General features: G+C 37.8%; 113 protein-coding genes and 1 other RNA gene (2 of these 114 running past the window's edge). 51 read left to right on the plus strand and 63 right to left on the minus strand.

The genetic code is table 11. The features are described 5' to 3' along the window. The 4 genes in view from nadC to priA are tightly spaced (at most 4 nt apart) and all read left to right on the plus strand, a layout consistent with a single transcriptional unit that may run on beyond the window. Positions 1-649, plus strand: the 3' portion of a protein-coding gene (nadC, locus tag CRO15_RS12015) for a carboxylating nicotinate-nucleotide diphosphorylase (RefSeq protein WP_097046061.1). 209 nt of this gene lie to the left of the window's left edge; 649 of the gene's 858 nt are visible here — the last part of the coding sequence; the start codon falls outside the window, past its left edge; the stop codon is at positions 647-649. Between the two features lie 4 nt (positions 650-653). Then, positions 654-1637 (plus strand): YihY/virulence factor BrkB family protein, encoded by a 984-nt coding sequence (locus tag CRO15_RS12020; protein WP_097046062.1) that lies wholly within the window; start codon positions 654-656, stop codon positions 1635-1637. After that, positions 1609-2061, plus strand: a complete 453-nt coding sequence (locus CRO15_RS12025; RefSeq protein ID WP_097046063.1) for a DUF2147 domain-containing protein — start codon at positions 1609-1611, stop codon at positions 2059-2061. The genes CRO15_RS12020 and CRO15_RS12025 overlap by 29 nt, the downstream gene beginning before the upstream one ends. A gap of 3 nt (positions 2062-2064) precedes the next feature. Continuing rightward, positions 2065-4521 (plus strand): replication restart helicase PriA, encoded by a 2457-nt coding sequence (gene priA, locus CRO15_RS12030; RefSeq protein ID WP_097046064.1) that lies wholly within the window; start codon positions 2065-2067, stop codon positions 4519-4521. A 4-nt stretch (positions 4522-4525) separates the two neighbouring features. Here the strand turns inward: priA and CRO15_RS12035 are convergent, their stop codons facing one another. Further along, positions 4526-5218 carry a LytR/AlgR family response regulator transcription factor gene (locus CRO15_RS12035; RefSeq protein ID WP_097046065.1) on the minus strand — a complete coding sequence of 231 codons (693 nt, stop codon included), beginning with the start codon at positions 5216-5218 and terminating at the stop codon, positions 4526-4528. A gap of 236 nt (positions 5219-5454) precedes the next feature. Between CRO15_RS12035 and rpsF the strand changes: the two genes are divergently transcribed. The 5 genes from rpsF (at position 5455) to CRO15_RS12060 (ending at position 10381) form a co-directional block, all read left to right on the plus strand. Beyond that, positions 5455-5793, plus strand: a complete 339-nt coding sequence (rpsF, locus tag CRO15_RS12040; protein WP_055392374.1) for a 30S ribosomal protein S6 — start codon at positions 5455-5457, stop codon at positions 5791-5793. A 4-nt stretch (positions 5794-5797) separates the two neighbouring features. After that, positions 5798-6094 (plus strand): 30S ribosomal protein S18, encoded by a 297-nt coding sequence (rpsR, locus tag CRO15_RS12045; RefSeq protein ID WP_055392375.1) that lies wholly within the window; start codon positions 5798-5800, stop codon positions 6092-6094. A 13-nt stretch (positions 6095-6107) separates the two neighbouring features. Continuing rightward, positions 6108-6560, plus strand: coding sequence for a 50S ribosomal protein L9 (gene rplI / locus CRO15_RS12050; protein WP_097046066.1), 453 nt, complete (start codon positions 6108-6110; stop codon positions 6558-6560). A 101-nt stretch (positions 6561-6661) separates the two neighbouring features. Further along, a complete protein-coding gene (locus tag CRO15_RS12055) occupies positions 6662-9829 on the plus strand; it encodes a TonB-dependent receptor (RefSeq protein ID WP_097046213.1) in 3168 nt (1055 codons plus the stop codon). An 81-nt stretch (positions 9830-9910) separates the two neighbouring features. Continuing rightward, complete coding sequence (locus tag CRO15_RS12060) at positions 9911-10381, plus strand: DUF6495 family protein (RefSeq protein ID WP_097046067.1); 471 nt, start codon at positions 9911-9913, stop codon at positions 10379-10381. 293 nt (positions 10382-10674) lie between these two features. On the opposite strand, the gene CRO15_RS12065 is transcribed toward CRO15_RS12060, so the two are convergent. Continuing rightward, positions 10675-11256 (minus strand): DUF3885 domain-containing protein, encoded by a 582-nt coding sequence (locus tag CRO15_RS12065; protein ID WP_097046068.1) that lies wholly within the window; start codon positions 11254-11256, stop codon positions 10675-10677. 271 nt (positions 11257-11527) lie between these two features. Between CRO15_RS12065 and hisS the strand changes: the two genes are divergently transcribed. After that, positions 11528-12916, plus strand: coding sequence for a histidine--tRNA ligase (gene hisS, locus CRO15_RS12070; RefSeq protein ID WP_097046069.1), 1389 nt, complete (start codon positions 11528-11530; stop codon positions 12914-12916). Between the two features lie 184 nt (positions 12917-13100). Here hisS and CRO15_RS12075 read toward each other — a convergent pair whose 3' ends face one another. Together CRO15_RS12075 and CRO15_RS12080 are read right to left on the minus strand one after the other, a co-directional pair. Further along, on the minus strand, positions 13101-13646 hold the full coding sequence (locus CRO15_RS12075) for an NUDIX hydrolase (protein WP_097046214.1): 546 nt from the start codon (positions 13644-13646) through the stop codon (positions 13101-13103). 93 nt (positions 13647-13739) lie between these two features. After that, positions 13740-14828: a M42 family metallopeptidase gene (locus tag CRO15_RS12080; RefSeq protein ID WP_097046070.1), complete on the minus strand. Its 1089-nt coding sequence runs from the start codon at positions 14826-14828 to the stop codon at positions 13740-13742. 99 nt (positions 14829-14927) lie between these two features. Here CRO15_RS12080 and CRO15_RS12085 point away from each other — a divergent pair, with 99 nt between their 5' ends. Continuing rightward, positions 14928-15608: a DUF4294 domain-containing protein gene (locus CRO15_RS12085; protein ID WP_097046071.1), complete on the plus strand. Its 681-nt coding sequence runs from the start codon at positions 14928-14930 to the stop codon at positions 15606-15608. On the opposite strand, the gene CRO15_RS12090 is transcribed toward CRO15_RS12085, so the two are convergent. Then, positions 15605-15838: a DUF6095 family protein gene (locus tag CRO15_RS12090; protein WP_097046072.1), complete on the minus strand. Its 234-nt coding sequence runs from the start codon at positions 15836-15838 to the stop codon at positions 15605-15607. The two genes, CRO15_RS12085 and CRO15_RS12090, sit on opposite strands and share 4 nt — an antisense overlap. Before the next feature lie 56 nt (positions 15839-15894). On the opposite strand from CRO15_RS12090, the gene CRO15_RS12095 reads away from it, so the two are divergent. Beyond that, positions 15895-17217 carry a GntP family permease gene (locus CRO15_RS12095; protein WP_097046073.1) on the plus strand — a complete coding sequence of 441 codons (1323 nt, stop codon included), beginning with the start codon at positions 15895-15897 and terminating at the stop codon, positions 17215-17217. A 5-nt stretch (positions 17218-17222) separates the two neighbouring features. Here CRO15_RS12095 and CRO15_RS12100 read toward each other — a convergent pair whose 3' ends face one another. From CRO15_RS12100 to CRO15_RS12150, 11 genes are all read right to left on the minus strand, one after another. Continuing rightward, on the minus strand, positions 17223-18125 hold the full coding sequence (locus CRO15_RS12100; RefSeq protein WP_097046074.1) for a DUF4249 family protein: 903 nt from the start codon (positions 18123-18125) through the stop codon (positions 17223-17225). 7 nt (positions 18126-18132) lie between these two features. Continuing rightward, positions 18133-20532, minus strand: coding sequence for a TonB-dependent receptor (locus tag CRO15_RS12105; protein WP_097046075.1), 2400 nt, complete (start codon positions 20530-20532; stop codon positions 18133-18135). A 64-nt stretch (positions 20533-20596) separates the two neighbouring features. Next, positions 20597-21406 carry a DUF4249 family protein gene (locus CRO15_RS12110; RefSeq protein ID WP_097046076.1) on the minus strand — a complete coding sequence of 270 codons (810 nt, stop codon included), beginning with the start codon at positions 21404-21406 and terminating at the stop codon, positions 20597-20599. A gap of 96 nt (positions 21407-21502) precedes the next feature. Next, positions 21503-23725: an NADP-dependent isocitrate dehydrogenase gene (locus CRO15_RS12115; RefSeq protein WP_097046077.1), complete on the minus strand. Its 2223-nt coding sequence runs from the start codon at positions 23723-23725 to the stop codon at positions 21503-21505. A gap of 630 nt (positions 23726-24355) precedes the next feature. Beyond that, positions 24356-24706, minus strand: a complete 351-nt coding sequence (gene rplS, locus CRO15_RS12120; protein WP_097046078.1) for a 50S ribosomal protein L19 — start codon at positions 24704-24706, stop codon at positions 24356-24358. 124 nt (positions 24707-24830) lie between these two features. Continuing rightward, positions 24831-25151 (minus strand): hypothetical protein, encoded by a 321-nt coding sequence (locus tag CRO15_RS12125; RefSeq protein ID WP_097046079.1) that lies wholly within the window; start codon positions 25149-25151, stop codon positions 24831-24833. Position 25152: 1 nt separating this feature from the next. Next, entirely contained in the window at positions 25153-25827 is a 675-nt protein-coding gene (gene trmD / locus CRO15_RS12130) for a tRNA (guanosine(37)-N1)-methyltransferase TrmD (RefSeq protein WP_097046080.1), read from the minus strand. A gap of 30 nt (positions 25828-25857) precedes the next feature. Continuing rightward, positions 25858-26307, minus strand: a complete 450-nt coding sequence (locus CRO15_RS12135) for a GNAT family N-acetyltransferase (protein ID WP_097046081.1) — start codon at positions 26305-26307, stop codon at positions 25858-25860. 74 nt (positions 26308-26381) lie between these two features. Next, positions 26382-26990 carry a tRNA (guanine-N1)-methyltransferase gene (locus tag CRO15_RS12140; RefSeq protein ID WP_097046082.1) on the minus strand — a complete coding sequence of 203 codons (609 nt, stop codon included), beginning with the start codon at positions 26988-26990 and terminating at the stop codon, positions 26382-26384. Between the two features lie 108 nt (positions 26991-27098). After that, positions 27099-28547 carry a glyceraldehyde-3-phosphate dehydrogenase gene (locus tag CRO15_RS12145; RefSeq protein ID WP_097046083.1) on the minus strand — a complete coding sequence of 483 codons (1449 nt, stop codon included), beginning with the start codon at positions 28545-28547 and terminating at the stop codon, positions 27099-27101. 129 nt (positions 28548-28676) lie between these two features. Further along, positions 28677-30068 carry a S1C family serine protease gene (locus tag CRO15_RS12150; RefSeq protein WP_097046084.1) on the minus strand — a complete coding sequence of 464 codons (1392 nt, stop codon included), beginning with the start codon at positions 30066-30068 and terminating at the stop codon, positions 28677-28679. 133 nt (positions 30069-30201) lie between these two features. On the opposite strand from CRO15_RS12150, the gene dapF reads away from it, so the two are divergent. The 4 genes from dapF (at position 30202) to CRO15_RS12170 (ending at position 33339) form a co-directional block, all read left to right on the plus strand. Continuing rightward, positions 30202-30975, plus strand: coding sequence for a diaminopimelate epimerase (gene dapF / locus CRO15_RS12155; RefSeq protein ID WP_097046085.1), 774 nt, complete (start codon positions 30202-30204; stop codon positions 30973-30975). Beyond that, positions 30969-31502 carry a GNAT family N-acetyltransferase gene (locus CRO15_RS12160; protein ID WP_097046086.1) on the plus strand — a complete coding sequence of 178 codons (534 nt, stop codon included), beginning with the start codon at positions 30969-30971 and terminating at the stop codon, positions 31500-31502. The genes dapF and CRO15_RS12160 overlap by 7 nt, the downstream gene beginning before the upstream one ends. Further along, positions 31492-32535 carry an endolytic transglycosylase MltG gene (gene mltG, locus CRO15_RS12165; protein ID WP_097046087.1) on the plus strand — a complete coding sequence of 348 codons (1044 nt, stop codon included), beginning with the start codon at positions 31492-31494 and terminating at the stop codon, positions 32533-32535. The genes CRO15_RS12160 and mltG overlap by 11 nt, the downstream gene beginning before the upstream one ends. A gap of 159 nt (positions 32536-32694) precedes the next feature. Then, positions 32695-33339, plus strand: a complete 645-nt coding sequence (locus tag CRO15_RS12170) for a hypothetical protein (RefSeq protein ID WP_097046215.1) — start codon at positions 32695-32697, stop codon at positions 33337-33339. A gap of 50 nt (positions 33340-33389) precedes the next feature. Here CRO15_RS12170 and CRO15_RS12175 read toward each other — a convergent pair whose 3' ends face one another. Genes CRO15_RS12175 through dnaA form a run of 3 tightly spaced genes read right to left on the minus strand, consistent with a single transcriptional unit; the run spans position 33390 to position 36007 of the window. Then, positions 33390-34118 (minus strand): SAM-dependent methyltransferase, encoded by a 729-nt coding sequence (locus CRO15_RS12175; protein ID WP_097046088.1) that lies wholly within the window; start codon positions 34116-34118, stop codon positions 33390-33392. 4 nt (positions 34119-34122) lie between these two features. Beyond that, positions 34123-34575: a low molecular weight protein-tyrosine-phosphatase gene (locus CRO15_RS12180; RefSeq protein WP_097046089.1), complete on the minus strand. Its 453-nt coding sequence runs from the start codon at positions 34573-34575 to the stop codon at positions 34123-34125. 7 nt (positions 34576-34582) lie between these two features. After that, the gene (dnaA, locus tag CRO15_RS12185) at positions 34583-36007 is read right to left on the minus strand and encodes a chromosomal replication initiator protein DnaA (RefSeq protein WP_097046090.1); all 1425 of its coding nucleotides are present in this window, start codon (positions 36005-36007) and stop codon (positions 34583-34585) included. 204 nt (positions 36008-36211) lie between these two features. On the opposite strand from dnaA, the gene CRO15_RS12190 reads away from it, so the two are divergent. Then, positions 36212-36610: an acyl-CoA thioesterase gene (locus CRO15_RS12190; protein WP_097046091.1), complete on the plus strand. Its 399-nt coding sequence runs from the start codon at positions 36212-36214 to the stop codon at positions 36608-36610. On the opposite strand, the gene CRO15_RS12195 is transcribed toward CRO15_RS12190, so the two are convergent. The 4 genes from CRO15_RS12195 to ribD are packed head-to-tail and all read right to left on the minus strand — an operon-like array spanning position 36607 to position 39726. Next, the gene (locus CRO15_RS12195) at positions 36607-37215 is read right to left on the minus strand and encodes an IMPACT family protein (protein WP_097046092.1); all 609 of its coding nucleotides are present in this window, start codon (positions 37213-37215) and stop codon (positions 36607-36609) included. The two genes, CRO15_RS12190 and CRO15_RS12195, sit on opposite strands and share 4 nt — an antisense overlap. Further along, complete coding sequence (locus CRO15_RS12200; protein WP_097046093.1) at positions 37215-38078, minus strand: DMT family transporter; 864 nt, start codon at positions 38076-38078, stop codon at positions 37215-37217. The genes CRO15_RS12195 and CRO15_RS12200 overlap by 1 nt, the downstream gene beginning before the upstream one ends. After that, a complete protein-coding gene (locus CRO15_RS12205) occupies positions 38079-38681 on the minus strand; it encodes an HAD family hydrolase (protein WP_097046094.1) in 603 nt (200 codons plus the stop codon). Beyond that, positions 38674-39726, minus strand: a complete 1053-nt coding sequence (ribD, locus tag CRO15_RS12210) for a bifunctional diaminohydroxyphosphoribosylaminopyrimidine deaminase/5-amino-6-(5-phosphoribosylamino)uracil reductase RibD (RefSeq protein WP_165769953.1) — start codon at positions 39724-39726, stop codon at positions 38674-38676. The genes CRO15_RS12205 and ribD overlap by 8 nt, the downstream gene beginning before the upstream one ends. A 29-nt stretch (positions 39727-39755) precedes the next feature. On the opposite strand from ribD, the gene CRO15_RS12215 reads away from it, so the two are divergent. Genes CRO15_RS12215 through CRO15_RS12230 form a run of 4 tightly spaced genes read left to right on the plus strand, consistent with a single transcriptional unit; the run spans position 39756 to position 43559 of the window. After that, positions 39756-40241, plus strand: a complete 486-nt coding sequence (locus CRO15_RS12215) for a GNAT family N-acetyltransferase (RefSeq protein WP_097046096.1) — start codon at positions 39756-39758, stop codon at positions 40239-40241. Positions 40242-40243: 2 nt separating this feature from the next. Further along, positions 40244-41128 carry a peptide chain release factor N(5)-glutamine methyltransferase gene (prmC, locus tag CRO15_RS12220; protein ID WP_097046097.1) on the plus strand — a complete coding sequence of 295 codons (885 nt, stop codon included), beginning with the start codon at positions 40244-40246 and terminating at the stop codon, positions 41126-41128. Then, positions 41125-43119 carry an NAD-dependent DNA ligase LigA gene (gene ligA / locus CRO15_RS12225; protein WP_097046098.1) on the plus strand — a complete coding sequence of 665 codons (1995 nt, stop codon included), beginning with the start codon at positions 41125-41127 and terminating at the stop codon, positions 43117-43119. Before prmC ends, ligA begins: the two co-directional genes overlap by 4 nt. Before the next feature lie 2 nt (positions 43120-43121). Then, on the plus strand, positions 43122-43559 hold the full coding sequence (locus CRO15_RS12230) for a M23 family metallopeptidase (protein ID WP_097046099.1): 438 nt from the start codon (positions 43122-43124) through the stop codon (positions 43557-43559). 238 nt (positions 43560-43797) lie between these two features. On the opposite strand, the gene CRO15_RS12235 is transcribed toward CRO15_RS12230, so the two are convergent. Then, positions 43798-44709 (minus strand): metallophosphatase, encoded by a 912-nt coding sequence (locus tag CRO15_RS12235; protein ID WP_097046100.1) that lies wholly within the window; start codon positions 44707-44709, stop codon positions 43798-43800. Further along, entirely contained in the window at positions 44710-45477 is a 768-nt protein-coding gene (locus tag CRO15_RS12240; RefSeq protein WP_243396962.1) for a 5'-nucleotidase C-terminal domain-containing protein, read from the minus strand. A gap of 62 nt (positions 45478-45539) precedes the next feature. On the opposite strand from CRO15_RS12240, the gene CRO15_RS12245 reads away from it, so the two are divergent. From CRO15_RS12245 to CRO15_RS12305, 13 genes are all read left to right on the plus strand, one after another. Continuing rightward, positions 45540-46073 carry a DUF6913 domain-containing protein gene (locus CRO15_RS12245; protein WP_097046101.1) on the plus strand — a complete coding sequence of 178 codons (534 nt, stop codon included), beginning with the start codon at positions 45540-45542 and terminating at the stop codon, positions 46071-46073. Next, positions 46073-46963, plus strand: a complete 891-nt coding sequence (gene dapA, locus CRO15_RS12250; RefSeq protein WP_097046102.1) for a 4-hydroxy-tetrahydrodipicolinate synthase — start codon at positions 46073-46075, stop codon at positions 46961-46963. Before CRO15_RS12245 ends, dapA begins: the two co-directional genes overlap by 1 nt. A 106-nt stretch (positions 46964-47069) precedes the next feature. Continuing rightward, positions 47070-47897, plus strand: a complete 828-nt coding sequence (locus tag CRO15_RS12255) for an outer membrane protein assembly factor BamD (protein ID WP_097046103.1) — start codon at positions 47070-47072, stop codon at positions 47895-47897. An 18-nt stretch (positions 47898-47915) separates the two neighbouring features. Continuing rightward, positions 47916-48242, plus strand: coding sequence for a DNA-directed RNA polymerase subunit omega (locus tag CRO15_RS12260; protein WP_097046104.1), 327 nt, complete (start codon positions 47916-47918; stop codon positions 48240-48242). A 3-nt stretch (positions 48243-48245) separates the two neighbouring features. After that, the gene (gene coaBC / locus CRO15_RS12265) at positions 48246-49451 is read left to right on the plus strand and encodes a bifunctional phosphopantothenoylcysteine decarboxylase/phosphopantothenate--cysteine ligase CoaBC (protein ID WP_097046105.1); all 1206 of its coding nucleotides are present in this window, start codon (positions 48246-48248) and stop codon (positions 49449-49451) included. Continuing rightward, on the plus strand, positions 49444-50334 hold the full coding sequence (porD, locus tag CRO15_RS12270) for a type IX secretion system protein PorD (RefSeq protein WP_097046106.1): 891 nt from the start codon (positions 49444-49446) through the stop codon (positions 50332-50334). Before coaBC ends, porD begins: the two co-directional genes overlap by 8 nt. A 46-nt stretch (positions 50335-50380) precedes the next feature. After that, on the plus strand, positions 50381-52033 hold the full coding sequence (recN, locus tag CRO15_RS12275) for a DNA repair protein RecN (RefSeq protein WP_097046107.1): 1653 nt from the start codon (positions 50381-50383) through the stop codon (positions 52031-52033). An 87-nt stretch (positions 52034-52120) separates the two neighbouring features. Next, a complete protein-coding gene (locus CRO15_RS12280; RefSeq protein ID WP_097046108.1) occupies positions 52121-52933 on the plus strand; it encodes an enoyl-ACP reductase FabI in 813 nt (270 codons plus the stop codon). A gap of 55 nt (positions 52934-52988) precedes the next feature. Next, positions 52989-53999, plus strand: a complete 1011-nt coding sequence (locus CRO15_RS12285; protein ID WP_097046109.1) for a glycosyltransferase family 2 protein — start codon at positions 52989-52991, stop codon at positions 53997-53999. Positions 54000-54013: 14 nt separating this feature from the next. Then, the gene (locus CRO15_RS12290) at positions 54014-54958 is read left to right on the plus strand and encodes a CdaR family protein (protein WP_116458909.1); all 945 of its coding nucleotides are present in this window, start codon (positions 54014-54016) and stop codon (positions 54956-54958) included. Further along, complete coding sequence (gene coaE / locus CRO15_RS12295) at positions 54955-55542, plus strand: dephospho-CoA kinase (protein WP_097046111.1); 588 nt, start codon at positions 54955-54957, stop codon at positions 55540-55542. Before CRO15_RS12290 ends, coaE begins: the two co-directional genes overlap by 4 nt. 77 nt (positions 55543-55619) lie before the next feature. Continuing rightward, positions 55620-57200, plus strand: a complete 1581-nt coding sequence (locus CRO15_RS12300; protein WP_097046112.1) for a sensor histidine kinase — start codon at positions 55620-55622, stop codon at positions 57198-57200. Between the two features lie 6 nt (positions 57201-57206). Next, complete coding sequence (locus CRO15_RS12305; protein ID WP_097046113.1) at positions 57207-57920, plus strand: response regulator transcription factor; 714 nt, start codon at positions 57207-57209, stop codon at positions 57918-57920. Between the two features lie 60 nt (positions 57921-57980). On the opposite strand, the gene CRO15_RS12310 is transcribed toward CRO15_RS12305, so the two are convergent. The 8 genes from CRO15_RS12310 to CRO15_RS12345 all read right to left on the minus strand — a co-directional run bounded on the left by CRO15_RS12310 (position 57981) and on the right by CRO15_RS12345 (position 65468). Next, entirely contained in the window at positions 57981-58484 is a 504-nt protein-coding gene (locus CRO15_RS12310) for a gluconokinase (protein WP_097046114.1), read from the minus strand. Further along, positions 58477-59400: a tRNA (adenosine(37)-N6)-dimethylallyltransferase MiaA gene (gene miaA / locus CRO15_RS12315; protein WP_097046115.1), complete on the minus strand. Its 924-nt coding sequence runs from the start codon at positions 59398-59400 to the stop codon at positions 58477-58479. The genes CRO15_RS12310 and miaA overlap by 8 nt, the downstream gene beginning before the upstream one ends. After that, the gene (locus tag CRO15_RS12320; protein ID WP_097046116.1) at positions 59397-60236 is read right to left on the minus strand and encodes an ion transporter; all 840 of its coding nucleotides are present in this window, start codon (positions 60234-60236) and stop codon (positions 59397-59399) included. Before CRO15_RS12320 ends, miaA begins: the two co-directional genes overlap by 4 nt. Further along, positions 60233-61594: an exonuclease domain-containing protein gene (locus tag CRO15_RS12325; RefSeq protein WP_097046117.1), complete on the minus strand. Its 1362-nt coding sequence runs from the start codon at positions 61592-61594 to the stop codon at positions 60233-60235. Before CRO15_RS12325 ends, CRO15_RS12320 begins: the two co-directional genes overlap by 4 nt. Positions 61595-61612: 18 nt before the next feature. Further along, positions 61613-62272 carry a YggS family pyridoxal phosphate-dependent enzyme gene (locus CRO15_RS12330; protein WP_097046118.1) on the minus strand — a complete coding sequence of 220 codons (660 nt, stop codon included), beginning with the start codon at positions 62270-62272 and terminating at the stop codon, positions 61613-61615. Positions 62273-62275: 3 nt separating this feature from the next. Further along, positions 62276-63511, minus strand: coding sequence for a DUF1015 domain-containing protein (locus CRO15_RS12335; RefSeq protein ID WP_097046119.1), 1236 nt, complete (start codon positions 63509-63511; stop codon positions 62276-62278). A gap of 6 nt (positions 63512-63517) precedes the next feature. Further along, the gene (locus CRO15_RS12340) at positions 63518-64405 is read right to left on the minus strand and encodes a 3-hydroxyacyl-CoA dehydrogenase family protein (protein WP_097046120.1); all 888 of its coding nucleotides are present in this window, start codon (positions 64403-64405) and stop codon (positions 63518-63520) included. Positions 64406-64502: 97 nt separating this feature from the next. Continuing rightward, positions 64503-65468 (minus strand): Gfo/Idh/MocA family protein, encoded by a 966-nt coding sequence (locus tag CRO15_RS12345; RefSeq protein WP_097046217.1) that lies wholly within the window; start codon positions 65466-65468, stop codon positions 64503-64505. A 114-nt stretch (positions 65469-65582) separates the two neighbouring features. On the opposite strand from CRO15_RS12345, the gene CRO15_RS12350 reads away from it, so the two are divergent. Further along, complete coding sequence (locus CRO15_RS12350) at positions 65583-66224, plus strand: protein-L-isoaspartate(D-aspartate) O-methyltransferase (RefSeq protein WP_097046121.1); 642 nt, start codon at positions 65583-65585, stop codon at positions 66222-66224. On the opposite strand, the gene smpB is transcribed toward CRO15_RS12350, so the two are convergent. After that, positions 66221-66682: an SsrA-binding protein SmpB gene (gene smpB, locus CRO15_RS12355; protein ID WP_097046122.1), complete on the minus strand. Its 462-nt coding sequence runs from the start codon at positions 66680-66682 to the stop codon at positions 66221-66223. The genes CRO15_RS12350 and smpB overlap by 4 nt on opposite strands. 81 nt (positions 66683-66763) lie before the next feature. Here smpB and CRO15_RS12360 point away from each other — a divergent pair, with 81 nt between their 5' ends. Then, positions 66764-67507, plus strand: coding sequence for a DUF6503 family protein (locus CRO15_RS12360; RefSeq protein WP_097046123.1), 744 nt, complete (start codon positions 66764-66766; stop codon positions 67505-67507). Here the strand turns inward: CRO15_RS12360 and CRO15_RS12365 are convergent. Beyond that, positions 67504-68037 (minus strand): histidine phosphatase family protein, encoded by a 534-nt coding sequence (locus CRO15_RS12365; protein ID WP_097046218.1) that lies wholly within the window; start codon positions 68035-68037, stop codon positions 67504-67506. The genes CRO15_RS12360 and CRO15_RS12365 overlap by 4 nt on opposite strands. Before the next feature lie 72 nt (positions 68038-68109). Between CRO15_RS12365 and CRO15_RS12370 the strand changes: the two genes are divergently transcribed. Next, positions 68110-69612, plus strand: coding sequence for a PorP/SprF family type IX secretion system membrane protein (locus CRO15_RS12370; RefSeq protein ID WP_097046124.1), 1503 nt, complete (start codon positions 68110-68112; stop codon positions 69610-69612). A 5-nt stretch (positions 69613-69617) separates the two neighbouring features. Here CRO15_RS12370 and CRO15_RS12375 read toward each other — a convergent pair whose 3' ends face one another. Beyond that, entirely contained in the window at positions 69618-70214 is a 597-nt protein-coding gene (locus CRO15_RS12375; RefSeq protein ID WP_097046125.1) for a TetR/AcrR family transcriptional regulator, read from the minus strand. Between the two features lie 121 nt (positions 70215-70335). Further along, positions 70336-72936: an ATP-dependent chaperone ClpB gene (gene clpB, locus CRO15_RS12380; protein ID WP_097046126.1), complete on the minus strand. Its 2601-nt coding sequence runs from the start codon at positions 72934-72936 to the stop codon at positions 70336-70338. A 145-nt stretch (positions 72937-73081) separates the two neighbouring features. Here clpB and ytxJ point away from each other — a divergent pair, with 145 nt between their 5' ends. After that, positions 73082-73471: a bacillithiol system redox-active protein YtxJ gene (gene ytxJ, locus CRO15_RS12385; protein ID WP_097046127.1), complete on the plus strand. Its 390-nt coding sequence runs from the start codon at positions 73082-73084 to the stop codon at positions 73469-73471. A gap of 90 nt (positions 73472-73561) precedes the next feature. Here ytxJ and CRO15_RS12390 read toward each other — a convergent pair whose 3' ends face one another. Continuing rightward, positions 73562-74767 (minus strand): hypothetical protein, encoded by a 1206-nt coding sequence (locus CRO15_RS12390; protein WP_097046128.1) that lies wholly within the window; start codon positions 74765-74767, stop codon positions 73562-73564. Positions 74768-75017: 250 nt separating this feature from the next. Here CRO15_RS12390 and glyA point away from each other — a divergent pair, with 250 nt between their 5' ends. Continuing rightward, positions 75018-76295 (plus strand): serine hydroxymethyltransferase, encoded by a 1278-nt coding sequence (gene glyA / locus CRO15_RS12395; protein WP_097046129.1) that lies wholly within the window; start codon positions 75018-75020, stop codon positions 76293-76295. A 38-nt stretch (positions 76296-76333) separates the two neighbouring features. Here glyA and CRO15_RS12400 read toward each other — a convergent pair whose 3' ends face one another. The 9 genes from CRO15_RS12400 to CRO15_RS12440 all read right to left on the minus strand — a co-directional run bounded on the left by CRO15_RS12400 (position 76334) and on the right by CRO15_RS12440 (position 84519). Continuing rightward, on the minus strand, positions 76334-76990 hold the full coding sequence (locus CRO15_RS12400; protein WP_097046130.1) for a hypothetical protein: 657 nt from the start codon (positions 76988-76990) through the stop codon (positions 76334-76336). Between the two features lie 177 nt (positions 76991-77167). Beyond that, entirely contained in the window at positions 77168-77836 is a 669-nt protein-coding gene (locus CRO15_RS12405; protein ID WP_097046131.1) for a response regulator transcription factor, read from the minus strand. 58 nt (positions 77837-77894) lie between these two features. Next, a complete protein-coding gene (locus CRO15_RS12410) occupies positions 77895-79976 on the minus strand; it encodes a tetratricopeptide repeat-containing sensor histidine kinase (protein WP_097046132.1) in 2082 nt (693 codons plus the stop codon). A gap of 108 nt (positions 79977-80084) precedes the next feature. Further along, positions 80085-80303: a hypothetical protein gene (locus CRO15_RS12415; protein WP_097046133.1), complete on the minus strand. Its 219-nt coding sequence runs from the start codon at positions 80301-80303 to the stop codon at positions 80085-80087. Between the two features lie 31 nt (positions 80304-80334). Next, positions 80335-80496, minus strand: a complete 162-nt coding sequence (locus CRO15_RS19775; RefSeq protein WP_165769954.1) for a hypothetical protein — start codon at positions 80494-80496, stop codon at positions 80335-80337. A gap of 141 nt (positions 80497-80637) precedes the next feature. Continuing rightward, a complete protein-coding gene (locus CRO15_RS12425) occupies positions 80638-81372 on the minus strand; it encodes a LytR/AlgR family response regulator transcription factor (RefSeq protein WP_097046135.1) in 735 nt (244 codons plus the stop codon). Positions 81373-81503: 131 nt separating this feature from the next. Further along, positions 81504-83057, minus strand: a complete 1554-nt coding sequence (locus tag CRO15_RS12430) for a hypothetical protein (protein ID WP_243396964.1) — start codon at positions 83055-83057, stop codon at positions 81504-81506. Beyond that, entirely contained in the window at positions 83054-83449 is a 396-nt protein-coding gene (locus tag CRO15_RS12435; protein ID WP_097046136.1) for an acyl-CoA thioesterase, read from the minus strand. The genes CRO15_RS12430 and CRO15_RS12435 overlap by 4 nt, the downstream gene beginning before the upstream one ends. Further along, positions 83449-84519 (minus strand): glutaminyl-peptide cyclotransferase, encoded by a 1071-nt coding sequence (locus CRO15_RS12440; protein ID WP_313788663.1) that lies wholly within the window; start codon positions 84517-84519, stop codon positions 83449-83451. The genes CRO15_RS12435 and CRO15_RS12440 overlap by 1 nt, the downstream gene beginning before the upstream one ends. 74 nt (positions 84520-84593) lie before the next feature. On the opposite strand from CRO15_RS12440, the gene ffs reads away from it, so the two are divergent. The 4 genes from ffs (at position 84594) to fsa (ending at position 86774) form a co-directional block, all read left to right on the plus strand. Continuing rightward, an RNA gene (gene ffs / locus CRO15_RS12445) (signal recognition particle sRNA small type) lies at positions 84594-84692 on the plus strand. Between the two features lie 58 nt (positions 84693-84750). After that, entirely contained in the window at positions 84751-85560 is an 810-nt protein-coding gene (locus tag CRO15_RS12450) for an SDR family oxidoreductase (RefSeq protein WP_097046137.1), read from the plus strand. A 33-nt stretch (positions 85561-85593) separates the two neighbouring features. Next, positions 85594-86013, plus strand: a complete 420-nt coding sequence (locus CRO15_RS12455) for a hypothetical protein (protein ID WP_133067248.1) — start codon at positions 85594-85596, stop codon at positions 86011-86013. 104 nt (positions 86014-86117) lie between these two features. Then, on the plus strand, positions 86118-86774 hold the full coding sequence (gene fsa, locus CRO15_RS12460) for a fructose-6-phosphate aldolase (RefSeq protein ID WP_097046139.1): 657 nt from the start codon (positions 86118-86120) through the stop codon (positions 86772-86774). Between the two features lie 53 nt (positions 86775-86827). Here fsa and CRO15_RS12465 read toward each other — a convergent pair whose 3' ends face one another. Beyond that, positions 86828-88219, minus strand: coding sequence for a TlpA family protein disulfide reductase (locus tag CRO15_RS12465; protein WP_097046140.1), 1392 nt, complete (start codon positions 88217-88219; stop codon positions 86828-86830). Positions 88220-88388: 169 nt separating this feature from the next. Here CRO15_RS12465 and CRO15_RS12470 point away from each other — a divergent pair, with 169 nt between their 5' ends. Next, positions 88389-90020, plus strand: coding sequence for an ABC-F family ATP-binding cassette domain-containing protein (locus CRO15_RS12470; RefSeq protein WP_097046141.1), 1632 nt, complete (start codon positions 88389-88391; stop codon positions 90018-90020). A 2-nt stretch (positions 90021-90022) separates the two neighbouring features. Here CRO15_RS12470 and CRO15_RS12475 read toward each other — a convergent pair whose 3' ends face one another. After that, on the minus strand, positions 90023-90742 hold the full coding sequence (locus CRO15_RS12475) for a hypothetical protein (RefSeq protein WP_097046142.1): 720 nt from the start codon (positions 90740-90742) through the stop codon (positions 90023-90025). 224 nt (positions 90743-90966) lie between these two features. Here CRO15_RS12475 and CRO15_RS12480 point away from each other — a divergent pair, with 224 nt between their 5' ends. After that, a complete protein-coding gene (locus CRO15_RS12480; protein ID WP_097046143.1) occupies positions 90967-91494 on the plus strand; it encodes a fasciclin domain-containing protein in 528 nt (175 codons plus the stop codon). On the opposite strand, the gene pheT is transcribed toward CRO15_RS12480, so the two are convergent. After that, entirely contained in the window at positions 91495-93915 is a 2421-nt protein-coding gene (gene pheT, locus CRO15_RS12485) for a phenylalanine--tRNA ligase subunit beta (RefSeq protein ID WP_097046144.1), read from the minus strand. A gap of 129 nt (positions 93916-94044) precedes the next feature. On the opposite strand from pheT, the gene CRO15_RS12490 reads away from it, so the two are divergent. Further along, entirely contained in the window at positions 94045-95283 is a 1239-nt protein-coding gene (locus CRO15_RS12490; RefSeq protein ID WP_097046145.1) for a peroxiredoxin family protein, read from the plus strand. Here the strand turns inward: CRO15_RS12490 and leuB are convergent. Continuing rightward, complete coding sequence (gene leuB, locus CRO15_RS12495) at positions 95276-96394, minus strand: 3-isopropylmalate dehydrogenase (RefSeq protein WP_097046146.1); 1119 nt, start codon at positions 96392-96394, stop codon at positions 95276-95278. The two genes, CRO15_RS12490 and leuB, sit on opposite strands and share 8 nt — an antisense overlap. Before the next feature lie 40 nt (positions 96395-96434). Then, positions 96435-97607, minus strand: coding sequence for a 2-isopropylmalate synthase (locus CRO15_RS12500; protein ID WP_097046147.1), 1173 nt, complete (start codon positions 97605-97607; stop codon positions 96435-96437). A 146-nt stretch (positions 97608-97753) separates the two neighbouring features. Between CRO15_RS12500 and CRO15_RS12505 the strand changes: the two genes are divergently transcribed. Further along, the gene (locus tag CRO15_RS12505) at positions 97754-99298 is read left to right on the plus strand and encodes a hypothetical protein (protein WP_097046148.1); all 1545 of its coding nucleotides are present in this window, start codon (positions 97754-97756) and stop codon (positions 99296-99298) included. On the opposite strand, the gene CRO15_RS12510 is transcribed toward CRO15_RS12505, so the two are convergent. The 3 genes from CRO15_RS12510 to panB all read right to left on the minus strand — a co-directional run bounded on the left by CRO15_RS12510 (position 99295) and on the right by panB (position 101252). Beyond that, positions 99295-100014: an RluA family pseudouridine synthase gene (locus CRO15_RS12510; protein ID WP_097046149.1), complete on the minus strand. Its 720-nt coding sequence runs from the start codon at positions 100012-100014 to the stop codon at positions 99295-99297. The genes CRO15_RS12505 and CRO15_RS12510 overlap by 4 nt on opposite strands. Further along, entirely contained in the window at positions 100011-100361 is a 351-nt protein-coding gene (locus CRO15_RS12515; protein ID WP_097046150.1) for a four helix bundle protein, read from the minus strand. Before CRO15_RS12515 ends, CRO15_RS12510 begins: the two co-directional genes overlap by 4 nt. Positions 100362-100433: 72 nt before the next feature. Then, positions 100434-101252 carry a 3-methyl-2-oxobutanoate hydroxymethyltransferase gene (panB, locus tag CRO15_RS12520; protein ID WP_097046151.1) on the minus strand — a complete coding sequence of 273 codons (819 nt, stop codon included), beginning with the start codon at positions 101250-101252 and terminating at the stop codon, positions 100434-100436. 71 nt (positions 101253-101323) lie between these two features. On the opposite strand from panB, the gene CRO15_RS12525 reads away from it, so the two are divergent. Beyond that, the gene (locus CRO15_RS12525; protein WP_097046152.1) at positions 101324-101806 is read left to right on the plus strand and encodes a nuclear transport factor 2 family protein; all 483 of its coding nucleotides are present in this window, start codon (positions 101324-101326) and stop codon (positions 101804-101806) included. Positions 101807-101819: 13 nt separating this feature from the next. On the opposite strand, the gene CRO15_RS12530 is transcribed toward CRO15_RS12525, so the two are convergent. From CRO15_RS12530 to CRO15_RS12550, 5 genes are all read right to left on the minus strand, one after another. Further along, positions 101820-102473 (minus strand): SCO family protein, encoded by a 654-nt coding sequence (locus CRO15_RS12530; RefSeq protein ID WP_417935211.1) that lies wholly within the window; start codon positions 102471-102473, stop codon positions 101820-101822. Between the two features lie 21 nt (positions 102474-102494). Further along, a complete protein-coding gene (locus CRO15_RS12535) occupies positions 102495-104225 on the minus strand; it encodes a hypothetical protein (protein ID WP_097046154.1) in 1731 nt (576 codons plus the stop codon). Positions 104226-104272: 47 nt separating this feature from the next. After that, entirely contained in the window at positions 104273-105955 is a 1683-nt protein-coding gene (locus CRO15_RS12540; protein WP_097046155.1) for a tetratricopeptide repeat protein, read from the minus strand. Between the two features lie 234 nt (positions 105956-106189). Beyond that, on the minus strand, positions 106190-106435 hold the full coding sequence (locus tag CRO15_RS12545) for a VF530 family protein (protein WP_097046221.1): 246 nt from the start codon (positions 106433-106435) through the stop codon (positions 106190-106192). Between the two features lie 23 nt (positions 106436-106458). Next, complete coding sequence (locus tag CRO15_RS12550; protein WP_097046156.1) at positions 106459-107883, minus strand: L-serine ammonia-lyase; 1425 nt, start codon at positions 107881-107883, stop codon at positions 106459-106461. A 220-nt stretch (positions 107884-108103) separates the two neighbouring features. On the opposite strand from CRO15_RS12550, the gene dnaK reads away from it, so the two are divergent. Beyond that, on the plus strand, positions 108104-110023 hold the full coding sequence (gene dnaK, locus CRO15_RS12555) for a molecular chaperone DnaK (protein ID WP_097046222.1): 1920 nt from the start codon (positions 108104-108106) through the stop codon (positions 110021-110023). Between the two features lie 69 nt (positions 110024-110092). Here dnaK and CRO15_RS12560 read toward each other — a convergent pair whose 3' ends face one another. From CRO15_RS12560 to rluF, 3 genes are all read right to left on the minus strand, one after another. Then, on the minus strand, positions 110093-110737 hold the full coding sequence (locus tag CRO15_RS12560) for a response regulator transcription factor (RefSeq protein WP_097046157.1): 645 nt from the start codon (positions 110735-110737) through the stop codon (positions 110093-110095). 680 nt (positions 110738-111417) lie between these two features. Then, positions 111418-112278 carry a TolB-like translocation protein gene (locus tag CRO15_RS12565; RefSeq protein ID WP_097046158.1) on the minus strand — a complete coding sequence of 287 codons (861 nt, stop codon included), beginning with the start codon at positions 112276-112278 and terminating at the stop codon, positions 111418-111420. Positions 112279-112513: 235 nt separating this feature from the next. Then, complete coding sequence (rluF, locus tag CRO15_RS12570) at positions 112514-113236, minus strand: 23S rRNA pseudouridine(2604) synthase RluF (protein ID WP_097046159.1); 723 nt, start codon at positions 113234-113236, stop codon at positions 112514-112516. 212 nt (positions 113237-113448) lie between these two features. On the opposite strand from rluF, the gene CRO15_RS12575 reads away from it, so the two are divergent. Together CRO15_RS12575 and cls are read left to right on the plus strand one after the other, a co-directional pair. Next, the gene (locus CRO15_RS12575) at positions 113449-114216 is read left to right on the plus strand and encodes a MerR family transcriptional regulator (protein WP_243396966.1); all 768 of its coding nucleotides are present in this window, start codon (positions 113449-113451) and stop codon (positions 114214-114216) included. 171 nt (positions 114217-114387) lie between these two features. Beyond that, positions 114388-115343, plus strand: the 5' portion of a protein-coding gene (gene cls, locus CRO15_RS12580; protein WP_097046161.1) for a cardiolipin synthase. 457 nt of this gene lie beyond the right edge of the window; the window shows 956 of its 1413 coding nt (coding positions 1-956); its start codon is at positions 114388-114390; its stop codon lies beyond the right edge, outside the window.

Raw genomic sequence — 115343 nt, forward strand, 5'->3', positions numbered from 1 at the left:
GGTTGAAACACTTATTTCTGATGGTGAAGAAGTAAAGTATGGCGATATTGCCTTTTATGTAGAGGGAAGTTCCCAGAGCATTTTGAAAGCTGAGCGATTGGTACTCAATGCCATGCAACGCATGAGTGCCATTGCCACAAAAACCAAACAATATGTAACATTGTTAGAGGGTACGCAGACTAAAATATTGGATACTCGTAAAACAACACCCGGAATTAGGGCTCTGGAAAAATGGGCTGTAAAAATTGGGGGAGGTGAGAACCATAGGTTTGCCCTGTATGATATGATCATGCTAAAAGATAACCACATTGATTTTGCCGGGGGAATTACCAAGGCTATCCAGAAAACCCAACGATACCTTTTGGATACGAAAAGAGATCTAAAAATCATTGTGGAAGCCAGAAATTTGGATGAAGTGGAAGAAATATTACAGACAAAAGGAGTTTACAGGATTCTGTTGGATAACTTTGATTACGAAGAAACCAAAAAAGCCGTTGCTTTAATCGCGGACCAATGCTTGACAGAATCTTCAGGAGGGATTAATGAAAATACCATTCGTGATTATGCGCTGTGTGGGGTGGATTATATTTCTTCTGGTGCATTGACCCATTCTGTGCATAATATGGATCTTAGTTTAAAAGCAGTATAATTATATGTCGGTGGCAATTGAAGAACGGTTAGAGAAGATTCCAATCATAAATTGGTTGGTTCGTCTCCTCAAGAGCATTAAACTAAAAGCTTTTGAGGGACTATCTTTCTATGACCTTTTGGAAATGTACTTATTGGGCATTGTTAAAGGAACCCTTTCCGCACGGGCAAGTTCCATTGCTTTTAGCTTGTTTATGGCGCTCTTTCCATTATTAATTTTCTTAGTGACCCTAGTGCCCTGGATAATACCCTATGCAAGTGTGGGAAACGAAAATTTTGATTCTCAATTTCTCGTTTTTTTGGAATCTTTTTTGCCGTCAGCTACCAGTGATTATTTTGGGGATATCTATCAGCAGATCAAAGATCAAAAGCGCGGAGGATTATTATCATCTGCTTTTTTGCTTTCTATTTTTTTGGTGGCCAACGGTGTAAATGCCATTTTTGGCGGATTCGAAAATTCTTATCACGTAGAGTTGACTCGGAATTTCTTCAGACAATATGCTTATGCGTTAATGGTGGGCATGATTTTGTCTATTCTGTTGATTTTGGGTGCTGTAGCTTTCGTATATTTTGAATTCTATATAGTTGAGTACACCAGTGAATATTTAGGTAAGACCTTGGGCTATGATGTGGAAAAAGGCGATACCGTAGGAGTTCAGGTGACCAAGATTTTATTCTTTATGCTGTTATCTTATTTGACCACAGCCATTTTATATTATTTCGGTACGGCAGAAGGCAGAAAGGCAAAGTTCTTTTCTGCGGGAGCATTGATGACCACATTGCTATTTGTACTTACCTCTTATCTTTTTGGTGTGTATGTGGAAAAATTTGCCAGATACAACGAATTATACGGAGCTTTAGGAGGATTATTGATTTTAATGGTGTTCATTTGGCTAAACTCCAACATCCTATTATTGGGGTTTGAATTGAACGCAACGCTAAATTCCTTAAAGAAAAAGCATGAAAGACAACAGCAAGGTACTACATAAAATACTGATGATCATTTTTATGTTTGTATTCCATTTTTCATGGTCACAGACTGTATTTGGAAAATGGAAAACTGTGGATGACCGCAATGGAATTACCAAAGCCATTGTGGAAGTTTATGAAGAAAATGGCCTTCTACAAGCCAAGATTTTAAAGATTCTTGAAAAAGGAAAAGAAAACGCACTTTGCGTTAAGTGTAAAGGAGATTTAAAGAATAAGCCTGTTACCGGGATGAAGATAATGGATAACTATAAGAGAAACAGCAAAGGCGAGTATAAAGGGAATAGGCTTTTTGATCCAGAACAGGCAATGACATTTAGAGGAAAGGTATGGTTAGACCCCAAAGACACAAACAAGCTAAAAGTAAGAGGCTATTTAGCATTTTTATATAGAACCCAGACTTGGCATAGGGTTATTGAGGAATAGCGTATGGGATTTTTTTTAGATGTTGTACTTCCCATTCCTCTGGAAAGGCTCTTTACCTACAAGGTTTCTGAGCAAGAAGCCTATTTTTTAAAAGCTGGAATGCGGGTTGCTGTTCCCTTTGGAAAGTCCAAGATTTACACGGCACTGGCATTCAATATCCATCAGAGCGGACCAGAGGCCTATGAAGCCAAGGAAATCTATCAGATTCTTGATGAAACTCCCTTGGTGAATGAATTTCAATTAAAACATTGGCAGTGGATTGCCCAATATTACATGTGTACTTTGGGAGAAGTCCTTCGAAGTGCATTGCCAAGCGCATTTCTATTAGAAAGTGAAACCTTGGTTTTACCCAACAAGGAAGTGGAAATTGATGAAATGGAGCTAAAGGACGATGAGTTCCTGATTTTCGAAGCCCTGCAACATCAAACATCGCTAAAGATTGGAGAAATCAGTGGCATTGTTGACAAAAAGAATGTATTGCCCTTGGTTAACCGATTGGTACAGAAAGGAGTCGTACTTCAAAAAGAAGAGCTTTACGAACAATATAAACCCAAATTGGTGCGCTATGTAAAACTTGGAAAGGCACATCAAAGTGAGGAAAAACTGGAAGAATTACTGCAAAGCCTTACTAGGGCCCCAAAGCAAAGCCAAGTGGTACTGTCCCTGTTTCAACTTCAGGCAAAATCCAAAAAACCAATTCCTGTTACAGATTTGGAAAAGGAAAGTGGTAGTTCCAGAGCGGTTATAAAAGCACTTATTGATAAATCCATTCTTGAGGAATACCATATTCAAACGGATAGGGTTCAGTATGAAGTAGATGTGGATAAGGTGGTGGGAATTACCTTAAATTCCTATCAACAAGAAGCATTTGAGTCAATCAAAAAGAGTTTTGAGTTAAATAAAACTGCTTTGTTGCACGGGGTAACTTCCTCAGGAAAAACCGAGGTTTATATTAAATTAATAGAAAATTGTTTGGCTCAACGGAAGCAAGCTCTCTATTTATTGCCTGAAATTGCCTTGACTTCGCAATTGATCAACAGGCTCCGTCAGTACTTTGGAAATAAAGTAGCGATCTATCACTCAAAATACAGTATCCATGAACGTGTTGAGGTATGGAACAATGTGCTTACCAATGCGGATAAGGCGCAAATTGTAATAGGTGCCAGATCATCCTTGTTCTTACCATTTTCTAATTTAGGGTTGGTGGTTGTGGATGAGGAACATGAGAGTTCCTTTAAACAATTTGATCCAGCTCCCCGTTACCATGCCCGGGATGCAGCTGTTGTTTTGGCAGCGCTGCACAATGCTCATTGTGTATTGGGGTCTGCCACACCAAGCATAGAGAGCATGGACAACGCCAAAAAAGGAAAATATGGTTATGCATCTATTAAATATCGTTTTGGAGATGTGTTAATGCCAGATATTTCCTTGGTAGATATTAAAGAGGCGACACGAAAAAAGCGAATGAAAGGTCATTTTTCGGAAACCTTGTTCAATGCAATTGCCGAAACTTTGGAAGAAGGAGAACAAATCATTCTTTTCCAGAACCGTAGAGGTTTTTCACCTATCATTGAATGTACTACTTGTGGACATGTGGCCCAATGCCCTAACTGTGATGTTAGTTTAACCTATCATCAACATAGAAACCAATTGCGGTGCCACTATTGTGGACATCATATGGCATTGCAGCTAAGTTGTTTGGCATGTGGAAGCCATACGTTGGATAAAAAAGGATTTGGAACCGAACAGATTCAGCAGGAGTTACAGCAACTTTTTCCAGACATCAACGTGGGCAGGATGGATTTGGATACCACAAGGGGAAAGTATGCATATGAAAAGATAATCACAGCGTTTGAACAGCAAGAGATGGATGTGCTTGTGGGTACGCAAATGGTAACAAAAGGATTGGATTTTAGAAATGTGAGTTTAGTGGGCATTATGAACGCCGATTCTCTATTGAATTTTCCGGATTATCGTGCCCATGAACGAAGTTTTCAAATGTTGACACAGGTAGCAGGCAGAGCAGGTAGAACAAAGAAAAGAGGTAAGGTGCTAATTCAGACGTATAATCCTTATCATCAAATTCTGCAACAAGTGACCACCAACAATTATGACAAAATGTTTGAGGAGCAGTATTATGAACGAGAACAATTTAAGTATCCACCTTTGGTGCGTATAATAAAGCTTACCCTAAAAGATAGGGATTATAATAAATTGAATGATGCTTCCCAATGGTTTGCAAGTTCATTGCGAAATGTATTGGGGCAACAAATACTTGGACCGGAGTATCCGCCTGTGGCTAGAATTCGCAGAGAGTATCTTAAAAATATCTTGATTAAAATTCCAAAAGGTCAGTCAATGGCCCAAACAAAAAACAGCATTAAAAGAATAGAAAAATCCTTTAATGCTATTTCTAAGTATAAGAGTATAAGACTGGTCTATAATGTAGACCACATATAACTAACTATACATTGGCAAGCGCTTCTGCCAACTCTGTCTTTTTATTTCTACTTAATGGAATCTGTCTTCCCCCAACCTCAACATTTTTACTGTTGAACTTTTCTATCTTTTCTAGATTCACAATGTAAGATTTATGGATTCTCAAAAACTTTTCGGCCGGTAATTGCTTCTCAAAAGCTTTCATGGTGGAAAGAATTACAATATTGGCTTCGTCGGTCACCAATTTAATATAATCTCCCAATGCCTCAATCCATTTAATATCATTTAAGATAACCTTACGTTTTTTAAGGTTACTTTTTACAAAAATATGCTCCTCATCCTCATCAACCCTGTTCAATTGCTCGTATTTGGCAACCGCTCTTTTTACTGAGGATTCAAAACGTGCTAATGTAATGGGTTTGTGCAGGTAATCGGTAACATCATAATCAAAAGCCTTGAGTGCGTAATCAGGCTTCCCTGTGATTAAAATTACTTGTGGAGGGTTCTCCAAGGCCTCTAAAAGGTCAAAACCACTTATGATTGGCATTTCAACATCTAAAAAAATAAGGTCGATGTCGTGGTTCTTAAGCCCGTTCTTGGCCTCAATAGCATTACTATACTCGGCTACAAGGGCAAGATGAGGGTGATTGTTGACCAATTTAGCAACGGCCATCCGTTGCATTGAGGAGTCGTCTACAATTATACTTTTTAATTTCATAGAATGGGGTGATTTGTAGGGTTTTAAATCATCGGCAAATTACACAAAAATGACGTTTAACTGCAACAAAAGATGTAAACATGGTCTATTTTGTTGTGTACATTACCATATACGTTACGTAGGTTTAATTGGTTCATGAATGTTAATAACTCTTGTGCTTTAAACGAAGATTTTTAGCTTTTCTTGCGCAAAGAACTATTTATCACTAATTTTGCGCTCCTTTAAAAATATAATATATGAACCATTACGAAACTGTTTTCATTTTGAATCCCGTTCTGTCTGAAACGCAGATAGAGGAAACAGTTAAGAAATTTGAAGATTTCTTAATTAAGAATGGTGGCAAAATGGTCTCCAAAGAAAACTGGGGACTTAAGAAATTGGCCTATCCCATTCAACACAAGAAAAGTGGTTTTTACCACTTATTTGAATTCACCGTTCCTGGTGAAGTAATTTCTCCTTACGAGCTAGAATTTAGAAGAGATGAGCGCATTATGCGTTTTCTAACTGTTAAGTTGGACAAACACGCTATTTCTTGGGCAGAAAGAAGAAGAACTAAATTAAAAGCAAAGGCATAGGGTTATGGCATCTATAGAACAACAAGCAAAATCAAAAAAAGATGGGGAAATCAGGTATTTGACCCCATTGAACATTGAGACCAATAAACAAAAGAAGTATTGTAGGTTCAAGAAATCTGGTATCAAGTATATTGATTATAAAGATCCTGATTTTTTGATGAAGTTGGTAAACGAGCAAGGTAAATTGCTTCCTAGAAGACTTACAGGTACCTCTTTAAAGTATCAAAGAAAAGTGGCCCAAGCCGTTAAACGTGCTCGTCACCTAGCCTTAATGCCGTATGTTGGCGATATGTTGAAATAAAAAACACTGAAGAATGGAACTTATTCTAAAAGAAGATATACAGGATTTAGGTTTTAAGGACGATGTCGTAACAGTTAAGAACGGTTATGGAAGAAACTACCTTATCCCTAAAGGATTGGCAGCTTTAGCAACCCCTTCTGCAAAGAAAGTGTTGGCAGAAAACCTAAAGCAACGTGCCCATAAAGAAAAGAAGGTCATTGATGAGGCCAATAAAAAAGCCGAAGCATTAAAACAATTGGAAATCCGTATTCCTGCAAAAGTAGGTGCAGGTGATAAATTGTTTGGTTCGGTAAACAATATTGATTTGGCTACCGCTTTAGATAAAGCTGGTCATCAAATAGACAGAAAGTTTATCAATATAAAAGGAGGGACAATTAAAAGAGTTGGGCCATATGATGCCCAGATCAGACTTCACAGAGAAGTTATTGTTGATTTCCCTTTCGAAGTAGTAGCCGAAGCAAAATAACTACAGTTTAAATTTCGGTTAATAAATTATAAAGAGCTATGCGTGCATAGCTCTTTTTTTTGTCTATGTTTGTAGATACTCAAAAAACTAACTCACATATTATGAAGAAAATTTTACCATTAATGGTACTATTTTTAGTAGTATCCATTTCGGCATTTTCCCAAGTAACCACTTCCAACATACGGGGAACCGTTGTTGATGACCAACAAGTACCACTTTTAGGAGCTAATGTTGTAGCTGTTCACACACCAACAGGAACTCGTTATGGAGCAATTACCAATGATGAAGGTAGATTTAATCTCCTCAATCTTAGGGTCGGTGGCCCTTACGAGATTACTATCTCATATGTTGGATTCAAGAGCAATGTTAAGAATGATGTTTTTCTTACGTTGGGTAAGACCTTTAACCACAATGTTGCTTTAACATCAGATAGTCAAGTTTTGGATGAGGTTGTTGTAGTTTCTGACCAAACCGGAACATTTGGAAGTGATAGAACTGGAGCTGAAACCAGTGTAGGCCGAAGAGAGCTCACTAGATTGCCCACAATTTCTAGATCGGCGCAGGACTTTACCAGATTGGAGCCCTCTTCAACAGGAAACTCATTTGGAGGTAGAAATGATCAGTACAATAATTTTTCGTTGGATGGCGCAATTTTTAACAACCCATTTGGATTGGATGCCCCAACTCCAGGAGGACAAACAGATGCTCAACCCATTTCTCTTGATGCCATTGATCAAATACAGGTGGCCATAGCACCTTATGATGTTACTCAATCTGGTTTTACGGGGGCTTCCGTTAACGCGGTGACCAAAAGTGGAACCAATGAGTTCCACGGTACTGTCTATGGCTTTTTTAGAAATGAAAGCTTAACAGGGAATAAAATTGCTGGTGAAGAAGCTATAAGGCCAGATTTAAAACAAAATCAATACGGTTTTAGTATTGGTGGGCCTTTGGTAAAAAACAAACTATTCTTCTTTGCCAATTTTGAAAAGGATGAACGAACCGATTTGGGTTCTAATGGCTTTGTTCCCAATACAGGTTCTGGAGCAAGTAATGAATCTAGGGTTTTAGAATCTGATTTGATGGCTGTACAGACTGCTTTAGCAGGTTTGGGCTATGACACGGGACTTTATGAAGGCTTCACCTATGGCTCTAAATCTACCAAGGGAATCTTTAAACTGGATTGGAATATTAACGAGAACAATAGATTGGCATTGATTTATAATTTCTTGGATGCTTCTAAGGAAAAACCTGCCCACCCAACAGCAATTGGTGTTAGGGGACCAAGTTTACAGACACTTCAGTTCCAAAATTCAGGATATGAAATTAATAATAAGATTCAATCTGTTCAGCTTGAATTAAATTCTACACTATCTAATGAAGTAATCAATAAACTTCAGGTGGGCTATACCCATTTTGATGATTTTAGGAATCCGCTATCCTCTCCGGCACCTGCCATTACCATTCGTGATGGAGCAGGAACCAACTATATTATTGCGGGGCATGAGCCATTTTCGATTAACAATGAACTGGACCAAAAAGTATTTCAGTTGACCAATAACCTAAATTATTTTAAAGGTAACCATACCTATACTATTGGTTTTTCTTTTGAAAAATTCCAGTTTGCCAACTCCTTTAACCTTGGAGCCTATGGCTATGATGAAAATGGGGATTTTCAACAAGAAGTTGGTGTTTTTGCAGCCTACAATGACCTCAATGCCTTTTTTACTGATGTAAATGATGGCACTATGGCGGCTGCATTGAGCAATGCTAGGAATGTTTTTAACGGAAGTAATGCAGCTGGAGTTGGTAATCCTGGTGGATGGGCCCTGGCCGAGACCAATGTAGGCCAAATGGCATTTTATCTGCAAGATGAATGGGATGTTACCGATGACTTTAAATTGACATACGGAATCCGGTTTGATAAACCACTTTATTTTGATACACGCGAGAAGATCAGGGAAAATATAGCAAGAAAGCCCTTTACGTTCAGTCCGGGAATCTCATACTTCAATCCGCAGACCGATCAAGAAACTCTTTTGGATTCGGAAACATTACCAAGCAATGATTTCTTAATATCGCCCCGAGTAGGCTTTAATTGGGACGTACATGGAAACCAAAACACCCAAATACGTGGTGGAAGTGGGATATTTACCGGTCGCTTTCCATTTGTATGGTTAGGAAACCAAGTTCAAGGATTGGACTTTTTCTTCTACCAGATTGTAGATCCAGATTTTAAATGGCCACAAGTTTGGAGAACCAATATTGGAGGGGACCATCGCTTTGAAAATGGTCTGGTAGCTACCATTGATGTTTCCTATACTAAGGATATTAATGGGGCACATGTGCAAAACTGGGGATTGAGAAACCCATCACAAACATTGAATGCCCCTGGTGATAATAGACCATTTTATGCTGCGGGAGATAGGGGTAACAACGCTTACGTCTTTACAAATTCTGATAAGGGAAGAATATGGAATACAACCCTAAAAGCACAAAAAACATGGAATGGTGGATTATATGCAAGCCTTGCGTACAACTATCTTAATGCAAAAGATGTAAATTCCATAGAAGCGGAGATTACCGGTGATGCTTTCGATTTTAACCCAACAACCGGAAATGCCAACCAAGATGTACTTTCCTTTTCCAAATATGGGGACACACACCGTTTTGTAGGGGTAGTGTCCAAGCAATTTGTGTATGGAAACAATGACCGATGGGGAACAACGCTTTCCACATTTTTTGAATACGCCAAAGGAGGAAGGTTCAATTACACCTATGGAGGCAACATAAATGGAGACAGTTCTTTCCAGAATAATGACCTTTTGTACATTCCAACAACTTCTGAAGTACAGCAAATGCAGTTTGTAGATCCTTCTATGGCCAACGACTTTGAAGCTTATATTCAACAAGATGACTATTTAAGTGATAACAGAGGTAGTTATATGGAGCGTTATGGTGCATTGGCACCTTGGAGAAGCAGATGGGATGTTAAACTGTTGCAAGACTATAATTTCTATATCAATGAGAAAAAACACACTGTTCAGTTTAGTGTGGATGTCTTGAATTTTGGTAATTTGATAAGCTCCGATTGGGGATTGATTCAATTACCGAACAATCAAAATCCATTGTCCGTTACATCTATTGATGCCAACAATACACCAACATATTCTTTTGATACATCATTGAACCAAAGAGGAACCTTTGGTTATGACCAAAGCCTTTTATCCAGATGGCAAGCACAATTTGGTATTCGATATATATTTTAAGGTAAAAAGAAGTATTAGTTACATAAAAGGCTGCGCAAAAGCGCGGCCTTTTTTATTTTTGCCGAATTAAATGAAGGTTAGATGAAATATGCACGACTGACGCAGCAACAATTAGAGGAATTACACCCTGAGTTCATTAACTTTTTGGCTACCCAATCCATTACAGCGGATGAATGGGCCAACATTAAAGCAGAAAAGCCCCAAGTTGCCGAAGAAGAGATAGATGTATTCAGTGATCTGGTCTGGGAAGGTGTGCTTTCCAAAGTGGAGTACCTAGAAAACATTTCTGAACTGCAGATGCATTTGTTTCATTTAACGGAAAAGGAAATGAAGCTGTTTTCGGTAAAAGTGATGAACCCGGAGATAGATTTGCGAACCGAGGAAGGTTTTGGCTGGTTCAAACGCAACTTCCAATCTGATTTTGTGGAATACCTTACCGCTTCCAAAGCCTACTCTGAAGATAAAAACGCAGATAAATTTGAGCTTATTAAGCAAGGTGCTGTTATTACCAAAGGAGAACTCTACCAATGGTTTGATAAGATCATGGAATAAAGTGAAGTTGGATTGTTCATTTAAATGATAACTTTTTCCTCATGGTTTACAAAAGCGATAAAATTGTTTTTTTTGGATTGCACTTATCGTTCCGTGTATGGACAGTAGGGCAGATTCGAAGCACTTCACTTTCGGTTTACCACTAAGCCAAAACAAACGTTTTTACCTTTAATTTTCTATTTGTTAAACGTCAAAACTTTGTTTTGGCGTTGCCTGCTCAAAGAACAGAACTTTCAATTTATCACTAAACGCCCTATTGGCTATACACCTTGTTGTAGCACGTTTTTTTCTTTTTACATTCCATCTTCGCGGTCAGAAAGCCAATCCACGTATTTAGCTTTAAGTCTGTCTCTTTTTTCGGTCGAGTCAACAATCACATCAACTCCACCCTCATAAGGTGCAATGACACATTTTTTTGACGGACTGACAAACATTGCTCTTATTTCATCATCAGCAATAGCTTTGAGTATTTCGTTTCTGCTTCCGTTTTTCCAACTTTCAGTTTTCACATAAATGTCAAAATACGTTTCGTCTTCATATTCCTCTGGTCTTTCTTTTTGCAAATCAATTCTCAAGACCTTTTGAAATTCTCCAAAGTCGGTTAACTCTTTATAATTGTCATTAGTTGAATCCCACCTGTAGAGTCCGAATGATATTGCTACTTCCGATTCTTCTCCAATCAGGTCGTTAATCAATTGGTTTTGTCGGTCAAGTATGATTTTATACTCGTCTTCATTTTCAGCGTATCTTTTTGATTCAGGAAGACTATGAATTCTAAACCACCTGTCAGGATATACCATTTTCAATTCGTGATTGATTGGCAACGATTCTTTGTATTCCTTATTCCAATAGTCTATGAATTCGCTTTCTGTCATTTCTTTAATGTGCTACAACGTTTAAGATATCGCTCGTTTTAATGAGCTATATCGCCCGATAAGTGAAGATCGGAAAATTTAACTTAAAATTCCACCTAAAATTTATGAATACCCCTTTTTGGATTGATGGATAGGGTTTGGATTATTGGATACTTGGATTGTTGGGGCTCTGGATGTCCGATGTCTGATATGAGAAAATCCTTGAAATTCGCACTAATCCCCATGATAAAGAATCGGATAAGAACTTATATTTGCAGCAGAATTTTAACGCATGCCACAAAAACCATCTATACCTAAAGGGACCAGGGATTTTTCACCCATTGAAGTTGCCAAACGCAATTACATCATCAATACCATTAAAAAGCATTTTGAGGTCTATGGTTTTCAGCCTATAGAAACACCGTCTTTTGAAAATTCGGATACTTTGATGGGAAAATACGGTGATGAAGGCGACCGCTTGATCTTTAAGATTTTGAATTCAGGGGATTTTATCTCCAAGGTGGACGATGTAACTTACAGTTCCAAGAACTCAACTTCGTTGACGCCCAAGATTTCAGAAAAGGCATTGCGTTATGATCTTACGGTTCCGTTTGCACGTTATGTGGTCATGCACCAAAATGAAATTGACTTTCCATTTAAACGATACCAAGTTCAACCCGTTTGGAGAGCAGATAGGCCCCAAAAAGGACGTTTTCGAGAGTTTTACCAGTGTGATGCCGATGTAGTTGGAGCAAATTCGCTATTGCAAGAAGTAGAGTTCGTACAATTGTACGATGCCGTTTTTACCGATTTAGGATTAACAGGTACTACCATTAAACTCAATAATAGAAAGGTACTTTCTGGTATTGCCGAAGTGATAGGGGCTAAACATTTGCTGATCGACTTTACGGTGGCTTTGGACAAATTGGACAAGATAGGAGAGGAGAAGGTGAAGGAAGAAATGAAGGCCAAAGGTATTTCTGAGCAAGCTGTGGAGAAGGCCTCACCTTTGTTTGCCATGTCAGGTTCTGCGGCAGAACAATTGAACCGGTTAAAATCCCTTTTGGAGACATCAGAAATTGGCATGCAAGGTGTTGTTGAACTGGAAGAGATTGTAAACACTGTTGAGAAAATAGGTTTGCAATCAGCAAAATTACAATTGGATGTCACTTTGGCGCGCGGTCTTAACTATTATACTGGTGCCATTTTTGAGGTGAGCGCCCCGGAAGGTGTAAAAATGGGATCTATTGGTGGTGGTGGCCGGTATGATGACCTTACAAGTATATTTGGATTAAAAGGTGTGAGCGGTGTGGGTATTTCCTTTGGATTGGATCGTACGTATCTGGTTCTAGAAGAACTTGGACTGTTCCCAGAAACTTTGGACAAATCTATTGATGTGCTCTGTATCAATTTTGGTAAGGCAGAAAGTTTGGCTTGCTTAAAATTGGTTGGGCAACTACGAAATCAAGGAATCAAGGCAGAAGTATATCCAACGGCGACCAAAATGCAAAAGCAGATGAAGTACGCCAACAATCGGAATGTTCCTTATGTAATCATGATTGGCGACCAAGAGCTCTCCAAAAGGGAGTTTGTGGTCAAAAATATGGTCAACGGTGAGCAGCAGACCTATGCTTTGGATAAATACGAAGCGTTTGTGGCTAATCTACAATCCACCAAATAATCTTGATTATATCAAGAATTCCTTTCCCTTCGTTGTAGGGAAAGGTGGTGTTACGTAGTAACAGCGGAAAGGGTAGACCTAAAACAATTCCTTCCGTCCTTTGGACACCTTCCCTTGATTTAAGGTAAGGAACTATTCTCAGTAACATTTTGAGCAAGTTCAAAATAACAAGGAAAACGAAAGATTATATTCTTCTCTCGATTTCGGAGATTGTTGTTTGGTAATAGGATAATTCATGTGGAACAAATCCCTCCAATTGGTTTTGCTCCACTTTTTTCTTAAAATCTTCCCAGGCAAACAGTTTTAAATCATCCACTTCGCTTTCTTGCCTTTTTAATTCCGATAAAGGAACCTTTAGCACGCACAAAAAGTTATGGTGGAATTCATTGTCGATTAGGGTTTCAGAGTGTTGGTGCATGGATTTGAACATTCCAATCCCCTCTAAATCCGAGATTGCAATGGTCAATCCTATCTCTTCTTCAACTTCCCTGGTCGCTGCTATTTTTATATCCTCACCGGCGCCAATATGTCCGGCCACAGAAACATCCCATAGTGATGGAAAGGTATCTTTGTTCCTTGCTCTTTTTTGAAATAGCAGCTGTCCTTCCAAAGTATAGAACCAAACATGAATGGTAGGATGGAAAAGACCTTTTAAATGAGCTTCCGATTTTAGGCATGTCCGCCCAGTAGGGTTTCCGCTTTCATCTAAAATGTCGATTAGCTCGTCCATCAAAACTCTTTGCTTTGTCACCTCGAGCGCAATCGATGGGTCACGAAGTATAATCATATAGTTCTCGACTGCGCTCGAACTGACAATGGTTCTTTAGTCAAAATAACTGAACGTTTCCCCATCCTTTAAAGTGAGAAGCGTTTCATATATCAAGCGAATCACGTTCTCAACATCATCCTTATGCACTGTTTCCACCGTGGTATGCATATAACGGAGTGGTAAGGAAATCAAAGCTGAAGCCACACCACCATTGCTATAGGCAAAGGCATCCGTATCTGTTCCCGTATAGCGGGAAGACGCCAATCGTTGAAATGGTATTTTATGGGCTTCGGCGGTCTCAATAATTCGTTCTCTAAGCTTATTTTGTACTGCTGGGGCATAAGAAATCACAGGTCCGGCACCAATAGATGTTTCACCTTCTTTCTTTTTATCGATCATTGGGGTGGTGGTATCATGGCACACATCTGTAACGATGGCAACATTTGGTTTAATGGTCTGTGTAATCATTTCGGCCCCTCGCAACCCAATCTCTTCTTGTACTGAGTTAGTAATGTACAATCCAAAAGGTAATTTCTTTTTGTTTTCATGCAACAAGCGAGCAACCTCCGCAATCATAAACCCACCAGCACGGTTGTCCAACGCACGGCATACAAACTTGTTCTTATTCAACACTTGAAATTCATCGGGATAGGTAATCACACAACCTACATGAACGCCCATTTTTTCAACTTCTTCTTTATCCTTGGCACCGATATCAATAAAAATGTTGTCCAGTTTTGGTGGTTCTTCTTTTGCCCTATTTCTCGTATGGATGGCAGGCCATCCAAAAACGCCTTTTACCACTCCTTTTTTGGTATGAATGTTAACCCATTTTGATGGTGCAATTTGATGATCGCTACCTCCATTTCTTATAACATAGAGCAGTCCATTGTCTGTAATATAGTTCACATACCATGAAATTTCATCAGAATGCCCTTCAATGACCACTTTGTAGGGAGCATCAGGATTTACAACCGCTACTGCAGTGCCATAGGTGTCCGTGATAAAATCGTCCACATAGGGTTTAAGATAGTCCATCCAAATTTTTTGCCCTTCCCACTCGTAACCGGTTGGGGATGCATTGTTCAGATATTTTTCAAAGAACTTTAGTGATTTAGCGGTAATTATTTTTGATGCTGCCATGTATATCATTTAGTCCACAAACATAACAATATTCACTTTTATTTAATAGCTGGATTAGGGGTTTATCCTTAATTTTGGCTAAATTTCAGACTGTCCCGAATGTTTAGATATTGTACCATTCTGTTTTTTATGCTAGTGGGTGCCCTTGGACTTTCGCAGGAAATGGAAAAGGATTCTATCCAGGATTATTATGTGCGATTTGAAGGGGATTCCATTCTTCATAGCTCCATAGCTCTGGATGAAGTGTATCTATTTGGTAAATTGGAGTTTGCAGATAGAAAGGAGAAACTTAGATACTATATTCTTAGGAGAAAGACACTTAAGGTTTATCCGTATGCCAAGTTGGCTGCAGAGCGACTGGCAGAAATGAATGATAGTCTTACAAAAATCAAAAAGAGGAGACATCGAAAAAAATATACCAAAACTGTTCAAAAATATGTTGAGGGTGAGTTTTCATCTGAACTGAAAAAATTAACACGTACCGAAGGCCAGATTCTGATAAAATTAATTTATAGGCAAACAGGAAATACTGCATTTAATTTGGTCAAGGAACTTCGCAATGGGTGGCGGGCCTTTTGGTATAACACTACTGCAAAAGCCTTTAAAATAAGTATAAAGGAGGAATTTCATCCTGAAAGAATTCACGAAGATTATTTAATCGAAGATATTTTACAACGAGCATTTGCTGCAGATAAGCTGCAACGGCAAAAATCTGTCTTGGATTATGACTATGCGCAGTTGAGCAATAAATGGAAGAAGGAATCCAAACAAAAGGATTAGTTCTTAGGTTTCTTCCCAAATAAGGAATCCATAAAGATTTTGATGGTGTAAAACCCAAGACCAATAGCTGCAATGGCTAAGATAATTCCTATAATTAAAACAGGTATGTAGGCAGGATGCTCCTGATTCTTAAAAGCTTGATATATTGTAAAAGGTGCCAAGAACATTAAAGCTACGGTGTAACCAATGAATTTGAGCCCTTTTACTAAAAGTTCCTTGTCTGTGTGCACAAAGTAAAAGTAGGAATATTAGCTTATATTTAAATGCTATTCCCTAAAAATTGAGCATGGAAATACTTGTATTGATTCTAGTGGTTTTATTTATAGTTATTGCCACTGTTCAATTTAAGATGCACCCGATTTTTTCATTGACTATTGCTGCAGTGGCTTCTGGATTTCTTTTAGGGCTTTCTCCCAAGGATGTCATGAATACCATAGGTGAAGGTTTTGGAAAAACACTATCGAGTATTGGACTTGTAATAGCATTTGGAACCGTAATTGGTGTTTATTTGGAGAAAACTGGAGCAACCAAGGTTTTGGCCAATTCGGTGCTGAAGATTGTAGGATTGAAACGCTCACCTTTAGCCATCAATCTGGCCGGGTATATCATCTCAATTCCTGTATTTTGTGATTCAGGATTTATTATTCTTTCATCGTTGAATAAAGCATTGAGCAAAAAAACGGGCATTTCTGTTTTGGTTTTTGCCATTTCATTAGCCACAGGGCTTTACGCTGCACATGTATTTGTACCTCCAACCCCTGGACCTTTGGCCGCTGCCGCCATTTTGGAAGCAGATTTGGGAATGGTTTTGGTGTTTGGTCTTTTGGTATCTGTTCCAGTGTCTCTAATGGGTTACTTTTGGGCACGATTCATTGGAAAATCCCTTAAGGAGAAAAAAGAGGAACAAACCATAACATCTAAAGAAGAGGAATTGGATAATGGTATAAAACCTATTCATGCCTTTCTTCCACTTTTGGTGCCTATCTGTTTGATTGCAATGAAATCCGTCGTAAACTATCCAACATTTCCTTTAGGAAAAGATGTGCTGTTTCAGGTTTTTGATTTTCTTGGAAATCCAATTATTGCTTTATTGGTTGGAGTTTTTTTTGCTTTTTTCTTAGCAAGAGAATCATCTACAAAACAAAAAGAGAGTTGGGTGGCCGATGCATTTAAACAGGCTGGTTCTATAGTTTTGATTACAGGAGCTGGTGGAGCATTTGGAGCTATTTTACGAACCATGGATGTTGCTTCAATTCTAAATCTTCAGTCAACTTCTGGAACTGGAGGACTGTTAATTGCTTTCGCCATTGCTGCGGTGTTGAAAACTGCCCAGGGCTCCTCAACGGTGGCAATAATAACGACTTCGGCCATAATTGCCCCTTTATTGGATATTTTTGGGTTGATATCAATTACTGATAAGGCATTTGCGGTGTTGGCCATTGGAGCAGGGGCTATGACAATTTCACATATTAATGACAGCTATTTTTGGGTGGTGTCCCAATTTTCAAACATTAATGTAAAAACAGCTTTAAGAGGACATACCTTGGGAACTTTGTTGCAAGGAATTGTTGGGATAACAATGGTTTTGTTATTGTATCATATTGTTTAGCAAATTTATTGTTGAATAGTGATGGCCTGTTTGTATTCTTGGACTACAGCAAAATATCCCAGTGGAAATATATTGGGTTGTTCCACATTATCAAGCAAATCAATATTATCCAAATCAGTAACATCAAACATATTTCCCCTAACCGTTGCTGCAGGAGTTTCAAAAACTCCACCATCATTTTGGGTTTGTTCTACCAATAGATTCATGTAATTAAAGAATTGCTGATCCGCTCCCATAATGCTAATTTCTACTTCTTGGTTTGGTTCTAAATCTTTTTGATAGAAGTAGGAGAATTCAAATTGTTGTCCATCAATGAACTCATCTTCCAGAGCCAAAAATTCACCGAAACCAAAATCAAAAACGTAATAATTGTCTTCATCAAGTGCATCGGTGAAAGTTATCTTGATTTCAGTATCATCTTCATCAAAAAGGGTTTCATCTCCCTGAACCAAGTTATCTATTGGTGTTGTTTTTGAGTATGGAGTCCTGGCGGCATAGCTTCTGCCTTTATGATCTATTAGAAGAGTAAATATTGTATTGGGCAATAATGAAGCTGTTTGAATACGCTGATCGACATCAAATGTAGGGTCGGGAATATAAATTCCAGACCCCGGCGGAGATTCTGCTAAGGCTGATGTTGCCAAATTATCAAGAAGTTCTGGGGCGTCAGGATTTGGTTGTCCGTATATGATCAAGGCATTTTCAAGTTGGGTCACAGGTGTTTCACCAAAAAAATTATTGGTCTCGGTTACTTTAATTTCTACAGGAACAAAAACTTTACTTTCATCTACCCTAATGATTCCATTGATAATCAATCTGGGTTCTTCCTGGGGCACATCAATTTGAACGACATCTTCACAAGAAATTAGGGCAAAAACAAAAAATAAGAAAGGAATGAACTTTTTCATGCCGCAATTAAAATTTAAAGTTATATGTTATTGCCGGAATAACCCCAAAAATTGAGGTTCGTATTGCCTCGTTTCTTCCTGTGTCTTGATTTTGTCTGAAGTTGATGGAAGCCGCATTTTTTCTATTGTACGCATTGTATACACTAAACACCCATTCCGATTGAAATGTTTTATTGGTCTTTTTTTTTGATTTAAATGTTGCTGAAACGTCCAATCGATGATAATTTGGTAGTCTTTCTTTGTTCCTAAGCCCATAATATGGTACCACAAGCCCTTGAAACTCAAATTGACCTACGGGATAGTTTGTTGGTTGCCCTGTTTGGAAGATAAAATTGGCATTGAAGTTCCAACGGTCATTAAGGTCATAGCTGCCGTAAAGCGCCAAATCGTGTGTTTTATCAAATGGGGTATTGTACCATTCTCCCAGATTTATTCCAGTTTCCAAATTTGACCTTCCGTTGTCCAATGTTGAAGTTCTACCTGGAGTTCTCTGTTCAGACTTGGATAATGTATAGGCCAACCAGCCTTTCAATCGACCCTCATTTTTACGGAGTAAAAACTCTAGGCCATATGCCCTTGCCTCACCATTTAAAATGACCTGTTCAATGGCGTTGTTGGCAATAAGGTTTGCTCCATCAATGTAATCTATCCTATTATCAATATCCTTATAAAAAGCCTCTGTCTCAAAAGAATATTTACCACCTTGAATGTTCTTGAAATATCCAATTGCATATTGGTCAAGCAATTGAGGCTCTATAAATGGGCCACTAGGTGTCCATACATCTAAAGGAGTGGGAGAGCTGGTATTTGATAATAGATGTAGGTATTGTGCCAGCCGGGTATAACTGGCTTTTACTGAACTTTTACCATTGAAATTATAAGAAAGAGAAATTCTCGGTTCTAGATTAACGAATTTTTTCAGAGTACCACTTCTTCCCGGATTGATAGTTTCTATGGGTTCCGCTTCTTTATATACCAGTGTAAATGGATCAAATATTACAGGGTTGTTATTTTCATATACAAAAAACTCATCTTGTCCAAACCTGTTGAATTGACTGGCTCGTAAACCGTACTCAACGCTTAGATTTTCGGTTAGCTGATGTTCCACATCTATATATACCGCATTTTCGTTGGCATATTTTTTTGTGAGTTGATCTTCTACAATTCCAGAATCTGGACTATTTGGTTTGATTTTACCCGGATTAAATACATAATAGATATTATGGAGTCCAAAGTTTAGTTGAAGTTTATCATTCACATAGTTTTTAAGGTCGTATTTAAGGTTAAAGTTTTGAATACCGGAGTCCCATTCAAAACCTACAAAATCAAGTTCTAAGCCATAGAAATAATCAGAATAAATCAGTGATAGGTTAGCGAATAATTTGTTAGAGAATAAATGGTTCCACCTAAAATTGCCCACAGCGTTGCCGTAGGTGTTAACAAAGCTATCGTTGATACTGAATAAATCGCGACCAAAATAACCAGAAAGGTAGATGTTATTTCTCTCATTGATCTTATGGTTGAATTTAGTATTCAAATCAAAGAAATATGCTTTGTTGTCAATATCAAATAAGGGCAGGAACAGATGCGCATAGGAAGCCCTTCCGCCGATCAGAAAAGCGGTTCTATCTTTTGTTATGGGGCCTTCTACCAACAATCTACTGGCCACGGCGCCAATACCACCATTTATTTTTAGTTCCTTACTGTTGCCTTCTTTCTGAAATATTTCCAGCACTGATGAAACCCTTCCTCCATATCTAGCCGGAATACCACCTTTGAACAACTTTACATCTTTAATGGCATCCGGATTAAAAACGGAGAAGAACCCAAACAAATGCGATGAGTTAAAAATGGTAGCTTCATCCAATAAAATCAAATTTTGATCTGCAGCACCTCCTCTAACATTGAAACCAGATGAGGCTTCCCCAGCATTTGTTACCCCTGGAAGCAATAATAATGATTTTATAACATCTGCCTCACCAAGCACAACAGGAATCTGTTTTATGGTCTGGACAGCGAGTGTATTTACACTCATTTGAGGTTTTTTAATATCCAATCGCTCAGCATCGTCCGTAACCACAACTTCATCCAATTGTTCTGCTTCTACGGAAAGACTAAAGTCCTTTTTGATATTTTTTTTGAGAGATATTGTTTCCCGTATATCTTGAAAACCTAAATAACTTACAATAAGATCGTATTCCCCCTCAGGTAGTGTGATGGAATAAAATCCATATTCATTTGTAGTTACTCCTGTTTTTAAGTTTGGAAAAGCGATGGTGACACCAATCAAAGTCTCATTACTGCTAGCTTCAGAAACAGTTCCGCTTAATGTATGTTTTTGCTGGGCCTGAACTATAAAACCACTGAGAATCAGTATTAAATGGAGCGCAATGTATTTTTTTGACATTTGATTGATTTTCTTAAAGTTATGGAATATTGATGACCAAAAGACTCAAATCTCTCTCTTTTTCTTACTCAATCGTTATAGTTTTTGTGTCATATTCACTTAGGGCAAAATATCCAAAAGGAAAGTTCTTTGGATTGGTGGTATTGATAATATTTCCTCTAACTGATGCGGGTGGAGTAGCAAATGGACCACCACCATCTTCACCAGATTGAACAAGGGCTAGGGATACATAATCAGCAAATTCCTTATCAATGCCAAATAAGGTTACTGTAAGTAAATCTCCTGGGTCAACATTTTCATAGAAATATGAAAATGTTAATTGACTATCCTCGAAAAACTCATCTTCTATAACTAAAAAATTACCAAACCCAAATGAAAACAAATAGTGATTTGGTTCACCAAGTATATCGGTAAATGACACTTTGACTTCTGTCTCCTCATCTTCATCAAACAAAAAATCATCTCCTTGCTCAAGATTATCGATCAGTGAGGAGGACATTAAGTGCTGGGTAGCTGTATACACTTCATTGTTGTAATTGACCATCAAAGTATAGTCTTTATTGAATTCAATATCAGGAAGTCCTAAACTAAAAACTCCGGGTTCGTTTTCCTGTAATTCAAATATTTGCCCGGTTTGATCATCAATTATGGAAACAGAAGCGTTTTCAGCAGGTGGAATTTCTTCTTGTAGAAAGGGAGCGGTCAGGGTTAATTTTACTTGACCAACAGTTATGGGATTACCATTATTCTCATTAAAACCAAGTAAAGCATCAATTACCAATCTTGCCTCGGGAGAGGGTAAGTCCACATTAATGGCATCTTCACAACTTGTGGTAATCCATAGGGCAATTAAGACAAATAAACTGTTTTTCAAACTGTTTTAATTGACATTAGAAAATCTAAAATAGACAATCAAAAGGTCAAACTATACGGTTTAACAGTTTATTAAATATGCTTTTTCAACTAATTGTTAAGCAATTGAATCCAGAATATTGTTCAAAGTATCACTAGGACGCATTGCTTTTGATGCCAAATTTGTATTTGGCAAATAATAACCCCCAATATCCACAGGCGAACCTTGAGCGCCAATAAGTTCTTCGATTATTTTACCTTCATTTGCGGATAAAGATTCAAAAATTTGTTTGAAAGTGGATTGTAGCTCGGCATCCTGACTTTGATGTGCTAATTGTTCGGCCCAGTACAATGCCAAATAGAAATGGCTTCCTCGGGTGTCCAACTCATTTACCTTTCTTGAAGGTGATCTGTCGTTGTCCAAGAACTTTTCAGTGGCGTTGTCCAACGCTTCGGCAAGTACAGAAGCTTTTTTGTTTTGATTTTTATCACCGTAATGCTCCAGAGAAACACCTAGTGCCAAAAACTCACCCAAAGAATCCCATCTTAAATGACCTTCCTCCAAAAATTGTTCAACATGTTTTGGTGCAGAGCCCCCAGCTCCGGTCTCAAAAAGACCACCGCCGTTCATCAACGGAACAATAGAAAGCATTTTTGCACTGGTACCAACTTCAAGAATAGGGAACAAATCCGTAAGATAATCCCGTAGCACATTACCGGAAACAGAAATAGTATCTTTTCCTTCCTTGATGCGTTCCAAGGTAAACTTTGTTGCTTCAATAGGGGAGAGGATGCGAATATCCAATCCTTCCGTATTGTGATCTTTTAGATACTCATTTACTTTTGTAATGAGTTCTCTGTCGTGTGCCCGTTCTTCATTCAACCAGAAAACTGCTGGAGTGTTGGTTGCCCGTGCTCTTGAAACGGCAAGTTTTACCCAATCTTGGATAGGGGCATCTTTTACTTGGCACATTCTCCAGATATCCCCTTGGCCAACTTCATGTTGAATCAAGATCTCATTATTAGAGACACTCACTACACGAACGGTTCCCGCTTTTGGAATCTCGAAGGTTTTATCGTGAGAACCATATTCTTCTGCCTTTTGAGCCATAAGACCAACATTAGGAACGGTTCCCATAGTTGTTGGGTCAAAGGCTCCGTGTTTTTTGCAAAAATCGATGGTGGCCTGATAAATTCCTGCATAACTGCTATCTGGAATTATAGCCTTGGTATCTTGGAGTTCACCATTTTTGTCCCACATTTTACCAGAGTTCCTAATCATTGCCGGCATTGATGCATCAATAATTACATCACTGGGCACGTGCAAGTTGGTAATACCTTTATCTGAATTTACCATGGCCAGGTCAGGGCCATTTTCAATGTTATCGACAATTGCACTTTCAATCTCCTTGCGCTTGTCTTCTGAAAGCTCTTGTAACTTATCGCAAAGTGTCTCCAACCCATTGTTGGCATTTATACCTAGCTCTTCAAAAGTATCTCCGTACTTTTCAAAAAGCTCTGAAAAATAAGTTTCTAAAGCATGTCCAAAAATGATTGGGTCAGAAACCTTCATCATGGTTGCCTTAAAATGAAGGGAAAGCAATAAATTATCTTTTTTGGCCTCTGCAATCTCTTTGGATAGAAAATCAACCAAAGCGGTTTTGCTCATTACTGTTGCATCAATGATCTCATCTTTTTGAAGCGCAACTTTTTCTTTGAGTACGGTTACCTTTCCATCTGCATCTACCAATTCAATTCGGGCATCATCTGCACTTTTGAGGGTCAATGATTTTTCATTGCTTCTAAAGTCTCCTTCGGACATGGTGGCTACATGGGTTTTAGAGTCGGAAGACCATTTGCCCATGGTATGCGGATTTTTCTTTGCGTAATTTTTTATGGCTTTTGGCGCTCTTCTATCTGAATTTCCTTCACGGAGTACAGGATTTACGGCACTTCCTTTTATCTTGTCATATCTGGCCTTTATGGCTTTTTCCTCATCGGTCTGTGGCTCATCTGGATAATCTGGAAGGTTGTAGCCCTTTTGTTGCAGTTCTTCAATGGCTTCTTTTAATTGTGGAATTGAGGCACTAATATTGGGAAGCTTAATGATGTTGGCTTCTGGAGTTTTGGCCAAATCGCCCAAGAGGGCCAAATCATCGGAAACTTGCTGGTCTTCGCTTAAAAACTCGGGGAACACAGCTGCAATTCTACCGGCCAAAGAAATATCTTTGGTTTCTATGTTGATGTTTGCTGTGTTTGTGAATGCTTTTACAATTGGCAAAAAGGAAAGTGTTGCCAAAGCTGGTGCTTCGTCCGTTTTTGTATAAAAAATCTTAGCCATCTAGGTAATTTTATTAAGGCGGAGCAAATATACAATTTATGGCTGTTGCTATACTAAGCGATATTGCTAAAAAAAGGAGTGTTTTATTGAAGGAATATGAAAAACAAAAGCCATATCTATGTGTGAACATTGATATGGCTTTCTGAAAAGGACTAAAAGATATCATTTTGTGTTGCCACAAAATCGCAACCATTGATTGCATCCGTTGCCCCTTTGACGTTTACTCAACATTATGCTTTTAATTTTTCAACTAAACCGCATATTGTAAAGTGTCCTAAGTTTCCTAAATTTTATCAAAACGTGAAATTGCTCTCACGTCCGCACATAAAATTTATGATTTTCTCTTTAAGGCTGGCCGAAGCTTCCCAAAATTTGAAATTCCTTTTGTGATTAGTAGTGTTACCAATTAAAAAGGGAAACATCAGTATTTAAAGAACGTCAACTTTAAATTTAAAATCAAACTTTGATATAATCTCCTTTTGATTTCTTAGACTAAATTAGGATAAAGTCTTAGATATCCAAATTTTATAACGGATTAAAAATCAACAATGTATGAACCATGGTTATTAACAATTGTTCATAAAAAAAGCACCTTGATAGGTGCTTTTCACTATTGTTATGGAATAGGAATTATCCTCTAATCTCCTTAATACGGGCTTTTTTACCTGTAAGTTTCCTGAAGTAGAAGATTCTAGATCTACGTACTTTACCTTTTTTGTTTACCTCAATTCTTTGAAGTGCGGGCATGTTGATTGGGAAAATTCTCTCCACACCAACAGTACCTGACATTTTTCTAATGGTAAAAGTTTCAGTGGCACCCGTTCCTCTACGTTGGATTACAACTCCTTTAAAGAACTGGGTACGTGTTTTTTCACCTTCCTTAATTTCATAGTACACTGTGATAGTGTCTCCTGATGAAAATTTTGGAAAATCTTTTTTTGGAACAAATTCGTCTTCAACAAATTTTATTAAGGATTCCATTTTATAATTTTTTATTGTTTAACAAGATCAACTTTCACGAGTTTCGTCAGAGGTTAATTTTGCGATTGCAAAAGTAATGCAATATTTAGAATTGACAAGATGTTTCTTGTTTTTTGACAGGATTTTAGATGCCATTGGTTTTTTTTAGGTACTTAATCCCATAGAGTAGTAGCCCCAAACCAAATATGAGTGTTGGAAGATTTGTCAAAACATTTATGATTCCTGTAGTTCTTACAAGTGATTGAGCGCTTTCCCGAGCAGAAATCAATGTCCAAACAAAACCTGAAACAGCGAAAAGGGTATTTAGAATAGCACCTGCTAGCATTAAAGCAGTTCCTAAATTTCGTTGTTTTGACACTAGAAAAAAACAGCCTACAATTATGATAAATTGGGCAATGTAAGCTAAAATGCCCCCCAATAAATGAACAAGTTCAATATTTTCCATATTATTTTAATAAATCAGGCCTTCTTTCCGTTGTTCGTTCCAAGGCTTTTTCCTCTCGCCATTTCTCAATTTTTGGAAAATCACCACTCAATAAAATTTTAGGAACCTCTATGCCTTTATAATTTGAAGGTCTGGTATAAACGGGCGGAGCCAATAAGTTGTCTTGAAAAGTATCTGTTAAAGCCGAGGTTTCATCATTCAATACGCCCGGAAGCAGACGAATTATAGAATCGCATAGGACAGCCGCTGCCAATTCGCCACCTGAGAGCACGTAATCCCCTATGGAAATTTCACGGGTAATAAATAAATCCCGTACTCTTTGATCAACACCTTTATAATGACCGCAAAGAATAATGATATTCTTTTTTAGGGAAATTTCGTTGGATACCCCCTGATTTAATGTTTTTCCATCCGGGGTCATGTAAATGATTTCATCATACTCCCGTTCATTTTTGAGTTTGGAAATGCACTTATCAATGGGTTCTATCATCATTACCATTCCAGCACCTCCTCCAAATTGGTAATCATCTATTTGTTTGTAGTTGCCTATGGAATAATCTCTAAGATTATGGAAATGTATTTCTACCAATCCTTTTTCTATTGCCCTCTTCAAAATTGAGGCCTCAAAAGGACTTGACAGCAATTCAGGTAAAACAGTGATAATATCTATCCTCATGTGGCTATAAGATATTGGCAAAAATAAGGCTTAATTTATAGCAGGGTTCTTCCAAAAGTAATGAAAGTAATCTGTGTCCTTTTCCCATTCCAATCGTTCATATAATTTTTGAGCCGGATTGTCCATACCGGTCTCTAGAGCCAACCCTTTATAGTTTAATTCCTGGCAATATTGTTTTGCATGGTTTAATAGGGCTTCGCCAACTCCTTTTTTTCTGAATTCGGGTATCACGAATAAATCATTCAATATATAGAATGACTTCAAGGATACTGAAGAGAAGGTTGTATATAACTGTGTGAATCCTAATGGAGCGTCATCTTTCATTGCTAGAAAAATAACATTTTCGTTGTTGGAAAAACGTTCTTTTAGAAATAAACGAGCCGCGTCAAAGTTGGATTCTTGATCATAAAATACCCTATAGGCATCAAATAGCGGCACTATCAGTTCCAAATCCGATGATGTGGCATTTCTTATTTCCATTGGTTATGTGATTTGGTTCATCTTGGTTGATGACGCCAAAATAAATTTAGGGCATAAAGAAATACTTTGTGAGGCTATTTGTTTTTTTGTTTGTTCAATTCATCTTGAAGTTGACGGCTAATTTTTTGCTCACGCTCCAAAGCTCTTCTTCGGTGCTCTTCAAATTCTTTTTCTACATCTGCTAAAGCAGTTTTAGCCTGATGGGTCAAAAAATTACTATTTCTAAATCTGTAGATGAAGAACAAAAGAAATAGAAGCAATCCAAAAATAATCGACCATAGAATTAACTTGTAAGTACCCTTACTTACCATGGCTCCAAAAAATGACATGCTATCCTTTTCTGAGGTAACATTATTTAAATTATTGGTAGTCTCCTGTAGTTTTGTATTTAAATCATCAATCTGCGCCTTATTGCTGGCAATGGTCGTGGATAATTCCTTTATAGATTTATTGGCAGTGTTAATGGAATCAAAAATGTTGGTCTTGATTCTATTAAGGTCTACCAATTTTATCACTTCGTAACGGATGCCATTAGCTCTGTAGTTACCAGACTTTCTTTCCAACTCCCTAAACTGTCCAACCAGTGTTTCATCATTGGTTGAGGCTGTGCTTTGTTCTTGTGCTATAAGTGGTGAAAAAGTGATTAGTAGGGTAAGGGTGAAAAGAGCTCGTAAACATTTCATGGTCAATATTCTTATTTAATTTAGATTAAGGGTAGAGCGAAATTACACCAATAAACTAAAAATCAAAAGAAAATCCTGTTTCCTAATAAAGGGAAACAGGATTTAGTATTAATAATAGGTATAGCGTCTTACTTTGGAAATGTATTTTGCCAACCTTATCACTTGATGTGAATATCCATACTCATTATCATACCAAATGTAAAGTACGATGCTTTTTCCGTCTGCTGACACCAAAGTTGCTTTGCTATCATATATAGAGGGAGCGGATGCACCCACAATGTCAGAAGAAACAAGTTCGTTGCTAAGCGAGTATTTGATTTGCTCCACTAAATCACCCTCGAGTGCATATTTCTTTAATATGGTATTAATGCTTTCTTTTGAAGTCTTGTTTTTTACTTCAAGGTTTAAAATGGCCAGAGATCCGTTGGGTACGGGAACACGAATGGCATTGGAGGTCAATTTTCCTTTTAATGCGGGTAGGGCCTTGGCAACTGCTGCACCAGCGCCTGTCTCCGTAATTACCATATTTAATGCCGCAGCGCGACCTCTTCGGTATTTTTTGTGCATATTATCTACCAAGTTCTGGTCGTTGGTGTATGCATGTATTGTTTCCAAATGGCCTTTTTTAACTCCAAGAGAATCTTCAATGACCTTTAAAATAGGAGTAATTGCGTTGGTGGTACAAGATGCAGCTGAATAGATTTTGGTTTTATCAGGATCAAAGTCTGTTTGGTTTACCCCATGAACAATATTGGGCACTTCTTTACCTGGAGCGGTAAGCAGCACTTTACTAGCCCCTTTGGCTTCCAAATGTCTTGAAAGTTCTTTTTTATCTCTAAATGCGCCGGTATTATCAATGATTAAAGCATTATATATGCCGTATTTGGTATAATCAATGGACTCGGGCTTATCTGCATTAATGAATTTTACGGTTGTGCCATTGATAATTAGAGCCTGATTTTTGGTATCTACATCAACAGTACCCATAAACTGACCGTGAACCGAATCGGTTTTTAGCAGTGCGGCTCTCTTTTCCAAAATTTCTTGATTGGCCTCGCCACGAACTACCACAGCTCTTAACCTTAACTGACTTCCTCTACCGGTTTTGGCCATAAGTTCCCGAGCCACCAATCTTCCAATTCTTCCAAAACCATAAAGCACTACGTCTTTTGGCTTTATTTCTTTGGAAGCCTGGGCATCTTTTAGTTTTTCTAGAACAAATGCCTTAACATTTAGATGGTTGTTATCATCCGAATGGTATTCGTACGTGAGTTTACCAATATCAAGTTTAGCAGGGGGCAGGCTAATATCATTAATTGCTCTAAGAATTTCTACAGAATCAAAAATTGAAATAGGCTTTTGGACAAATTCACCAGCGTATTCGTGCAAGTTGATAATATCGCTGACATTTTTGTCTATGATTTGATTCTTGAAAAGGACCACTTCTATGGCTTTGTCGTACCAAAGATCGCTTATGATCTTAATAAATTCTGTGGTAGCTTTTCTTCTGTCTGCCTGAAAGGCAAGTTCCTTTTCGTAAGACTTATTATCTCCCATGGGATTTAGTTGAATTGTAGTTTGAGTTTGCCGGCAAAATTATATATTTCAAACGTTTTCGTGAAAGATTTTACAAATAAAAAAAGCACCCTTGATAGAGTGCTTTGTATGGCAATATATTCTTTTAACTTATTGAAGTATTAAACGTTCTTTTTCACCTTTTTCATTAAGCATGGTAAAGCTTGTTCTTCCGTATTTGGAAATTTCCCCGAAATACTCTTTTGCATCATCTATATTTCCAATCTCCTTGTCATCAACTTCGACGATTACTTTATTCTTTAAATTATACCTACCATAACCTTCGGGAACATCTATTATTTTTACTCCTTTTTTAACCCCGAATGTTTTTTTGTCTTTTTCAGATAGATTTTTCACCATAAAACCGGTAGCGGGCAAAATAATAGTTTGCTGTTTTTTGAGGGTTACATTTTTGGTGAGTCTTTTTCCATCACGATCTATGGCTACCTCTACCAAATCACCTGGTCGTTTCGAAGAAAGATATCCGGTTAACTCAGAAAACTTACGCACCAAGATGTTGTCAACTTGCTTTATAACATCCCCTTCCTTGAGACCAGCTTCTTCCGCTCCTGAATCTTCACTGACTTGGGAGATGTACACTCCTTCAATTTCATCTATACCAAGCTCCATGGCTTCTTTAGAATTGACATTTGCCGCAGAAATACCTAACAGGCCACGTTGTACATTGCCAAATTCCATAATATCTTCCACTACTTTTTTGGCAATATTGCTGGGTACAGCAAAGGAATAACCTACATATGAGCCTGTTTGTGAGGTAATGGCAGTATTGATTCCAATAAGGTCACCATTGGTGTTGACCAAGGCACCGCCACTATTCCCGGGATTTACCGCAGCATCAGTTTGTATAAAAGATTGATTCCGCCCCAAAGATCTTGCTTTTGCACTGACAATTCCTGCAGTTACCGTTGAAGTAAGACTGAACGGATTACCAACTGCCAGAACCCATTCTCCAATTTTGGAATTATCCGAATTGCCAAAAGCCAAATATGGAAGAGGTCTGTCTACATCTATTTTTAAAAGTGCAATATCCGAATCTGCATCAGCCCCAATTATGTCAGCCTTGTAGGCCTTTTTATTGTTTAAGATCACCTCTAACTGGCTGGCATTTGCAATTACATGATTATTGGTGACGATAAATCCATCTGGAGAAATAATGACTCCAGATCCGGTACCAACTTGCGGTGTTTGCTTACGCTCAAAACCATAGAAGAAATCTGAAAGGTTGGAAGGCCCTCTGTTTATGGATACATTTTTAACGTGTACCACGGCATTCACAGTTTTTTCAGCAGCGATGGTGAAATCAACTTCATTGATTCCGGCCCCTTTGGCTGATGTTGCTATGGCGCTGGTATTTAAAAAAGGAGTTTTCTGATTTTCAACAACCCATTGATAAGTATCTTTTTCAAAAAATAATTTATATGCACCTAAAGTAATTGCTCCAGCAAATAAGGATACTAAAAACAAACTGGCTATTCTTTTCATAATTCAATAATAATTTAACATTAAGCTTTAGCAAAATTAGATGAATTCATTTTTCCATTTGTCGGTTTAACTCGTTTTTAACTACAAAAAAATCCTTAAAGAATACCCTATCTTTGTTTCTTTGCAGTCAATTATGGTACTACAATTTTTTAAATATCAAGGTACGGGCAATGATTTTGTGGTCATTGATAATCGCGAGGATTTTTTCCCAAAAAACAATATTACACTGATTACAAAACTCTGTGATAGGAGATTTGGTGTAGGAGGGGATGGACTTATTCTTTTGGAAAATGACCCAGCTTCAGATTTTAAGATGGAATATTTTAATTCAGATGGAAGTCAGAGCATGTGTGGTAATGGAGGAAGGTGCGTAGTGGCTTTTGCCCATTATTTAGGTGTTATTGGCAAGGATGCCACTTTTAATGCTATTGATGGATTGCACTATGCAACTATTGAAGGAGATATAGTGAATTTGAAGATGAATGATGTTGATGGGATAAAAGAAAAACCGGCCTATAGTTTTTTGGATACAGGATCGCCCCACCATGTTCAACTTGTACAAAATCTGAATGATCTTGATGTGAAGATTGAAGGTGCTAAACTGCGGTATGGACTTTATGGGAAATCAGGAAGTAATATCAACTTTGTTGAGCAATCTAATGCAGATACGTTCAAAGTACGCACGTATGAAAGAGGTGTTGAAGATGAGACGCTGTCTTGTGGGACTGGGGTTACCGCAGTTGCCATTGCAATGCACAAAGAAGGTAAAACCATATCTAAAAATGTAAAAATCAATGCAGTTGGGGGTGATTTGACAATCAGTTTTGAGCAACAAAATGGATCATATACCGACATTTTTCTAAAAGGACCTGCCAAACAGATATATAAAGGAGAGATTGAATGCTGAACTTAAAAGGGAAACAGGTTTATTTACGAGCTTTAGAGCCAGAGGATTTGGATTTTCTGTACCAGTTGGAAAACGATACCTCTATTTGGGAGATTAGTGGCACTCTAAAACCTTACTCAAAAAAAGTCCTCCGATTTTATTTGGAGAATGCACATCGCGATATCTATGATGTGAAACAATTAAGGCTATGCATCTGTAATATGAAAAGTGATTGTGTAGGACTGATTGATATTTTTGATTTTGACCCCAAGCATAAAAGAGCTGGAATGGGCATTGTTATTGCTAAAACGGATGAAAGAAATAAGGGAATAGGAGCAGAGGCCATTTCGTTGGTCTGTGACTATGCTTTTTCTTTGCTAGACCTTCATCAACTATATGCGAACATTTTAGAAGAAAACGAAGCCAGCATCCATTTGTTTGAAAAAATGGGCTTTGAGAAGATAGGAGTCAAAAAAGAATGGATAAGAACCAGCACAGGTTTTAAAAATGAATTGATGTTTCAAAAAATAAATTCCAATGCATCTTAAAAAAGTACTTTGGGCCACTGCCATTTTAGGGCTTTTGATATGTGGTTTTATTGCCTATCAAATATATAGCGCCATTTTTAGCCCTAATACAAAGTTTAACAATGAAGAGGCATTTGTTTATATAAGTTCAGACGCTTCTCTCTCTGATGTGAAAAACAGTTTGGAGCCCCTGGTAAAAGATTTGTCCACATTTGAAGCTGTGGCTGAACGCAAAGGGTATGTCACCAATATTAAAGGAGGTAAGTTTGCCATTAGGAAAGGGATGAACAATAACGAGATTATTAACTCCCTACGCAGTAATAACATACCTGTGAAAGTATCATTCAATAATCAAGAATCCTTGCCATTGTTGGCTGGAAGGATAGCTGAACAGATTGAAGCAGATAGTGTTTCATTGTTAAAGGCATTCAATGATACAGCATTCCTTAAGGAATCTGGTTTTGATGATGATACAAAATTAGGAATGTACTTGCCCAATACCTATGAGCTCTTTTGGAACACCAATGCACAAGGTTTCAGGGGCCGAATGCTTAAAGAATATAATAGGTATTGGAACGAAGATCGTCTTCAAAAGGCAAAGCAATTGAACCTTTCCCCAGCTAAGGTCATAGCATTGGCGGCAATAGTACAAAAAGAAACAGCAAAAGCGGATGAGAGACCAAGAGTGGCTGGAGTTTATCTTAACAGGATAAGAAGAGGAATGTTATTGCAAGCAGATCCTACGGTTATTTATGCAATTAAAAAAGAAACTGGAAATTTTGACACCATTATTAAACGGGTTTTATATCGAGATCTTGAGATGGATTCACCTTATAACACCTATAAGTATAAAGGAGTTCCTCCTGGCCCAATTGCCATGCCGGACATTTCTTCAGTAGAGGCAGTTTTGAACCCAGAGAAGCATGATTACCTTTATTTTGTAGTTGATGTTTCTAATTTTGGGTATCACATGTTTGCAAAATCATTGGCGCAACATAACCGAAATAAAGTACACTATATCAGGTGGCTTGATTCTAAAAAAGTACTTAGATAATACACTTTACCGTTAATTTTCAGCTGTTTAACGCAATTTAGGGCTCATTTAAGAAAATCTTATGAGCTTTATACTTGTTTAAAAAAAGTCTCCCCCTATATTTGCCGGCCAAATTTATTTCCAATGCTTTTGAGTGTTGGAACCTTAAATATGAGAGTTATGAAAAGATGGATAGGTTTTATTTTGCATCTTGCCATGATTGTGATTTTGACAAGTTTTGGTTCTTATACCATAACGAAGAAAGTGGACTATAAAGTTCCAGATTCGTTAAAGGTAGATTTGAGCTTTGAATCTTTGGTACAACCAGACTCGGTTGAAGTCTTAAAGGATGCGTTGATTGACCCTCCCTTTTTAGGAAATGCCTATAATGGTTTTAAAGAAGCTTTGGCTTTTAAAGAATCTCAGGGAAGGTATGATGTGGTAAATACTTTGGGATACCTTGGAAAATACCAATTTGGATTAAGCACTTTGAATTTAATGGGAGTCTACAATGCCAAAGATTTTCTCAATGACCCCATACTACAAGAAAGAACCTTTGAAACAAATATTGCCCGCAATAAATGGATATTGCGAAGGGATATAAAGCGTTTTAATGGGAAGCGGATAAGAGGGGTTGTAATTACAGAATCGGGAATTTTAGCAGCAGCGCATTTAGCTGGGGCCGGTAATGTAAAAAAATATCTACGTTCTTATGGAAAGAATGATGTAGCTGATGCTTACGGGAGCAGTATCTCATACTACATGAGAAAATTTGCTGGCTTTGATATTTCTACTATAGAACAAAAAAGAAACGCAAAGGTGTAAATAAGTATTTGCGATTTGGATTAAGGCCCGGAATTTTTCCCTGGGTTTTTTTATGCCTGAACAATGAAAATTGTGGGACGCTTGTTCAAGTCAAGCCCAATTTCATTCCACTCATGAACGCTTTTAGTCTGGATAAACTCTGTAGGAAGTGTAATATCAGCAGCAATACACAGTCTGGTGCTCTTATGAAGGGTTTTGATGAGTTCCTTTAAAAGTTTGTCATTTCTATATGGTGTCTCCATAAAAATTTGAGACTGCCCTTTTTCCTTGGAAAGTCTTTCCAAACTTTTGATCATTGCCTTTCGTTCAGCAGCATCAATAGGTAAATAACCATTAAAAGCAAAGCTCTGTCCATTCATTCCGCTGGACATCATGGCCATTAAGATTGAAGAAGGTCCAATCAGTGGTACTACTTGTATCCTTTTCTCATGTGCCACTTTTACGACTGCAGCTCCTGGATCGGCAATGCCTGGACATCCAGCTTCCGAGAGTACCCCAATGTTATGTCCGGATATGCAAGGATCCAAGTAGGAGGGAATGACTGTCTGGTCCGTAAACTTGTTTAAGGTTTCAATATGCAGATTGGGTTGTGACTTGCTCGGACTTATTTTTTTGATGAAACGTCGAGCAGTTTTTTCATTTTCCACAATGTAGTGGTCAATATTCTCTATGGCCCTTTTAATGGAGATGGGAAGTACTTCCAGAGGAGCATTGTCTCCCAGAGTGGTCGGAATTAGGTAAACTTTTCCTGAAACTAAACTTGGTTTTACTTCTTCCATGAAATCACATCAATTTTTTGGCAATGGCCTCACACGCAAGATCGACCATTTGAAAGACTTTTTCAAATCCATCTGCACCACCATAATAAGGATCTGGCACTTCGTTTAATTCAAAATCCACTTCATCCAATAAAAGCTTTACTTTTCGTTCTTCCCCCGTGTTTCTGGCGAGTTTTATAATATTGGAAAAATTACTTGCGTCCATTGCGTATATACGGTCAAACACTTCAAAATCCATTTCGGTAAATCGTCTGCATTTTTGGGCACTGATATCGAGTCCATATTTTTGGGCTACTGCAATTGATCTTTCGTCAGGTGTATTTCCAACATGATAACCCGCTGTTCCGGCAGAATCCACAAAAACTTTTGAAGAATCTACTTTGGATTTCAAAATGCCTTCGGCCAAAGGTGATCTACAAATATTGCCTAAGCAGACCATCAAAACTTTGGTTTTCATGAAATAGTTATGAGAATTTTTTACTCAGATCTTCAATATATTTTCTGAATTGCTTATCTGTCTCTGCTAGATTGTCAACAGTTTTGCAGGCATGTAAAACAGTGGCATGATCTCTTTTGCCAATTTGAGAACCAATACTTGCCAGAGAAGCTTTAGTGAATTTTTTGGCAAAGAACATAGCTAATTGCCTGGCCTGTACAATATGTCTTTTTCTGGTCTTTGATTGCAAAGTGGCCACATCCATTTCAAAATAGTCTGAAACCACTTTTTGTATATAATCAATGGAGACTTCTCGTTTCGTATTCTTTACAAACTTCTCCACAACTTGTTGGGCCAGTTCCAAGGTCACCTCACGTTTGTTGAATGAGGATTGCGCAATCAACGAGATTATGGCACCTTCAAGCTCTCGGATATTGGTTTTGATGTTTTTGGCCACATGATCTATAATGTCCTCGGGCATTTCAACTCCATCACGATAAAGCTTGTTTTTTAAGATGGAAACCCTTGTTTCATAATCAGGACTTTGCAGTTCTGCGGATAGCCCCCATTTAAAACGAGATAACAAACGCTGCTCGATATCCTGCATATCTACAGGAGCTTTGTCCGAAGTAAGGATGACCTGCTTGCCATTTTGATGTAAATGGTTGAATATGTGGAAAAATACGTCTTGAGTACCAGATTTACCGGATAAGAACTGCACATCATCAATAATGAGTACATCAATTAATTGATAAAAATGGATGAAATCGTTCCTGGTATTCTTTTTAACCGATTCAATATATTGTTGGGTGAATTTCTCTGCGGAAATATATAGCACCGTCTTTTCAGGGTACTTATCCTTTATTTCAACACCAATGGCATGGGCTAAATGTGTTTTGCCCAAACCAACACCTCCAAAAACCAACAAAGGGTTAAACGATGTGCCTCCCGGCTTATTGGCCACGGCCATACCGGCAGATCTTGCCAGCCTATTGGAATCTCCTTCCAAGAAACTTTCAAAACTGTAGTTTGGATTCAGCTGTGACTCAATCTTGATGTTTCGAATACCAGGAATCACAAAAGGGTTCTTCAGTTCTGGGCTTTTTGAAGTAATGGGCACATCCAATTCCTGTGGCCCAACCGCTGTGCGATTTGCACTCGGAATCTGTTCGGTAAATGGTTCCTTATTACCATACTTATTTTCCATCTTAATAATGTAAATAAGTTTTGCGTTGGTTCCCAATTCTTTAGTGAGAGCTACTTTTAATAGCTTTACATAATGCTCTTCCAACCACTCATAGAAAAATTTGCTTGGAACTTGTATACTAAGTGCTTTGTCTGTTAACTTGATGGGCTTTATAGGCTCAAACCAGGTTTTGAATGCCTGCGGTTGGATATTATCCTTGATAAAAGCCAAACAGTTGTTCCATACGGAATTTGCAGTAACACTCATAAAAGAATTTCCTTAGTTTTTATTGGTTAGCTTTAAAGTTTTAATCAAGATATCCAAGGGGAACTAGATATCTTTTGGATGCGACAAATATGTGAACAAATCTTTGAAAAAAAAAATGATTTAGTGGTTGAATATTCTGTTTTTTTTTCGCATGTTTCCTTAACGATAACCAAGCCTCTAAATATATAATTTTTCAGTTAATATATGAGATTAAATTCATTTTCTTTTAGGGTCAGATACGGAGAAACTGACCAAATGGGTGTGGTATACCATGGCAACTATGCTCAGTACCTAGAAATGGGAAGACTTGAGTGGTTAAGAGCTTTGGGAGTTACTTATAAGAGCATGGAGGAAAATGGAATCATGCTCCCTGTAATTTCCTTACAAATCAATTATAAAAAATCCGCTTTGTATGACGACCTACTTACAGTGGAAACCACAATCAAAAAATCTCCTTTAGTAAAGATTGAATTTGAATATAGAATATTTAATGAAGCTAAGGAATTATTGACAGAGGCCAATACGGTTTTAGCCTTTATAGATATGAAGACAGGTAAACCCATAAAATGTCCAGATTACATTCTTGAAAAACTAGTTTTTTAGTTAAAATTTCGGATATCGACACGTTGCATGTCTTGGAACAATTGAAAAATGTGTTCGGACTCACTTTCTCGTACAGAAACGACCAGCGCACAGTTGAGTTCCATTTTTTGTGAAACTATGGTAATTCCTTTTTGTTTGACAGCTCTCATAACCCTGTCCATCTCAGGATAACCAAACTTTAGTTCAAACTGGGATTCAATGGTTTTCTCAATAATCAATGAATTTTCCAGAGCCATTTGGGCGGCTGTTTTGTAGGCTTGGATCAATCCTCCAACGCCTAGCTTGGTTCCTCCAAAAATTCGAACAACGGCAATCAAGATATTGGTCACATCAAAAGATTGGATTTGGCCATAAATGGGTGTACCTGCTGAATTGTTGGGCTCGCCATCATCATTGGCGCGGTATGTATGTTTCTTTTCGCCCAATTGCCATGCATAACATACATGGTTGGCCGTATGATGTTTTTTTCTCAGGGATTCAATAATTGATTTGACCTCGTTCACGTCGGAGATAGGAAATGCATAGCCATAGAATTTACTTTTCCTATCCTTGTGTAAGATTTCAGGAGAAGCTGCTTTTATGGTTCTGTAGATATCTTCCTTCATCAAAACAAAGCTACAAGAACGATGCTCACTACCGCCAGGGCTATTCCTCCCCAATTTTTGGGACTCATTTTTTCCTTGAATAGCAAAATGCCCAAAAGTGTTGTAAGCATTACAATGGCTACATTGTTAAGGGTAAATATTGCTGCACTATCCAATTTGCCATGTTGAAGCGCTTTCAACAAAAAGAAAATGGAAAAGTAATTGGGCACCCCTAAAAAGATTCCGCCCAATACGTTTTTGAAATTTACTTTTATAGGTTTTTTAACTGCCTTTACGCCAATAAAACAAAACCCTGAGATGGCTGCAAATCCAAAGAGCATTGCTGAGAAAATAGAAACCTCCTCCGGTTCTAAATGAACAGCTTCAAAATACTTTATACTGGTATCAATGACCCCAGAACCTAAAAACACTAACAAGGGTAAGATCAATGTTTTTTTGGAAATGGCCATGCCACCTTCTTTCATGGAGGCAAAATAAACCGCAGCAAGCGCTAGAAATATCCCTAATATTTGAAGACCTGAGAGTTTCTCTTGATAAAGAATGACCCCAAAGACCACAGGAATGACAAGCGACATTTTTGTGGCCACTGAAGCAACTGAAACTCCAGCAACCTGCGCAGTCTTTGCCATTAAATTAAAAACAAAAATGAAAAATATTCCTAAAGCAATAGCTCCCATAAACCAGGATTTTGCAATCACTTCATCAAAACTGAAAGAACTCTCAGATAGTAATAAGCCAACAGTACAGGCCACTACATAATTTGCTACAATGGCGTATAGGGTCTGTATTTTGAAAACATCAAACAGTTTAAAAATCACAAAAATCAAACTTGTACAAAGTACACTTAAAACTAAATACAACATTTATAGGTATGATTTTAACTGTGTAATGTCTTCCTTACCAACTTGGAGATGCCATGATTTGATTCCTATACTGGAAGCTGCATCCGTATTTTCTTTGGTATCATCAATGAACAAGGTTTCGGAAGCGACCAAATTGTCTGTTTTTAAGACAAACTCAAAAATTTCTACATCGGGTTTTCGCATCCCCATCTCATAACTTAGGTGGAATGTCTCAAAAGAATTTTTAAAACGGTTGAATTTGTCCTTGCCTATTTGTTCTTCTACATATCTAATATGTATATCGTTGGTATTGCTCAACAAGAATAATCTATAGTTGTTCTCCTTGGCCAAATGTTCTACAAATTCTAACCTGCTATCAGGAAAATCTTTTAAAATGGCATTCCATGCATCAATCAAATCTTTTTCGCTGGCTTTGGGAAAATACGTGGCCACTTTCTGTAAAAAATTAGGTGAACTTATCACCCCTTTTTCATATTCCTTAAAAATAGCATCTAGTTCAGGAGTTAGGTTTTTAAATCCAAATTTTTCCATGGCTCTTGCGGTTGCGGGTTTGTCCAGGTCGATAAAAATATCTCCAAAATCAAAAATAATGTTCTTAATCATTGACATAAGTTGTTAAGGTATCTGATAAAATGGGTATTGTTTTCAAAAGTTTCCCTGAAACAATAGGGGCGGAAATCCCATTTTCAAAAATTGTTGCACCGGTAAAAATTCTGGCTTCATCCCAAAATCCTTCATCAATAAAGGTTTGAAGGGTCTGCGAACCACCCTCGATTAAAATACTGGTTATGGAATGTTTATGTAAGACCCCACAAATTTGCGAAGCCAAAGAATTTGAGAAGTCGATTACTTCGTAATCGATTCCACCTAAGTATTTTGATTCCTCCTTTACTTCAGTGAGCACAATAGTCTTTACACTCCCGTCCATCACATGAAATTCTTCAGAAATCTTCAAACCACTGTCTAAAATCACTCTAATGGGATTTTTACCCTTCCAATTTCTGGTTGTCAATTTAGGGTTGTCCTCTAAAACAGTTTTGGTTCCAACCAAAATTGCCTGTTCTTCACTTCGCCATTGGTGTACCATTTGCTTGGAGTAGGTGTTGGTAATCCAAAAAGGTTGTGGGTTTTCAGTTCTTTGCGATTTGTTTGGGGCAAGAAAACCATCTTGGGCTTCGGCCCATTTTAATATAATGTAGGGGCGATTTTTTTCATGAAAAACCAAAAAACGTTTGTGATGCCTTCGGCATTCATCTTCAAGAACGCCAACACTTACCTTGCATCCTGATGCTTCCAATTTTTTGATTCCCTTTCCGGCTACTTTATCATGCGGATCTTTAAGCCCAATGATTACTTCGGGAATTTGATGTTTAATGATTAAAGCGGAACAGGGAGGGGTCTTGCCATGGTGGGAACAAGGTTCTAAAGTCACATATAAGGTTGATTTTGAGAGCAGTGATTTGTCCACTACTGATTCAATAGCATTCACTTCTGCATGATTGCCTCCGTATGGACTTGTAAAGCCTTCTCCAATAATTTTTTCATGATACACAATAACACACCCTACCATTGGATTTGGTGCGGTGTTTCCGAGTCCTTTTTTGCCTAATTGAATGCACCGCAACATGTATTTTTCATGTATCTTCACCCAACAAAAATAGGATAATAAAATACAATATGGATCAAGTTGTAATTCGGGAAATTACCCCTGAGGACAATGAGCAGGTAGCTAAAGTGATTCGTGAAGTTCTGTTGGAAATGGGGGTTCCAAAAGTAGGTACAGCCTATGCCGATAAGGCTTTAGATGATATGTATGGAACCTATAATATTCCTAAGGCCACATATTATGCAGTGATAGTCGATGGTAAGATTATTGGATGCGCAGGGGTTGCGCAATTGGATAATTATGAAGGTAACGTCTGTGAGCTTCAGAAAATGTATTTATTGTCCGATGCTAGAGGGAAGGGAGTTGGAACAAAGTTGATATCCGTTTGCCTTGAAAAAGCCAGGGAATTTGGATTTGAAAAATGTTATCTGGAGACCATGCCCTACATGAAAGCTGCCCAAAAATTATATCAGAACAACGGATTTGAATATATAGATGCCCCAATGGGCAATACCGGACATTATTCGTGCCCAGTTTGGATGCTTAAAACACTGTAGTATTGTTACTAAAGGAAATCAAGACTATCTTTCATAAAGAATTGGATGCAATCTATCCGACAGAAGAGGTCGACACTTTTTTTTATTTGGCTATTGAGCATTTTCTAAAACTGGAGCGGTTTGTTCTGGTGTTACAACCCGACTTGGCCTTAACTAAAGAAGAACAACAACCACTTTTTGAAACCTTGACCCAACTTAAACAGGAAAGACCCATTCAATATATATTGGGGAAGACCCATTTTATGGATTTGGAGTTACTGGTGAACGAACATGTGCTTATTCCAAGACCAGAAACCGAAGAGTTGGTACAATGGATTCTTGATTATTGTCAGGTCGAGCAATGTCATCCTGAGCGCAGTCGAAGGAGCAGTAGAGACCTGAATATTTTGGACATAGGAACAGGCAGTGGATGTATTGCCATTGGATTAGCTAAGAATTTCCCAAAGGCAAAAGTGCATGCCCTTGATGTTTCTGAAAAAGCTTTGGATGTGGCAAAACAAAATGCTGAATTGAACAAGGTGGATATCATCTTTCTTCAAAAAGATATTCTTGACCCTGAATTTGAACTAGAATCCAATTTCGACATTATCGTATCCAATCCACCTTATGTTCGGGAGCTGGAAAAATCAGAAATGAAAAAGAATGTGATGGATTATGAACCTGATTTGGCGCTTTTTGTCCCTGACAATAACGCATTGATTTTTTACGAAGCGATTACAAAATTCGCTTGTGATAATTTAAAAACCAATGGAAGTCTGTTTTTTGAAATCAACCAATATTTGGGAGATAAGACCCAAGCACTTTTAGAAGCGCATAATTTTTTGGAAATTGAACTTCGCAAAGACCTTTTTGGAAACGATAGAATGCTTAAAGGAATAAAACCATGACCATCCAACAAAAAATAACATCCTTAAGAGATGAACTCCGAAAACATAATTACAGTTATTATGTATTGGACAAACCGACCATTTCGGATTATGAGTTCGATGTAAAACTCAAGGAACTCCAAAAACTGGAAGAAGAACATCCGGAATTTTATGATGCCACATCACCTACGCTTCGTGTTGGGGGAACCGTGACCAAAAATTTTGAAACGGTACAACACGAACATCGTATGTATTCCTTGGACAATTCCTATTCCAAAGATAATCTGGAGGATTGGGAGAAACGTATCCAACGTATTTTGGGAGATGTCCCGGTTGAATTCACCTGTGAGTTAAAGTATGACGGAGCATCCATAAGCCTAACATATGAAGATGGAAAATTGGTGCGCGCGGTCACCCGTGGTGATGGATTTCAGGGAGATGATGTAACCACCAATATCAAAACTATAACGTCAGTACCCCTACAACTACGAGGAGATTATCCTCCCAAGTTTGATATTCGGGGAGAAATTATTCTCACTTTGGAGGGATTTGCCCAAATGAACAAGGAACGAATAGAAGCAGGTGAGGATCCTTATATGAATCCTAGAAATACGGCTTCTGGAAGTTTAAAGTTGCAAGATAGTGCTCTGGTTGCCCAACGTCCTTTGGAGTGTTTGTTGTATAGTATTACCGGAAAAAACTTGAATATCGCTTCACAATTTGAGGTTCTGGAAAAAGCCCGCGCATGGGGATTTAAAGTCCCTACGGTGGCAAAATTGTGCAAAACCACGGATGAGGTGATGCAATTTGTGGAATACTGGGATGTACACAGACACGATTTACCTTATGAGACCGATGGAGTGGTCATTAAGGTCAATAGTCTTCGATATCAGGAGGAGTTGGGATATACCGCCAAAGCACCCCGATGGGCAATGGCCTATAAGTTCAAGGCAGAACAGGTTTCAACGGTTTTGAATGAAATTACGTATCAGGTTGGGCGAACTGGAGCCATAACTCCAGTGGCAAACCTAGAACCGGTACTCTTAGCTGGAACTACGGTTAAAAGAGCTTCATTGCACAATGCGGATCAGATTGAAAAATTGGATATTCGGGAAGGAGATACCGTTTTTGTTGAAAAAGGAGGGGAGATCATTCCCAAGATTATTGCCGTTGATTTTACGAAACGCCCTGCAGATTCAACTCCCACAAAATACATTGCGCATTGCCCGGAATGCGAAACTGAATTGATTCGGAAAGAGGGTGAGGCACAACATTTTTGTCCTAATGATACAGGATGTCCAACCCAAATCACGGGACGTATCCAACATTTTATTTCCAGAAAAGCCATGGATATTGAGGGCTTGGGAAGCGAAACTGTGGAACTGTTGTTCAAAGAAGGGCTGATTGCAAATTATGCAGATTTGTACACTTTGACCAAGGAGCAGGTAATGCCTTTGGAGCGAATGGCAGAAAAATCGGCCGAAAATTTGGTAAATGGAGTTGCAGCATCTAAAATGATTCCTTTTGAGCGGGTATTGTTTGCTTTGGGAATCCGTTATGTGGGCGAAACTGTGGCAAAGAAATTGGCCAAGGCCTATAAAAACATAGATGCTTTAAAGGCTGCTTCACAGGAAGAATTGGTTTCCGTTGATGAAATTGGTGAACGAATTGCAGAAAGCGTGGTGCATTTTTTTGATAACCCTACCAATGTTGAAATCGTAGACCGATTAAAATCCTACGGATTGCAGTTTTCACTCTCCCAAGCACAGTTGGAAAATCAATCCGACAAATTAAAAGGGCAAACCTTTGTGGTTTCAGGAGTATTTGAAACCATTGGGCGTACGGAACTGAAGAAATTGATAGAGGACAATGGGGGCAAAGTAGCTTCGTCCATCTCATCAAAAACAAGTTTTTTAGTGGCTGGTGATAAAATGGGACCCAGTAAAAAGACTAAAGCGGAAAATTTAGGGGTACCTATTATTTCGGAGCAAGAGTTTTTAGCTAAGCTATAGAGATGATTACCAACACAACCAGACGTTTTTGGTATTTTCTATTATCGAGTTTTGCTTTTTTGGTGCGCTACCGATATTTTAAGAAATGGTTTTGGTTGCCCTTGCTTGTTCTTTTCTTGGGATTTCTTTGGCCCCAATCCATGATAATCCCTGTTGAAAGGGCGAATACCAGTAGTTGGGATAAAAAGTCATTTTGGGCCTATCCGTGGGGAAGCTCGGTTACCCATAAAGGCATTGATATTTTTGCGGACAAAGGCACTCCTGTAATTGCTTCTACCCACGGGATTGTGGTATATACTTATGAGGGAGGCAAAGGAGGGAAGTCAGTAACGGTACTGGGACCAAAATGGCAATGTAATCTCCAAAAAGCAGATGTTGAATCCATTTGGATGAGGTTTCACTTTCCAATATTTTGGTGTCAGGAAACCCAGCAAAAGTAAATTTTTTGGAACCATTGGATGTAAAAAGGTTTGAATCTAATTGTGGCATAGTGGTTCTGGTTTTTTGAAATTGGACGAAAATGGAATGCTCTTGAAGATAAGAAAATTCCCATACACCCTTTTGAGTAGCTGTAAGATGGGTGTTAAATTTTGTGTGTATTGATAGAATCCGGCTGTGAGTTGCGAAACATCACCTAAACCAAAAAGGAAATCTTAAATGCTCAAAAATCTACTTATCTCATACTGAAATACTAACCCCATTGGCTTTTGAATTCTTTTTGCCATCAAAATAAAAATCAATTCGACCCAAATTAATGCCGTAGGCCCCAACTTGATTAACCAACACTGCATCTCCTTTTTTATTGATCCTGACATCTGGTTTGTCCAGAAAAGTGTGGGTGTGTCCACCAATAATTAAGCTGGTGTATTGGGTTTGCTGGGCGAGTTGGGTATCAGATGGACGCTCAGGATTTTCATAATCATACCCCAAATGGGACAGACATATGACAAGATCACAGTTTTCTTCTTCTTTGAGAACCCGCTCTGTATCCAAGGCTATTTCAAAAGGACTGAGATATTTGGTCTCTTTGTAAAGTCTTTTGGTCACTAGTCCGTCCAGTTTTATCCCAATTCCATAAACACCTATTTTGATGTCATTGAGCATATAAATTTTGTAGGGTTTAACGAAACCATCCATCACAGTATTGGAAAAGTCATAATTTGCTGATAACAATTCAAACTTAGCATGGGGCACTTGTGCCAATAAGCCATCAACTCCATTGTCAAAATCATGATTACCTATTGTTGCAGCATCGTATTTGAGTTTGCTCATCAATTTAAACTCTAACTCACCTCCATAGAAATTGAAATAAGGAGTTCCTTGAAAAATGTCACCGGCATCAAAAAGTAAGGTATTTGGATTTTCCGCTCTTATGCTTTGCACCAAAGACGCTCTACGGGCCACGCCGCCTAAATTGGCATAACGGGAATGCGAAGTTGGAAAAGGGTCAATGTGGCTGTGCACATCGTTGGTATGTAGAATGGTAATATGGGTGTTGTTAAACCCGGAACAGGAGTTAAGACCTAACCCTCCAAGACCTACCAAAGCAGATGTGGCAGTTGTGTGTTTTATAAAATCCCTTCTTTTCATCTATTTAAGCTGTATAAATCTATTGTCCGTGGTTGCTTTTAGAGTATCTATTTTCTTGAGGTGATCAATAATTGCGTTTCGAACCAGATATCCGGTATCTGCAGTGGAAACAATATGATTGAAAAAACCAATGCTAGGACCTCCCTGCACCAAGTAGTCGGAAGTGGCCACAAAGTAATTGCGGTTTTCATCAAATGGCTTTCCGTTAATCGTAACCGATTCCAAACCACCGTTTTTCCCCATAATAATTTGCATTCCCGCAATGGGATGGGACCTCGTAGCAGTAATCAAGAACGTAATAAGTTCTCTTGTCGCAGTGCCATCAAGTTCAACAATAGAGATGTAATTTTCAAATGGCATTACTTCATAGGCATTTCTGGCAGAGACATTGCCTGCGGATATTATAGACCGGATGCCACCTCTGTTGAGCACGGCAAAATCAATTTCCTTTCCTGTTTTGGACTTAAAAAGGGGTGCTACTTCGGTCAATATGATATCTGCCATTAAATTTCCCATGGAAGTATTGCGTGTGCCATCATCCAATAATAAAGATGATGGTGCATAAGCAAGAGTGCTATCCAAAACTTGATTTATTCTGCTCTTGAAAGGTTGCACAAAAGCGGAAATGGAATCTACTGCCTTTAATGTTGAATCTATTTGAATTTGTTTGCCTTCAATTTTTGAAAGGTCCCTTTTTTCTTGTTTGCAAGAAATCAAAAAACAAAAAGTTATAAATGCAACAAATTGTTTGTATTTTAAATTAATCACGTGAGTATCTTTGTTAAGCTATCTTGGTAGAATAATTACCTTTGTAAAAATGCATAAAAAATATGTTTCTAAAAGGGCTCCAAGATAAATTTAAGGTTAAATCAGGTCTTAAATATTTGCAGGAGGAAATGGAAAAACCTCCTACGGTCGTTGATAGAGATAAAGGAATCAGTAGTATTGGCTGTATAGTTGATGTTGATAATTTCCAGAATGCTGAAGTTTTCTATGAATTGATAGATGATTTTTCCCTTAGACCCAATGCCATAAAAATTATTGGATACAAAAGGGAGTATGATAAAAACTCACCATATGCCATCCAAATATATTCAGATAAGGATTTAGGGTGGAAAGGAGTTATAGAAAATGGATACGTTTTAGAGTTTTTGGGAAGAGAGTATGATATGCTCATCAATTATTATCAAGAAGATAATTTGATGATGAAGTTACTTTCAGTAAAAACACAGGCAAGACTGAAGGTTGGCTTTGGAACTTTAGACCCTAAAATAAATGACCTGATTTTAAATACATCTTTTAAAGACTTTAAAATCTTTAAAAGTGAATTAAAAAAGTATTTAAAAGTTCTAAACGAATTATAATGGAACAACTATTAGGTACGGGAGTGGCATTGGTTACCCCGTTTGATGAAGATTTTTCTATTGACGTTAAAGCACTGGAACGTATTGTTGAGCATTGTATCCAGAACGGTGTCGATTATTTGGTGGTTCTTGGAACTACAGGTGAATCGGTAACACTTTCAAAAACTGACAAACAATTGGTCATAGATGTTGTGATTAGAGCCAATGCTGGAAGACTACCTTTAGTTTTGGGCGTTGGAGGGAACAACACCGCAGCCGTAATTGAGGAGCTTTCAACGTTGGATTTGACCGATTTCGATGCAATTTTATCAGTGTCTCCTTGTTATAACAAGCCTACCCAAGAAGGTATTTATCAGCATTTTAAAGCTATTGCAAATGCTTCTCCAAAGCCGATAGTGTTATATAATGTTCCCTCAAGAACAGGAAGCAATATGTTGCCAGAAACTACTTTACGCTTGGCGCATGATTTTCCAAAAATAGTAGCCATTAAAGAGGCATGTGGTGATATGGTGCAAATTGATGAGATAGTAAAAGGGAAGCCTGTAGATTTTTTAGTGATTTCTGGTGATGATTTTACGGCACTTTCAACAGTTTTGGCAGGTGGAGCAGGGGTAATCTCCGTTTTAGGGCAAGGATTGCCTAGAGCATTTTCCAAAATGATTGAGTTAGGGCAAAATGGCAGTTCAGATGAAGCTTATCAAATTCATCACAATCTATTGCCAATTATGCATTTGATTTTTGAAGAAGGAAACCCAGCAGGAATCAAAAGTATTTTTGACCACTTCGAACTTTGTGGACCAATTGTGAGGTTACCATTGGTACAGGCTACGCCTCAATTAAAAAGTAAGATTTCAGATTTTTTAAAATCATTTGACAAAGTTTACGCCTGATGTTCGTTAAATGTTCGCTAAAACCTTAGCGAATGGTAAATGAGGCGGTTATTTTTGGTGTGCAAATCAATTTTTTAAATCCATTGATTATCACTAATTTTGCAAAATGTTTTTGAAAATGAGGCAAATTCTCCCTTTACTCTTAGTAGCAATATTTCTTTCATCATGTAGTGAGTACCAAAAAGTACTTAAAAATGAAGATGTTAAGGCCAAGTATGATATGGCCGAGAAGTTCTATAACGAAGGAGATTATAAAAGGGCAAAAAGATTGTTTGAGCAGATTGCCCCTAAATATGTGGGTAAACCGCAAGGCGAAAGGGTAATGTTCTTTTTTGCTGATTCTTATTTTAAGTCCAATGACTATTATCTTTCAGGGTATCAATTTGAACGCTTCATCAAGTCTTATCCGCGAAGTGATAAAATTCAAGAAGCCAGTTTCTTGGGAGCAAAGAGTTATTACAAACTTTCTCCGGCATATTCATTGGACCAAACCGATACGGACAAGGCATTGGCAAAACTTCAGACTTTTATAAATACCTATCCAGAATCGGAATTCTTTGAAGAGGCCAATGCAATGGCAAAAGAATTGACATCAAAGAAGGAGAAAAAACAAATAGAGATTGCAAAACAATTCAACAAATTGGGTGAATTTAATTACCCTATCTTGATTTCTGCAATTACAGCTTTGGACAATTTTATTTCTGACAATCCAGGTTCCGTTTACAGAGAAGAAGCATTATATTACCGCATTGAGGCAACTACCAGTCTGGCCCTAAACAGTACGGAGAACAGAAAGAAGGAACGTCTGGAAGACGCACAAAGCTCGTATAACAATCTAATGCGTTATTTCCCTGAATCAAAGTATAAAAAGAAGGCGGATAATCTGTCCAAAAAAATACAGAAGGAATTAGGTTCTTATACTAGCGCCAAATAATAGTTAAATAAGCAGCACATGCAAGATTTGAAGAATACAAAAGCTCCGGTTTCTACAGTTACCCACAACAGAAACGAATTTGACGAGAAAACAGATAATATATATGAAGCAATTTCGATTGCTTCAAAGCGTGCAATCCAAATCAACTCCGAAATAAAGAAAGAACTATTGGAGAAGTTGGAAGAATTTGCAACTTACAGTGATAGTTTAGAAGAAGTTTTTGAAAACAAAGAACAGATAGAAGTTTCCAAATTTTACGAAAAATTACCAAAACCACATGCCCTAGCGGTAATGGAATGGTTGGAAGACAAAATTTACTACAGGAACACAGAGAAGGACGCCTAAGAAATGCTTAGCGGTAAAAACATTCTTTTGGGTATTACCGGGGGAATTGCTGCATATAAGACCACATTTCTTGTTAGGTTATTGATAAAAGCTGGCGCTAAGGTCAAAATTGTAATGACCCAAAGTGCTAGCTCTTTTGTTTCTCCCCTTACACTATCCACCCTTTCAAAAAATCCGGTTCTCACTGATTTTATCAATGAAGAAGATGGTAGTCTTTCATGGAACAACCATGTAGAACTAGGATTGTGGGCAGATATTATGCTCATTGCCCCTGCTACGGCCAATACGCTTTCAAAAATGGCCCATGGAACCTGTGACAACCTTCTATTGGCAACGTATCTATCAGCAAAATGCCCTGTATATTATGCTCCGGCCATGGATTTGGATATGTACAAACATCCATCAACATCGGCTTCTTTTCAAAAGTTGGATTCCTTTGGAAATACTATGATTCCGGTAGAATCTGGAGAATTGGCCAGTGGTTTGCATGGAGAGGGTAGAATGGCAGAGCCAGAGAACATTGTTGAGTTTATTCAGAAAGATGTAAGGAAAGGACTTCCATTGAATGGAAAAAAAGTTTTGATTACGGCCGGCCCTACTCATGAAGCCATTGACCCAGTTCGGTTTTTAGGAAATAGATCATCAGGAACAATGGGGTTTGAACTGGCAAAAAATGCTGCAAGTTTGGGAGCTGAAGTAATTTTGGTTTCTGGACCTACAAACTTACAAGTTGAAAATGATTTGATTAAGCTCCTTCGAGTTACATCTGCCCAAGAAATGTACGATACATGCCACCAACATTATAAAGATGTGGATATTGCAATTTGTGCTGCGGCTGTTGCCGATTATCGTCCAAAACATGTGGCCAAGGAAAAAATGAAGAAAAAAGACGGTGACCTTCACATTGAATTGGAACGTAATCCTGACATACTCTTTGCACTGGGAGAAGCTAAGAATAAACAGTTTTTGGTTGGATTTGCATTGGAGACGGAAAACGAATTGGAAAATGCCAAAGGCAAGCTACAACGCAAGAATCTGGATGCCATTGTACTTAATTCTCTAAAAGATGATGGTGCCGGTTTTGGTGGTAATACCAATAAAATTACTTTCATTGATAAGAATTTGGACATAAAAACGTTTGCATTGAAGACAAAGCCCGAAGTGGCCTTGGACATTTGGAAAGAAATTATCTCCAGAATTCATGCGTAAGATTTTATTGCTCATTCTGTTATTGGTATTCTCGCAGACTTTTTATGCGCAAGAACTAAACTGTACAATTACTGTCAATTCTGACCAGGTAGGGCAAACCAATCAGCAGATTTTCAAAACTTTGGAACGTTCGCTCAATGATTTTGTAAACAAAAGCAAATGGACCAACAGAGTTTATAGAGAAAATGAAAGAGTGAATGCCAGAATGTTTATTACGGTCACTCAATATGAATCCGATCGTTTTGAAGCTAACATCCAAATTCAATCTTCGCGCCCAGTTTTTAATACCTCTTATGAAAGCCCCGTCTTTAACTATAAAGATGATGCCTTTAATTTTCAATATCAGGAATTTCAACCATTAGTGTTTAATGAAAATGTTTTTGACTCTAATTTAGTTGGGGTAATAACGTACTATGTATATGTTATTCTTGGTTTGGATGCAGATACATTCTCTTTGGAAGGAGGGGATGAGTTGTATAGAAAGGCACAAAACATTGTGACCCAGGCACAGGGAACCAATTTTTCTGGATGGAGTCAAGAAACAGGAAAGCGTACCCGATTTGAGCTGGTGGACAACCTCTTGAGCAACTCCTTCCGGGAATACCGCATAGCCATGTACAACTATCACAGAAAAGGCTTGGATATTCTTGGAGATAATAACAGCACAGGAAAACAAGTTATAGCTGGCAGCATGCGGTTATTTGAGACATTGATCAAACGTAGGCCCAATGCATTTTTGATACAAACTTTCTTTGATGCCAAATCTGAGGAAATCCAAAATATTTTTTCAGATGGCCCTAAGGTTGACATTGTAAAGCTCAAAGAAACCCTTAATAGGGTGGCTCCATTTTACTCCAGTACTTGGAACGAGATAAAATACTAGTCCATTTCTTCAAAGAGATTTATCTTTACATAGAAAATCTTCAGTATTGCTAACAAATCTTTCAATTCAGAATTACGCGTTAATTGATGATATAAACGTTTCGTTTTCCGATGGTTTCACCACCATTACTGGTGAAACAGGGGCTGGAAAGTCAATCTTATTGGGCGGTCTTTCCCTTGTTTTGGGTAAACGTGCCGATTTGTCTTCCTTAAAAAACAAGGATCAAAAGTGTATTATTGAAGCGGAATTTGGAATTTCAAAATATAAACTTCATAGCTTTTTTGATACCAATGACTTGGATTATGAAGACAATACCATTATAAGGCGTGAAATCCTACCCAGTGGTAAATCAAGAGCCTTTATTAACGATTCACCGGTAACGCTAGATGTTTTAAAAGGACTGGGAAGTCAATTGATTGATGTGCATTCGCAGCACCAGACCTTGCAGATGACCGAAAACGATTTTCAGTTGAAGGTGCTAGATGCCTTGGCAGGAAATGATGACAACTTAAAAACGTATCAAACCCATTTATCCACATACAAAAAGGTTTCAAAAGAATTACAAGAGCTTTTGGATTTTCAAACGAGTTCCAATAAAGAGCATGATTATAACAGTTTTTTGCTGAAAGAGTTGGAAGCAGTTGAGCTTAAAGAAGGAATGCAAGAAGAACTGGAAGCAGAATTTGAGCAGTTGAACAATGTGGAGCAGATTATGGAGCACTTGTCCCAGGGAAATCAATTGTTGAATGACGAACAATTGGGGGTTCTGGTGAAAATGACAGATTTAAAAAGAGCTTTTCAAAACCTGGCAGACTATGGACCTTCTTACCAAGCTTTGAATGAACGGGTACAATCTATTTTTATCGAAGTAGATGACATTACTTTAGAACTGGAAAGATTGAAGGATGGAGTAGAGGCCAACCCGGAGCGATTAGAAATGGTCAATGGCAAACTGCAACAATTGTACGACCTACAAAAAAAACATCAAGTATCCAATGTTGTGGAACTAATAGATGTGAGGAATCAGTTGTCGGAACAAGTTGAGACAGTTGAAAATATTGAATCAAAAATTCAGGAAAAGGAAACGAAGGTTTCTGAAATAGAAAAATCACTTGAAGGTTGGGCCAACAAAATTAGAGATGCTAGAGACGCAATAATTCCCAAATTAAAGAGCATGTTACAGGAAAGTTTGCAGGACCTTGGAATGCCTTCGGCCAGTTTTAAGATAGAATTAAATTCTGCATCTAACTTTAAACTCAGCGGGAATGATGATTTGAATTTTTTGTTTTCGGCCAATAAAGGGTCAGACTATGGTGAGTTGAAAAAGGTGGCATCCGGAGGAGAACTCTCAAGAATTATGTTGACCATAAAATCCATTTTGGCAGAATACGAGCATTTGCCTACCATGATGTTTGATGAAATTGACACAGGGGTTTCTGGGGATATTTCCAATAGAATGGGGGAGATTATGCAACAAATGGGCAATACCATGCAAGTGTTTTCTATTACCCATCTACCACAAGTGGCATCTAAAGGAAAACAGCAATTCAAGGTCTTTAAGGAAGAAAGTGCTCATGGAACAAGTACGCAAATGCGAAAATTGAATCCGGATGAACGGATAAACGAGCTTGCCGAGATGCTTGGAGGTAAATCCAGATCGGAGTCAGCTTTGGCACATGCCAAACAACTTTTGCAGTAAAAATGCCCATTTAGCAAGGTGAGAAATGAAAATTACAAAACTCGACTAGAATAAATATCTTTGTCGCCAAAACCAACGATAAATAATATGGCTTATAATCTTTTAAAAGGTAAAAAAGGAATCATTTTTGGAGCATTGGATGAAAATTCCATTGCTTGGAAAACTGCAGAACGAGTTCATGAAGAAGGTGGAACTTTTGTGTTGACCAATGCACCAATTGCAATGCGTATGGGGCAAATAAAAGATCTTGCTACAAAAACAAATTCTGAAATTATTCCAGCAGACGCCACCAATGAAGAGGATTTGCAAAATTTGGTGGAGAAATCCATGGAGATTTTGGGAGGAAAGTTGGATTTTGTATTGCATTCTATCGGCATGTCCGTTAATGTTAGAAAAGGACGCGCCTACACGGATGAAAAATATGATTTCACAGCAAAAGGATGGGATGTTTCAGCACTTTCTTTTCATAAAGTAATGCAATCATTGTTTAAGGCGGATGCAATGAACGAATGGGGCAGTATTGTGGCGCTTACCTATATGGCTGCGCAGCGTACCTTCCCAGATTATAATGATATGGCGGACAATAAGGCCTATTTGGAATCTGTAGCCAGAAGCTTTGGCTATTTCTTTGGAAAGGAAAAGAAAGTTAGGGTAAATACCATTTCACAATCCCCGACCCCAACTACTGCTGGTCAGGGGGTGAAAGGATTTGGTGGTTTTATCAGTTATGCGGAAAAAATGTCACCTTTGGGTAACGCATCAGCAGCAGATTGTGCTGACTATACCATAAGCTTGTTCTCAGATTTGACAAAAAAAGTTACCATGCAGAACCTTTTCCATGATGGAGGGTTTTCCAACACTGGCGTAAGTCAGGAAGTTATCGATGTATTTACTGAATAACATTTAAAAATAAGAATAAGAGCCATCCTAAAAAGGATGGCTTTTGTGTTTCTGGATGAGTATAAACATTTCCATAGTAGTACCAGTATATAACAGACCCGAAGAAATTCGAGAATTGTTAGAAAGCCTTTCAGAACAGGATTTTAGAGGGGATTTTGAGGTAGTCATTGTTGAGGATGGCTCGGCTGAAAGTTCTGAAGAAGTTGTCAAGAAATTTCAAGACAGACTCCAAACCTCATATTACTACAAAGAGAATACAGGACCTGGTGATTCTAGAAATTTTGGGATGCAAAAGGCCAAAGGGAATTATTTTATTATTCTGGATTCTGATTGTATTCTGCCCAAGCAATATTTGACGGAAGTAAATACGGAGCTGGAACATCAATTTATTCATTGTTTTGGCGGTCCTGATGCGGCTGATGAATCTTTCACTACTGTGCAAAAAGCCATAAACTATGTAATGACCTCATTTTTCACCACTGGAGGAATAAGGGGTAGAAGTAAATCTGTAGGTAAATTTCAGCCCCGTAGTTTTAATATGGGGATTTCTGCAGAGGCATTTAAAAAAATAGGAGGGTTTGGTAGAATACATCCTGGAGAAGACCCGGACCTCACTTTTCGTATCTGGAAAGGTGGTTTTGAATCTCGATTATTTCCAAAAGCTTATGTATATCATAAAAGACGAATAGATTGGAACAAATTTTATGTTCAGGTCAATAAGTTTGGTATGGTTCGCCCAATCCTTAATAAATGGCACCCAGGAACGGCAAAGCTTACGTATTGGTTTCCAACACTTTTTATGGCGGCACTTTTCGTCTCTGTTGTTATGGCAATACTGCGAGTATCATTTGTTCCATTAATGTTGTTCGCCAGCTACTTTTTGTTGCTGTTTTTTGATGCTTTGTTCAAAAACAAGAATATAAAAGTGGCTTTTCTTGCAATTTTTGCTGCACTAACCCAGTTTACAGGATATGGAATTGGTTTTTTAAAATCCACAATCTTACTTAATTTTAGTGGTAGTGAACCAGAGAAGCTATTCCCAAAGTTATTCTTTAAAAGAAAATAAAGGTGTTCAAAAAAATGATGTCAGGTCTTAACAAGAGAAAAGTAAAAGTGTTTTTACTTTTTTTGGTCTGCTCATTTCTAGCCTGGTTCTTGAGTAACTTATCCGAATCCTATGAGTCAAGGGCGGATTTTAGTTTGAATTATAGAAACTTGCCAGATACTTTATTATTGGGAAACAATGGCATAAATAGTATCGAAACAAAGCTTAAGACCAGCGGTTTTCAGTTTTTGTACTTCAAATTGAATGCCAAGGAAATAGACCTTGATCTATCCAAAGCTATTTATAGAGATGGGAAATATTTGCTGACTGAGGATGCTTTAAAAAAGCAAATAGAAAGACAGCTTTCCCAAAACATTTCCTTAATTGATTTGGATAGAAATCAATTGTTTGTTGATTTGTATCAAGTGGCTTCAAAAGAAATTTCAGTTAAGCCTAGATTGGACATTCAGTTTCAGCAGAATTATATTTTGGATGGACATCCAACAATAACTCCAGAAAAAGTACTGGTAAAAGGACCAATGAGTGAAATTGACACTTTGGAACATATTTATACGGCTAAGTTAGAACTGGCAAATGTTTCTTCGGATTTTTCCAAAGATGTGCTTTTGGTTTTTCCAAAGAATATGGCCAATAGCATATTTTCTGTCAATAGGGTAAATGTTGAAGGAAGAGTTGCTAAGTTTTCCGAGAAAGTTTATGAAGTGCCCATTCAAGTCACTAATTATCCTGAAGGATATCTTGTAAAAACATTCCCCAATTCAGTTTCAGTGCTTTGCAAAGCGACTATAAACCAACTGAAAATAATTTCCACAAAGGATTTTGAGGTAATAGCAGATTATAAGCAGTTGAATAACTCTGATGGTAATGTACTGTTCTTAGAATTAACTAAAAAGCCTGATAGAACTCATGGTGTCAGACTATTAGAGAATAAGGTTGACTTTGTTTTAGAGCAAAAATGATGATTGTAGGATTAACAGGAGGAATTGGTAGCGGTAAAAGTACCGTAGCTACGATGTTCAAAGAACATGGGATTCCAGTCTATGATTCAGACATTGAAGCTAAAAAATTAATGACCAACTCATCAAAACTTAAAAGCTCCATTGTTGAACTATTGGGTAAGAGTGCTTATAGGAAAAGCAAGCTAAACAGAGCTTATATAGCAAAAAAGATTTTTAAAAACCCAGACCTTCTATCTCAGCTAAATGCCATTGTGCACCCAGCGGTTAAAATGCACTTTTTAGATTGGGCCCAAAGCCAGTCCTCTCCATATGTACTTCAAGAAACTGCCTTGATTTTTGAAAATGGAAACCAAGACCAGTACGATTACGTTATATTGGTAACCGCTCCAAAGAAGTTACGTTTAAAAAGAGTCATGAAAAGAGATGAAACTTCTGAAAATGAAGTTCTTGACCGCATGAAAAACCAAATAAATGATGACAAAAAAATACCACTTGCAGATTTTTGCATTGAAAATTTGGATATGAAAACTACTAAACAAAAGGTGGCAAAGCTCCATCAAAAACTTGTCGGCTTGTTGAATTGACCTACAATTTTAACATTTTTGTTAAGGTTAGGTTAAACGGTGGAAGGCCTAAATGTTAAATTTCTAATTTTACCCCGATGAACAAGAAGCTATTCGTTCTTCTCGTCATTCTAATGAGTTTATCCCTTACTGGAATAATTTTTGTTCAGGTTTATTGGATAAGAACATCGGTAGACGATAAAGAGGAGCAATTCTCAAGAACGGTCTCGGACATACTGGATAAAGTGGCAAGCAGAGTGGAGAAAAGGGAGATGAAGGATTATTCAGACCGTTTGGCTTCACTTGTGGATAGTATTGGACAACCAAAGACTACGCAGTTCAAGAATTTTTTGTTTGTTGATAGAGATGTGAATTCTGATGAGATTCTTTTTTATTCTCATGGAATTTTAGAAGAAGATTACAATATATCATCAACGTTCTTTGATAATTTTAATGGGGAGGACACAACCACAATTAAAAACTATACCAGTAAGCGTACCAAGGCAGTTTTTAGAGAAGAAAATGGGTTGGATGGAAAGAGTTATACCTTAACTCCAATACAGAGGGTAGAGAAAATAGGAGGGCTTTCCAGTATGGAAAAACTAGCATTGGAAGATGTCTTTATGGAATATGCTAAAAGCAGTCCTATTCATAAAAGGGTATCCAAGCAAGAATTGGAGTTATTGCTCAGTCAGGAGTTGAAAAACAGGAACATTAAGATTGATTTTGAGTATGGGGTCTATAGCCAAGGCTACCCAACCAAGGTTCGATCTAAAAAATTCAAGTTTTCCAAATCTAAAATGTACGAAGCGCCAATTTTTAAGGACAGTGAAGGACAGACCAATTTTTCATTATTGCTCACATTTCCCACAATGAAAAAGTTTCTTTTTCAGTCCATAATGGGAATGGCACTGTTATCCTTGATTTTCACTTTGGTGATTATGATTGCCTATTCCAGTGCAATCTATCAATTGATAAAACAAAAACAGATTTCCGAAATTAAATCTGACTTTATCAACAATATGACCCACGAGTTTAAAACACCTATAGCAACCATAAATTTGGCTGTTGAGGCCATAAGAAACCCGAAATCAATAGAGGATAAAGAAAAGGTGCTAAGGTATTTGGGAATGATCAAGGATGAGAATAAAAGAATGCACGCCCAGGTAGAGAATGTGCTGCGGATATCCAAATTGGAAAAAAACCAATTGGATATCAGCAAGGATAGGGTAGATGTACATGATATTATAATTGATGCTATAGCGCATATAGAGCTTATAGTAAAAGATAGGGGAGGATATGTGAATTCACATTTGAATGCAGAAAGAACTGAGATTTTGGCCAACGATGTGCACTTTACCAATGTAATAGTGAATATTCTGGATAATGCAGTTAAATATTCCCCAGAATCCCCAAAAATTGATGTTTATACTGAATTGGTTAAAAACAGCATTATTGTTAAGATACAGGACCAAGGAGCTGGAATGAGCAAAATAGTCTTGAAAAAAGTGTTTGAAAAATTTTACCGGGAACACACCGGAGATATTCATAATGTAAAAGGCCATGGATTAGGATTGGCCTACGTAAAAAGAATAATAGAAGATCATCAAGGTGAGGTTTACGCAGAAAGTGAAAAAGGAAAAGGAAGTACTTTCTACTTAAAACTACCTTTAATTTAAAAAATTATGGAGACAGAAAAAAAGAAAATATTATTAGTGGAAGATGATCCCAATTTTGGGATTGTCCTAAAGGATTATTTGTCTATGAACGATTTTGATGTTGTTCTGGCCAAGAATGGAATGGAAGGTTTTGAAAAATTCAAAAAGGACAATTATGATGTCTGCATCTTGGATGTTATGATGCCCTATAAAGATGGATTTACCCTTGCCAGGGAGATTCGTGAAAAAAACGAGAACGTTCCAATTATCTTCCTTACCGCTAAGACGATGAAAGAAGATGTACTTAAGGGATACAAAGCAGGTGCCGATGATTATTTAAACAAACCCTTTGATTCTGAAGTGCTGTTGATGAAACTTAAAGCTATACTTCAAAGAAAAGCTTCTAGCACATTGGCGGACAGTAAGCAATTTGAGTTTGAAATAGGTAACTTTCATTTAAACTCCAAGCTTCGTTTCCTTAAATATATGGATGAGGAACCTATAAAATTGTCTCCTAAAGAAAATGAATTGCTAAGACTTCTTGCGCTTCATGAAAATGACTTAATGCCAAGAGAATTGGCGCTGACCAAAATTTGGAGAGATGATAATTACTTCACTTCAAGAAGTATGGACGTGTACATAGCCAAACTTAGAAAGTACTTGAAGCGAGACGATATTGTAGAAATTTTAAATATTCACGGTGAAGGATTTAGGTTGGTCATAAAAGCTGAGAATCAATAATAATCCAATTTTGTCCCATAAAATTTAAACCACCATTAGGTGGTTTTTTTATGTCCAATTTTAATCTGTATGGGCAAGTTCCGTAACAATCTGCTTCACAATTTTGTCAGGGGCCAATGTTATTGGGATCTTAATTGCATCTATCGGTGCCTCAAGGGCATCAAACTGAGACTTTAGGAGGGCTAGGGGCATAAAATGCCCTTTTCTATCTTCTAAACGTGATTTTATGAGTTCAAACGAGCCTTCTAAGTAAACAAATCGCATAGTACCTTTAAGGTTATTTTGCAGCAATGTCCGATAATTTTGCTTCAGTGCAGAACAGGCTATAATTGCTCCTTTTGATTGGTGCTCTTTGGCCAGTGCGTTAAGTTTTTCAAGCCATCCCTGTCTATCACCATCATTTAGAGGCTTTCCTGCGCTCATTTTTTTAACATTCGCTTCTGGATGAAAATCATCACCATCAAAAAATGGAATTTTAAGGGTTTTAGCGAGCATTTTACCAATCGTAGATTTCCCAGTTCCGGAAACTCCCATGACAACTAAAATTTTTTTTGAATCACCCATTATTGTCAGTTTCAAGATGGTGGGTTATCTTCTTTAAAATCTCATCCATGTTTTCATCATGCTTAACCCATAGGATGTTCTGGTTCTTTCTCAACCACGTTAGCTGTCTTTTTGCAAAACGGCGAGTGTTCTTTTTGATTTCAGAAATAGCGAAATCCAAAGTAAAATTTCCCTCTAAATACTCAAAAAGTTCACGATAACCTACGGTCTGCAGAGCATTAAGGTTTCGGTGAGGGTATAATTTCTTTGCCTCCTCCAGCAAGTCTGCTTCCATCATCAAATCAACCCGTAGATTAATGCGGTCATAAATAACTTCCCTGTCTGCTTCTATCCCTATATAAAGTGTATTGAATGTTCTTTCTTTCTTTTTTTGGTTTAGGAACGATGAAAAAGGTTGGTTGGTTGCAATGCACACCTCCAAAGCTCGAATTAATCGGTGTGGGTTTTCAATATCTACTATATTATAATATTCAAGATCTCTTGAGCGTAATTCTTCTTGAAGATATGATAATCCCTCTTCTTTGAACTTCTGGTTTAACGACTCGCGAAGTTTTGAATCCACTTTCGGGAATTCATCCAGACCATGGACAACGGCATCAACATAAAGACCACTGCCACCAACCATGACAACAACATCTTGCTTTTGAAAAAGGATGTCCAGTAATTCAATCGCATCTTTTTCAAAATCTCCCACCGAGTAGGGTTCTGAAATACTTTTATGTTGGATAAAGTGATGAGTGACAGTGTTTAGCTCCTCCGTTGATGGAACAGCTGTACCAATATTCATTTCCTTAAAAAACTGACGGGAATCAGCGGAAATAATTTCAGTTTGGAAGTGCTTCGCCAAATCTATTCCCAACTTTGTCTTTCCAATGGCTGTAGGGCCAACAACTGCAATCAAGATTTTGGAGCTCATAACAAATCACCGCATTTATAGCAATTTGATGCATCATCCCTGTGTCCTTCTGCAGAGCAGGTAGGACATGCTTGGGTATTGGTATGTACAACACTCTTTGTTTTATCTCCGTTTTTATGTCTAGAGAATTCTACGGTAACAATGCCCGTTGGCACTGCAATGATTCCATAACCTAAGATCATAATGACTGTGGCTAAAAACTGCCCTAAATTAGTTTGAGGGGCAATATCTCCATACCCGACAGTGGTCAAGGTCACAATAGTCCAATAGATACTTCTGGGAATACTGGTAAAACCGGCTTCATCCCCTTCAATAAGATACATGAGGGTGCCCATAATTACCGAAAGAATAAGCACTACATAAATAAAAACTGCAATTTTAGCCCTACTTGCTTTTAATGCAGCTTTCAACTGTGAGGCTTCGCCCATAAATTTGACTAGCTTCAAAATCCTGAAAATCCGCAATAACCTGAATGCCCTTACAGCCAATAGAACTTGAGACCCGGCAAGAATATAGGACAGGTAAAGGGGGATGGTAGAAACAAAATCGATGATGCCATAAAAACTAAAGACGTACTTCCAAGGTTTTTTTATGCTTATGAGCCTAGCAATGTATTCAAGGGTGAAAAAAATGGTAACCACCCATTCTAAAGTCAATAAAATCTGATGGTAATGCTGATCTACCTCTTCAATGGTTTCCAGCATAACTAAAATAACACTGAGCATTATTAAGACGACCAATACAATATCAAAAAGCTTCCCTAAAGGTGTATCAGCTTCATAAATAACCTCATGTAACTTGTGTTTCCAACCAGAATGTACTTCTTGTTTTTTCAAATGGCGGGTGTTAGCTCCATAATTTTGAGTCTGTTCTTTTTTCTCAAATAAGATTCAACAATAAAAAGGGTGTTTTCATCACTGTCCATTGGAGTGATAATGGATTCTAATATATGAATATTATTTATTTGATGATTTAGCTCAACGTATCCGAAACCTTTTAAAGTACCATTTTTAATCAGAATAAAACTGTGTTCTCCAAGTTCTCGCCCTTGATCTATCATTGCAATGGTTCTACTCTTAAGGCTGTATTTATGCAGTGCGCTATAGATTTTTTGATTGTATTCCAGTGCATTTTCTTGTGCAGCACAGCCATGGGCACATCCGTTCTTGGAATGTTCACAAATTGAATCAAGACCCAATGAAGTTTCACATAGTTCAAACTCCGCACTGATTTTTTTTAAAAAGCTTTTGGCGGAAGGAACTCCGTTAAAACCAATGTTTTGCTCCTTTTGCAACCTACTTTTTACAATTTCAAGCTCAATCTGTGGACTGCCGTTTTTTGAAAAATTAATAACATGTGAAAAAAGACTTCTCTTGGCAATACTATTATACTTGGGCCTTGTCCTTTTAAGTTCCTCATATTCTTTTAAGATGGCCACCAACTCACTTCCGGTACGTTCAAAAGAGACCTTTTTGGTCTCTTTTTGAAGTTTTCTGGCCAACTGCCCTGTGTTGGTAAAATGTTGATTGACCCTTCTTTTGACATCCTTTGTTTTTCCTAAGAAAATTATCTCACCATCCTTGTCATGCATATAATAGACACCTGTTTCCGAGGGAAGTTTAGAAACAATATCCAGCTGTGTTGGGGATAGTTCTCCCTGTGATGCATCGCGAATGACCTCTTGGATAATGGTTTTTTGGGAATCTTTGCTCAATAATAACTTAAATAGTTTTAGTGTTGCAATGGCATCACCATTGGCCCGGTGACGATCACTCATGGGAATGCCCAAGGACCGTACTAGTTTGCCTAAGCTATGTGATTCTGCATCAGGGAGTAGTTTTTTAGATAAATCTACGGTGCAAAGCGTTTTACGTTGAAAATCGTATCCCAAGCGTCTGAATTCGGTCCTAAGAATTCTGTAATCAAATTGGGCATTGTGGGCCACTAGGGTTGCCCCATCGGTAATCTCCACAATTCGCTTGGCCACTTCGTGGAATTTTGGCGCAGTACGGAGCATTTTATTATTGATTCCGGTGAGCTTTACCACAAAAGGCTGAATTTCTCGCTCTGGGTTCACCAAACTCATGAATTTATCCACTACTTGGTGTCCATCAAACTTGTGGATAGCAATTTCCATAATGCCTTCCTCATTGTATTTTCCTCCGGTGCTTTCAATATCGAGTATGGCGTACATGAAAATTTAAAATATTGATTACGAATAATTCCGTGCCCCAAAGATACTACTTCCAATGCGTACCATGGTGCTACCTTCCTCAATGGCAATAGTATAATCTCCGCTCATACCCATGGAGAGCACCGAAATTTCAGGAAGCTTTTGTTTTAAATTGTCATAGATGGATTTCAAAAAATTGAATTCTTTGCGAACTTGGTCTAAATCAGAGGTAAAGGTAGCCATGCCCATTAGACCAAATACCTTGATGTTTTCAAGATTTTTAAAAGCATCTGAATCGATGATTTCTTCCAATTCAGTTTCATTTAAACCAAATTTGGTTTGTTCTTCAGCAATGTGCATTTGTAAAAGACATGGAATTACCCGTTTATGTTTTTTAGCCTGCTTGTCAATTTCTGCCAACAATCTAAAACTATCTACCCCATGGATCAACGAAACATATTCAGCCATATACTTCACTTTGTTGCGCTGCACATGTCCGATCATATGCCATTCAATATCCTTAGGAAGATCTTCCCACTTTTGGGTCATTTCCTGAATCTTGTTTTCACCAAAAACACGCTGACCGGCATGGTAAGCTTCCAAAACGGCATCATTGGGCTTGGTTTTGGAAACGGCAACTAGGGTTACTGTATCAGGAATTGAAATTTTTATTTTACTTAGATTATCTTTTATCGACATGTGTTAAAATTCATAAATCGTCAATCCGCTACGAAGCTTGGGCTCAATATAGGTGCTTTTTGGCGGCATTACCAACCCTGCATCGGCTATGGCCTTAATTTCGTTTATGTTTATGGGCACCAGGCTAAAACCAACTGCAAATTCCCCTTTGTCCACACTATCTTTCATTTTAATAACGTTGTGTTTGCCGTAACCATAGGCAATACGTTTATCATTTCTTAAATCCGATATCCCTAAAATGGGCTCCAGTATGGTTTTGTAAAGAATTTGGGTGTCCAGTTCGCTGAGTGCATCACTAAATGTATAGACCTTTTTTCGGAGGTACAGAGAATAAAAACCTCCATCCAGATACATACTAAAGTGGTGTTTTTGGCTGGGCTTGTATAATCCGTCTTCCTTTTTTTCTATTCTGAAATAAGTATCGAGCTGAATCAGGAATTCTTCCTTGGAGTATCCGTTTAAATCCTTGACCATCCTATTGAACTCGTAAATTTTAATTTTAGATTCTGGAATTAAATAAGCCATAAAATAATTATATGCTTCGTTTCCGGTATGCGAAGCATTTTTGGATTTCTTTTTTTCAGACAATAGGCTGGATGAAGCACTGCGGTGATGCCCATCAGCTATGTAAAGTACCTCCGTTTTTACAAATGCACGTTGAAGTCTTTCAATAATTTTTGAATCCCTGACCTTCCAAAGTCTATGTCCAACTTTATCGGGAGTGGTGAAATCATGGTCTGGTCGCTTTGCCGCTTCTTGTTTCAATATCTCACCAACGGTATCATCATCCGAATAGGTCATGAGAACTGGCTCTGCATTAAAGCCAACAGTGTTCAAATAATCTGCAAAAAGTTTTTCTCTTCTTTGAATGGTATCCTCATGCTTTTTAATAACGTTGTTTTGGTAGTCCAGCACACTGCAAGCACAGAAAAACCCCAAAGTAGTTAGGTTGTCCTTTGAGATTTCGTATAGATAAAAGCTATCCTGTTCATCTTTTTGGAGGATGTTGTCCTCTAGAAATTCCAAATAGCGATTATGCACCAACTTAAAACGCTCCTTTCCAGCGATGTTTTTATGGAATTTGAAACCTGGGTTAATGATATGCAGAAAAGAGAAAGGATTATATTTCAATACAGATTTTAGCTCATCTTTTGAATATTCTTCATAGGAACGTGAAGCCACAAATGCGGCTTTATCCGGTGCAGGGCGAATGGCCTTAAATGGTTTTATTAGGGCCATAAGGATTTAACTGAATTGAGCGGAGACCTTTTCGGCCTTTCGGGATTCGGAATAATCATAAAACCCTTCTCCTGATTTCACACCTAATTTTCCGGCCATTACCATATTCACCAATAGGGGGCAGGGTGCATATTTTGGATTTTTGAACCCGTCGTACATAACCTTCAAAATGGATAGGCATACATCTAGTCCTATAAAATCTGCCAATTGTAATGGTCCCATGGGGTGAGCCATGCCCAATTTCATCACAGTATCAATCTCTTGAACTCCCGCTACCTGATTGTATAGGGTTTCAATGGCCTCATTGATCATGGGCATCAAAATCCTATTGGCCACAAAGCCTGGATAGTCATTTACCTCTGTAGGTATCTTCCCTAATTGCTTGGATAGCTCCATTATTGTTTTGGTGATTTCATCTGAGGTGCTGTACCCTCTAATGATTTCAACCAGTTTCATAATGGGCACCGGGTTCATAAAATGCATTCCAATTACCTTATCAGGTCGCTGGGTAGCCGCTGCAATTTGGGTTATGGATATGGAAGAGGTATTGGTGGCCAAAATGCTATTTGCATTACAGATTTCATCCAAGTTCTTGAAGATTTGGAGCTTGGTTTCTAAGTTTTCAGTGGCTGCTTCCACAACTAAATCTGTCTTTTGAACTCCTTTTTTTAGATCTGTGAATGTTGTGATATTTCCAAGAGTATTGTTTTTTACACCCTCCTCAATTATACCTTTAGAAATCATTCTATCCAAGTTTTTGGCTATGGTTGCCAATCCTTTGTCCAAAGAAACTTGTGCTATGTCGATTAGGTTTACTTCAAATCCATTTTGTGCAAAAACGTGGGCAATTCCGTTCCCCATGGTTCCAGCACCTATTACAGCTATAGTTTTCATTTAGTTTTGAGTTTTATATGTTATCCCGAACTTGTATAAGGAGCAACGAGAATACTTAATTCTATCACACTTTGATGAGTTCAGTGTGACAATTGGTTTAGTTTTTAAACGATTCTATAATTTGTAATGCAACTTGTAAGGCCTTGGTTCCTTGTTCCAGAGTCACAACAGGTTCAGTGTTGTTGTTTATGGCTTCAGCAAAGGTTTCCAATTCATCCAAAATAGCATTGTTTGCTTCAATTTCTGGATTTTCAAAATAAATCTGTTTTTTCTCCCCTTCTGCATTTTGCAAGATCATATCAAAATCACCAGGACTTTTGGGGGCATCTTTCATTTTGACCACTTCAACCTTTTTTTCGAGAAAATCTACAGAAATATAGGCATCCCGTTGAAAGAATCTAGATTTTCGCATATTCTTCAAGGAAATCCTACTTGAGGTTAAATTGGCCACGCATCCATTTTCAAACTCAATCCGGGCATTGGCAATATCTGGGGATTTGCTGATTACGGAAACTCCACTGGCATTGATTTTCTTCACCTCGGAATTTACCACACTCAAAATTGCATCAATATCATGAATCATTAAATCCAAAACCACGGGCACATCGGTTCCTCTGGGATTGAATTCTGCCAAGCGATGTGTTTCAATGAACATGGGAGTTTCAATCTTGTCTTTTACAGATAAAAAAGCAGGATTAAATCGCTCTACATGTCCCACCTGTCCTTTTATGTTGTGCTTTTTGGCCATTTGAAGCAGTTCTTCCGCTTCTTCTGCGGTATTGGTGATGGGTTTTTCTATGAAAATATGCTTTCCTTTTTCTATAGCCTTTTTGGCACAATCAAAATGGGATAGAGTAGGAGTAACAATATCCACAACATCCACAGCATCCATAAGGGCATTGATATTTTCAAAGTAGGAATAGCCAAATTCTTCTGCCACTTTTTTTGCGTTGATTTCATCGGGGTCGTAAAAACCAACAAGTTCATATTTATTGGATTCGTTTAAGAGCCGAAGGTGAATTTTACCTAAATGTCCTGCACCAAGAACACCTACTTTTAGCATACTTCCTGTTTTTGTCAAAAATACGGATATGACATCATTCTTCCATAAAAATAAGGCTCCATCTGACCATATATTCGTAAAGAACTTTTTAAATTCGTGTACCAGACCAAAAACATGAAGGATACATTGAAGCATAGCGGTATGCGTAATAAGTTGGCACAAGTACTATCTGCCAAAGGAATACAGGATAAAACGGTTTTGGATGCCATTAAAACGGTGCCTAGGCATTTGTTTTTAGATAGCAGTTTTGAGGACCACGCCTATCAGGACAAAGCTTTTCCCATAGGTGCAGAACAAACCATTTCTCAGCCTTATACTGTTGCCTTTCAAACGGAGTTGCTCAAAGTTAAATCTAGCCATAAAATATTGGAAATAGGTACTGGGAGTGGTTACCAAACAGCGGTTTTATTGCATCTAAAAGCCAAAGTTTATACCATAGAAAGACAGCAAGAACTTTTTAAAAAGACAAAGCTCTTTTTCAATAAAATGAATTATCGACCCAAAAAGGTAATTTTTGGGGATGGATACAAAGGACTGCCCCAAGAAGCGCCTTTTGATGGAATTATTGTTACGGCCGGAGCTCCTTTGGTGCCAAAACCGTTGCTGTCCCAATTAAAAGTAGGAGGAAAGCTGGTAATTCCGGTTGGAGTTGAGGAACAAGTAATGACTTTGTTCACAAGAAAATCGGAAAAAGAATTTGAAAAACAGGAGTTGGGTGCGTTTAGGTTTGTTCCCTTGTTAGAAAACAAAAACTAGCGATTAAAATCCTTTTTGATTCGAGATAGGTTACGTTTATTGTCCCTATCCTTGATGGTCTCACGTTTATCATACAGTTTTTTACCTTTGGCAAGTCCAATTTTAACCTTTGCTAAGCCTCTTTCATTGATAAAAAGATTAAGAGGAATTATGGTAAGTCCTGATGTGGTCACTTCTTTTCGAAGCTTTTTAAGTTCTCTTTTGTTCAGAAGTAGTTTACGCTCCGCTTTGGGCTTGTGGTTGTAATGCCCTCCATGGCTGTACTCATCTACTTGCATATTGATTACATAAAGTTCACCCAATTCATTGAATTCACAGAAGCTTTGTGAAATGGATGCTTTTCCCAACCGAATGGACTTGATTTCGGTACCTCCAAGCACTATTCCTGCAATATAGGTGTCCAAAATCTCGTAATCAAAACGAGCGCGTTTGTTCTTTATGTTGATATTTTTCTGCATTGCTGGCAAAAATAGGAACTCTTTACAAAGAAAATTGTAATGTTACAGGGTATTTTACGATTGTAAAGAAAAACAGCATCAATGAAAAGAATCTTTTTTGGAATACTAGTGCTTATAATCGTTTCATGTAAGGAAAGAACCAAAACAATTTTCACTGCTCAAGAAATTGTTGATAAATCCATTAAAGCAAGTGGGGGAGAGCTTTATACAAATAATGGAGCTTCGTTTGTGTTCCGAGACAAGAAGTACATTTCCCAAAATGTTGAAGGGAAAAAAATATTGAAAAGAATTTCTATCCTGGATTCTGTAATAATTATGGACATTAAGACCAATTCAGCTTTTCAACGATTTATGAACGATTCTTTGGTCAATTTACCCGATTCGATTTCTAATCGCTATTCAAATTCAGTAAACTCGGTACATTACTTTGCAAGGTTGCCTCTTGGATTGAATGATAAAGCTGTCAATAAAGAATTATTGGGAGAGGAGATTATTAAAGGAAAAGAATATCATAAAGTGAAGGTCACATTTGATCAAGCGGGTGGGGGAGATGATTTTGATGATACTTATGTCTATTGGTTTAACAAAGAATCCTTTAAGCCAGATTACTTGGCATATGATTTTCATGTGAATGGTGGAGGACAGCGTTTTAGAGAGGCATATAATGAACGCTACGTAAATGGAATCCGTTTTGTGGACTATAAAAATTACAAACCAAAAAAGAAAGGAACAGGTATTTTAGAAATAGGCCAACTTTTTGAAAATGGCGAATTGGAGCTGTTGTCCAAAATAAAACTTTCAGAAATAGAGGTTATGGAGAACTAATCCATACTCAATCGAATATCGGTAGCTTCCCCATCAATGATTCGGACAATAAAAAGACTGCTGTTGTCATGGTCATCCATTTGATTGTATTTTTTTATTCCCAATACTTTGTTCACAAAATTTGGAGTAGTATTACTATGGCCCACTACTAAAACGTTGAGCCCTTCATTATCTATTTTAAATGCTTCAAAGTCAATAGAACTGGGGTCATAATATTTTACATCTATGTTTTTTTTTACTGAGGTTGGTGCTGCAGTCATGGATGTCCTCTCATAATTGGTAGAATAAATAACATCAATGGCAATAGGGTCAAAAACTTCGGCCCATTTAATAGCTCTTCCCAATCCGTCTTGGTTTAACTCTGGATCACGGTTTTCAGGGTCAGAACGATCCTTTTCCGCATGTCTTATAAAATAAAATGTAGAAACCACAGGATCTTCTGTAATTTCCATATCTTTATTTGAATTATTACAGCTGGTAGTTCCAACTATAAAAATTGCAACCGCAATCAAAAGTTTGGTGATTCGCATAGTAATTGATCTAAAATCCCCTTTTTTTACCATATAGTACTTAAATGTAACGTTTAAAATTCACTTTCTCGTATGTATAGGTTTCGAGTTTGTTTCTTATTGGTTTTGGCAACCACCATTCTATGTGCGCAAGAGCGAACATTACCCGCTGATTTCAGGCAACATGGACTAACACAGTTTAATGCGAGTCTTTTAAATGCTACTTATGGTATGGATTGGAACAATCCGAATTCAGTTTCCATTTGGACACGTTGGCAATGGCAAACTGTAGATGGTGACCCTACCAGTTTATTTGCGAATTATACTCATGGAATTGACCAACAATCATCTTTTGGAATTGGTTTTTTGCAACACAATACCGGTACTTATCTGTATACGGGAGCCAATTTAAACTACGCTTATGCCATTCCCATAGATAATTCTATGAAGCTGATAGTTGGAGTGAACACTTTTGCATTTCAAGAAAAATTAGCGGATGATCGTTTTATTTCCAATCCTGATATTGATTTGCCTCAGTTGGAAAGTACAAATGATTTCATTTTACAATTTTCACCTGCAATACGATTACAAGTAGATCAATTTAGTGTTGGACTGGCAGTGGAAAATGCAATTGATTTCAATTTATCGGATAGTGGAAATGATGATTCGAGGAATTCGGGCATTTTTATTGGAACGTTGAGCAATGATTTTCCAGTTACCTTATTTTCTGGATTGGAACATAGTTTTGTGCGCCCTATACTTTACGTAAAAGCAATTCCGGATGCGGATACACAATTTGGCATTAATGGATTGTTATCCACATCTAAATTTTGGTTACAAGGGGGCTATAATAGTTTTTATGGAATATCTGGCGGTGCAGGTGTAACTTTTGCTAAGCAATTTTCCATTGGAGGGTTGTTGGAATTTGGAACTGATAGTGTTTTAAGCGATGAGAAATCTACTGTTGAGTTGATAGCTTCGTACCATTTTGGAAGAACTGACCAACGAAGAAAAGTAGTAGGGTTTGATGTTGAAAAAGATGATGCATTGGCTTTGGAACGTATAAAAGCGGAAGAAGAACAAAAACGGCGAGAAGCGCAAAAAGCTCAAGAGGCGGAGAAAAAAGCTATTGAGCAACAAAAAAGATTGGAAGAAGCAAAGCAATTTGATGTTGAAAAAGAGGAGTTGCATAAAAAGCAGGCACAAGAAAGAGATTCTATGGGCAAAGCGATATTGATAGATAAAGAATTAATAGATGCCCAGAGAAAGAAGGACAGTATAGCAGAACTTCAGCGTGAAAAAGTAGAGCTTAGGCCTAACGAAAGATATGAAGAGGTCACCAATGCTGAAGGTATGGAACCTGGTTTTTATTTAATAGCCAATGTGTTCGGTACCAAACGCTATTTTGAGAGTTTCATGCTTACACTGAAAAAAATGGGACTAAATCCAAAATCGTTTTATAGAAGCCAGAACAAGTTTAATTATGTGTATTTGGAACGCTATAACACCATGCGGGAGGCCAGAGAAGCAAGAGATAGTAGGTTAGATGGGAAATACCCAGGCAAGACCTGGGTTTTTAGGGTGAGGGCAAATTAAATATCTTATTTTTTGATTTCCCTTTGTACCAAATGCTCTAAATAGGCTATAGTGTTGATGAGGTATTTTCTATCTCGTGTCATTGTGGACATGGCAATGGCACCTTGTAGCATTGTAAAAAGTTGTTTGGCAAATTGAAGTGGTGGAACAGGCAAATGTATTTCATTTAGATTCACCCCATTCTCCAAGACCAATGCTATTTTACCTTCAATTTCTTTAATGGTTTCCTTTACTGCCGCGGCAAGCAATTTATGGTTGTTTTGTGCATCGACCCCAACATTTAATATGGGACATCCACCAAAAGGAAGGGTAAATACATCATATTGTCTGTAGAATCGTAACAGAGAATACAATTTGTCCAAGGCACTGCCTTCCACATCCAATTTTTCATCTATAATCGCCAACAAATGGTTCTGATTGTACTCAAATGCTGATAGAGCAAGTGTTTCCTTGTTCTCAAAATTCCCGTATATGGCACCTTTGGTAAGCCCTGTAGCTTCCGTAAGGTCACTCATACTTGTACCCACATACCCAAACTTATTGAAAATTGGTGCAACAGTTTCGATTATATAGGCTGTGGTCCGCTCTGCTTTTTTGGTCATAGTGGTCAGGGTTGGTTCTGGGTCTTGCTAATATATAAAAAACAGATACTGCATGGTATATTAAAATGTAAAAGCCCTTATTTTTAACAAAATAAGGGCTTTGATTAATTACAATCTCCGTTTAGTTCACCAGTTCGTTTTGATTTCTGAAGACTAATTTATCATCAAAAGAGTCAAGCAAAATGATACTCTCGGCTTTTATTTTTCCAGCCAAAAGTTCTTTGGAAAGATTGTTCAGAACTTCTTTTTGAATTAATCTTTTTACAGGTCTTGCCCCAAACTGGGGATCGTATCCCTTTTCTGCCAAGTAAACAATTGCCTCTTCCGTGGCATCTAAGGTAATATGTTGTTTGGAAACCATCTTTTTGAGCTGATCCAACTGAAGTCGGACAATTTCTTTGATATCTGACTTGGTCAATGGAGTGAACATGATGATATCATCAATTCGGTTCAAGAACTCCGGTCTAATAGTTTTACGAAGCAAGCCCATTACCTCTGTTCGGGCCGCTTCCGTTGCACTTTCCACATCCACAGCGCCTTCAAACTTTTCTTGAATTATTGGACTACCCATGTTACTGGTCATGATGATGATAGAATTTTTAAAATCTGCCACCCGACCTTTATTGTCTGTCAATCTGCCCTCATCCAACACTTGCAATAAAATATTGAACGTGTCGGGATGGGCTTTTTCAATCTCATCCAATAAGACCACAGAATATGGCTTTCTTCTAACTGCTTCTGTCAATTGTCCACCTTCATCATAGCCCACATATCCGGGAGGCGCACCAACCAATCTGCTTACGGAATGACGTTCTTGGTATTCGCTCATATCTATCCGGGTAATGGCATTTTCATCATCAAACAAGTACGCCGCCAATGTTTTGGCCAATTCTGTTTTACCAACACCTGTATTTCCGAGAAATAGGAATGAACCTATTGGTTTTTTAGCATCTTGTAGTCCAGCCCTACTTCTTCGAATAGCATCGGAAACTGCAACAATGGCTTCTTCTTGACCAACCACACGTTTGTGCAGTACATTTTCAAGTTTCAGCAGTTTTTCCCGCTCACTTTGCAACATTTTGGTCACTGGAATACCGGTCCATTTGGCAACTACTTCGGCAATGTCCTCATTGGTAACTTCTTCTTTGATAAGTGTTCCAGAACTCTGTTGTTCTGTCAATTCCTCCTGCAGTTTCTCAAGTCGCTCTTGGGATTCCTTTATTTTTCCATAGCGTAACTCTGCCACTTTCCCATAATCTCCATTACGTTCTGCACGTTCGGCTTCGAGTTTAAAATTCTCTATATCCTGTTTTGTTTTTTGGATGTTGTCCACAACACTTTTTTCGCTTTCCCATTGCGCAAAAATCTCATTGCGATCCTCTTTCAAATTGGCCAGTTCCAGATTGAGGCTCTGCAACTTGGGTTTGTCGTTTTCCCGTTTTATGGCTTCAATTTCAATTTCCAACTGCATTATTTTCCGGTCCAGCACATCCAGTTCCTCAGGTTTGGAATTGATTTCCATCCGAAGTTTGGAAGCGGCTTCGTCCATAAGATCTATGGCTTTGTCCGGCAAAAATCTATTAGTGATGTACCGTTGGGATAATTCAACTGCGGAGATTACAGCTTCATCCTTAATACGCACTTTGTGATGCGCTTCATACTTTTCTTTTATTCCCCTTAAAATTGAAATAGCACTTTCCGTATCGGGCTCATCAATCACCACTTTTTGAAACCTTCGTTCCAAAGCTTTGTCCTTTTCAAAGTATTTTTGATATTCATCTAGGGTAGTGGCCCCAATAGCTCTAAGTTCGCCCCTTGCCAAAGCAGGTTTAAGGATATTGGCTGCATCCATGGCTCCTTGACCTCCACCGGCACCTACAAGGGTGTGTATTTCATCAATAAAAAGCACGATATCCCCATCAGAAGAAGTGACTTCCTTGATGACCGCTTTTAGACGCTCCTCAAATTCTCCTTTGTATTTGGCGCCAGCGATGAGTGCTCCCATGTCTAGGGAGTAGATTGTTTTGTCCTTAAGGTTTTCAGGAATATCTCCTTGCACAATTCTATGGGCCAATCCTTCTGCAATTGCTGTTTTGCCCACCCCGGGTTCACCAACCAACATTGGATTGTTCTTGGTTCTTCGGGATAAAATTTGAAGCACTCTCCTTATTTCTTCATCCCTTCCAATAACAGGGTCAAGTTTACCACTGTCCGCAAGTTGGTTTAGGTTTTTGGCATATTTATCTAACGAATTATAGGTATCCTCCGCACTTTGGGAAGTTACTTTGCCGCCTTTTCTAAGTTCTTCAATGGCAGCTTTCAGATGTTTTTCCGTGACTCCTTGATCCTTAAGAATTTGAGCTATCTTACTTTTTGATTTGAAAATGGCCAAGAACAAATGCTCTATGGATACAAATTCATCCCCCATTTTTTTAGCAACAATGGAGGCTTCGTTCAAAGATTTTCCAGCTTCTCTTGAAAGCATAATCTCTCCTCCAGAAACTTTGGAAAAACTTTCCAATTCTTTTTCTAGAATCTGATGGATCAATGATGTATTGACATTGAGTTTTTTAAGAATAAAGGGCAATACATTTTCGTCAACCTCAGCGATGGCTTTGAAAATATGTTCATTTTCTATTTGTTGATGCCCAAGCTCTTGAGCAAGCTGCTGTGCTTGCTGAATGGCTTCTTGTGATTTTATGGTGAAATTATTAAAGTTCATTTTCAATGTTTTTACTTGGGTAATGTCAACAACCTTACCATAGGTAAAGTACAGTCAAAATGTCGGTAAAACCTTGAAAATAAAGGACATTTCGTCAGCTTGTAAGCTTTTTGCGCATGCCCGACATAACTAGTAAATTTGATGCATGGGAATATTTGACAACTTATTTGGCAAAAAAGAGCAAACACAACGTGAAGAAAAACAGATTCCATGGATACCTTTGGTAGACATGGCGCAGTTGGATGAGGTTGCAGAAAAATCGAAAACCAGAACCCAACTCATTTTTAAACACTCTACCACTTGTGGAATAAGTAGAATGGTGTTGAACATGTTCACGGAATCTTACAACCTGAACGAAGAAAAGGATATTTATTTTTTGGACCTACATGCGCATCGTGATGTTTCCAATGCCGTAGCATCCAAGTTTCAGGTAATGCATCAATCTCCACAATTATTGATTGTTAAGAATGGAGAGGTTAGCTTCCATACTTCGCATGGGGCTATTTCGGATATAAATCTACAGGAATACGTATAAAAAAAGCCCCGACGAATAGCCGGGGCTTTTTTATTTAATCAAACTGGGGCATTTGAATAATATTGTTGAATCTCAATTCGATAATTTGTTTTAATCATTGAACTGATTATCCGCAACAAACCGGTTCTGGGTAATAATGGACTTCAATCTTAATTTTAAGTCCTCCCCGGCATCATAGACCATCTGTTCGTTGGTAGGGAACGGAACGGCCCTAACATTCAGTAAAGTGATTAGATCAGTATCCAAAGCTCTTTTATCTCCTCTATAGTTGGCATATATGTGCTCAAAGACAAATTCACTACTTAAAGGATAAGAGTTGATTTCCTGACCGCTCTTTAAATCAGTAAAACTTACTTTGGCTCCTATTTGGGCTGTCTTAAATTGAGTGAACTGGTAAAAATTGCACTTCACCTTTTTGAACTTATCAACTTTTATATCGTTTCCAAGACTGTCCTTGGCTACATTTCCATTATCGTCCAATACATATTTATAACCGTCTTTGACCAGTTTTTCTTTTATGATCTGCTTCTCGTTTACTTGTTCTGGAGAAACATTGATTTCCCTAAAGTCAAGGTTAAGCGCATAGTCATATTTAATATTGGTCACCGGATTGGAATGGTACTCCATCCAAAAGTCATTGATACCATACGCATTGAAATCCAATAGTTCGTCTTCCAATCGTTCAGGAATAATCTGTTGTGTGCCATTACCAATTTCTACCCTCACATATTCGAGCCCTTTGGCATAGGCATCGTCCATTTTGGCAATGGTTTCTTTGTAACCTGGGTTTATTTCCTGTAAATATTTCAATTCGCTATAAGCAGCTCTATAATCTTCCTTTTCGTTAGCGGAGGTCAAAAGATTATTGGCATTGCTGTATAAATACTCAGATAGGTTATTTTTTGTAGCTACAATTCTTGAGTCATAGTTTACAAAATCAAACGAGGCATTCCTGTTTTCATCATAAATAGGAAGTGGCATTAACGGCCTAATTCGCTCCTGAATCTGTTTCAGTTGCAAGTATTTGTTGTATATGGTTTCCAAGTTTGCAGGATTACCATCTCCTTCTAAAAAGGATATTTGCTCCATTTCACGCTGAGCATTTTTGACAAAAGCGTCCTCTAAGAGCAAAACATATGCTTGATGTCCTTTTTTGGTTTTGTTTTCCGCAAGGTTTTTAATGGCTTTGTTCATGGCCGAAATATAGTTGCCACTGTTCAATGCCTCCTGGGTTTTCTTTACACCGCCACAAGCGGCAAGCAGAATTAATGTGCTAATGAGTAATAGTTTTTTCATGGCTTTTTGATTTTATGGTTTTTAGTTGGTTTCCAACAGCCGTGCCAAAAACCTATATTCTAGTAACGAAAAAGGATATATGGTAGTATAATTTCGATGAAATACACAAAAAATGTACTTTTTTTAATAATTCTGAAGTGAAAGCATATTGTTAATTGCCATTTGATAAAATACCTTTCAGTGTCATTTTTTTTAGGTTCAAATTCCTATTCTATTCGTAATTTTGGGACTTCTTAAATTTAAAAGGCAGATGCAAAGAGACCACCAAATTTTTGACCTCATCGAGGATGAAAGAAATAGACAGCTAGAAGGGATTGAACTTATAGCTTCAGAGAATTTTACAAGCCCTCAGGTAATGGAGGCTGCAGGTTCTGTGTTAACCAACAAATATGCTGAGGGATATCCCGGAAAGCGTTATTATGGAGGTTGTGAGGTAGTTGACGAGGTTGAACAATTGGCCATAGACCGGGCCAAGGAGCTTTTTGGTGCTGTTTATGCCAATGTACAGCCACATTCTGGTTCTCAGGCCAACGCAGCGGTCTACCATGCTTGTTTGAAGCCAGGGGATACCATTTTAGGTTTTGACCTTTCGCATGGAGGACATCTTACCCATGGATCACCGGTGAATTTCTCTGGAAAATTGTACAATCCTGTTTTTTATGGTGTGGATGAGGAAACGGGAACTTTGAATTATGATAAGATTCAGGAAATTGCAACCAAAGAGAAGCCAAAGATGATCATTGCCGGGGCTTCTGCATATTCCCGTGATATGGACTTTAAAAGGTTTAGGGAGATAGCAGATAGCGTGAATGCCATATTATTGGCAGATATATCACATCCTGCAGGATTGATTGCCAAAGGAATCATGAACGACCCTATACCACATTGCCATATAGTTACAACAACTACCCATAAAACATTGAGAGGCCCTAGGGGAGGTCTTATATTAATGGGAGAGAATTTTGAAAACCCTTTTGGAATTAGGCTTAAGAACGGAAACCTACGTAAAATGTCCGGTTTACTGGACTTGGCAGTGTTCCCAGGCAATCAAGGAGGACCATTGGAGCATATCATAGCTGCAAAGGCAGTGGCTTTTGGCGAGGCACTTTCTGATGACTTTTTACATTATATGCTGCAAGTGAAGAAAAATGCGGATGCCATGGCCAAAGCATTTATGAAAAGAGATTACAAAGTAATCTCTGGCGGAACGGACAACCATATGATGTTGATTGATCTCAGAAACAAGAACATTACAGGTAAGGACGCTGAAAAAGCCTTGGAACTTGCTGCAATTACGGCCAATAAAAATATGGTGCCATTTGATGATCAATCCCCGTTCATTACTTCTGGGGTTAGATTTGGGACGCCTGCAATAACCACGCGTGGGCTTGTAGAGTCTGACATGGAGACCATTGTTGGCTTTATTGATGAGGTAATCACAAATCCTGGTGATGAAGCGCATATTGCACAAATAAAAACAAAGGTCAATGACTTAATGAAGTCACGACCTTTATTCACTACAAAATAGAAACTACCTGTGCTTATTAAAGCAAGGGTTTTATTGTCTTAATCCAAAAGAAAGAAATCTTCTTTTCGGAGCTGTTTTGTTTTTAGGTTATATACAATCACATCGTGTTGTAGGTCATCTTCAAAATAGAGGCCCCAATAGTCAAAATATGGTTTTTGATCATTTATGACCTTGGCGTCTTCTTTTTGTTTGTCCTCAAAGACCGGAACAAAAATTTCATAGGGCATTTGGGTGAGACCTCTGGTAAAATACACAAAGTGCTCACTGGCTTTGGATATAACATCTTCTAATTGTTCAGGAATACTATGGTCATAGATTCTTGTAATTATTAAAGATGTATCCCTAAAATGCAGTGAAAGTTCTGCAATATCTACGGTATTGTTATTGTTGGCGCCCAGTTTTTGAAAGGCAGCATCAAAAGCGGATGTAACTGTACCTTCTTTTTCAATACAGGCAAAACCGCCCCAGTCACCATTATTAAAATGGTGGAGACTTTCGGTTAGCCCAAAATTACAATAGAGGTCTAAGACCAGGTCTGTTTTCTCATTATTGGTATGATAACGGCATTGTACTCCTACTTCTGCAAAAAATTCTTTCTCCAGAACTTTGATGAACTCATTTAACCCATCCGCGGTAACAAAAGTCCGTATACCGCTTAGGGGGAAATTAGGGTTGACTTTTTTTTGGAATGGCATGTTTTGTGGTTTTGCTTGAATGTTCTCTCTCAAAGTTAAAACGAATCTTTATTTTCAGGTTGGAGGAAAACCTTAAAAATTCTGGGGGTTTTCCCCTATTTGCACGTTTTTTTTGAAAAAAACACCACAAAAAATGACTTTCTTGTGAATGGACAAACCAAAAGGAGGTATGGAATTTTAAATGAAACCTCTGTTTTTTGCAGCCAATATCAAGGCAAGGTCATTCTCGTTCTCAGTACCAAAAAGCGATTTTAAATGCCGCTTTCTGTTCTCTATGGAAGAAGGGGACAACTGTATGTAGTTCTCCAAATCTTTGTTTTTGGTGCCAATGGAAAGATGGTACAATATCTTTTTATCCTTTTCATCCAAACTGATGTCATTGGCCATTTTCTTTCTAATGGCAGAAAGGGCCTTAGAGGAATAATAAGGAGGGTTTAGCGTAACAACTTTAACGGCATCTTCCAAAGTTTTGGGATCTATATCCGTTTTTACCAGATACCCGTCTGGATCTACAGATTTAAGAATGCTATTGATCCTATAGCTGTCACTAAAAGAGGACATGAACACTATTTTGGTCTCGGGCACCAGTTTACGGGCCATTACCCCCAAATTTTCCCCTGTTACGGGCTGGTGCTCGTTGGGAGGAAACAATTGCACATCCAAGAACAGGATATCATATTTAAATGAGTTAACCGAATCCTCGATCATTTTTTTGCCTTGATCATAGGTGTTGGCGGTATCCACTATAATATTATACCCTTCAAAAACCATCCCTTCAAGGATAAACTTATATCCCAACATGGTCATTTCATGGTCGTCTATGGCTAAAATTCTAAGTGTTTGCATAGTGTTGTTTTTTGGTTGGTCCTAAACATTTACATTGATCATTTGTTTCTGATCTATACTATATATATTTAGGATCTTCTGGTCTTATGTCATCATAGGGCAGTGTTACCGTAATGGTAGTACCCTTTCCTTTTTTACTGTCAATATTAAGGGTTCCGTTCATTTTCTTGACCCTCGAAATTACATTACGTAGGCCAATGCCCCTTTTGCCCTTTCCTTTACCGGTATCAAAACCTACACCATCATCAGAGATTTTCAACTCCAGTAGATTGTCCACAATTTCAAAAGCAACCTTTGCATTGTGGCATTGGGCATGTTTAACGCAGTTCTGAAGAGATTCTTGGACAATACGGTAAATATTGATCTTTATATCACCATCAAGATTGTCCCATTCCACTCCTTCTGCGTATGTAAAAGAACATGAAATCCCTGAAGACTCACCAATGTTATTGATCAAATCTTCCAGAGATACAATAAAGTTATAAAATTTTTGGTAGGATGCATCGCTCAGTTCGTGCGAAATGGTCCTGATCTCTTCCTCTTGTTCCTGCAGCTTTTCTATAAGTTGCGCCCGGAATTGTACAGATGCTTCATCATCCTTGTTGTTTAGTTTGCTTAAAATGAGTCGTATCCCCAACATTTCTCCCAAAACACCATCATGCAACTCTTCTGAGATACGCTTTTGCTCCAACTGCTTGCCTTCCTCAAGTTTTCCATGCTGGGACAACATTAGGTTATAGATCTCTTGGTTGCTCTCTTGCTGCTTTTGTTCAAATTTAAGTTTGTTGTTGCTGATGCGCTGCGAGACAATTATAAAGAAGGCCGCTCCTAAAAGTAACAATCCAAGGGCCACACCGGTCCATATTTGTTTTTGTTTGGAGAGCAACTCATTTCTTTGGATCACTTCATCCGTCTCTAAACGGATACGGGCAAATTTATCCCTGATCGCCCGTTCTTCATCTTTTATTTGTTCATTTAAGGTATAATACTCATTGGAATAGGCTACTGCATTTTCAGCATCAATCGTAGTTAGAAGCCTTAATACCTCCAAATGATGGTCATTGTTAGAAGTTTCTTTGGCAATAGCCAATGATTCTTTTGCATATTGTTTGGCCAAGGTTGAATCTCCTTCTGTTGCTAACAACTCTGCATAATATTGCTTAGCCCGTGCTTGGTCATTTTCTACTGACAGTGATATGCTGTCGTTTAAACTGATTGCTTTTTGGAACATTTTTTTTGCTTCACCAAAATCCTTTTCTCCTTTGAAAATAGAATAGCCACGACTTGTTAATACCTTAGAGTACAAAGCAGGGTTCTCTACACTTAAACTTTTATCATTATAAAGTTCTAGATATGCATTGGCGGATTTTGAATATTCCATGTTTCTTAGGTAGTCATAGGCTATATTGTTCTTGTTCTCCCACATATAGGAAGTTTTATCGATAGAATTAAATTTTCCTATATCAGCTCCTGCCTTTTTGAAATACTCTAAAGATTTTGTAGAGTTGTTCATGCCTTGAGCTGTGATTCCCAAAATGTTATTGCAATTGTACAATCTTTTGTAGTCTTCCAAATCTTCAAAAATCCGTAAGGCTTCGGTAATGTTTACCTCAGCACCCAAATAATCCTTAAAGTAGTTTTGAATCCTTCCCATGCTGTATAAAATCCTACCTCTTAATGAAAGAGAGGTAGAATCCACAGGCATCTGATCAAAGCCTTTGTAAGCCTTTTTGTAGTGGAAATAGGCACTGTCCATAACCCCATAAGATTTAAAGAACGCTGCCAAATCCCAATGGGATTCCCCAAGGGCCTTGTATATTTTTCTGTCTCCCGATAAATCCATGACCTCTTGGTTCATGTTCCTAAAACCTGTTGAATCTTGTAATCTTTTGTAGGCCAAAGAAACTCTGGACAGATGATCCAAGCTAATGGTATCGTTAGACAGATCGGAAGCCTTTTCCGTAGCTTTTACCAAATACTGCTTGCGCTCATCCATGGATAGTTGGGTGCTATCCCTTGCAATGTTGATCCACTTGTTTATGAGCACAGATTCGGGAGTATCAACAACCGTTTGGTCACGGGTTTGTTTTCCGCAGCAGGCTAAAAGAATTAAAAATAATGTTAATGCCTTGTTTTTCAATTGAGTGTACTAAAAAGTAAGCAAATGTTTGTTTTCTTTTACTACAAGGTAAAAAAAAAGCCCCAAACCATATACGATAAGGGGCTATGTTTTAAAACTGTTCAATGGTTACAATTCTCTATCATCATCCATTGTGGACTGCAAAGCGGAAAAATTGCTTTTTATGATGTAATTGTCAACATTGCTTTGGTCAATCTTTTTCCTATCTACTTTTGATATTGCCATGTCTTCTGAAAGAGACGCATTTTTATCAGTTGAGCTACTATTGCAGGACAGCAGAAAAAAAACGGCAATTATACATGTGATTTTTGAGGTTAATATTTTCATCTTGATATAACTTAAAATTCAAGATGGTACCTTAGTTTCTATCATCACTTTGAGAAGATGAACCAGTAGAAGAATCTTGGTCTCCCAATTCAGCCATTAGGGCTTCGGTTTCTTTAACATCGGTCTCAGCTTCACAAGAAAACATTCCAAGAGTCAATACGGCTAATGCGATAATACTGAATACTTTTTTCATAATACTAGGGTGTTTTAGGTTAGAACTTCTGGTTAATGCAGCCAAGATATTATGAGAGGGGAGTGAACAGTGCATGGTACGGATTGTTTTAGTATCCGTACCAATTTTGAGAGAATTTCAAGGAAAACTGTAAGAATTACACTAATTAAGTGATTTAATGGCCGTTTTGGAGAGCATATCCTTTAGGGCATCTATCTTGTCCTTATAGGTTTTGGAAAAGGGGAGTTCCTCCTCGCTCTCGTTACGTAGTGTGCAAATAGATTTTCCGTAGTTTATGCGGGAAACATACCTGCTGTTTAGTATATAGCTTTGGTGTATTCTGATAAAGCTTTTGGGCAAACGCTGCTCAAAAGATTTTAATGTTTTAAAGGCACTTACCACGTTGCCGTCCTTCATAAAGAAGTCTGTGGCGTTGTTGTCAGATTTTAGGTATAAAATCTCATCGGTATCCAGATAGCGGTAATCATTATAAGATTTTAAACATATGGTAGAGGGCATATGGTGCTTAGGGTGCTTTTTTCTGAGACGCAATATGGTCTTACGAATGTCAAATTCATTATGTGGTAAGACCCAATAATCAAAAAAGCTGCTCTTTATGGCGTTATATGCATACTTTTTGGTAGGGGAGTAGCCTATAATAATAGGTAGTGTCTTAACAAACTGGCTAAGCTCAGAGACCATTTGAAAATAGGTCATGCCATCTTCATTAAGGTTAATGAGCACAACATCTGGCACAAACTTTAGAATGGCGTTTAGCCCTTCGGTCTCATCTTTGGCGATACCTACACATGAGAAATCTCCGTACTCTTGCAAATAAACTTGCAATTGTAGCTTGGAGCTCGCATTAGAATCTATTATTAGGTAGGTGTAATTCATCGCTAATCTACTGGGTGCAAGTTACTAACGAGTAAAAAAAACTCATTGCAGTTTTCCCTTAAAAAAATTGCAGGTTTCCCCCAAAATGAAGGATTTTTCGTTAAAATAATATTGTTTTTAGCTAAAACCTACTAATCTACGCTGTTTTCATACGCACCAATATCGGGATCCACTGTTCTATCCTTCCCTAAAATATCGGTGATTATTGGTGGAAAAATACTGGGGTCTGCAAGGTTGATTGCCGCTGAGCTGTTTCCTATATTAAATTGATTTTCAAATGGTTTTTGAAAATCTGGATCTTCGTCAAAAATGCTGTTCTGATAATGGTCGGCATCATCAAAATCATATAGGGGGTTGTTTGTAAATTGATTGTTGGAGTCATTGAATTTTAAGAGGCAATTTTTAAAGTTGAAGTTGAAAGCTGCCCCTGAATCCTGTAAAAACGAAAATTCTATGGGTTGCGTGCCATCCACAATACAATTTACAAAAGTGGCATACTCCAGATCTGAGGTGAGGGTCTGGCCATTGGCGGCCGTGGTAAAGTTGTCCAGCAAAAGCGAAGTGCTGGAGCGTGGACCATTGGTCCAGTAATTGGCAATAGTACAATGGGTAAAAGAATATTTTCCGCCTAGGCTGCCATAAAAAGAACTGCCCCCGGCACTGCCCAGCACCGTATTTTCAGCAGTAATGTTTGCAGTTGTGGCCCAAAGGTTATGGCTTTGGCTATTATAAATTTGTACATTTTTGAGCGTTAGGGTTGGTTCGGTCAAAATATCATTACCATCTACCCGTAGGCCCACAGTTGCATTTTTAATGGTAAGATGAGAAATATGGTTGTTGCTGCTGCCTTTTCTAATCCAAATGGTTCCCCATTGGCCTGGTTCATCTGCATAGGTAGGCTCTAAGCGGTCACCTTCAAAAACAACTTCGTTTTTCAAAACTTCTTGATCATCGCTTAGCGCACCATTAATGTTTAGGGAAGCTCCTTCACTGACCAAAATCCCCGAGTTTTTGTGGAAATGCACGCGCGTACCTGCTTCCATAACCAATGTGTTCCCTATGGAAACAGCTGCATATCCGTAGACAACATAGGGTTTTTCTTTGGAGAACTGTAGCTCATCAGGTTCTAGAAAGAACCCTTCAACCCATATTTCTTTTCCATCTTCATCTATACCCAAAAGGAGTGACTCCTTTGTACCGTTAGACAGTGTGCGGGGATACAAAAAAACGGCATCCTTGACCAGGGTAACCAACTGCACTTCTTGTTGATTGGCACCATTGCCAAACAGTATGGCGTCGGTGTGCAAAAATTCATTCTCTGCGGTTTGGGGAACATCAAAAGTGGTCTCTATGAACACAAAAAGACTGTCTTTGGCCAATAACGGTATATTGTTGAACTCTTTTCCGGCTTGCCCGTCCACATTGATTCTGTAGCTGCTGTTCTGACCATCTTTAAGGCCCACAAATGGAATAAGAATATCCTCATTACTCCTGTTATAGACCTTGAGGGTATAGGTACTGCTGCCAATATTGGTGAAAATAGTGTCTAAAAAAACGGTGTCCTTGGAAAATTGGAGATTGCCAGAGCTGGGTACGTAATCAAAATCTTTTCGACATGAGCTCCATGAGATGGCAAGGACCAACCCAAAAACAATACTGCCCAATTTTAAATACCTACGGTTCACGTTTTGGCAAATAGATTTTGTATGGATTCTGGAACGCGTTTTGGTTTAAATGTTTTTGCATCCAAAAGACACCATTCCGTACATGCCTTAACCAATATTTGGCCTGTTTTATTGTTTTTGATTTCCACAACCCTTATGGATAAAGGTCCTTTGGTGTCCTTAATATAGGTAAATACCTCAATGGTGTCTCCCAGTACTGCAGATTTGGAATAGGTGATATTATGATTTTTGACCACCCATACCATATCATCCCTAATTACTTTGGTAGTTGCTTTAAACCAATGCTTTTTTGAAACATCTTGAATCCACTCCACATACTTAATATTGTTTACATGGTTCAGTTCATCCAAATGGTTTTGTTCAACAGGAAAGGTTTGGGTGTATGTATGCATTAATTTTTCTTTCGGATTTTGACCTCAAAAAGCTTATCCCAGTTTTTACCCGTAACAAAAAAGGTTTCACGTTCCTTATGGTAGGCCACTCCATTGAGCACGGAATTGCCCTCGTCCCATTGCGGTCCTTTGTTTATCTTGCTTTTAAGCCCTCCAAAATTAATTACACCTTCTATGGCCCCTGAAGTTGCATCAATGATCATCATACTTTCTTTTTGATAGACATTGGCGTAGATTTTCCCATTAACGTACTCCAATTCATTTGCCATATTAAAGATGGATTTGTTGGTGACCGTTTCAATATACCCTTGTTCCTCTAAAGACTCGGGATTTAAAAACCAGATTTTTTCCGTTCCATCACTTTTGAACAATTTTTTGCCATCATTGCACAAACCCCAACCCTCACGACTTTCGCCGTAGCTGAAATTTTTTATTTTTTCCAGATTAGACGGGTTGTACACATAACCAATCCCACCTTTCCATGTAAGATGGTAAAGCTTATCGTTCAGTAAGGTGATTCCTTCCCCAAAAACGGTTTTGTCCAAATCTATTTTTTGAATAATCTCTCCAGTCTCAAAATTTACCTTTCTTACGGTAGAGGCGCCCATTTTTCCAGTACTTTCAAATAATGTTCCATTGCTGAACTCTAGTCCTTGGGTATAGGCTGTTGGATCGTGGGGATAGGTATTGACGATCTCGTAGGTATAAACCTCGGGGGCATTAGCGGACAAAAGTCGAATCTTTTTTTGAATTTCTACGGAACGTTCCTCAAAGCTGATATTGGCCATAAGGACTTTATTTCCCAATGTGGGCATATCCAATTTGATTTTCCCATTGCTCAAAGGCAATTCTTTGCCTTCTATAAAATAGGTCACTTTAGATACTTCAAGATCTTTTTTGTTTTTTATGGACACACCGACCTCTTGGTTGTGTTGAAACTTATTTTTGTTTCCTTCCAATTGAATATCAAAGAGTTTTGATGGGTCTGAATCGCCTCCGCAACCCAAGAAAAAAAGTAAGAACCCGCCGATAGAAAATAACTTGACCATGGTTTTAATTGCTTGTTTCATTTTTATGACCTTGTTCATCGAAATTAAGGATGAAATAGGATTGCAGCAAATTTAAAAGGTCGTATATTTGTCCTTGGCAAGTCCTACACGACCAGCTCCTGCAAAATCCCCCAGGGTGGGAACGCAGCAAGGGTATGCGGTCGTAGCGGTGCGATGTAGGTAGCTTGCCTTTTTTTGTGCCCTAAATTCTCATAATCATGTATCTTTCCAATTCAAAAACAAACCGTGAAAATGGATAAAAAAATTGTTTTGATAACTGGGGGGTCTTCCGGTATAGGGAAATCCATTGGAACTTATTTGACCACCAAAGGTTTTACCGTTTATGGTACTACAAGAAATCCTAAAAATTATCCTGATTTTGATGCTTTTGAACTGCTTCAATTGGATGTGAAACAACCGGATAGTATTCAAAAAGCTGTTTCCCAAGTTGTCTCAAAAGAAAAAAGGCTTGATGTTTTGATCAACAATGCAGGGGTAGGAATTACTGGCCCTGTGGAGGAAACTCCCCACGAAGAGATTTTAAATGTATTCGAAACAAATTTTCATGGCCCTGTGCATATGATGAAGGCCGTTCTACCACAAATGCGAAAACAGGGAGGTGGACTTATCATTAACATTACCTCAATTGCCGGGTATATGGGATTGCCATTTAGAGGATACTATTCTGCCACTAAAGGTGCCCTGGGATTGATAACGGAGGCTTTGAGGATGGAAACCAAAGAGTTTGGCATTAAGATCACCAATATTGCACCAGGCGACTTTGCTACAAACATTGCTTCAGGAAGATATCATTCACCGGTTTTGGAGGGCTCTGCGTATAAAGAAAAATATGCTCAAGCGTTACAAAGTATAAATGGGGATGTGGACAGTGGAGGAGATCCAATACAGGTAGCACATGCCGTTTATAAAATAATCAATAAGAGCAAGCCTAGGGTTCATAATCCTGTTGGTGCATTTTTACAGAAGTTCTCATTATCCCTAAAGCGAATTCTACCGGACAGGGTTTATGAGAAATTACTACTGAATCACTATAAACTATAGCGCTGTGGCATGTTTTTTGATTCATCCAAAGACATGGAAAAAATCAAAAGCATATTTAAGGTTAGTGTAGCAGTTTCACTGGTGTTTTTTTTCAGTAGCTGCGATGAAATTCACGAATGTATATTTAACATCAACCCAGAAATTCACAATAAAAGATTGGATATTGGGGTTTTGGGCGTAGAGTATTACGATGTTATTACTGCAGAGGTAAGCAATGAAGTTTTTGATAACGATTATATTTATGACTTTGATGTTTACGGCGATCTCCCTCCAGGAATTTTTTTAGATTTTGATAGAAGGTCCATTGAAATTTATGGTACTCCAGAAGAAGTGGGGGTTTATAGATTTGAGGTGGAGCTGTCCGTTGAATCTTATGATGAATATGGTTATGACGGTAGCCCAACATGTGAAGATTCTACCGTAAGGGAGTTTACCATTCAGGTGGTGGAATAACCATTGCCGTGTATTTTGTCAAATATTAATGGCAACGCTTCTTTCTTATTATTGTAAATTCGCAACTAATTCATTTCTACACAACTTAAAAACAGCACATAAGAATGAAATTTTTTATTGATACAGCCAACCTGGACCAAATTTCAGAAGCTCAACAACTTGGGGTTTTGGATGGCGTTACAACCAATCCTTCGTTAATGGCCAAGGAAGGTATAACGGGTAAAGAGAATATCCTAAAGCACTATGTAGATATCTGTAACATTGTTGATGGTGATGTTTCTGCCGAAGTGGTATCAACGGAATTTGCTGCCATGGTAAAAGAAGGGGAGGAGCTGGCCAAATTGCATGAGCAGATTGTGGTAAAAGTTCCTATGATCCGAGATGGGGTCAAGGCATTGAAATATTTTTCAGATAACGGAATCAGAACCAATTGCACTTTGGTTTTTTCTGCAGGGCAAGCATTATTGGCAGCTAAAGCTGGCGCAACCTATGTTTCACCGTTTTTGGGTAGGTTGGACGATATTTCTACAGATGGATTGAACCTCATTGCGGAAATCCGTCAGATCTATGACAACTATGCGTTTGACACCCAAATTTTGGCGGCTTCTATTCGCCATACGATGCACGTAATAGACTGTGCCAAGATTGGAGCGGATGTTATGACAGGTCCATTGTCTTCTATTGAAGGTCTTTTAAGGCACCCACTTACTGATATTGGATTGGAAAAATTCTTGGCAGATTACCGCAAAGGGAATAACTAAAAAACAATGCTTAATAGTAAAGAAGCTCTATAAACTTAGGTTTTTAGGGCTTTTTAATATTTAAAGGAAGAATATACGCTCGCAAATGCATCCACAATCTGGTTGTCATCTACAATCACGCATTTGTTTAAATTGTCAATGATCATTGCGGTTTGAATTTCTTCGAAATCATCTGCATGATATTGATTGCCTTTATCCAGCTGATTTTCCTCTACCATTTTGGCCCAACGTTCAAAACCAGTTCTCACATTTATACCAACAAAAGTATATTCAGGATATTTTTCTTGTAGGGTGGCTATATGGCGTGTTATATTTTTAAAATGTCTTTTTTGGGAAGCAGACCAAAAATAAAAGACGGCCTTTTTTTGATTGCTCAATTCTTTTAAAGAAACCTTGGAATTGCTTACATCCGTAACAAACAAATCGGGAACATCATTTTTGGGCTGCAAATTCTGAATGCCTCTGTACAAGTGGGTAATCTCGTCTTTATGCTTTTCGTTGGATGATAAAGACCTGAATTTATCTATAAAAATCTGACATTCCATATTGGTGGCGCCTCGTTCTTTAAGCAGATAATCCATAGCAATGTTTCTAAAAAGAATATCCCGTAACTCCGTTTCTTTAACCAGGCTATCCACAAGCTTAAGCTTATGCTTGTTAAAATGTAATAGTTCACTAACAGGTCCTTCATCAGTGCCACAGCTTTTCATACAAGACATATAGGACAAGTTGCCAAAGTGAATTTTCATAAAATCAAAATATGGCCTAAAGTATGTTAAGTCCTTGTTGTTTAGGTCTATATTTCTTCTGTAGCTATAAAAGGAATCGGATAGGTCATGAATAACATCTTCACCAGTTTTCCACTTATGTTTAAAAGGATATTTTTCTCTATAGATATAATTATTATAATCAATAGATGCCTTTGCCAATTTTAAACCTCTTTCAGAGATTTGATAATCTGAGGCCAATTCTTCTAGCTGATGAACCTTTAAACGTCTTAATGAATCCAATTTCTTATTGAATATCTCTGGTTCAAGACCGTAGTAGGAGTAAACCAATGGTTCTTCTTGTTCATAGGCTAGGAACATCTCCAACATGAAATTATTCACTTCACTTCCCTTACCTGAAAAAACGAGTGACTCGTCAAATTCCACGGTATTCAAGCGGATAAGTATACTGTCGCCTTCATGAAGATATAAATATTGTAATTCAGGATTATGGTCAAAATGGTAGAGCCCTTCTTCAATACCTTGTAAATTAAACGCAAAGCGATTGCCTTCATCCAGTTTAACGGAATCTATATAAGTATCGTTTCTGTAAAGAACAACATACTCACTTGTTGGGTTGACAATCTCCCCGCCAAAAAAAACTGAAGGACATTCCCCTGATTTTTCAGAGCACGCCAAAAAGGATAAAAAGGTGAGGCCGAGTAAAAGTCTTATCATAAAGAGAATCAACTTGTTTGACAAACAAAATTAAGAATACCAAAAAGCCTATCTTGTTAATAGCTAGTTAAATGTTGTAAAACATTGTATTTGTGTAGTTTAATAATGTGCATTTAAATTGGTAATAAGAGGCGGTTTTGGCTACTTTTGCAAAAAAATAAATAGTTGCATGTTATCAGTATCTAATTTATCAGTGCAGTTTGGGAAGAGAATCCTATTTGATGAGGTAAATGTGACCTTTACGCACGGGAATTGCTATGGAATAATTGGTGCCAATGGCGCAGGTAAATCTACCTTTTTAAAGATATTGTCTGGGCAAATTGATGCCACCTCCGGCAGTGTGCATTTGGAACCAGGCAAAAGGATGTCCATTTTGGAGCAGAATCATAACGCTTATGATGAATTCCCAGTATTGGAGTCAGTTGTAATGGGTAATAAGCCATTATTCAAGATAAAAAAGGAGATTGATGCGCTCTATGCGGACTATACTGATGAAAATGCAGAAAAGATAGGGGAGTTACAAGTGCAGTTTGAAGAAATGAACGGGTGGAACGCTGATAGTGATGCGGCGGCACTATTATCAAATCTGGGCATAACAGAGGAGTTCCATTATACCAGTATGGCAGATTTGGATTCCAAATTAAAGGTAAGGGTGCTTTTGGCCCAGGCCTTGTTCGGTAACCCAGATGTATTGATCATGGATGAGCCTACCAATGATTTGGATTATGAAACCATAAACTGGTTGGAAAACTTTTTGGCACATTATGATAATACTGTGATCGTGGTATCTCACGATAGGCACTTTTTGGATGCAGTTTGTACAAGCATTGCAGATATTGATTTTGGAAAGATCAACTTGTTTTCTGGAAACTACACATTCTGGTACGAAAGCAGTCAATTAGCGGCCCGCCAACGAGCACAACAGAATAAGAAAGCAGAGGACAAGGCAAAAGAACTTCAAGAGTTCATTCAACGTTTTAGTGCCAACGTTGCAAAAAGTAAACAAGCAACATCCCGTAAAAAGATGTTGGATAAGCTCAAGATTGAAGATATTAAGCCTTCGAGTAGAAGATATCCTGCCATTATTTTTGATCGCGAGCGAGAAGCTGGTGATCAAATTCTAAATGTTGAAAAACTTTCAGCTACTTCTGAAGATGGAGATTTGTTGTTCCAAGATGTCAATATTAATTTGGCAAAAGGGGACAAGGTTGCGATCATATCTAAAGATTCAAGGGCAACAACTGCTTTTTATGATATTATTAATGGAAAAACAAAGGCAAATAGTGGATCTTATCAATGGGGGGTGACTACCTCCCAATCGTATTTACCTGCAGATAACTCAGAATACTTTGAAGAGGACATCAATTTGGTAGACTGGTTGCGTCAATGGACAAAAACTGAAGAAGAGCGTGAAGAAGTTTACGTACGTGGATTTTTGGGTAAAATGCTTTTTAGTGGTGAAGAGGCGTTAAAAAAATGCACGGTACTTTCTGGAGGAGAAAAGGTGCGTTGTATGTTGAGCAGGATGATGCTTTTACGTGCCAATGTGTTATTGTTGGATGAACCCACCAACCATTTGGATTTGGAAAGTATTACTGCGTTTAACAACTCTCTGAAAAATTTTAAGGGTACTATTTTGCTAACCACGCATGATCATGAATTTGTTCATACAGTGGCAACCAGAATTATTGAGATAACTCCAAAAGGATGTATTGACCGTTACTTGAGCTTTGATGACTATATGTCTGACAAATCGATTAAAGCGCAACGAGAGAAAATGTACGCTCTGGCCACAGTATAAGTCTAGGAATTAAAATACTTGCTGTTCCAAATAACGGGATTAAAGTTTTTACCTTGGGCAAAACCGTAAAAAATAATGACTGCTGCTATACTTTTGAACATAAAAAAGTATAAAATCCAAAATTCCGCAATTGAATTGTTTTTTGAGAACAATCCTTCTGGAATGAGTAGTGTGGTAAAATAACTGATTGACAAGGTAAAGAACAATAGGTTTACAATGTTCTTAAAAGGCCAGACCAATAATTTTCTAAAGGGGTGAAGGTCATTACCCCATTTATCTATTAAATAAAAATAACCATTGCCAATTGGCGCAAAAAGCAAAGGATCGTCTTTGTCCTCTAATTTAAAAAGTTTGGAAGGCGCCACGATTTTAAACCCTTTGATTTTAATGTTATGAGAAGTCTCCAGTTTTTTGATTTTTGAAACCGTTTTTTGCGGAATAGTTCCTTTAAAATAGTGACTGTCCAAAAAACGGAGTCTATAATCAATACAAATCTTTTTGATTTGATTTAAGTGGTAGATATCGCTGGTTTTTAAAAGATCTAACTTAAACCCGTTGAGGTCGGAAGAGTTTTTAGAATTTAGTTCAGCTTCAATGTCATTTTTTTGCTGGGAATAATTGGTCAAGATAGTATGTACTTCTGCTAAAATATGACTTTCCATTTCTTGCCTATCCTTAAGTTTTAGAAGTTTTTGTTCAATGTTGACATTTCTAAAAATCATAAGCTCAATTTAGGCAACTGATTCAAAGTTAATGAATTGCAATTTTGAGTGTCGACGCAATCAATAAATCGAAATGTTAATATTATGTTAAATAAATTTAGGTTATAGAAAAAGAATGGAAATTCTCTTAAAAAGATGTATCTTATCGAAGATTTTGACACTTTGTCGTTTAAACACACTATTTAAGATTTACGAATTGAGTTAGTCCCAAAGATTAGAACACTATGAAAGCCCCATTCAAGAAAGTCCTACTTTGCCTATGTTTAGTGTGTACATTTTTCGTTTCAGCCCAGAACTCAAATTCATCTACATCACAAAACACCATTCAATCCAACCGATATACTACGCTTTTTGCCGCAGTAAAGGCTACTGAAATGCAAGATGTTTTGGATAATTCAGGGCCTTATACCGTATTTGCTCCTTCCAACGCTGCATTTGAAAGGTTTTCCAATGCCAAAATGGAAAAATTGATCAATGCCACGGACAAGAGTGATTTAAAATCTTTGGTTACTTACCATATAGTTCCAGGTCGTTTAACAGCTTCAAAAATATTACGTGCCATGTGTAAGGGTAGCGGAAAAGCTAGTTTTACTACCATTCAAGGAAAAAAATTAGTGGCCCATATGGAGGGTTATGATATTATCCTGACCGACCCTATAGGGAATACTGCAAGAATCACCACCGCAGATGTAAATCAGAAGAATGGAATTATGCATGAAATTGATAGTGTGATTCTACCTACTAAAATGTAATTAGCGCAATTCTGCTCCCAATTCTTTTTGATATCTGGCCAACAATTTCGCCATAATCTTATCGATTTGTTTATCTGTCAAGGTTTTCTTTTCATCCAACAATGTAAAACTTACTGCATAGGATTTTTTTCCTTCAGGTAGGTTCTTCCCTGTATAAACATCAAAAAGGTTTACCTTTTTAAGTAGATTTTTTTCCGTGCTCCAGGCAAGGTCATACACTTGCTGGAATGTAACCCCTTCATCCAATAACAAGGCAAAATCACGGTTAACCTCCGGGAATTTAGGAATTTCGGTAAATACTGTGTTTTGTGTGTTTATGTATTTTAAGATGACATCCCAATCAAAGTCAGCATAAAAAACATCTTGTTTAACATCAAACTGTTTTAGTATTGTTTTATTGACTAGGCCATAGACACCCAATTGCTCACCATTTTTAGTACAACGCAACCCTTCAGAAAAGGTGATGTCTGTATAGGGTTCAACAGTAACATCTTTAAGACCAATGCGATCAAAAATGTTCTCAACACTACCCTTTAAAAAGAAGAAATCGGTTTTTTGTGAAGGCATTACCCAGCTGTTTGCTGTTCGATTCCCCGAAATAAACATGGACAAGTGTTGCTTTTCTTGGTTTCCCCCCCCTTTCTTATGATAAGTTTTACCATATTCAAAAAGCTTTAAATCTGTCTTCTGGCGGTTAATATTATAACTTATGGTCTGTAATCCTGAAAACAACATGGAGGTCCTCATCACCGATAAATCAGAACTTAAAGGATTCAACATATTGACCATGTGGTCTTCGTCTTTTAAGATTTTTTGAGTTTCTTGGGCAACCAGACTGTTGGTCATGATTTCATAATACCCTTGTGCTGCCAACATATTTCCAACAACATCTTGCACTCTGTGGTTCTCAAATCTGGACGATTCTGCTATTGAAGCGGTAAGTTTATCCTTGTAATCAATATTGTTATAACCAAAAACTCTTAAGATTTCTTCAATAACATCCACTTCACGCTCAACATCGACCCTGTAGTTTGGTATGGTCAATCCAAGTCCGGATTCGGTGACATTGTTCACCTTGATTTCTAAGGATGCCAAAATAGATTTTATGGAATCTCTTGGAATTTCCTGACCAATTAAAGAATTGATTTTGTCAAAAGTTAGGAATACCTGACGCTCCTCGGCTTTTTTAGGGTATAAATCAACAATTTCTGAGCTAATGTCACCTCCTGCAATTTCCCGTATCAACAAAGCTGCTCTTTTTAAAGCATATTCGGTCATGTTAATATCTACACCCCTTTCAAATCTAAAAGATGCATCGGTGTTTAGACCATGCCGTTTTGCGGTCTTTCGGACAGAAACAGCATCAAAATATGCACTTTCTAAAAATATGGATGTAGTATGTTCTGAGACTCCCGAGTAAATTCCTCCAAAAACCCCAGCAATACACATTGGTTTTTCAGTGTCACAAATCATAAGATCATCTTCGTGAAGCTCGCGATCAACATCATCCAGTGTTTTGAACTTTGTACCAGTTGGTAATGTTTTTACCTCAATTTTTCCACCTTTTATTTTGGCCGCGTCAAAAGCATGTAGCGGTTGACCTAACTCGTGTAGCACATAATTTGTGATATCCACTATGTTGTTGATTGGGGAAAGACCTATGGCCTTCAATCTATTTTTGAGCCAATCAGGCGACTCTTGAACAATCAGATTGCTAATGGTTACACCGCAGTATCTTGGTGCTAATTGGCTATCTTCAACCTCAACATCAATCTTCGAGGAGCGATTGTCAATGGAAAAATTACTGGTTGAGGGAGTTACCAATTCTTTTTGAATTTCTTTTTGTTCCAAACCAGCTTTTAAATCACGCGCAACACCAAAATGGCTCATGGCATCCGCACGGTTGGGGGTGAGTCCAATTTCAAAGACCTCATCATTTTCTATTTCAAAGACTTTTGAGCATGGGGTGCCAGGTTCCAAAGTTTCACTTAGTACCATAATGCCATCATGACCTTTTCCTAGGCCAAGTTCATCTTCAGCACAGATCATACCTTGACTTACCTCTCCTCTAATTTTACCTTTTTTTATTTGCCAAGCCTCTCCATCCTTTGCATACAATGTTGTACCTATGGTTGCTACGGGAACTTTCTGCCCTGCTTCAACATTAGGAGCTCCACAAACAATTTGTAAAGGAATTTCCTCCCCAACATCAACAGTAGTTAGTTTGAGTCTATCCGCATTTGGGTGTTTGTCACAGGTAAGCACGTGTCCTACAACTACACCTTGCAATCCTCCTTTAACCGATTCAAAGCTTGAGATACCCTCAACCTCAAGACCTAAGTCTGTGAGCAGTTCTCCAGTTTTTTGCGCATTCCAGTCAATTTGCAAAAATTGCTTTAACCAGTTGTAAGAAATCTTCATACCCCAATTTTAAAGTGGACAAATATAAAACAATAGGGCAACAGATTCAACGTAAATAATCAGCTATGTAAACGACTTATGGTTAGTTTTGGCTTGTATTTTCTATTTTTAGGATAAATCTTTCAATTTATGAGAAGAATTTTGTGTTTGTATTTGACCGTTTTGATATTGTTTTCTTCTTGCAATGAAAAAAAGGAAGAACTGATTGTTGGTGATTGGTGGGCAAAGATGGACGTTTCTTCAAGTGAGATACTCCCTTTTAATTTTAAATTATCTAAAGCTGCTGACATCGGGTACATCATGGAAATGTATAATTCGGATGAGGTAATAATCGTGGATGAAATTGAGATTAACAATGATTCCATCCGAATAAAAATGCCAATTTTTGAAGGCTATATAACAGGTACATTTACCGAAAATGAAATCAAAGGAGACTTTGTCAAAGAAAGTCTTGACCGCATTGTGCCTTTTTACGCTGTTTATGGTAAAAGAGATAGGTTTGAAACAAAAGCTCCTTCAAAAACCAATATTTCTGGGGTTTGGGAAACTTATTTTGATGTGGACACAGAAGATGAATACCCGGCAAAAGGAATATTTGTGCAGAATGGGGATATTGTTAAAGGCACGTTTAGGACAAAAACAGGTGACTATAGGTATTTGGATGGTGTGGTTGACGCGGATACACTTAAACTTTCAACTTTTGATGGCACCCATGTTTTTATGTTCAAGGCCCAAGTAACTGACAGTACATTTCAAGGATACTTCTATTCTGGAAATCACTCTATTGAAAAATTTACTGCCAAACGCAATGATGCCTTTGAACTCCCTGATGCCAATACATTGACATATTTAAATGAAGGATATGACCACTTCGATTTTTCCTTTCCTGACATAACTGGAAATACTATGAGTTTGTCTGATGCGCGTTTTAAGGACAAAGTAGTTTTGGTGCAGATCATGGGGACTTGGTGTCCCAATTGTTTGGATGAGACCAAGTTTTATGTGGACTTCTTAAAGAAAAACCCTGATTTGGATATTGAATTTGTGGCTTTGGCTTTTGAATATGCCAAAACACAGGAAAAGGCTTTGGAAGGTATTGCAAGGTTAAAGAAAAGAGTGGGGGTGGAATACCCTGTTTTATTAGCTCAGTATGGAACCTCCAACAAACAAAAAGCAAATGAAAAGCTTCCTATGCTAAACCATGTATTGTCTTACCCCACCACAATTTATATTGATAAAAAGGGAGAAGTACAAAAGATTCATACTGGGTTTAATGGTCCTGCCACTGGCAAAAAATACGAAGAGTTTGTAAAAGAGTTCAATGAAACTATAGACCAGCTTAGTAAGGAAGAAACTGAGGCTAAATAATGGTAGATTTTCCTAAATCTATGTTTTCATCATTAATATTGAAATCATCATCGCTGTCTACAATATTATCTGCGATAAAATCTCCAACTTGATTGGTTCCGTATTGGCTTTTGGCATCCAAATCTGGAGTCATAATACCTTTTTCAAGAGATTTATCTACCGCTTCACGCACTGCCATGGCTTCTTCAAACAAACCAAAATGTTCCAAAAGCATTGCCGCTGATAGAATAGAAGCAATTGGGTTTGCAATATCTTTTCCTTTGGCTTGGGAATAGGAGCCGTGAATGGGTTCAAACATGGCATTGTCATCACCAACAGATGCTGAAGCCAATAGCCCAATTGAACCTCCAATAACACTCCCTTCATCAGAAATGATATCACCAAACATGTTTTCTGTGAGAATCACATCAAATTGACTTGGGTTGAGAATAATTTGCATAGCAGCATTATCCACAAATAGGTATTCCAAGTTTACCTCCGGATAGCTTTCTCCAATTTTGGTAACCACTTTTCTCCAAAGCCTGGATGATTCCAAAACATTGGCCTTGTCAACCAGAGTAAGTTTGTTTCTTCTGTTTTTGGCTGCTTTAAAAGCTAAATGCGCTATTCGCGAAATCTCTTTTTCTGAGTATTCGCAAAGGTCAGATGCTACCGTTCCCTTTTCATTTAGTTTTTTCTCACCAAAGTATATCCCTCCGGTCAATTCACGATAAATAGTGAAATCTGTTCCTGAAATTATTTCCTTTTTTAAGGGGGAATTTTCTATAAGGGTTGGAAAGACTTTAACGGGTCTTATATTAGTGAACAAACCAAGTTCCTTGCGCAATTTCAACAAACCTTGCTCTGGTCTAACCTTGGCATTAGGATCAATATCATATTTAGGGTCACCTATAGCTCCAAACAATACGGCATCAGCGTCTTTACATAGCTGAAGTGTTTTATCCGGTAATGGACTTCCTTTTTTATCTATTGCAATAGCTCCCACTAGTGCCTCTCTGTAAATAAAATTGTGGTTAAAGGTTTCTTCAACCGCTTGAAGACATTTTACTGCCTGAGCCAACACTTCTGGTCCAACACCATCTCCTGGAAGTAAAGCTATATTGAGGTTCATGCAATGGACATATTAAAGTTTATAGGGGAACCAGCACTAATTATGCTAAACTTTCAATAGAAACATTACTGGTCTCTATGATTTGATGGATATCATCATCCATAATCTCCTTTTTACGATCAGCAAACTTTAAAAAGTTTTCATAGACCACATCTAGCTGAAGCTTGGTGAGTTCGTACCCCACATTTTTCGCACGATATGCCAAAGCTGCACGACCACTTCTAGCTGTTAATACAATAGAAGATTCACTGACGCCAACGTCTTTGGGATCAATAATTTCATAAGTTTCACGCTGTTTGATAACCCCATCTTGATGAATTCCAGAACTATGGGCAAAAGCGTTAGAGCCCACAATAGCCTTGTTGGGCTGCACGGGCATTCCCATTTTTTGGGAAACCATTTGACTGGTATCTAACAAAAGCCTACTGTTAATATCTGTGTCTAAGTTTAAATATGGATGTTGTCTCAAAATCATTACAACTTCCTCTAAAGAAGTATTTCCGGCACGCTCACCAATACCATTGATAGTGCATTCAATTTGTCTGGCTCCATTTACCACACCTGCAATTGAATTGGCAGTGGCTAATCCCAAATCATTATGACAATGACAGGAAAGAATGGCTTTATCTATACCAGTTACATTTTCTTTCAGATACTTCATTTTTGCACCATATTCTTCTGGCAAACAGTATCCAGTAGTATCTGGAATATTCAGAACGGTAGCGCCAGCTTTAATGACCGCTTCACAGACTTGGGCCAAAAAATCATTATCAGTTCGTCCGGCATCTTCTGCATAAAATTCCACATCCTCTACAAATGTTTTGGCGTATGCAACAGCATCAACTGCACGCTCAATAATTTTTTCGCGAGTGGTGTTGAACTTGTGTTTTATATGGGAATCTGAAGTTCCAATTCCGGTATGTATTCTTGGTGTTTTGGCAATTTTTATAGCTTCGGCCGCAACTTCTATATCTTTTTTAACTGCTCTTGTAAGACCGCACACAGTGGCATTTTTTACCAATTTGGCAATTTCATGGACGGAGTTGAAGTCCCCAGGGCTAGAGATGGGAAAGCCGGCTTCGATAACATCAACCCCAAGATCATCCAATCGTTCGGCAATGACCAATTTTTGCTTTGTGTCCAACTTACAACCAGGAACCTGCTCTCCGTCCCTAAGTGTCGTGTCAAAAATTTGTACCTTATCTTTACCCATTATTATAGTCAGTTTTGTCTAAGCTATACGAAGATAGAGTAGGAGTTGACATGAATAAGAATATGATAAAAATCATTACAACGTTAAATAGTATTTCGTATTGGGTAATATTCTGAAATACAAATAGTTAATTTATATTTTTTACGATGACAAATGCCCATAAGGATACCTTGTTCGTATTGATAAAATCTCTTTCCAAATCAGAAAAACGCCAATTTAAATTGTATGTTGGACGTCTTGGGGTGAATACCGATGCTAAATTCTTGGCACTTTTTAATCTTTTGGACAAGATGCGAGTGTATGATGAAAGGCAGATTTTGGATAGTGGAATCGTAAAAAAGTCCCAACTCTCAAATCTTAAAGCTCATTTATATAAACAGATACTAGTAAGCCTTCGGTTAAATCCAGTTAACCAAAACATTCGTGTTCAAATAAGGGAGCAATTGGATTTTGCCACAATTCTATATCAAAAGGGATTGTACAAGCAAAGCCTAAAGATTTTGGACAAGGCTAAAAACTTTGCTATTGAAAACGAAGAGAAGAACGTGGCCTATGAAATTGTGGAACTTGAGAAAATAATTGAGACACAATATATTACACGCAGCATTCCGGATAGGGCAGATGAATTGGCCCGTCAAGCAAAAGAATTGTCGGAACATAATGTGATGACCAGTAAACTCTCTAATCTGTCTTTACAGCTTTATGGAATGATGTTAAAGGTGGGTTATGTGCGTAATGATGAGGATTTACGAAATGTGCAAAACTATTTTGAAAAACATTTGCCTGACTACAGGTTGGAAGATTTAGGTTTTAGAGAGAAATTATGGCTGTACAAAGCACATTTGTGGTATAGTTTACTGACTCAGGATTTTTTATCTTCCTATAAATACGCCAGCAAATGGGTAGATCTTTTTTACGACAATGAGGAAATGATCTCTTTGAATCCGGTCTTCTTTTTAAAGGGGAACCACTACCTTTTGGAATCACTCTTTTTTGTTAAGTACGGTTCGCAATTCAGAGGTATATTGGAGAAATTGGAGAATCAGGTTAGTAACCCCAAATTCCCACAAAATGACAATATTACTTCATTGGCATTTTTATATATCAACTCTAATAAACTGAACCTTAATTTTTTGGAGGGAACCTTTGATAAAGGACTATATCTTGTCAATATTATTGAATACGGTATTAAAAAACATAAGGATAGAATAGACGAGCATCATGTAATGCTCCTCTACTATAAGATTGCTTGTTTGTATTTTGGAAATGGGGACAACAAGAATTGTATTGTTTATCTAAAGAAAATTATTTCCAATAAGAATCTTAAGATGCGAGAGGACCTGATGTGCTTTGCTCGAGTGTTGAGTTTGGTTGCGCATTATGAAGCTGGAATGGACTATCATCTAGAAGTACAACTTAAAAGTACGTATAAATTCTTGTTGAAAATGAACGACTTACATGCTGTTCAGAAGGAGATGATTAAATTTTTAAGGAATCTTGGAGATATTTACCCCAGCGATTTAAAAAATGAATTTCAAAAGCTGTACAACGAACTGAAAAAATATGAAAACCACCCCTATGAAAAGAGGGCATTTTTGTATTTGGATATTCTTTCTTGGTTGGAAAGTCATTTGCAGAATAAACCTGTTGCTCAAATCATTAGGGAAAAAGCCTTGGCCGTTACCCGTTAAATACAAGCATTCCAAACAGGATCATTTGGAGGTGACACCTCAAATCTGATTTTTTCCTTTTTTACGGGATGTTCAAACTCCAAACTTCTAGCCAACAAATGTATTCCTCCATCTTTATTGCTTCTATCCGCTCCATATTTAAGATCTCCCTTTATATAAGCGCTCATAGCGGCTAATTGAGCCCTGATTTGATGGTGTCTCCCAGTTTTTAGATCAATCTCCAAAAGAAAATAACGATCTAACTTTTTACGTACTCTATATTCCAAAATGGCTTTTTTACTATTGGGAACTTCATTTTTATGGGCGTAAGATTTATTTTGTTTAGGATTGCGAACCAGCCAGTGGGTCAAAATTCCGCTATCATGTTCAGGAGCCTTGTTCACCACCGCCCAATAGACTTTTTTTGTTTTTCCTTCGGAGAATAATTTATTGAGACGCGGAAGCGCTTTGGAGGTTTTGGCAAATACCACAATACCGGAAGTTGGCCTATCCAATCTGTGCACAACTCCCAAATAAACATTTCCAGGCTTATTGTGTTTTTTTTTCAAGTATTGTTTTACAACTTCACTAAGCGGAATATCCCCAGTTTTATCCCCTTGAACAATATCCCCAGAGCGTTTGTTCACTACAATCACGTGGTTGTCCTCGTATAGAACGTCTAAATTTGAGGGACTGGATTTTTGGGTTTTTGGATTCTTCGAATGATTGGATTTCACCTAAGGGAAGATTTAAATTTTGAAGTCATTTTAATAATGGAGAATAAATTTTTCAACAGAAAATCCAATTTATCTTTCTTTAAAAAGCCTAAATCATAAGAAATCAATAACTGAGTTTCAATTTCATACATTGAACCAATGGATATTTCCGAAAATCTAGAAAAATCTTTATTGGAACTTCTTGAACAACCTTCTGCAATGTTTGATGGCACTGAAACGGAAGCCCTTCTTAATTGGTTTACAATACCAAATTTTTCCGTTTCAGGGTAGGAGGAGATAGCGTTATAAATATCTGAACAAAGTGTTCTGCTCATTTTCCATATTTCCAAATCTTTGAATCTGTGCATTAGTAGAATTGTTTATTGTTCAAAACTAAATGTCGCTTGTATCGAACAATCCAAATGTCCAAGAATCAAATTTCAATATTGTTCTTCCTCGTTTGGAAAATCTCTACTTTTTACGTCATCTACATATTGCGAAATGGCATTGCCCATATCTTCATACAGGTTCATATATCTGCGTAGAAAACGTGGATTGAATTCGTGGGTCATACCCAAAAGATCATGTACAACCAATACTTGCCCATCTACCCCATTACCAGCTCCTATGCCAATAACGGGAACGGATACACTTTCGGCAACCTCTTTGGCCAGTTTTGCAGGAATCTTCTCTAAAACAATTCCAAAACATCCCAATTTCTCTAACATTTTGGCATCTTCTTTCAGCTTTTCAGCCTCTTCCTCCTCCTTGGCTCGCACGGTATAGGTGCCAAATTTGTAGATTGATTGAGGTGTAAGCCCTAAATGCCCCATCACAGGTATGCCTGCTTGAAGAATACGTTTGACAGAATCTTTAATTTGTGTTCCACCTTCTACTTTTACAGCATGGGCCCCACTTTCTTTCATAATTCTGATGGCAGAGCGTAAAGCCTCTTTGGAATCACTTTGATAGCTCCCAAAAGGAATATCAACAACAATGAGTGCTCTTTTGGCAGCCCTAACCACAGAACTTGCATGATAGATCATTTGGTCCAAAGTAATGGGCAAGGTGGTTTCATGGCCGGCAATAACATTGCTGGCAGAATCTCCAACCAAAATCACATCAACCTTGGCAGCGTCCACTATTTTGGCCATGGAATAATCGTAAGAGGTGAGCATTGAAATTTTCTCACCATCTTGTTTCATTTCTATTAGAGACTTAACTGTAACCCTTTTGTATTCTTTTTTGGCAACTGACATTAGGTTTGTTTTAATCGCTAAATGTAAGCAGATTTGTTTAATTTGTACTTCAATCAAAAAACTTCAAAAAAATGAAAGCACAACTCACATTGGTATTATCATTATTAACCGTTGTCCAAATCGTGGCCCAAGGTCCCAATCCACCTGAAGTTGACTCGAAGCAAGAGGTAAAAAAGGTGATTGAAACCTTTTTTGATGGTTTTCATAAGCAGGATTCCATGATTATGAAAAGTACTATAGCGGATCACGTGGTGCTTCAAACCACCGGTAGGAATAAAGAAGGTAAAACTATGTTTAGAACTGAAGAATTTTCCAAACTGATAACTTCTATTACCAGCATCCCGGATAGCATAAGTTTTGAGGAAAAGCTGACTTCATTTTCAATTCAAGTAGATAGAACCATGGCAAATGCTTGGGTGGGTTATGAGTTTTGGTTGAATGAAAAGTTTAGCCATTGCGGTATCAATTCATTTCAGCTAATTAATTTTGATGGTGAATGGAAAATAATCTATTTGATAGATACTAGGGGTAGGGCAGGTTGTTTGGAGGAGTAAACAATTCCCAATACTATTTGGATAGAAGTTTGATATCACCTATTAAACGCAGTACATCCTCATTATCTGTTCCATTATAGACTCCTCTAATTTGTTTTTTCTTGTCTACCAGCACAAAATTGGGAGTGTGTATAAAATCCTGTAAACCACCATCTCCCTGGTCTACTACGGCAAAGTAGCTTTTACGAGCTAAATTGTAGATGTGTTTTTTGTTGCCTGTGGCAATGTTCCATTTAGAATCAATAACACCATTTCTTTGAGCGTATTTTTTTAAGATGGGAACGCTATCCATTTCTGGAGTTACGGACATGGATAGAAACATCACATCATCATCATTTAGGAAAATTTCTTGAAGTTTTTCCATATTATTGGACATGATAGGGCAGATGCTGGGACAACGGGTGAAAAAGAAATCCGTTACATAGATTTTGTTCTCATAATCTGATTGTGTAATCGTTTGTCCATTTTGGTTGATTAACTTGAAGTTGGCTACGGTGTGTTCAGCTTGTGTATTCTGTAGGCTGATATCAACCAACTCAGGATTAAAATCTTTTGGAGTGAAAACCGGTAGTGTCCTATTTCTATTTGATATTAAGAACAGGATGACCAAAATACCGATAGCTGATATAGTTATCGGTATTTTGGATTTACTTAGCTTGTTGAACATTTTCATTATAATAGGTGTTCTTTATAGAATGGATGTTTCAATTTCAATATCCGAGTGCTTCCAGGCCTCGTCAAACTCTTGTTTAATGGCTTTGGCTTCCTGTATTTTTCCTTGAGCCTTCAAACTGTTGTGTAACCCCATCAATGACCAACCATTCTGGCGCAACACATCTAAATCTTCTCTATATACTTTTTCTGCTTCTTCATATTTTTTGGCATCCATTAAAACAGCCCCTAAATTTTGTCTTGTTGGAATATGCCATGCTGCAGGCTCGGTATACGTAAGTCCATCTTCAAATTCAACGGCATTTTTAAGATGCTTAATAGCTTTGGAAGTATCACCGTTCAACGCAGCCAATTCCCCTGCAACAACTTCATAGGCTATGTTGGCAGAATTAATAGAGGGGTTATGTGCTGTAGCTACCAAATTTTCCAATTCAGGGTCATTTTTTAATACTTCAATAGCGTCCAATTCTTCTTGGGCCTCTTTGCTATTTCCTTTTCGTGCAAAAGCCATTCCCCTGGCATAATGCCTTATTAGATTAAGATGTTTAATATCCTTGTTGGGAGCCGGGATGGTGAGGATTTCGTTCCATTTGCCAAATCTTGTATAAGCCAGCATTGGGGTAGCAGCAAAGTCTTGTAAAAATGGCATGGTTATAAACTCGCCCACAGGTACTTTTTCTGCAGTTTTTTTGGCTGCATCAATGGCAATATCACTATCGCCCAGCAGGCTAGCAGCGGACCATAGAAAATGAATATTGTGTGGATAGTATCCTAAAGGATACAATCCTTGCGAATAACATTGTGAGATGTAATCTTCATCCGCAATAATTGCTGCTTGATTTGCTTTTACAGCATCTAAATATCGTCCTACCCGAATATAAATATGTGAAGGCATATGTACAATATGTCCAGCTGCGGGCATGAGCCCTCCCAGTTTATCCGCACTGGCTACTCCCAAATCTGGTTTTGGCAATTCAACCATATGAATATAATAATGGTGCGCCCCTGGATTATTTGGATTTATATCCATGGCTTTTTCAAGAGCGGCTTTGGCTTCGGGAATATTTGGAGAAGGGATTCCTTCTTCATCCCAATAATTCCAAGGAACAGTGTTCATGACAGAAGCAGCATAAAGAACCTGTATTTCTGCATCCTTTGGAAATTCTTTCAATACTTTGGCCATAGCATTCATATAGGCCATGTTGAGTTCTGCCACACCCTTGGTTAAATCTTCACTATATCTTGCTGTTAAGGCATTGATCAAGGCTTTTTCTTTAGCTGTAGCATTAGAGGCTAGACTTTTGGCCTTTGCCATCGCCTCATTTGTTTTTATTTTACGGTCTTCCGGTGGTAATGGGTCATTGATATTGGGTCCCAAAGCATAAGCTTGTCCCCAAAAAGTCATTGCCGAAGTGGGGTCCAAACGAGAAGCTTCCATAAATGATCTATGGGCTTCAGCATGGTTAAAGGCATACGTAAGTTTTAAACCTTGATTGAAGAATGTTTGTGCTTTTTCGTTTTGAGTAGTTATCCTATAGCTCAAGTCTCCTAAATTCTCAAAAAGAGGAGATATTTGTTGGGTAGAATCGACTATGTCCAGTAAATAGGTAGTGGGAGTGCATTTGATAAAGCTGAAGGATGCTTTCTGATAGTTTTTTGAAGTTTCTGAAAAGTGATTTTGGTTCAGAAAATGAATTGCAGTTAATACTCCTAGCACTACTATCACTAGGCTTAGTTTAGTTTTCATAATGTTCCAATTATAAGTATTTGTTTTTTAAGTTTTTTAGATTAAAATTAGCTAGCATATTGATAAACAAATGCTTTTGCCTCTTTTATTTCGGGTCGTTCGCTATTTGAATTCTTGCTTAATTCGATAAGTTGATTGAAATAGTTAATTGCTTTTTCCTTTTCACCTGATTGTTTGGCTGCAATTGCAGCACCGTAGATTCCATTGAATCTAGAGGGGTGACCAATTAAACTAACCTCATAAGCTGTCAAAGCTTCTGTTGGTTTATTTAATGCCAATAACATATCGCCTAAAAGCTCATCTGCAGGCAGCACTTCCCCTGGAGTTACGGGATGTTTACTTGTTTTACTTTCAAGACCCACAGCTTTTTCCATTAATTTTAATGCATTTTCCTTGTTCCCTTTTGCCAGTTGAATCCATGCTTTTGCTGCATGTACTTGGACATTTACTTGTCCTGCTTTATATGCTTCTTTACTATTCAGAAGATTTTGATGAAGTATCTCTAAAGTCTGCAACTCATTTTCTGCTGCCTCAATATTTTTTGTGTGCGAATAACCCAAAGCTTTACCAAAATGTAGCATTGCTTTTTCCCAAGATAAATTCTCCCATGGGAAATTAATTGCGGGTAATTCCAGTTTAGACGCTTCATCCCATTGCTTGTTTTCTAAAACCATTCTTACTGGCATAGCGGTTAAAGCATAGGTAGCGGCAAAATGATTTTTGGGAAAAACATCTTTTACGGCCTTCATTTTCTTTAATTGCTCCATTGCTTTTTGATTGTCTCCCATTTGCAAATATGCATAGACAAGATAATCTACAGCATGGATTTCTTGCGCCCAACTTGCATTTGGATTAATAGCTTCAGCATAGCAAACGGCTGATGATGCTGAGTTTAAATTGGTGCTAATAGATTCATCCCATAGCCCCAAACGAGTAAAAATGTGAGATGGCATATGCTGTGCGTGCGCAGAAGCTGGGGCAATTTCAGCATATCGCCTTGCAGTACTCAAAGCCTTTTCCGCAAGTTCTGGATAATCATAATTATGTATTACGTAATGTGCAATTCCAGGGTGGTTGGGACTTTTAACAAAGAGATCTTCTAGAATTTTACCCGACTTCTTCTGTCGTTCATAGCTTTTGTCATTAGGATCGGCTGCGGCGCGAATGGCTAAGGCATAAAACACAGCGGCTTCAGTATCACCTTCATATTTGTTGTATAACTCCTCCATTTTCTTTTCATACAGTCTTTGCCTAGTTTGTTTATCAATATGCTCCCAATCGGTATAAAAAACACTTATGGCATCTAAATAATCTTTTTCTAAATCTGATTTGGGCAACTTACTGGCCAATTTTAAGAGTTTGTCCCCTTTCTCTAAATAGCTAAGGTCAGATTGCATCCAAAGAGAATGAAAAATACTCATAGAAACACCCCAATAGGCCATAGCACAATTAGGATCTATATCAATTACTTTTACAAATGCTTTTTCAGCTTCGGCATATTCAAAAGAATGTAGAAGTGATAATGCCAAATCAAAGGTTTCCCTTGTTTCATAACCACAGGATAAAGAAAAATCAACCTCTCCAAAACTTTCGGTACCGCATAGTAACAATTCCCCCCTTAAGAGATCTATAGAGGCTAAACCGACATTATTTAATTTGTTCTTACAACCAAATAAACTGGTCATTAGGATTGCACTTAAAGTTAGCCATACCTTATTATGGTGTTTCATAGATTCAATATATTTAATAAATGTTCCTTTTTATTATTACGGGGAAAATCAAATGATGCTTAAAGCCACAAAGACACTGTCTCGGGAGATAATAATCACGGTGCAATGAGACTGAACAGGTAATTATGATAAATAACTTACAGTTAATCAGGGATTAATGTAACAAAAGTTAGTGAATTTTGGTAGGGAAATTGTATAGGTGGTAGCTTTAAGATGTTTTATGGAAGATAGCTTTTATTTTTCTCCAGTCATTAATTTAAGATAGAGTCTTTCAACTTTATCCCGGGCCCATGGGGTTCTTCTTAAAAATTTGAGACTGGATTTTATTGAAGGATCACTTTTGAAACAATTGATGTTAATCCGATTTGCTAATTCTTCCCATCCGTAATGCTCTTCTAAGAGCTCCAAAATATTAACCAACTTAACTCCGTGCAATGGATTGTTTGGTTGTTCCCTTTTAGGATTGTTTTGATTATCCATAATACATTGTTTTTTGACCTGGATTAGCAATCACTTAAAAAGACACCTACGGCCAGTCCGCCCTCTGAGGTTTCTTTGTATTTTGAATTCATGTCCTTTGCAGTTTCCCACATGGTATTCACCACTTTGTCCAAAGGTACTTTGGCTTCTTTAGGGTCTGAATCCATCGCCAATTCCGCGGCATTAATTGCTTTGATGGCGCCCATGGCATTACGTTCAATACAGGGCACTTGCACTAAACCGCCAATAGGGTCACAAGTCAGCCCTAAATGGTGTTCCATGGCAATTTCTGCAGCCATGAGTACTTGTTCGGGAGTACCACCCATTAATTCTGTTAGTCCACCCGCTGCCATTGCAGACGATACGCCAATTTCTGCCTGACAGCCACCCATGGCAGCTGAGATGGTAGCGCCCTTTTTGAAAATGCTTCCAATTTCACCCGCCACCAATAAAAATCGTTTGATGTCTTCGAAATCCCCATCGTGATTTTCAATGACCAAATAATACATGAGTACGGAGGGAATTACACCAGCACTTCCATTAGTAGGAGCTGTGACAACTCGTCCTAAAGCCGCATTAACTTCGTTGACCGATAATGCAAAACAACTGACCCACCTAATAATTTGACGAAACTTCACTTCTGTCTCGCGTATGCTTTCCAACCATTCCTGCGGAGTGGAGTATGGATGTGAACCTTTTAATTTTTGATGTAGATCAAAGGCACGACGTTTAACGTTTAGCCCACCGGGCAGAATGCCTTCCGTATGACAGCCTAAATACATACACTCCAACATGGTGTCCCATATGCGTTGAAGTTCGTTGTTTATTTCGGTATCCGTTCTAAGGGAAAGTTCATTCTCTAGAACAATGTGAGAAATAGATTTGTTCTTCTCTTCACAATAGCGAAGTAATTCCTCTCCTGTTTTTATGGGACAAGGGAAGGCTTTAAATGTTTCTTTATTTTCTTTGGAGTGTTCAAGGCCTTCTTTTACAACAAAACCCCCACCAATGGAATAATAGGTTTCGATTATTGATTCACCATTTTCCAAGCTGGCTTGAAATTGCATTCCATTGGAATGAAATTGTAGAAAATCTTTCTTAAAAATGATGTCATGGTCAAAATCAAAAGGTATTTCTTTTGCCCCTCCCAATACCAGTTTCTTGGATGCCTTTATTTTTTCAATTGTTTCCCCTATTGTTTCCGTTGGAACTGTTTCTGGATCACACCCTAGTAATCCCATGACTAAAGCAATATCCGTAGCATGGCCTTTTCCCGTTAATGAGAGTGAGCCGTATAGATAGACTTTCACTTCTGCAACGGATTTAAAAAGGCTTTGGTCTTTTAGTTCATTGATCCAACGTTCAGCAGCCCTCCACGGACCAAGTGTATGAGAGCTTGAGGGCCCCACACCAATCTTGAGCATATCAAAAACACTGATACATTCCATGCATTACATTTTGGTTTCAAATATAGCAAGCTAGAAAGGATAAAATGGCGTACTGAGATTATGAAATTTTAAATAGCGCTATATGTACTGACTTTAAAGGGGATGGGCGACATTGTACTTTTCTGGCTGACACCTTGTCATATTCTTTGACATGGCATGATCATTGACATCTTTAGAGCGAGATAAAAAAGAAATTCAAACAGATATAACTTTAGATACAATGAGCAAAATTATAGGAATAGACTTGGGTACGACCAACTCCTGCGTCTCTGTGATGGAAGGTAACGAGCCTGTGGTAATCCCAAATGCCGAGGGAAAACGTACAACTCCCTCTGTAATTGCATTTGTGGAAGGTGGGGAGATAAAAGTGGGAGATCCTGCAAAAAGGCAAGCAGTGACCAACCCGTATAAAACTATTTATTCCATCAAAAGATTTATGGGAAACAAGTTCTCTGAATCTAAAAAAGAGGCAGATCGTGTTCCTTACAAAGTAGAAAAAGGTGACAATGATACCCCAAGGGTTGATATTGATGGTCGTTTATATACGCCTCAGGAGCTTTCGGCAATGATTCTTCAAAAAATGAAGAAAACTGCGGAGGACTACCTAGGACAAGATGTAACCAGAGCAGTGATCACAGTTCCAGCATATTTTAACGATTCGCAAAGACAAGCTACAAAGGAAGCTGGAGAAATTGCCGGTTTAACAGTAGAGCGAATCATTAATGAGCCAACGGCTGCGTCTTTGGCTTATGGAATGGATAAAAAAGATACAGATCAAAAGATCGTTGTTTTTGATTTTGGAGGTGGTACTCATGATGTTTCCATTCTTGAATTGGGAGATGGTGTTTTTGAAGTGTTGGCAACAGATGGTGATACTCACTTGGGAGGTGATGATGTAGACCAAAAAATCATTAATTGGTTGGCAGAAGAGTTCAAAGCTGATGAACAACTAGACCTTAGAGAGGATGCAATGGCATTGCAACGACTTCGTGAAGCTGCTGAAAAGGCAAAGATTGAATTATCTTCTTCTGCACAGACTGAAATCAATTTACCTTATGTAACGGCAACGGCTTCTGGCCCAAAGCACTTGGTTAGAACATTGTCACGTGCCAAATTTGAGCAACTGATAGAAGACTTGGTGAAGAGAACGATCAAGCCTTGTGAAACTGCATTGAAATCTGCCGGACTTTCAAAAAGTGATATCGATGAGATTATCTTGGTAGGTGGATCAACACGTATTCCTGCAGTGCAAGAAGCTGTTGAGAAGTTTTTTGGGAAGAAACCTTCCAAAGGTGTTAACCCTGATGAGGTGGTTGCAGTTGGTGCAGCTATTCAAGGTGGTGTATTGACGGGAGATGTAAAAGATGTATTGTTGTTGGATGTTACTCCACTTTCTTTAGGTATTGAAACCATGGGTAGTGTGTTTACCAAATTGATCGAGGCGAATACGACCATCCCAACAAAAAAGTCTCAAGTATTCTCTACTGCAGCAGATAATCAACCTTCGGTTGAGATTCATGTATTGCAAGGTGAGCGCCCTATGGCCGCAGATAACAAAACCATTGGTAGGTTCCATTTAGATGGTATTCCGCCAGCGCCAAGAGGTACACCTCAAATTGAGGTAACTTTTGATATTGATGCCAACGGTATCATTAAGGTTTCTGCAACGGACAAGGCTACGAACAAAACACAAGATATCCGAATTGAAGCTTCTTCTGGATTGACCGAAGAAGAAATCCAAAAGATGAAAGCAGAGGCAGAAGCTAATGCAGAATCGGATAAAAAAGCAAAGGAAACTGCAGATAAGCTGAATGAAGCTGATGGAATGATTTTTCAAACAGAAAAGCAGTTGAAGGAGTTTGGGGATAAGTTATCCGATGATAAGAAAAAGCCGATTGAAGAAGCTTTGGAAGAGCTAAAGAAAGCTTATGAGACTAAAGATTTAGCTGTAATTGAACCTGCTTTGGAGAAAATAAACGAAGCCTGGAAAGTTGCTTCAGAAGAGATGTACAAAGCTCAGGCAGAAGCTGGTCAGGCTAATGGTGCGGATGCTTCGGCTGGAGCTGAGGGCCCTGCAGGGGGAAATGACGCTGCTGAAGGTGATAATGTAGAAGACGTAGATTTCGAAGAGGTCAAGTAAAACTTTAAGTTTTAATAAATAGAAAAGCCCACAACAAAGTTGTGGGCTTTTCTATTTAAAGGAGTCTAGCTATGCTGCATCCAATTGCCGTATTTCTAGCTCTTGAAGTTTTTTCAAAGCTTCGGCTTTCGAGTTTACGTTGAGTTTTACATAAATATTCTGAATGTGGAAATTTACGGCACTAGGTGTTACGCAGAGTCTGTCGGCAATCATCCTATAAGTATATCCTTGGGTGAGCAGCTCAATAATTTGATTCTCCTTTTTTGAAAACCGTTCATACGTTTTGCATTGGAAGGAGTGAATGATTTTTTTGGCCACATCATGCTCCAAAGCTATTCCGTGTTCATGCAGTTCCTCTAATGCATTAAAAAATCGGTTTTTGGTCAAGGGTTTGGTCAGAAACCCGTTGGCACCCTTTTTAAAAGCTTCTTTTATGATTTTAAAATCAGATTTCTGACTTGTCATCAAGATTTTTACCGCGTTATTCTGTTTGTGGAAATATGGAATTCCTTCAATCCCTGAGATTCCTATTAGATTAACTTCGGAGACGATGATATCCACATGGGTTCTTCTTGAATGGGACATAAATTTATTTACTGATGTGTGTATACCTACCAATTCATAAGGTAAATCTTCGCTAAAATAAAATCTATATAAAGGGTGTAGTTTTTCATCATTGTCTATAATTACAATTTTTAATGGGGGAGTTTTCATGGTTAAAAGATTTTGAGTTATCTAATTTTGTCATTGTCTCACTTCATTTTACCTAGATTTAGGCAAAACGTATCTGGTCGGCCATATCCATGTAAGGAGATACAAAGGGAGAACTTTTGAGTTTATAAATTAAATTATGGAACGCAATAGTGTCTCACCAATGCCCTTATTTGGACATGCTGATAACAATCCTGAAAAAGGATTAAATCAATAGTGATTTAGAAAAGGTTTTTGGAATGCTAGAAAAGAACCCTTGTTTGGTTGGGGGGACTTGATCTTGCACTAAGAATTGTAGCTTTTTTCATGAGTTTAAGATTTGGGATTTTGTATTATTTCAAAAATTAAATTAGGAAATTTTTCCCTTCAAGAACGGTTTTTGTAGTTTTTTTCGTTCAAATGCACTTTCATATTTTTATGAAAATAAATGAAATATCAATAAATATGGTGTTTTGGAATCCTTAAAATATTTGGCAACATTAACGTATAAAGAAATAGGATGCTCTAAAAAGAGCATCCTATTCTTGGTAAATCGGTCCAGGTGAAATAATACAACCCGCTTCTATGATAAAGTGCAGTTCCCCCTGTTTAATTTATCACAGTTCATAAATATTTAGTATCTCGGTAATTGACAAAATCAGATAACTCTCAGGTAGAGGACCAATTTATTTTTTTAGATTTTCCTAATCTTCAAAGGAAGTACTGGTGTATTCATATGAAGTTCCGGTATTCAAAGCTGTTTTCAGGTTTTCATCACTATAAGCTACCATTGTACCGTCCATAGTTTGTCTTCTATAGGCAATAGTTACTTGCTCAATAGTATGGTTTTGTCCCCTGTTAGAAACTACGTAGCTTTCTCCTTTTTCAACATCTAGCTGTATGGCATAATCATCCCTGCTACTATTAATATGGCTTCCAAGGTTTACTGAAGTGGTAAGACTATTATGGGCTACCTGGGAAGCATAGAGGTCTAGACCTCCAAATCCATCTCGTCCTTCAGAAGCAAAGAATAAAAGCGTGCTGTTATATATACTTGGATATAACTCATCTTCTTTTGTATTTACCTTAGGGCCAAGGTTTTTGGATACACCCAAGCTTCCATCGGCACTGATATCAGCAACATATATATCATACTTTCCATAGCTACCTTTCATATTGGAAGCAAAGAAAAGGCGCTTGCCGTCTTCTGAAACTGTTGGATGTTTTGCAGAGGCATATTTTGGGCACACTTTCAATTTGGTGATATTGCTCCACTTACCGTTGATTTTTTCTGCACGATAGATCTCATGTAAAAGTTCCTTTTTGGAAAACAGTCCATACAGTGGTTTTTGTTCACTGGATTTACTAAAATAGGCCGTTTTGCCATCTTCGGTTACTGATATTGAAGGAATGTATCCTTCAAGGGTGGATAAACGTCCATTATTATTGGAATCTTGAGTGTCCACATTTGTATTCTCAAATTTTATTGCGTTTTGAGCTGTAATCGGAGCAGTACAAAATAGACCAATAATTAAAGTTAAGCTGTAGGTTAATGAACGTGTCATGATGTTATGGATTTGGGGGTTAATACATGACAAAGATGAAGGAATATTTTTGAGAATTACTTATTAATTTTTCATAGGTTTTGAATTTTAACGAATAAAAAAGGTATTTTATCGATTATTTTTTAGATAATTAACATATTGAAAAGCCATATATGTCAATCAGCGGTGTTTTAGGTATTTTGACGAATTCCCATTAGCTAATATCGGAATAACGTTTCTACTAAATTTCTAAACACTATTCGTGTGTCTTGGAAGAATGGGACACTAATCTGTTGATTTCTTTGAGCTCATGATCTGTTAAATGTCGCCATTTGCCAACAGGCATATCCAACTCAACATTCATGATCCGAACACGTTTTAGTTTTTTAACCCTGTAATCCAAATACTCACACATCCTTCGTATCTGTCTGTTCAATCCTTGAGTTAGGACGATTTTAAATTGATTAGGGCCTAATTGTTCTACTATACATTTTCTGGTAACCGTATCCAGTATTGGGACTCCATTTCGCATTTTCTGCAGAAAGTCTGCAGTAATGGGTTTGTTTACCGTAACTATGTATTCCTTTTCATGATGGTTGCGGGCCCTAAGGATTTTATTCACAATATCCCCATCGTTGGTCATAAAAATTAAACCTTCACTGGGTTTGTCCAATCTACCAATAGGAAAAATCCGTTTGGGATAATTAATGAAATCAATGATATTATCCTTTTCAACCCTGGTATCCGTGGTGCATACAATACCTATGGGTTTATTAAATGCCAAATAGACAGGCTTATCCTTTGGTTCTGAAATCAGTTCACCATCTACCCGCACTTCATCATTTGGAGTAACCTTTGTGCCCATCTCCGGCACTTTTCCGTTAATGGTGACTCTACCTTGATCTATCAATTTGTCGGCGGCACGCCTTGAGCAGTAGCCCACTTCACTCAAATATTTGTTGATTCGGGTTTCTTTCATGAAAATAGAAATAGATGTTGCGAATATCGTAAACTTCTGATGAAGAAGGTAAATATAACACTGTATGTTTTTATAATTTTTTTAAATATAATCACTTGATTTAAAGTTTGTTATGATGATAAAATAAAAAAAGAACTCAAAATATTTGACTCCTACCTTACGTCATGGCCTAGCTTTGCCATATCTATTTTGAAAAAACAACTAAAATGAAGATGTATAGTGTAAAAGAAGTGTCCAGATCATCAGGTGTTACGATACGAACACTTCACTATTATGATAATATTGGTTTGTTGAAACCAAAAGAAAGAACCGAGGCAGGATATCGTTATTATGGGGAATCTGAGCTGCTAAGATTACAACAGATTCTTTTCTACAAGGAATTGGATTTTTCGCTTCAAAAGATTGGTCAATTATTGGATGATTCTGAATTTGATTTGGTTGTAGCACTAAAGTGCCACAAAAAATCCTTAAAAAAACGTGGAGAGCAAATAAAAACATTATTAAAAACTATAGATGAAACTATATATCATTTAACAAAAGAAAAAAAGATAATGAAACCAGAAATGTTATACAAAGGGTTATCCAAAGAAATAGGAACTGTTTACCGTCAAGAGGCTATAAGAGAATATGGTAAGAAAGTTATTGAACATGCCGAAATGGAGTTATTAAAACTTGGAGAAGCAGATTTTGAATTGTTAAAAAAGAACTTTGAAAAAATCAACAAAGAATTGTTCGAAATGCATAAAACTTCACCAAGTGATGAAAAGGTGCAACAGCTAATATCTAGCCATTATCAAATAATCCGTACTTTTTGGGGCACTGTAAAATCTAAAGATTCCCAAGCAAAAGCTTATGCTAATTTAGGAGAGCTATATGTGGCAGACGAACGCTTTACAATGGTAAATGGACAAGTACAACCGGAATATGCCCAATTTTTAAAAGAAGCAATGCAATATTACGCACAAACGCAATTACTTTAAGGTTTAGAAGCACCACTAATGAAAAGCTCCTTGTTTAGGAGCTTTTAAACTTTAAGGTCATAGGCCCGGCTATCATTTTATTATGCTGTAGTTTAGAAATGATCCTTGTCATAATAAAAGGGTACCTTACTTCTTATTTTGATGGTCGGTTGAGAAAAAATCAATTATGAAATGACCCTGTCTATTGTTTTAGTTATTCTCTACGTAGTGCTTGCAATTGCCATGATCATAGGTATTTTGGTAAATGGTGCTAGGCCATCAAAGACCCTGGCTTGGCTTTTAGCCATTTTTACCATTCCAGTGGGAGGGATAATCCTATATCTTTTACTAGGTAGAAATAGAAGAAAAAACAAAATCCTAAGAAAAAAGCAAGCAGTTTTTTCAAGAGAAATTAAGCCAATACCTGATGGAGTATTAAAGATAGGCAACAGATATAGCAGAGTAATAAGGCTCATTAATAAAAACTGTAGATTTCAACCAACCCTACATAATTCAACTACCTTACTAAAAGATGGAAAGACCACCTTTGAATCTATTTTTGAAGCATTGGAGGGAGCAACTGACTACATCCATTTGCAATACTACATTTTTGAGGAAGGGGAATTGGCAGACCGACTTTTAAACCTGTTTCGAGCCAAAGTAAATGAAGGAGTAAAGGTGCGGATGATTTATGACAGCATTGGAAGTTATACTTTAAGTAGAAAGTATGTGAATGATCTAAAATCAGTTGGGGTGGAAGTATATCCCTTTCTTCCATTTCGGTTCGATCATTTCCTTTCTTCCCTCAATTACAGAAACCACAGAAAAATAATTGTTGTAGACGGAATCCATGGCTTTACAGGAGGAATAAACATTTCAGATAAATATCTTAAAGGAGACCCAAATTTGGGTACATGGCATGATATGCATATACGGCTCACAGGGCCTGCCGCAAAACAACTGGAAGAAGTTTTTATTGCAGATTGGTATTTGGTGGCAGAAGAACAATTACAGTTGGGTAATTGTATTGAAAAAGAAGAACCTATAAATATTGAAGAAAAGATTGTCCAGATAGTTTCTAGCGGACCGGAGGATGATTTCCCCAACATTCAGCAGGTATATTTTGAGATGATTAACGAGGCCAAAAA

It is taken from the genome of Flagellimonas pacifica, assembly GCF_900215465.1.
Lineage (GTDB): Bacteria > Bacteroidota > Bacteroidia > Flavobacteriales > Flavobacteriaceae > Flagellimonas > Flagellimonas pacifica.

Excerpts from the sequence above, each read along its gene's own strand:
- CRO15_RS12020 (WP_097046062.1), top strand. The coding sequence starts at position 654 with ATGTCGGTGGCAATTGAAGAACGGTTAGAGAAGATTCCAATCATAAAT.
- CRO15_RS12025 (WP_097046063.1), top strand. The coding sequence starts at position 1,609 with ATGAAAGACAACAGCAAGGTACTACATAAAATACTGATGATCATTTTT.
- priA (WP_097046064.1), top strand. The coding sequence starts at position 2,065 with ATGGGATTTTTTTTAGATGTTGTACTTCCCATTCCTCTGGAAAGGCTC.
- CRO15_RS12035 (WP_097046065.1), bottom strand. The coding sequence starts at position 5,218 with ATGAAATTAAAAAGTATAATTGTAGACGACTCCTCAATGCAACGGATG.
- rpsF (WP_055392374.1), top strand. The coding sequence starts at position 5,455 with ATGAACCATTACGAAACTGTTTTCATTTTGAATCCCGTTCTGTCTGAA.
- rpsR (WP_055392375.1), top strand. The coding sequence starts at position 5,798 with ATGGCATCTATAGAACAACAAGCAAAATCAAAAAAAGATGGGGAAATC.
- rplI (WP_097046066.1), top strand. The coding sequence starts at position 6,108 with ATGGAACTTATTCTAAAAGAAGATATACAGGATTTAGGTTTTAAGGAC.
- CRO15_RS12055 (WP_097046213.1), top strand. The coding sequence starts at position 6,662 with ATGAAGAAAATTTTACCATTAATGGTACTATTTTTAGTAGTATCCATT.
- CRO15_RS12060 (WP_097046067.1), top strand. The coding sequence starts at position 9,911 with ATGAAATATGCACGACTGACGCAGCAACAATTAGAGGAATTACACCCT.
- CRO15_RS12065 (WP_097046068.1), bottom strand. The coding sequence starts at position 11,256 with ATGACAGAAAGCGAATTCATAGACTATTGGAATAAGGAATACAAAGAA.
- hisS (WP_097046069.1), top strand. The coding sequence starts at position 11,528 with ATGCCACAAAAACCATCTATACCTAAAGGGACCAGGGATTTTTCACCC.
- CRO15_RS12075 (WP_097046214.1), bottom strand. The coding sequence starts at position 13,646 with ATGGACGAGCTAATCGACATTTTAGATGAAAGCGGAAACCCTACTGGG.
- CRO15_RS12080 (WP_097046070.1), bottom strand. The coding sequence starts at position 14,828 with ATGGCAGCATCAAAAATAATTACCGCTAAATCACTAAAGTTCTTTGAA.
- CRO15_RS12085 (WP_097046071.1), top strand. The coding sequence starts at position 14,928 with ATGTTTAGATATTGTACCATTCTGTTTTTTATGCTAGTGGGTGCCCTT.
- CRO15_RS12095 (WP_097046073.1), top strand. The coding sequence starts at position 15,895 with ATGGAAATACTTGTATTGATTCTAGTGGTTTTATTTATAGTTATTGCC.
- CRO15_RS12100 (WP_097046074.1), bottom strand. The coding sequence starts at position 18,125 with ATGAAAAAGTTCATTCCTTTCTTATTTTTTGTTTTTGCCCTAATTTCT.
- CRO15_RS12105 (WP_097046075.1), bottom strand. The coding sequence starts at position 20,532 with ATGTCAAAAAAATACATTGCGCTCCATTTAATACTGATTCTCAGTGGT.
- CRO15_RS12115 (WP_097046077.1), bottom strand. The coding sequence starts at position 23,725 with ATGGCTAAGATTTTTTATACAAAAACGGACGAAGCACCAGCTTTGGCA.
- rplS (WP_097046078.1), bottom strand. The coding sequence starts at position 24,706 with ATGGAATCCTTAATAAAATTTGTTGAAGACGAATTTGTTCCAAAAAAA.
- CRO15_RS12125 (WP_097046079.1), bottom strand. The coding sequence starts at position 25,151 with ATGGAAAATATTGAACTTGTTCATTTATTGGGGGGCATTTTAGCTTAC.
- trmD (WP_097046080.1), bottom strand. The coding sequence starts at position 25,827 with ATGAGGATAGATATTATCACTGTTTTACCTGAATTGCTGTCAAGTCCT.
- CRO15_RS12135 (WP_097046081.1), bottom strand. The coding sequence starts at position 26,307 with ATGGAAATAAGAAATGCCACATCATCGGATTTGGAACTGATAGTGCCG.
- CRO15_RS12140 (WP_097046082.1), bottom strand. The coding sequence starts at position 26,990 with ATGAAATGTTTACGAGCTCTTTTCACCCTTACCCTACTAATCACTTTT.
- CRO15_RS12145 (WP_097046083.1), bottom strand. The coding sequence starts at position 28,547 with ATGGGAGATAATAAGTCTTACGAAAAGGAACTTGCCTTTCAGGCAGAC.
- CRO15_RS12150 (WP_097046084.1), bottom strand. The coding sequence starts at position 30,068 with ATGAAAAGAATAGCCAGTTTGTTTTTAGTATCCTTATTTGCTGGAGCA.
- dapF (WP_097046085.1), top strand. The coding sequence starts at position 30,202 with ATGGTACTACAATTTTTTAAATATCAAGGTACGGGCAATGATTTTGTG.
- CRO15_RS12160 (WP_097046086.1), top strand. The coding sequence starts at position 30,969 with ATGCTGAACTTAAAAGGGAAACAGGTTTATTTACGAGCTTTAGAGCCA.
- mltG (WP_097046087.1), top strand. The coding sequence starts at position 31,492 with ATGCATCTTAAAAAAGTACTTTGGGCCACTGCCATTTTAGGGCTTTTG.
- CRO15_RS12170 (WP_097046215.1), top strand. The coding sequence starts at position 32,695 with ATGAAAAGATGGATAGGTTTTATTTTGCATCTTGCCATGATTGTGATT.
- CRO15_RS12175 (WP_097046088.1), bottom strand. The coding sequence starts at position 34,118 with ATGGAAGAAGTAAAACCAAGTTTAGTTTCAGGAAAAGTTTACCTAATT.
- CRO15_RS12180 (WP_097046089.1), bottom strand. The coding sequence starts at position 34,575 with ATGAAAACCAAAGTTTTGATGGTCTGCTTAGGCAATATTTGTAGATCA.
- dnaA (WP_097046090.1), bottom strand. The coding sequence starts at position 36,007 with ATGAGTGTTACTGCAAATTCCGTATGGAACAACTGTTTGGCTTTTATC.
- CRO15_RS12190 (WP_097046091.1), top strand. The coding sequence starts at position 36,212 with ATGAGATTAAATTCATTTTCTTTTAGGGTCAGATACGGAGAAACTGAC.
- CRO15_RS12195 (WP_097046092.1), bottom strand. The coding sequence starts at position 37,215 with ATGAAGGAAGATATCTACAGAACCATAAAAGCAGCTTCTCCTGAAATC.
- CRO15_RS12200 (WP_097046093.1), bottom strand. The coding sequence starts at position 38,078 with ATGTTGTATTTAGTTTTAAGTGTACTTTGTACAAGTTTGATTTTTGTG.
- CRO15_RS12205 (WP_097046094.1), bottom strand. The coding sequence starts at position 38,681 with ATGATTAAGAACATTATTTTTGATTTTGGAGATATTTTTATCGACCTG.
- CRO15_RS12215 (WP_097046096.1), top strand. The coding sequence starts at position 39,756 with ATGGATCAAGTTGTAATTCGGGAAATTACCCCTGAGGACAATGAGCAG.
- ligA (WP_097046098.1), top strand. The coding sequence starts at position 41,125 with ATGACCATCCAACAAAAAATAACATCCTTAAGAGATGAACTCCGAAAA.
- CRO15_RS12230 (WP_097046099.1), top strand. The coding sequence starts at position 43,122 with ATGATTACCAACACAACCAGACGTTTTTGGTATTTTCTATTATCGAGT.
- CRO15_RS12235 (WP_097046100.1), bottom strand. The coding sequence starts at position 44,709 with ATGAAAAGAAGGGATTTTATAAAACACACAACTGCCACATCTGCTTTG.
- CRO15_RS12245 (WP_097046101.1), top strand. The coding sequence starts at position 45,540 with ATGTTTCTAAAAGGGCTCCAAGATAAATTTAAGGTTAAATCAGGTCTT.
- dapA (WP_097046102.1), top strand. The coding sequence starts at position 46,073 with ATGGAACAACTATTAGGTACGGGAGTGGCATTGGTTACCCCGTTTGAT.
- CRO15_RS12255 (WP_097046103.1), top strand. The coding sequence starts at position 47,070 with ATGTTTTTGAAAATGAGGCAAATTCTCCCTTTACTCTTAGTAGCAATA.
- CRO15_RS12260 (WP_097046104.1), top strand. The coding sequence starts at position 47,916 with ATGCAAGATTTGAAGAATACAAAAGCTCCGGTTTCTACAGTTACCCAC.
- coaBC (WP_097046105.1), top strand. The coding sequence starts at position 48,246 with ATGCTTAGCGGTAAAAACATTCTTTTGGGTATTACCGGGGGAATTGCT.
- porD (WP_097046106.1), top strand. The coding sequence starts at position 49,444 with ATGCGTAAGATTTTATTGCTCATTCTGTTATTGGTATTCTCGCAGACT.
- CRO15_RS12280 (WP_097046108.1), top strand. The coding sequence starts at position 52,121 with ATGGCTTATAATCTTTTAAAAGGTAAAAAAGGAATCATTTTTGGAGCA.
- CRO15_RS12285 (WP_097046109.1), top strand. The coding sequence starts at position 52,989 with ATGAGTATAAACATTTCCATAGTAGTACCAGTATATAACAGACCCGAA.
- CRO15_RS12290 (WP_116458909.1), top strand. The coding sequence starts at position 54,014 with ATGATGTCAGGTCTTAACAAGAGAAAAGTAAAAGTGTTTTTACTTTTT.
- coaE (WP_097046111.1), top strand. The coding sequence starts at position 54,955 with ATGATGATTGTAGGATTAACAGGAGGAATTGGTAGCGGTAAAAGTACC.
- CRO15_RS12300 (WP_097046112.1), top strand. The coding sequence starts at position 55,620 with ATGAACAAGAAGCTATTCGTTCTTCTCGTCATTCTAATGAGTTTATCC.
- CRO15_RS12305 (WP_097046113.1), top strand. The coding sequence starts at position 57,207 with ATGGAGACAGAAAAAAAGAAAATATTATTAGTGGAAGATGATCCCAAT.
- CRO15_RS12310 (WP_097046114.1), bottom strand. The coding sequence starts at position 58,484 with ATGGGTGATTCAAAAAAAATTTTAGTTGTCATGGGAGTTTCCGGAACT.
- miaA (WP_097046115.1), bottom strand. The coding sequence starts at position 59,400 with ATGAGCTCCAAAATCTTGATTGCAGTTGTTGGCCCTACAGCCATTGGA.
- CRO15_RS12325 (WP_097046117.1), bottom strand. The coding sequence starts at position 61,594 with ATGTACGCCATACTCGATATTGAAAGCACCGGAGGAAAATACAATGAG.
- CRO15_RS12330 (WP_097046118.1), bottom strand. The coding sequence starts at position 62,272 with ATGTCGATAAAAGATAATCTAAGTAAAATAAAAATTTCAATTCCTGAT.
- CRO15_RS12335 (WP_097046119.1), bottom strand. The coding sequence starts at position 63,511 with ATGGCCCTAATAAAACCATTTAAGGCCATTCGCCCTGCACCGGATAAA.
- CRO15_RS12340 (WP_097046120.1), bottom strand. The coding sequence starts at position 64,405 with ATGAAAACTATAGCTGTAATAGGTGCTGGAACCATGGGGAACGGAATT.
- CRO15_RS12345 (WP_097046217.1), bottom strand. The coding sequence starts at position 65,468 with ATGCTAAAAGTAGGTGTTCTTGGTGCAGGACATTTAGGTAAAATTCAC.
- CRO15_RS12350 (WP_097046121.1), top strand. The coding sequence starts at position 65,583 with ATGAAGGATACATTGAAGCATAGCGGTATGCGTAATAAGTTGGCACAA.
- smpB (WP_097046122.1), bottom strand. The coding sequence starts at position 66,682 with ATGCAGAAAAATATCAACATAAAGAACAAACGCGCTCGTTTTGATTAC.
- CRO15_RS12360 (WP_097046123.1), top strand. The coding sequence starts at position 66,764 with ATGAAAAGAATCTTTTTTGGAATACTAGTGCTTATAATCGTTTCATGT.
- CRO15_RS12365 (WP_097046218.1), bottom strand. The coding sequence starts at position 68,037 with ATGCGAATCACCAAACTTTTGATTGCGGTTGCAATTTTTATAGTTGGA.
- CRO15_RS12370 (WP_097046124.1), top strand. The coding sequence starts at position 68,110 with ATGTATAGGTTTCGAGTTTGTTTCTTATTGGTTTTGGCAACCACCATT.
- CRO15_RS12375 (WP_097046125.1), bottom strand. The coding sequence starts at position 70,214 with ATGACCAAAAAAGCAGAGCGGACCACAGCCTATATAATCGAAACTGTT.
- clpB (WP_097046126.1), bottom strand. The coding sequence starts at position 72,936 with ATGAACTTTAATAATTTCACCATAAAATCACAAGAAGCCATTCAGCAA.
- ytxJ (WP_097046127.1), top strand. The coding sequence starts at position 73,082 with ATGGGAATATTTGACAACTTATTTGGCAAAAAAGAGCAAACACAACGT.
- CRO15_RS12390 (WP_097046128.1), bottom strand. The coding sequence starts at position 74,767 with ATGAAAAAACTATTACTCATTAGCACATTAATTCTGCTTGCCGCTTGT.
- glyA (WP_097046129.1), top strand. The coding sequence starts at position 75,018 with ATGCAAAGAGACCACCAAATTTTTGACCTCATCGAGGATGAAAGAAAT.
- CRO15_RS12400 (WP_097046130.1), bottom strand. The coding sequence starts at position 76,990 with ATGCCATTCCAAAAAAAAGTCAACCCTAATTTCCCCCTAAGCGGTATA.
- CRO15_RS12405 (WP_097046131.1), bottom strand. The coding sequence starts at position 77,836 with ATGCAAACACTTAGAATTTTAGCCATAGACGACCATGAAATGACCATG.
- CRO15_RS12415 (WP_097046133.1), bottom strand. The coding sequence starts at position 80,303 with ATGAAAATATTAACCTCAAAAATCACATGTATAATTGCCGTTTTTTTT.
- CRO15_RS19775 (WP_165769954.1), bottom strand. The coding sequence starts at position 80,496 with ATGAAAAAAGTATTCAGTATTATCGCATTAGCCGTATTGACTCTTGGA.
- CRO15_RS12425 (WP_097046135.1), bottom strand. The coding sequence starts at position 81,372 with ATGAATTACACCTACCTAATAATAGATTCTAATGCGAGCTCCAAGCTA.
- CRO15_RS12435 (WP_097046136.1), bottom strand. The coding sequence starts at position 83,449 with ATGCATACATACACCCAAACCTTTCCTGTTGAACAAAACCATTTGGAT.
- CRO15_RS12440 (WP_313788663.1), bottom strand. The coding sequence starts at position 84,519 with ATGAAACAAGCAATTAAAACCATGGTCAAGTTATTTTCTATCGGCGGG.
- CRO15_RS12450 (WP_097046137.1), top strand. The coding sequence starts at position 84,751 with ATGGATAAAAAAATTGTTTTGATAACTGGGGGGTCTTCCGGTATAGGG.
- CRO15_RS12455 (WP_133067248.1), top strand. The coding sequence starts at position 85,594 with ATGGAAAAAATCAAAAGCATATTTAAGGTTAGTGTAGCAGTTTCACTG.
- fsa (WP_097046139.1), top strand. The coding sequence starts at position 86,118 with ATGAAATTTTTTATTGATACAGCCAACCTGGACCAAATTTCAGAAGCT.
- CRO15_RS12465 (WP_097046140.1), bottom strand. The coding sequence starts at position 88,219 with ATGATAAGACTTTTACTCGGCCTCACCTTTTTATCCTTTTTGGCGTGC.
- CRO15_RS12470 (WP_097046141.1), top strand. The coding sequence starts at position 88,389 with ATGTTATCAGTATCTAATTTATCAGTGCAGTTTGGGAAGAGAATCCTA.
- CRO15_RS12475 (WP_097046142.1), bottom strand. The coding sequence starts at position 90,742 with ATGATTTTTAGAAATGTCAACATTGAACAAAAACTTCTAAAACTTAAG.
- CRO15_RS12480 (WP_097046143.1), top strand. The coding sequence starts at position 90,967 with ATGAAAGCCCCATTCAAGAAAGTCCTACTTTGCCTATGTTTAGTGTGT.
- pheT (WP_097046144.1), bottom strand. The coding sequence starts at position 93,915 with ATGAAGATTTCTTACAACTGGTTAAAGCAATTTTTGCAAATTGACTGG.
- CRO15_RS12490 (WP_097046145.1), top strand. The coding sequence starts at position 94,045 with ATGAGAAGAATTTTGTGTTTGTATTTGACCGTTTTGATATTGTTTTCT.
- leuB (WP_097046146.1), bottom strand. The coding sequence starts at position 96,394 with ATGAACCTCAATATAGCTTTACTTCCAGGAGATGGTGTTGGACCAGAA.
- CRO15_RS12500 (WP_097046147.1), bottom strand. The coding sequence starts at position 97,607 with ATGGGTAAAGATAAGGTACAAATTTTTGACACGACACTTAGGGACGGA.
- CRO15_RS12505 (WP_097046148.1), top strand. The coding sequence starts at position 97,754 with ATGACAAATGCCCATAAGGATACCTTGTTCGTATTGATAAAATCTCTT.
- CRO15_RS12515 (WP_097046150.1), bottom strand. The coding sequence starts at position 100,361 with ATGCACAGATTCAAAGATTTGGAAATATGGAAAATGAGCAGAACACTT.
- panB (WP_097046151.1), bottom strand. The coding sequence starts at position 101,252 with ATGTCAGTTGCCAAAAAAGAATACAAAAGGGTTACAGTTAAGTCTCTA.
- CRO15_RS12525 (WP_097046152.1), top strand. The coding sequence starts at position 101,324 with ATGAAAGCACAACTCACATTGGTATTATCATTATTAACCGTTGTCCAA.
- CRO15_RS12530 (WP_417935211.1), bottom strand. The coding sequence starts at position 102,473 with ATGTTCAACAAGCTAAGTAAATCCAAAATACCGATAACTATATCAGCT.
- CRO15_RS12535 (WP_097046154.1), bottom strand. The coding sequence starts at position 104,225 with ATGAAAACTAAACTAAGCCTAGTGATAGTAGTGCTAGGAGTATTAACT.
- CRO15_RS12540 (WP_097046155.1), bottom strand. The coding sequence starts at position 105,955 with ATGAAACACCATAATAAGGTATGGCTAACTTTAAGTGCAATCCTAATG.
- CRO15_RS12545 (WP_097046221.1), bottom strand. The coding sequence starts at position 106,435 with ATGGATAATCAAAACAATCCTAAAAGGGAACAACCAAACAATCCATTG.
- CRO15_RS12550 (WP_097046156.1), bottom strand. The coding sequence starts at position 107,883 with ATGGAATGTATCAGTGTTTTTGATATGCTCAAGATTGGTGTGGGGCCC.
- dnaK (WP_097046222.1), top strand. The coding sequence starts at position 108,104 with ATGAGCAAAATTATAGGAATAGACTTGGGTACGACCAACTCCTGCGTC.
- CRO15_RS12560 (WP_097046157.1), bottom strand. The coding sequence starts at position 110,737 with ATGAAAACTCCCCCATTAAAAATTGTAATTATAGACAATGATGAAAAA.
- CRO15_RS12565 (WP_097046158.1), bottom strand. The coding sequence starts at position 112,278 with ATGACACGTTCATTAACCTACAGCTTAACTTTAATTATTGGTCTATTT.
- rluF (WP_097046159.1), bottom strand. The coding sequence starts at position 113,236 with ATGAAAGAAACCCGAATCAACAAATATTTGAGTGAAGTGGGCTACTGC.
- CRO15_RS12575 (WP_243396966.1), top strand. The coding sequence starts at position 113,449 with ATGTATAGTGTAAAAGAAGTGTCCAGATCATCAGGTGTTACGATACGA.